Source organism: Actinomycetospora lemnae, from assembly GCF_028737315.1.
Taxonomy (GTDB): domain Bacteria; phylum Actinomycetota; class Actinomycetes; order Mycobacteriales; family Pseudonocardiaceae; genus Actinomycetospora; species Actinomycetospora lemnae.
Genome location: NZ_JAQZAO010000009.1, coordinates 168,041 through 267,062 on the forward strand (window position 1 = coordinate 168,041; position 99,022 = coordinate 267,062).

General features: G+C 73.7%; 91 protein-coding genes (1 of these 91 only partly in view). 53 read left to right on the forward strand and 38 right to left on the reverse strand.

The genetic code is table 11. The features are described 5' to 3' along the window. From ssb to PGB27_RS20870, 3 genes are all read right to left on the reverse strand, one after another. A protein-coding gene (ssb, locus tag PGB27_RS20860) for a single-stranded DNA-binding protein (RefSeq protein ID WP_274202319.1) crosses the window boundary here: on the reverse strand, positions 1-219 show its 5' portion. 204 nt of this gene lie to the left of the window's left edge; 219 of the gene's 423 nt are visible here — the first part of the coding sequence; the start codon lies at positions 217-219; its stop codon lies beyond the left edge, outside the window. Between the two features lie 324 nt (positions 220-543). Next, a complete protein-coding gene (locus PGB27_RS20865) occupies positions 544-774 on the reverse strand; it encodes a hypothetical protein (RefSeq protein WP_274202420.1) in 231 nt (76 codons plus the stop codon). Then, positions 774-1,022, reverse strand: coding sequence for a helix-turn-helix domain-containing protein (locus tag PGB27_RS20870; protein ID WP_274202320.1), 249 nt, complete (start codon positions 1,020-1,022; stop codon positions 774-776). The genes PGB27_RS20865 and PGB27_RS20870 overlap by 1 nt, the downstream gene beginning before the upstream one ends. A 171-nt stretch (positions 1,023-1,193) precedes the next feature. On the opposite strand from PGB27_RS20870, the gene PGB27_RS20875 reads away from it, so the two are divergent. The 6 genes from PGB27_RS20875 to PGB27_RS20900 all read left to right on the forward strand — a co-directional run bounded on the left by PGB27_RS20875 (position 1,194) and on the right by PGB27_RS20900 (position 12,345). Further along, complete coding sequence (locus PGB27_RS20875; protein ID WP_274202321.1) at positions 1,194-2,501, forward strand: helix-turn-helix domain-containing protein; 1,308 nt, start codon at positions 1,194-1,196, stop codon at positions 2,499-2,501. Next, complete coding sequence (locus PGB27_RS20880; RefSeq protein WP_274202322.1) at positions 2,498-3,070, forward strand: GNAT family N-acetyltransferase; 573 nt, start codon at positions 2,498-2,500, stop codon at positions 3,068-3,070. Before PGB27_RS20875 ends, PGB27_RS20880 begins: the two co-directional genes overlap by 4 nt. Before the next feature lie 131 nt (positions 3,071-3,201). Then, positions 3,202-8,148, forward strand: coding sequence for a DEAD/DEAH box helicase (locus PGB27_RS20885; RefSeq protein ID WP_274202323.1), 4,947 nt, complete (start codon positions 3,202-3,204; stop codon positions 8,146-8,148). Next, on the forward strand, positions 8,145-8,501 hold the full coding sequence (locus PGB27_RS20890; RefSeq protein WP_274202324.1) for a hypothetical protein: 357 nt from the start codon (positions 8,145-8,147) through the stop codon (positions 8,499-8,501). The genes PGB27_RS20885 and PGB27_RS20890 overlap by 4 nt, the downstream gene beginning before the upstream one ends. 53 nt (positions 8,502-8,554) lie before the next feature. After that, on the forward strand, positions 8,555-9,307 hold the full coding sequence (locus PGB27_RS20895) for a hypothetical protein (protein ID WP_274202325.1): 753 nt from the start codon (positions 8,555-8,557) through the stop codon (positions 9,305-9,307). A gap of 2,108 nt (positions 9,308-11,415) precedes the next feature. After that, positions 11,416-12,345: a hypothetical protein gene (locus PGB27_RS20900; RefSeq protein ID WP_274202326.1), complete on the forward strand. Its 930-nt coding sequence runs from the start codon at positions 11,416-11,418 to the stop codon at positions 12,343-12,345. Between the two features lie 230 nt (positions 12,346-12,575). On the opposite strand, the gene PGB27_RS20905 is transcribed toward PGB27_RS20900, so the two are convergent. Together PGB27_RS20905 and PGB27_RS20910 are read right to left on the reverse strand one after the other, a co-directional pair. Next, positions 12,576-13,577, reverse strand: a complete 1,002-nt coding sequence (locus tag PGB27_RS20905; RefSeq protein WP_274202327.1) for a DUF2188 domain-containing protein — start codon at positions 13,575-13,577, stop codon at positions 12,576-12,578. A 1,157-nt stretch (positions 13,578-14,734) separates the two neighbouring features. Continuing rightward, positions 14,735-17,977: an AAA family ATPase gene (locus tag PGB27_RS20910; protein WP_274202328.1), complete on the reverse strand. Its 3,243-nt coding sequence runs from the start codon at positions 17,975-17,977 to the stop codon at positions 14,735-14,737. A gap of 126 nt (positions 17,978-18,103) precedes the next feature. Between PGB27_RS20910 and PGB27_RS20915 the strand changes: the two genes are divergently transcribed. Together PGB27_RS20915 and PGB27_RS20920 are read left to right on the forward strand one after the other, a co-directional pair. Then, on the forward strand, positions 18,104-18,961 hold the full coding sequence (locus PGB27_RS20915) for a class I SAM-dependent methyltransferase (RefSeq protein WP_274202329.1): 858 nt from the start codon (positions 18,104-18,106) through the stop codon (positions 18,959-18,961). Beyond that, positions 18,958-19,905, forward strand: coding sequence for a carbon-nitrogen hydrolase family protein (locus tag PGB27_RS20920; protein WP_274202330.1), 948 nt, complete (start codon positions 18,958-18,960; stop codon positions 19,903-19,905). Before PGB27_RS20915 ends, PGB27_RS20920 begins: the two co-directional genes overlap by 4 nt. Before the next feature lie 594 nt (positions 19,906-20,499). On the opposite strand, the gene PGB27_RS20930 is transcribed toward PGB27_RS20920, so the two are convergent. Continuing rightward, complete coding sequence (locus tag PGB27_RS20930; protein ID WP_456298480.1) at positions 20,500-21,273, reverse strand: methyltransferase domain-containing protein; 774 nt, start codon at positions 21,271-21,273, stop codon at positions 20,500-20,502. A gap of 129 nt (positions 21,274-21,402) precedes the next feature. Then, positions 21,403-22,083 carry an ArsR family transcriptional regulator gene (locus PGB27_RS20935; RefSeq protein WP_274202333.1) on the reverse strand — a complete coding sequence of 227 codons (681 nt, stop codon included), beginning with the start codon at positions 22,081-22,083 and terminating at the stop codon, positions 21,403-21,405. A 53-nt stretch (positions 22,084-22,136) separates the two neighbouring features. Here PGB27_RS20935 and PGB27_RS20940 point away from each other — a divergent pair, with 53 nt between their 5' ends. From PGB27_RS20940 to PGB27_RS20950, 3 genes are all read left to right on the forward strand, one after another. Then, a complete protein-coding gene (locus PGB27_RS20940) occupies positions 22,137-23,507 on the forward strand; it encodes an MBL fold metallo-hydrolase (RefSeq protein WP_274202334.1) in 1,371 nt (456 codons plus the stop codon). Next, positions 23,504-24,880: an MFS transporter gene (locus tag PGB27_RS20945; RefSeq protein ID WP_274202335.1), complete on the forward strand. Its 1,377-nt coding sequence runs from the start codon at positions 23,504-23,506 to the stop codon at positions 24,878-24,880. The genes PGB27_RS20940 and PGB27_RS20945 overlap by 4 nt, the downstream gene beginning before the upstream one ends. 149 nt (positions 24,881-25,029) lie before the next feature. Further along, positions 25,030-26,322: an MFS transporter gene (locus PGB27_RS20950; RefSeq protein WP_332843849.1), complete on the forward strand. Its 1,293-nt coding sequence runs from the start codon at positions 25,030-25,032 to the stop codon at positions 26,320-26,322. A gap of 203 nt (positions 26,323-26,525) precedes the next feature. Here the strand turns inward: PGB27_RS20950 and PGB27_RS20955 are convergent, their stop codons facing one another. The 5 genes from PGB27_RS20955 to PGB27_RS20975 form a co-directional block, all read right to left on the reverse strand. Further along, a complete protein-coding gene (locus tag PGB27_RS20955; protein ID WP_274202337.1) occupies positions 26,526-27,125 on the reverse strand; it encodes a GNAT family N-acetyltransferase in 600 nt (199 codons plus the stop codon). A gap of 92 nt (positions 27,126-27,217) precedes the next feature. Beyond that, positions 27,218-28,627, reverse strand: a complete 1,410-nt coding sequence (locus PGB27_RS20960; RefSeq protein WP_274202338.1) for an NAD(P)-binding protein — start codon at positions 28,625-28,627, stop codon at positions 27,218-27,220. A 307-nt stretch (positions 28,628-28,934) separates the two neighbouring features. Beyond that, positions 28,935-29,582, reverse strand: coding sequence for an RNA polymerase sigma factor (locus PGB27_RS20965; protein ID WP_274202339.1), 648 nt, complete (start codon positions 29,580-29,582; stop codon positions 28,935-28,937). A gap of 386 nt (positions 29,583-29,968) precedes the next feature. Then, positions 29,969-32,224 (reverse strand): helix-turn-helix transcriptional regulator, encoded by a 2,256-nt coding sequence (locus PGB27_RS20970; protein ID WP_274202340.1) that lies wholly within the window; start codon positions 32,222-32,224, stop codon positions 29,969-29,971. Positions 32,225-32,314: 90 nt separating this feature from the next. After that, positions 32,315-34,174, reverse strand: a complete 1,860-nt coding sequence (locus PGB27_RS20975; protein WP_274202341.1) for a glycoside hydrolase family 15 protein — start codon at positions 34,172-34,174, stop codon at positions 32,315-32,317. A gap of 143 nt (positions 34,175-34,317) precedes the next feature. Here PGB27_RS20975 and PGB27_RS20980 point away from each other — a divergent pair, with 143 nt between their 5' ends. Continuing rightward, positions 34,318-35,796, forward strand: coding sequence for an APC family permease (locus tag PGB27_RS20980; protein WP_274202342.1), 1,479 nt, complete (start codon positions 34,318-34,320; stop codon positions 35,794-35,796). 27 nt (positions 35,797-35,823) lie between these two features. On the opposite strand, the gene PGB27_RS20985 is transcribed toward PGB27_RS20980, so the two are convergent. After that, positions 35,824-36,024, reverse strand: a complete 201-nt coding sequence (locus PGB27_RS20985) for a hypothetical protein (RefSeq protein ID WP_274202343.1) — start codon at positions 36,022-36,024, stop codon at positions 35,824-35,826. 80 nt (positions 36,025-36,104) lie between these two features. Between PGB27_RS20985 and PGB27_RS20990 the strand changes: the two genes are divergently transcribed. The 12 genes from PGB27_RS20990 to PGB27_RS21040 all read left to right on the forward strand — a co-directional run bounded on the left by PGB27_RS20990 (position 36,105) and on the right by PGB27_RS21040 (position 46,950). After that, entirely contained in the window at positions 36,105-37,484 is a 1,380-nt protein-coding gene (locus PGB27_RS20990) for a dihydrolipoyl dehydrogenase family protein (RefSeq protein WP_274202344.1), read from the forward strand. A gap of 5 nt (positions 37,485-37,489) precedes the next feature. After that, a complete protein-coding gene (locus tag PGB27_RS20995) occupies positions 37,490-38,767 on the forward strand; it encodes a cation:proton antiporter (protein ID WP_274202345.1) in 1,278 nt (425 codons plus the stop codon). Between the two features lie 69 nt (positions 38,768-38,836). Further along, the gene (locus PGB27_RS21000) at positions 38,837-39,502 is read left to right on the forward strand and encodes a hypothetical protein (RefSeq protein WP_274202346.1); all 666 of its coding nucleotides are present in this window, start codon (positions 38,837-38,839) and stop codon (positions 39,500-39,502) included. Beyond that, complete coding sequence (locus PGB27_RS21005; protein ID WP_274202347.1) at positions 39,499-40,320, forward strand: glucose 1-dehydrogenase; 822 nt, start codon at positions 39,499-39,501, stop codon at positions 40,318-40,320. Before PGB27_RS21000 ends, PGB27_RS21005 begins: the two co-directional genes overlap by 4 nt. After that, a complete protein-coding gene (locus PGB27_RS21010; RefSeq protein WP_274202348.1) occupies positions 40,317-41,231 on the forward strand; it encodes a cyclase family protein in 915 nt (304 codons plus the stop codon). The genes PGB27_RS21005 and PGB27_RS21010 overlap by 4 nt, the downstream gene beginning before the upstream one ends. Before the next feature lie 14 nt (positions 41,232-41,245). Further along, positions 41,246-42,823 (forward strand): GMC oxidoreductase, encoded by a 1,578-nt coding sequence (locus PGB27_RS21015; protein WP_274202349.1) that lies wholly within the window; start codon positions 41,246-41,248, stop codon positions 42,821-42,823. Positions 42,824-42,836: 13 nt separating this feature from the next. Next, positions 42,837-43,544, forward strand: coding sequence for an SDR family NAD(P)-dependent oxidoreductase (locus PGB27_RS21020; RefSeq protein ID WP_274202350.1), 708 nt, complete (start codon positions 42,837-42,839; stop codon positions 43,542-43,544). A 74-nt stretch (positions 43,545-43,618) separates the two neighbouring features. Continuing rightward, positions 43,619-44,332, forward strand: coding sequence for a dihydrofolate reductase family protein (locus PGB27_RS21025; RefSeq protein WP_274202351.1), 714 nt, complete (start codon positions 43,619-43,621; stop codon positions 44,330-44,332). A gap of 75 nt (positions 44,333-44,407) precedes the next feature. Continuing rightward, complete coding sequence (locus PGB27_RS21030) at positions 44,408-44,629, forward strand: hypothetical protein (RefSeq protein WP_274202352.1); 222 nt, start codon at positions 44,408-44,410, stop codon at positions 44,627-44,629. A gap of 171 nt (positions 44,630-44,800) precedes the next feature. Beyond that, positions 44,801-45,265, forward strand: a complete 465-nt coding sequence (locus PGB27_RS21035; protein WP_274202353.1) for a DUF5994 family protein — start codon at positions 44,801-44,803, stop codon at positions 45,263-45,265. A 67-nt stretch (positions 45,266-45,332) separates the two neighbouring features. Then, complete coding sequence (locus tag PGB27_RS29470) at positions 45,333-45,509, forward strand: RGCVC family protein (RefSeq protein WP_408630104.1); 177 nt, start codon at positions 45,333-45,335, stop codon at positions 45,507-45,509. 94 nt (positions 45,510-45,603) lie between these two features. Continuing rightward, positions 45,604-46,950 (forward strand): PP2C family protein-serine/threonine phosphatase, encoded by a 1,347-nt coding sequence (locus PGB27_RS21040; protein ID WP_274202354.1) that lies wholly within the window; start codon positions 45,604-45,606, stop codon positions 46,948-46,950. A 98-nt stretch (positions 46,951-47,048) separates the two neighbouring features. On the opposite strand, the gene PGB27_RS21045 is transcribed toward PGB27_RS21040, so the two are convergent. The 4 genes from PGB27_RS21045 to PGB27_RS21060 all read right to left on the reverse strand — a co-directional run bounded on the left by PGB27_RS21045 (position 47,049) and on the right by PGB27_RS21060 (position 51,526). After that, positions 47,049-48,278, reverse strand: coding sequence for a DUF2188 domain-containing protein (locus PGB27_RS21045; protein WP_274202355.1), 1,230 nt, complete (start codon positions 48,276-48,278; stop codon positions 47,049-47,051). 330 nt (positions 48,279-48,608) lie between these two features. Next, positions 48,609-49,262 (reverse strand): OmpA family protein, encoded by a 654-nt coding sequence (locus PGB27_RS21050; RefSeq protein WP_274202356.1) that lies wholly within the window; start codon positions 49,260-49,262, stop codon positions 48,609-48,611. 341 nt (positions 49,263-49,603) lie between these two features. Continuing rightward, entirely contained in the window at positions 49,604-50,482 is an 879-nt protein-coding gene (locus tag PGB27_RS21055) for a mechanosensitive ion channel family protein (RefSeq protein WP_274202357.1), read from the reverse strand. 147 nt (positions 50,483-50,629) lie between these two features. Then, on the reverse strand, positions 50,630-51,526 hold the full coding sequence (locus PGB27_RS21060; RefSeq protein WP_274202358.1) for a PRC and DUF2382 domain-containing protein: 897 nt from the start codon (positions 51,524-51,526) through the stop codon (positions 50,630-50,632). A gap of 439 nt (positions 51,527-51,965) precedes the next feature. Between PGB27_RS21060 and PGB27_RS21065 the strand changes: the two genes are divergently transcribed. Then, positions 51,966-52,985 carry a beta-ketoacyl-ACP synthase III gene (locus tag PGB27_RS21065; protein WP_274202359.1) on the forward strand — a complete coding sequence of 340 codons (1,020 nt, stop codon included), beginning with the start codon at positions 51,966-51,968 and terminating at the stop codon, positions 52,983-52,985. Positions 52,986-52,995: 10 nt separating this feature from the next. On the opposite strand, the gene PGB27_RS21070 is transcribed toward PGB27_RS21065, so the two are convergent. Further along, positions 52,996-53,589 (reverse strand): TMEM165/GDT1 family protein, encoded by a 594-nt coding sequence (locus PGB27_RS21070; protein WP_274202360.1) that lies wholly within the window; start codon positions 53,587-53,589, stop codon positions 52,996-52,998. Between the two features lie 290 nt (positions 53,590-53,879). After that, positions 53,880-54,713 carry an SDR family oxidoreductase gene (locus PGB27_RS21075; protein ID WP_274202361.1) on the reverse strand — a complete coding sequence of 278 codons (834 nt, stop codon included), beginning with the start codon at positions 54,711-54,713 and terminating at the stop codon, positions 53,880-53,882. Positions 54,714-54,769: 56 nt separating this feature from the next. Here PGB27_RS21075 and PGB27_RS21080 point away from each other — a divergent pair, with 56 nt between their 5' ends. The 5 genes from PGB27_RS21080 to PGB27_RS21100 all read left to right on the forward strand — a co-directional run bounded on the left by PGB27_RS21080 (position 54,770) and on the right by PGB27_RS21100 (position 59,188). After that, entirely contained in the window at positions 54,770-55,201 is a 432-nt protein-coding gene (locus tag PGB27_RS21080; RefSeq protein ID WP_274202362.1) for a MerR family transcriptional regulator, read from the forward strand. A 78-nt stretch (positions 55,202-55,279) separates the two neighbouring features. After that, a complete protein-coding gene (locus tag PGB27_RS21085) occupies positions 55,280-55,603 on the forward strand; it encodes a putative quinol monooxygenase (protein ID WP_274202363.1) in 324 nt (107 codons plus the stop codon). A gap of 73 nt (positions 55,604-55,676) precedes the next feature. Next, a complete protein-coding gene (locus PGB27_RS21090; RefSeq protein ID WP_274202364.1) occupies positions 55,677-57,857 on the forward strand; it encodes an ATP-binding protein in 2,181 nt (726 codons plus the stop codon). Positions 57,858-57,904: 47 nt separating this feature from the next. Further along, positions 57,905-58,309, forward strand: coding sequence for a nuclear transport factor 2 family protein (locus PGB27_RS21095; protein WP_274202365.1), 405 nt, complete (start codon positions 57,905-57,907; stop codon positions 58,307-58,309). 279 nt (positions 58,310-58,588) lie between these two features. Next, on the forward strand, positions 58,589-59,188 hold the full coding sequence (locus tag PGB27_RS21100; RefSeq protein WP_274202366.1) for a 2OG-Fe(II) oxygenase: 600 nt from the start codon (positions 58,589-58,591) through the stop codon (positions 59,186-59,188). Between the two features lie 74 nt (positions 59,189-59,262). On the opposite strand, the gene PGB27_RS21105 is transcribed toward PGB27_RS21100, so the two are convergent. Further along, positions 59,263-60,186: a LysR family transcriptional regulator gene (locus PGB27_RS21105; protein ID WP_274202367.1), complete on the reverse strand. Its 924-nt coding sequence runs from the start codon at positions 60,184-60,186 to the stop codon at positions 59,263-59,265. A gap of 162 nt (positions 60,187-60,348) precedes the next feature. Here PGB27_RS21105 and solA point away from each other — a divergent pair, with 162 nt between their 5' ends. From solA to PGB27_RS21125, 4 genes are all read left to right on the forward strand, one after another. Continuing rightward, a complete protein-coding gene (gene solA / locus PGB27_RS21110; protein WP_274202368.1) occupies positions 60,349-61,542 on the forward strand; it encodes an N-methyl-L-tryptophan oxidase in 1,194 nt (397 codons plus the stop codon). Next, positions 61,535-62,845: an aromatic ring-hydroxylating oxygenase subunit alpha gene (locus PGB27_RS21115; RefSeq protein ID WP_274202369.1), complete on the forward strand. Its 1,311-nt coding sequence runs from the start codon at positions 61,535-61,537 to the stop codon at positions 62,843-62,845. Before solA ends, PGB27_RS21115 begins: the two co-directional genes overlap by 8 nt. Positions 62,846-62,956: 111 nt before the next feature. After that, entirely contained in the window at positions 62,957-63,895 is a 939-nt protein-coding gene (locus tag PGB27_RS21120; protein WP_274202370.1) for a PDR/VanB family oxidoreductase, read from the forward strand. Next, positions 63,892-65,061, forward strand: a complete 1,170-nt coding sequence (locus PGB27_RS21125) for a M24 family metallopeptidase (protein WP_274202371.1) — start codon at positions 63,892-63,894, stop codon at positions 65,059-65,061. The genes PGB27_RS21120 and PGB27_RS21125 overlap by 4 nt, the downstream gene beginning before the upstream one ends. Before the next feature lies 1 nt (position 65,062). Here PGB27_RS21125 and PGB27_RS21130 read toward each other — a convergent pair whose 3' ends face one another. Continuing rightward, entirely contained in the window at positions 65,063-66,205 is a 1,143-nt protein-coding gene (locus tag PGB27_RS21130; protein WP_274202372.1) for an alkaline phosphatase family protein, read from the reverse strand. A gap of 160 nt (positions 66,206-66,365) precedes the next feature. On the opposite strand from PGB27_RS21130, the gene PGB27_RS21135 reads away from it, so the two are divergent. Next, the gene (locus PGB27_RS21135; RefSeq protein ID WP_274202373.1) at positions 66,366-66,539 is read left to right on the forward strand and encodes a hypothetical protein; all 174 of its coding nucleotides are present in this window, start codon (positions 66,366-66,368) and stop codon (positions 66,537-66,539) included. A 4-nt stretch (positions 66,540-66,543) separates the two neighbouring features. Here the strand turns inward: PGB27_RS21135 and PGB27_RS21140 are convergent, their stop codons facing one another. Further along, positions 66,544-67,371 (reverse strand): hypothetical protein, encoded by an 828-nt coding sequence (locus tag PGB27_RS21140; protein ID WP_274202374.1) that lies wholly within the window; start codon positions 67,369-67,371, stop codon positions 66,544-66,546. Positions 67,372-67,378: 7 nt separating this feature from the next. Beyond that, on the reverse strand, positions 67,379-67,927 hold the full coding sequence (locus tag PGB27_RS21145; protein WP_274202375.1) for an HdeD family acid-resistance protein: 549 nt from the start codon (positions 67,925-67,927) through the stop codon (positions 67,379-67,381). A 103-nt stretch (positions 67,928-68,030) separates the two neighbouring features. Here PGB27_RS21145 and PGB27_RS21150 point away from each other — a divergent pair, with 103 nt between their 5' ends. Genes PGB27_RS21150 through PGB27_RS21165 form a run of 4 tightly spaced genes read left to right on the forward strand, consistent with a single transcriptional unit; the run spans position 68,031 to position 71,580 of the window. Beyond that, entirely contained in the window at positions 68,031-68,501 is a 471-nt protein-coding gene (locus tag PGB27_RS21150; protein ID WP_274202376.1) for a pyridoxamine 5'-phosphate oxidase family protein, read from the forward strand. After that, on the forward strand, positions 68,498-69,400 hold the full coding sequence (gene bla / locus PGB27_RS21155) for a class A beta-lactamase (RefSeq protein ID WP_274202377.1): 903 nt from the start codon (positions 68,498-68,500) through the stop codon (positions 69,398-69,400). Before PGB27_RS21150 ends, bla begins: the two co-directional genes overlap by 4 nt. Before the next feature lie 28 nt (positions 69,401-69,428). Then, positions 69,429-71,090 (forward strand): metallophosphoesterase family protein, encoded by a 1,662-nt coding sequence (locus PGB27_RS21160; RefSeq protein ID WP_274202378.1) that lies wholly within the window; start codon positions 69,429-69,431, stop codon positions 71,088-71,090. A 58-nt stretch (positions 71,091-71,148) separates the two neighbouring features. Continuing rightward, positions 71,149-71,580, forward strand: a complete 432-nt coding sequence (locus PGB27_RS21165; RefSeq protein ID WP_274202379.1) for an SRPBCC family protein — start codon at positions 71,149-71,151, stop codon at positions 71,578-71,580. Between the two features lie 39 nt (positions 71,581-71,619). On the opposite strand, the gene PGB27_RS21170 is transcribed toward PGB27_RS21165, so the two are convergent. The 3 genes from PGB27_RS21170 to PGB27_RS21180 form a co-directional block, all read right to left on the reverse strand. Then, positions 71,620-72,381: an SGNH/GDSL hydrolase family protein gene (locus tag PGB27_RS21170; protein WP_274202380.1), complete on the reverse strand. Its 762-nt coding sequence runs from the start codon at positions 72,379-72,381 to the stop codon at positions 71,620-71,622. 143 nt (positions 72,382-72,524) lie between these two features. Further along, positions 72,525-73,265, reverse strand: coding sequence for an SDR family oxidoreductase (locus PGB27_RS21175; RefSeq protein ID WP_274202381.1), 741 nt, complete (start codon positions 73,263-73,265; stop codon positions 72,525-72,527). Positions 73,266-73,293: 28 nt separating this feature from the next. Continuing rightward, positions 73,294-73,971 carry an RraA family protein gene (locus tag PGB27_RS21180; protein WP_274202382.1) on the reverse strand — a complete coding sequence of 226 codons (678 nt, stop codon included), beginning with the start codon at positions 73,969-73,971 and terminating at the stop codon, positions 73,294-73,296. A gap of 50 nt (positions 73,972-74,021) precedes the next feature. Between PGB27_RS21180 and PGB27_RS21185 the strand changes: the two genes are divergently transcribed. Together PGB27_RS21185 and PGB27_RS21190 are read left to right on the forward strand one after the other, a co-directional pair. Beyond that, positions 74,022-74,894 carry a BKACE family enzyme gene (locus tag PGB27_RS21185; protein WP_274202383.1) on the forward strand — a complete coding sequence of 291 codons (873 nt, stop codon included), beginning with the start codon at positions 74,022-74,024 and terminating at the stop codon, positions 74,892-74,894. Beyond that, complete coding sequence (locus PGB27_RS21190; protein ID WP_274202384.1) at positions 74,891-75,634, forward strand: putative protein N(5)-glutamine methyltransferase; 744 nt, start codon at positions 74,891-74,893, stop codon at positions 75,632-75,634. Before PGB27_RS21185 ends, PGB27_RS21190 begins: the two co-directional genes overlap by 4 nt. A 48-nt stretch (positions 75,635-75,682) precedes the next feature. Here PGB27_RS21190 and ligD read toward each other — a convergent pair whose 3' ends face one another. After that, positions 75,683-76,672 (reverse strand): non-homologous end-joining DNA ligase, encoded by a 990-nt coding sequence (gene ligD / locus PGB27_RS21195; RefSeq protein ID WP_274202385.1) that lies wholly within the window; start codon positions 76,670-76,672, stop codon positions 75,683-75,685. 213 nt (positions 76,673-76,885) lie between these two features. Here ligD and PGB27_RS21200 point away from each other — a divergent pair, with 213 nt between their 5' ends. Further along, positions 76,886-77,404 (forward strand): L,D-transpeptidase, encoded by a 519-nt coding sequence (locus tag PGB27_RS21200; RefSeq protein ID WP_274202386.1) that lies wholly within the window; start codon positions 76,886-76,888, stop codon positions 77,402-77,404. A gap of 42 nt (positions 77,405-77,446) precedes the next feature. Here PGB27_RS21200 and PGB27_RS21205 read toward each other — a convergent pair whose 3' ends face one another. Next, positions 77,447-79,099, reverse strand: a complete 1,653-nt coding sequence (locus tag PGB27_RS21205) for an ABC-ATPase domain-containing protein (protein ID WP_274202387.1) — start codon at positions 79,097-79,099, stop codon at positions 77,447-77,449. 269 nt (positions 79,100-79,368) lie between these two features. On the opposite strand from PGB27_RS21205, the gene PGB27_RS21210 reads away from it, so the two are divergent. Genes PGB27_RS21210 through PGB27_RS21235 form a run of 6 tightly spaced genes read left to right on the forward strand, consistent with a single transcriptional unit; the run spans position 79,369 to position 84,142 of the window. Further along, the gene (locus PGB27_RS21210) at positions 79,369-80,478 is read left to right on the forward strand and encodes a GNAT family N-acetyltransferase (protein WP_274202388.1); all 1,110 of its coding nucleotides are present in this window, start codon (positions 79,369-79,371) and stop codon (positions 80,476-80,478) included. Further along, positions 80,475-81,491 carry an LLM class flavin-dependent oxidoreductase gene (locus PGB27_RS21215; protein ID WP_274202389.1) on the forward strand — a complete coding sequence of 339 codons (1,017 nt, stop codon included), beginning with the start codon at positions 80,475-80,477 and terminating at the stop codon, positions 81,489-81,491. Before PGB27_RS21210 ends, PGB27_RS21215 begins: the two co-directional genes overlap by 4 nt. Beyond that, positions 81,488-83,092 carry an amino acid adenylation domain-containing protein gene (locus PGB27_RS21220; protein WP_274202390.1) on the forward strand — a complete coding sequence of 535 codons (1,605 nt, stop codon included), beginning with the start codon at positions 81,488-81,490 and terminating at the stop codon, positions 83,090-83,092. The genes PGB27_RS21215 and PGB27_RS21220 overlap by 4 nt, the downstream gene beginning before the upstream one ends. After that, positions 83,089-83,355 carry an acyl carrier protein gene (locus PGB27_RS21225; protein ID WP_274202391.1) on the forward strand — a complete coding sequence of 89 codons (267 nt, stop codon included), beginning with the start codon at positions 83,089-83,091 and terminating at the stop codon, positions 83,353-83,355. The genes PGB27_RS21220 and PGB27_RS21225 overlap by 4 nt, the downstream gene beginning before the upstream one ends. 36 nt (positions 83,356-83,391) lie before the next feature. Then, complete coding sequence (locus PGB27_RS21230) at positions 83,392-83,763, forward strand: hypothetical protein (protein ID WP_274202392.1); 372 nt, start codon at positions 83,392-83,394, stop codon at positions 83,761-83,763. Further along, positions 83,756-84,142, forward strand: a complete 387-nt coding sequence (locus PGB27_RS21235) for a hypothetical protein (protein WP_274202393.1) — start codon at positions 83,756-83,758, stop codon at positions 84,140-84,142. Before PGB27_RS21230 ends, PGB27_RS21235 begins: the two co-directional genes overlap by 8 nt. On the opposite strand, the gene PGB27_RS21240 is transcribed toward PGB27_RS21235, so the two are convergent. Then, complete coding sequence (locus PGB27_RS21240; protein WP_274202394.1) at positions 84,073-84,906, reverse strand: alpha/beta fold hydrolase; 834 nt, start codon at positions 84,904-84,906, stop codon at positions 84,073-84,075. The genes PGB27_RS21235 and PGB27_RS21240 overlap by 70 nt on opposite strands. Before the next feature lie 46 nt (positions 84,907-84,952). Here PGB27_RS21240 and PGB27_RS21245 point away from each other — a divergent pair, with 46 nt between their 5' ends. Further along, a complete protein-coding gene (locus PGB27_RS21245) occupies positions 84,953-85,402 on the forward strand; it encodes a MarR family winged helix-turn-helix transcriptional regulator (protein WP_274202395.1) in 450 nt (149 codons plus the stop codon). A gap of 45 nt (positions 85,403-85,447) precedes the next feature. On the opposite strand, the gene PGB27_RS21250 is transcribed toward PGB27_RS21245, so the two are convergent. Beyond that, the gene (locus PGB27_RS21250; protein WP_274202396.1) at positions 85,448-86,248 is read right to left on the reverse strand and encodes a siderophore-interacting protein; all 801 of its coding nucleotides are present in this window, start codon (positions 86,246-86,248) and stop codon (positions 85,448-85,450) included. A gap of 87 nt (positions 86,249-86,335) precedes the next feature. Between PGB27_RS21250 and PGB27_RS21255 the strand changes: the two genes are divergently transcribed. Next, on the forward strand, positions 86,336-88,234 hold the full coding sequence (locus PGB27_RS21255) for a glycoside hydrolase family 15 protein (RefSeq protein ID WP_274202397.1): 1,899 nt from the start codon (positions 86,336-86,338) through the stop codon (positions 88,232-88,234). On the opposite strand, the gene PGB27_RS21260 is transcribed toward PGB27_RS21255, so the two are convergent. Further along, entirely contained in the window at positions 88,235-88,795 is a 561-nt protein-coding gene (locus PGB27_RS21260) for a dihydrofolate reductase family protein (RefSeq protein WP_274202398.1), read from the reverse strand. Positions 88,796-88,865: 70 nt separating this feature from the next. Between PGB27_RS21260 and PGB27_RS21265 the strand changes: the two genes are divergently transcribed. The 3 genes from PGB27_RS21265 to PGB27_RS21275 are packed head-to-tail and all read left to right on the forward strand — an operon-like array spanning position 88,866 to position 92,986. Continuing rightward, the gene (locus PGB27_RS21265) at positions 88,866-90,227 is read left to right on the forward strand and encodes an FAD-binding oxidoreductase (RefSeq protein ID WP_274202399.1); all 1,362 of its coding nucleotides are present in this window, start codon (positions 88,866-88,868) and stop codon (positions 90,225-90,227) included. A 24-nt stretch (positions 90,228-90,251) separates the two neighbouring features. Continuing rightward, complete coding sequence (locus PGB27_RS21270) at positions 90,252-91,235, forward strand: ERCC4 domain-containing protein (RefSeq protein WP_274202400.1); 984 nt, start codon at positions 90,252-90,254, stop codon at positions 91,233-91,235. A 50-nt stretch (positions 91,236-91,285) separates the two neighbouring features. Next, positions 91,286-92,986, forward strand: coding sequence for a flavin-containing monooxygenase (locus PGB27_RS21275; protein WP_274202401.1), 1,701 nt, complete (start codon positions 91,286-91,288; stop codon positions 92,984-92,986). Here PGB27_RS21275 and PGB27_RS21280 read toward each other — a convergent pair. From PGB27_RS21280 to PGB27_RS21310, 7 genes are all read right to left on the reverse strand, one after another. Continuing rightward, complete coding sequence (locus PGB27_RS21280) at positions 92,899-93,522, reverse strand: nucleoside/nucleotide kinase family protein (protein WP_274202402.1); 624 nt, start codon at positions 93,520-93,522, stop codon at positions 92,899-92,901. The genes PGB27_RS21275 and PGB27_RS21280 overlap by 88 nt on opposite strands. Before the next feature lie 21 nt (positions 93,523-93,543). Beyond that, positions 93,544-94,884, reverse strand: a complete 1,341-nt coding sequence (locus PGB27_RS21285) for an MFS transporter (protein WP_274202403.1) — start codon at positions 94,882-94,884, stop codon at positions 93,544-93,546. A gap of 68 nt (positions 94,885-94,952) precedes the next feature. Continuing rightward, positions 94,953-95,492, reverse strand: coding sequence for a hypothetical protein (locus PGB27_RS21290; RefSeq protein ID WP_274202404.1), 540 nt, complete (start codon positions 95,490-95,492; stop codon positions 94,953-94,955). Between the two features lie 26 nt (positions 95,493-95,518). Further along, entirely contained in the window at positions 95,519-96,070 is a 552-nt protein-coding gene (locus PGB27_RS21295; protein ID WP_274202405.1) for a hypothetical protein, read from the reverse strand. 195 nt (positions 96,071-96,265) lie between these two features. Further along, complete coding sequence (locus tag PGB27_RS21300) at positions 96,266-97,918, reverse strand: acyl--CoA ligase family protein (RefSeq protein WP_274202406.1); 1,653 nt, start codon at positions 97,916-97,918, stop codon at positions 96,266-96,268. Positions 97,919-97,925: 7 nt separating this feature from the next. Continuing rightward, complete coding sequence (locus PGB27_RS21305; protein WP_332843851.1) at positions 97,926-98,399, reverse strand: rhodanese-like domain-containing protein; 474 nt, start codon at positions 98,397-98,399, stop codon at positions 97,926-97,928. Continuing rightward, on the reverse strand, positions 98,396-99,022 hold a 627-nt coding region (locus tag PGB27_RS21310), incomplete at its 5' end, for a cysteine dioxygenase (RefSeq protein ID WP_274202407.1). The genes PGB27_RS21310 and PGB27_RS21305, both read right to left, overlap by 4 nt.

Here is a 99,022-nt window from a genome sequence, read left to right on the forward strand (position 1 = left end):
GCCCTTGCCGAGCGACTCCGCGGCGTTCTCCGCGAGCGGGCCCCACGCGACGCATCGCAGGAACAGCGCGTCCCCGTCGACCCACGAACCGGATTGGCGGTCGAAGCGCCGCGGCGTCGAGGCGACCGTGAAGCCTGCTCGTGCCGCCCCGCTCGGCAGGTACCGCAGCTCCGGCGCCTCGGTCAGGTTCCCGATGATCGTCAGCGTCGTCTCGTTCATCTTTCGTGCTCCTCAATAGGTGATCAGCTGCGTCCGCTGCACAGCTGGTGATGGGGGCCCGCCGGTCGGCGGGTGCGGGCGCTCCCTCCTGCCTGCACCCCGCTTCGGGGCGCCGCGGGCCGTCGAGGTCTCTCGGGTCAAGGGACGGACGCAGTCCGGCCGCGCAGCGGCGCCGTCGGCGCCCTTGAGGCGGGAGGAACGGCCCGCTCACGCTCGGCGGGCTCATCCCGGGCGCCGCCGGACGGCGGCTCGACGTCGCTCCTCGGCCCCGCGGCCTTGAGCGAAGAGAGATCCGTCGGAAGCCGAAGCCGTGCGCCCGGGCCGTTAACCGTCAGTCGGTGCGCCTGCCTCGCCCGACAACGCCGGCGTCGTCGCCTGATCCACCGCCGACATGAAGCCGCCGATGGCTCCCGGCAGGCCCTGGCCCACTGGAGTGCCGATGAACAGCACCAAGGCGATCAGCGAGAACACGACAGCGCCGGCAGCCGACCTGGTCTTGGCGCAGATGAAGGCGCCGAGGACGGCTCCCAGGATCAACAGCCCGACGCTGCCCATCACCGACCAGCTCCCCGCGTCGCGGACGTCCACTCGGCCGCGTCCACCAGCGATCCATTGGTGATCGTCGTCGCCGTCATCGCCTCGAGGGCCTTGGCGGGAACGATGAGGCGCCCACGGATGCGGACCGCCGGGAATTCGCCGGCACGAATTGCTCGGTAGAGCGTCACCGGCGCAGCGCCAAGGATTCGCGCGGCCTCGGCCACGCTGTAGAACCGCGGGGTTGAGTTCTCATCCGTTGTCGTCATGCTTGATCCCTCCTCGTCCCGCGCGGTCGTCCTTGCGGGAGGTCGTGGGACCAAGTAGAGCTAGGGAGCCGATCTCAGAGATGGGTCCTATGCAGTCCTGAATAGCGACACCCGAGCCTGCATAGGCGCGGTACTCTCACGACGGCTCGCGCGAGACCACGAGGGGGCGCCGTGGGAGACGAGAAGGTCGTTGTTGCGCAAGCGTTACTTGATCAGACCAATCGTGCGGCGACTGCAGCAGGCAACGTCGGCGCGATCATTCGGGCGGCGCGCCTCGCCCTGGGCCTGAGCCAAGCCGGCCTGGCCGCTCGTGTCGGGTACGTCTCGCAGGCCACTGTCTCCCGCATCGAGCGGGCGTCGACGCGGGCTGCGAAGGACGCTGCCGTCCTGGCCGACTTGGCCCGCGTCCTCCACGTTCCGCCAGGAACCCTGGGTATCGCGCCACCGCGATCATCGACTGTGAGCAGTACGCTCGACGATGTGAGGCGGCGGGACTTCCTCGGTGGAGCGGCGGCCCTCACGGCAGCGGCGCTCCTCCCGGGAAGCATCGCGTCTCCGTCCGCCGTCGGTCAGCCGGATGTCGACCAGGCGTGGCGCGCGCTCGAGCGCCTCTTCGAGCTGGACGATCTCCAGGGTGGGGTCCAGCTGTACGAGGTGGCCGACGCCATGGCCCGCCGGCTGGGCGATGCTCTGCGTGCCGGTCGGTACAGCGAGGACGTCGGCGTCGCCCTCCGCGCCGTCACCGCGACCACCATGGAGCACGCGGGCTGGCTCGCGTTCGACGCGGGCCAGGGCGCGGTCGCGCGCTCCTGGTGGCTCGAGACGATCCACCTTGCGCGCGACGTCGGAAGCGTCCCGACCGCCCACGTCGCAGCGCTGGCGTCGATGTCCCTGCACGCGAGCGGCAGTCCCGGCCACGTCCGCGAAGCGGCACCGCTCGCGGAGGCGGCCCGGCGCGCCGCGCGCGAGAGCGCATCCAGCCCCACGTTGCAGTCCGTGCTGGCCGCCCGGGAGGCGGTCGGACACGCTCAGACCGGAGACCGAACGGCAGCGCGCACCGCTCTGATCGAATCCCGCAAACAGCTCGAACTCGGACCGCGTGAGGACGATCCGCTCTGGCTCCAGTTCTGGAGCCCGGCCGACTTCGCGTGTCACGAGACCCGCGTCGCCCTCGCGTTCGGCGACGGGAAGTTGGCGGAGCGATCCGCGCGGGTCGCACTGGCGTCCGCGGATGAGGTTCGATTCCCTCGAAATCACGCGATCTACTCAGCTCGGCTCGGCGCAGTCCTGACCCGCACGCGGCAACTCGACGAGGCAATCTCCGTGACCAGCGGGGCGGTGAAGCGCATTAACGATCTCAGCGGGTCCAAGCGGATACTCGTCGATCTTGCCACAACCGTGGACCAGCTCGCAGCGCAGTCCTATCCGCCAGCTCGGCAATTCGCGAGTGCGGCTCAACGATTGATCTCGGCAGCATGACGGCGTCCACCGAGGCCGTCATCACGACGTACGGCGCGAACGAGAGCGAGCAGGCCTTCGACGTTGTCCGGGCCATCTACAGCGAGGTCTACGCGGAGCCGCCCTACCTCGAAGGTCCCGCCGACTTCGATGACTTCGGGCAGTCGCTACCTCGCCGTGCCGCTGCACCTGGCTTCCGCCTCGTCGTTGCTCGGGTGGGGACCGAGGCGGTGGGCTTCGCGCTCGGCCACGAGCTCGGGGCGCGGACGAGGTGGTGGGACGGCGCGCTGGCCCGGCTGCCGGAGGACGTGACGAGCGAGTGGCCAGGCCGGACCTTCGCCGTCATCGAGCTCGCGGTGCGGAAGCCTTGGCGTCGGCGGGGCTACGCCACCCAGCTGCACGCTCATCTCGTCGCAGGGCTGGGCGTCGTGCGTCTGACCCTTCTCGTGCGCCCCGACGCGGAGCCGGCTCACCGCGCCTACGAGGCCTGGGGATACGAACGCGTCGGTCAGGTGCAGCCGTTCGACGACGGCCCGATCTATGACGCGATGCTGCGACCGCTGGTACCGAGGCGCTCCGGCGTTCCGTGAGAGGCCGAGCCCGAACCTCGCTCCGCCCACCGGCCGGTCCGGGTGCGGTCGGGACCGCGGCGATCGCGACGTAGGCTCCGCGGCTAGATCCGTCCGGCTGGGTACGGATCAGAAGGGGGCAACCAGCGGCCATGGGTTCGATCCACGAGGTCATCGACGCGCTGCGTCAGGAGCCGTCCAACTCCGAGCGCGGGACCAAGTTCGAGCAGCTCATGGTGCGCTACTTCCAGCTTGACCCGATGCTCTCGCAGCAGTACGACCAGGTGTGTCGATGGATTGACTGGCCGGGTCGTGACGGTAAGGCCGACACGGGGATCGACCTCGTCGCCCGTGAGCGCGGCTCCGGCGAGTACACCGCGATCCAGTGCAAGTTCTACGAGCCGACCACGACGCTGGCGAAGGAGCACATCGACTCGTTCTTCACCGCATCGGGCAAGAAGCCGTTCACCAACCGCGTCATCGTCTCGACTACCGACAGGTGGGGGAAGAATGCTGAGGAGGCCCTCGAGGACCAGACCGTTCCTGTCCAGCGAATCGGGCTGGCCGAGATTGCTGACTCCCCGATCGACTGGGACATCGCCTGGCCCGCCGAGGGCCTGACGATCGAGCTCAGCGAGGCGACGCGCCACGAGCCGCGCAAGCACCAGGCCGAGGCAATCGACGCGGTGTTCTCGGGGTTCGCCCTCGGCCACGACCGCGGCAAGCTGATCATGGCGTGTGGTACAGGCAAGACGTTCACCGCACTCAAGATCGCCGAGCGGTTCGCGGCCGAGCACGGCGGATCGGCGCGGGTGCTGTTCGCAGTTCCCTCAATCTCGCTTCTATCGCAGACGCTGCGAGAGTGGTCGGCGCAAACGCAACTTGACCTGCGGGCGTTCGCGGTCTGCTCCGACACCAAGGTCTCACGGGCCGCCGAGGACATCGGTGTCCATGACGTGGCAATCCCAGTGACGACGTCGGCGGAGAAGCTCGCCGACGAGATGAGCCACCGCAAGCGTGCCAAGGGCCTGACCGTCGTATTTACGACCTACCAATCCATGCCGCAGGTCGCCGCGGCTCAGAGTATCGGGGTCGACCCTTTCGATCTCGTCATCTGCGACGAAGCGCACCGCACCACCGGCGTCACCGTCGCCGGCGCCGACGAGTCGCACTTTGTTCGCGTCCACGACGCCAAGTTCCTCCGTGCCGCGCGGCGGCTCTATATGACTGCGACGCCGCGCATCTACGCCGAGACGGTGAAGGCCAAGGCTGAGGAGGTCTCGGCGGAGCTGACCTCAATGGACGACGAGAACGTCTATGGCCCTGAGCTCCATCGACTGTCGTTCGGCGACGCCGTTGAACGCGGTCTGCTGACCGACTACAAGGTCCTCGTCCTCACGGTCGACGAGGAGCTCGTGGCCGCGCCGCTGCAGAAGCAGTTCGCCGGGCGAGAGGGCGAGCTGCGCCTGGACGACGCCACGAAGATCGTCGGCTGCTGGAACGGGCTGGCCAAGCGCGCCGGCAACGCCCCCGACGGCAGCGGATTTGCCCCTGGTGAGGCCCCGATGCGCCGCGCAGTCGCCTTCGCGGAGAACATCGCCGCATCCAAGCAGGTCGCCGGGCTGTTCCCCGAGGTCGTCGACGCCTACCGCGACCTGCTGACCGCGTCGGAGAACGACGGGGCCGAGATCAGTCCGACCAACCTCGACCTCGGCTGCTCTGTGCGCCACGTCGACGGCACGTTCAACGCCCTGCAGCGCAACCGAGAGTTGCAGTGGCTCAAGGCGCCCGTGCCCGAGGGCGAGTGCCGCATCCTGTCCAACGCGCGTTGCCTCTCCGAGGGCGTCGACGTGCCAGCGCTCGACGCGGTGCTCTTCCTGCACCCGCGCAACAGCGTCGTCGACGTCGTTCAATCGGTCGGGCGGGTTATGCGCAAGGCCGAGGGTAAGGACTACGGCTACATCGTCCTGCCGGTCGCCGTCCCGGCTGGGGTCTCACCGTCCCAGGCCCTGTCCGACAACCGCCGTTTCAAGGTCGTCTGGCAAGTGCTCAACGCCCTGCGCGCCCACGACGACCGCTTCAACGCGATGGTCAACTCTATCGCGCTCAACGCCACGGAGCCCGGCGCCGAGAAGGGCCAGGGCTCCGACAAACTCCTCGGCGGACACATCGGCGCCACGAGCGGCAGCGACACCGAGACTCTGAGTGGGAAGGAGCCCGGTGGGGCGGCGTCGCCTGCAGATACTGAGACGACCACGGCGGTCGGCAGCGGGCTGCCGGCGCAGATGGCGCTGTTCTCGCTGTCGCAGTGGCAGGAGGCAATCTTCGCGCGGATCGTCGATAAGGTCGGCACCCGCACCTACTGGGAAGACTGGGCCCGCGACGTCGCCGACATCGCCTCGACGCTCGTCACCCGCATCGCCGCACTGCTCGATGCCGCCGATGCTGACGTGGCCGATGCGTTCGACCAGTTCCTCCAGGGGCTGCGCGACAACCTCAACGAAACTATCACCCCAGCAGACGCAATCAGCATGCTCGCTCAGCATCTGATAACGCGGCCGGTCTTCGACGCGTTGTTTGCCGGCCACGGCTTCGCTGAGAGCAACCCGGTCTCGCAGGTCATGGAGGCGATGCTCGCCGACCTCGGCGACGTCGGGCTCGGCGCCGAAACTGCCCACCTCGAAACCTTCTACGCGTCGGTTCGTGTCCGAGCCTCGGAGGTGACCACCGCCGAGGGCAAGCAGAAGGTCATCGCCGAACTCTACGAGCGCTTCTTCAAGATCGGTTTCGCTAAGCAAGCAGATCAGCTCGGCATCGTCTACACGCCAGTGGAAGTTGTCGACTTTATCCTGCGCGCCGCCGACCAGGCTTCTCGCGACACGTTCGGGCGCGGGTTGACCGACGAAGGCGTCCACGTCCTCGACCCCTTCACCGGCACCGGCACCTTCATCACCCGCTTGCTGCAGTCGGGTTTGGTACGCCCTGAAGACCTCTCGCGCAAGTACGCCGGCGAACTCTTCGCCAACGACATCATGCTGCTTGCCTACTATGTGGCCGCGGTGAACATCGAGACGACCTACTATGCCCTCAAACCGGACGAGTCCTACTCGCCGTTCGAAGGCATCGTGCTCGCCGACACCTTCCAGATCACCGAGGCCGACGACAGCTTCGACGCCCTGGTGTTCCCCCAGAACAACGAACGCATCAACCGCGAGCTCGCCACCCCGATCCACGTCATCGTCGGCAACCCTCCCTACTCCGTCGGCCAGACCTCGGCCAACGACCTCAACGCGAACGTTTCGTACACCACCCTCGACGGCCGGATCGCCGATACTTACGCCAAGCGGTCCACTGGCACGAGGAAGTCGCAGCTGTACGACTCCTACATCCGAGCCTTCCGGTGGGCGACCGACCGCGTCGGCGACGACGGCATCGTCGCGTTCGTCTCCAACGGCGGCTGGATCGATGGCAACACTGCCGATGGTATTCGACTCTCTCTTGCCGACGAGTACAGCCGCATCTACGTCTACAACCTGCGCGGCAATCAGCGAGCCGCGGGCGAGCTATCACGAAAGGAAGGCGGCAAGGTCTTCGGCTCGGGCAGTCGCAACACCGTCGCCGTGTTCATTGGCGTCAAAGACTCGGCCGCCGTCGGCTCGTGTGAGATCGCGTATCGCGACATTGGCGACTATCTCGACCGAGAGGAGAAGCTCCGAACAATCGGTACCGCAGACCTCACGTCCGTCGAGTGGCGAAGGCTGGAACCGAACGCTCACGGCGACTGGACAGCATCGAGGAGCGCGGACTTCTCCGAGTGGCCATCCATGGGAGGCAGGAATGCAGCCCTGACAGTCTTCGCCGAGTACACGCTGGGACTCTCGACAAACCGCGATCCTTGGGTTTACAATTTCTCCTCGGCTCGCCTTCGGGCGAACGTTGAGAGACTTGTCGCGAACTACAATTCAGAGCTCGCTCCCTTCCGTCGCTCGAAAGCCTTCCGTGACTATCCAGTTCGCAACGAGAAGACCGTTTCGCTGTACCTCGAGGGCAAGCCCGAGTCGGCGAGGGAGGATTTTGTCAAGTGGTCTCGAGGTCTGCGCGCCGACCTCGCCCGCGGGGTGACGCTGGAACGACGAGAAGACGCGGTCCGCGCCGGTAGTTATCGTCCGTTCGCGCCCCAGCATGTCTACTTCGACGATCACCTCAACGAGGTGACCAGCAAGCTTGGGTCCGTCTTCCCGACAACGACACACCACAACCTCGGCATAGTCGTGACCGGACCAGCGTCGCACTTTGAGTTCACGCCCTTCATGACTGACCTCCTGCCGAATCTCCATGTGCTCGACTCGGCCCAGTTCTTCTCTCGCTGGACCTACGAGAGGGCCGGATTACCTGACGCCAGTCTTAATCTCGATATGGACGCTGGCGAAGTCGACGAACACGGATACCGGCGGATTGACAACATCACCGATGCCATCGCGGAGCACTACGAGACGGCGCTGGGCGCGCCGGTAGGCAAGGATGACATCTTCTTTTCAATCTACGGGCAACTTCACGACCCGTGGTACCGCGAGACGTACGCCGTCGACTTGCGGAAGATGCTCCCGCATATCCCGACACCGTCAACACGCGAGCGCTTCGACCAACTCGCGGAGGCGGGCCGCGCTCTCGCCGACTTGCACGTGAACTATGAGTCGGTCGAGCCCTATCCCCTCGACGTGAGACTTAAGCCCGGCGCCGACCCGGCCGACCGCGAGACTTGGCGGGTCACCAAGATGAAGTGGAAGACCAGGGGCGATCACACAACGATCGTCTACAACCCGAGGGTCACGATCACGGGCATCCCGGAGGCAGCCGAGCGCTACCAGCTCGGCTCGCGCAGCGCGGTGGGCTGGATAATCGATCGCTGGCAGCGCAAGGTTGACAAGGCCTCCGGCATTGTCAACGACCCCAACGATTGGTGCGACGAGCACAACGACCCGCAGTACATTGTCAAGCTCATCGGACGGGTCACCACTGTTGCCCTCGAGACCATGGCGATCGTCGATCGCCTCCAAGCCGTCAGAACTACGAGCGACACCGAGGTGAGGGACCCGTGACGAACAACTTCGGCGACGTCAACGTCACCACCGGCGCTGGCAGCAACGTCGGTATGGGCTCGCACATCAGCCAGTCCGTGACCGTCAACGACCCCGACGCCCTCCACCGCTTGGGCGTCGCTGCGCAGGAGCTGGCCGACCTGCTCAACGGCGGGGCCGATGTCGAGGAGCTACGGGCGGCTGGCCAAGAAGTAGAGCGCACGGCGAAAGACCCCACGAAGTCGACCGAGGCGGTCGCAGCAGGGCAGCGGGTCGTTAGTGCGCTTGGTGCCCTCAACCTGCTCGTCGCCGGATCGTCCGCCCTGAACATCATCAACATCCTCACGGACTTCGCGAACGCGGCGCTCGGCTGATGAGTGTTTCGAGCTCGCGATGTGCGAGCGTCCTGCGCGCTGGCTTGACCTACATGATCAGCAGGGAGCCCGAACTAAGTGCCGGGCAGCCCCTCGCCTTGCTGCCGCCGGACCCGTGGCACGTTGACGGCGATCTTGTCACGGTCGAGGAGAAGCGGGCGGCCATGAACCTCGCGGACCGCGAGTCACTCCTCCAGATCAATCGAACGCTCGGCTTCCCCACGCCGGTCGACTGGTTACCCGACGGGCGCGAATGCGCGGAGGTCTTCGACGGCGACGTGGAGCGGTTTTTAGAGGAGCGCAAGCCGCGTGGCACTTCCGCGCGCGAGACACGCGAGCGGCACACGGCAGACGTCTCACCGCTCGAGACACCATCTGCACAGTCCGTCAGCCGTGATGTGGGGCGGTTCCTCGAGCAGGCCTGGACGCGCGCCGCTTCCATCACGATCAACATCGACGGCGACCACGCAAACGTCGCACTCGGCGCGTACATCACCCAGAACCAGGCAGCGTCCGAACCAGTTCGGTCTCCGTCGTGGACACTCGAACGTCCCAACCCACGCAAGGACACCGTCGTCCTCACCAACTGTGGTGCGGGCTCAGCTTACGACGTGGATATTGAGCGCCCCCCGACGCCGATGTTCCGCGGCGACACACACTACGACCGAGTTGACCCCGGCCAGAAGATCATTTTGGCATTGAGGTTCACCGGCCAGACCAGGCTCGCCGATCGCACACTATGTCTCACTTACGGGCCCCACCCTGGCGGTGAGAAGAAGACATGGAAGAGCAGCGTTCCGTCATAGGGAACGCGGATCGACCGCAAGAATCTCCTGTCAACGCGTTGGACATCTCGTTCCAAGCAGACGCGGCGATGCTCCCGGCGCCGAAGCGGACCCGGGGGAAGGAAACAGTCACGGCCCGCTTGTGGCGTCCTTCTTTGACCCGCGCTGCCGTTGGATGATCCGCGCCGCAAGGTCGACACCACACAGCCTCCACTGCGGCCGGTGCGCTTCACAATGACCTGATCAAGCTCCACCCGCGGTGACCTGCCGACTCCCTGTCGAGAAGCTTGGAACTCACGTTGTGGCGAGACGATGGGCCTCTTTGACCAGCCTCTCTTACCGAACAACGTCAACGTGGTGGGCGTGGCGGACGTCCTGCGCGTGCACCTTCGAGGTCCTGGCGCGAAAACACCCAACCAGAGGGCCAAGCTCCGCGCACCAAGTCCTTGAGGCCAGTGGGTACCGTGTGACCTGTCGAGCCTCTGCCCGCTCCGGGCGAGTTGATGTCCTCAAGGAGGGCGTTCATCATCCACGCAAGATGCATGGCGCCGGTACCACCGTAATTCCAGCCGTATCCACCGGGAGGCCGCTGAGGAGCCGGATAGAGGACTTGATCAGCTGTGCGGACCCAGATGTCGCGCTCAGCCCCGAGAACCACTTCTGCAAGAGGTGCCATCGCGGGAAGCCTTTGCGGAATCGCAGCGAGCAGCCGCCCGTCGACCGTTCGACCAACGGGTGCATCCGTTGCGGGGTCGATTAGCGCTCCTTGGACCTCGTAGCCGGTGCGAGCGTTGATAACCTCGAAACCCGCCGTTCGACGGATCGGACGCAATCGACTTGCCCACTCTTGGACTACGGCCGACGACTCATCGATCTCCTCGCACACGCTGTAGGGGAATCGTTCTCCGCCATGCCAGGTCAGGACTTCTCGCACACATTCGGCGGCGAGCTTATCGGTCCGCCCCAAGAGCTCGAGCCAACCTGCCCGTTCTTCCGACTCCTGATTTTCCTCCACCTCCGCGACCGGCAGCGGGGTGGCCGCGACTGCAGCACGATTCTGAGGCGCGGAGCTGGGCTCCTCTGCCTTATACCCCCTCTGTAGGGTCTCATCGAGAGTCTGAAGATCGAGTTGGGCGCTCGCTGCAGCACGAGACACTGATGTGTCGCATGACTGGGTGGATACGCCATAGCGGCCGTTCGGAGCGGCTGCACCTCAAGGTCTCCGCCAGCCATCCACTCGATCGTTCGGCCTCCCGGCTGCCACACCGTTATCAACTCTGGGAGCCAAAGCGGGCGGGGCCAATAGGGGGCTGGTTGTCCGATCAGTCGAACCAAGTCTCCCCACCGGACGTCGTAGGGCTCGCGATCAGCGCTTTTCGGGTTCACCGCAACAATGTTCGGGCCGTCCACGCCGAAGTCGGAGTCAACCTTGATTAAGGCTGCGACGCCCTCGACTTGATCCTCGACACCCAAGGCCCGAAACATGATCGGGTCGTCGACCCGCCAGAGGACCGCAAGCGTTCCACAGCGAGTACGCCACCGCTGAACGACGATGCGTGAGATTGCGTCCGCGATCGTCGTAGCACCTACGTAAGCTGCTGGGAGTTCCGAATCTGGCCAATCGGTGATCCGCACTCGGGGGTGCGACAGCGGCTGGATCGTAGTTGATGCCCCAGCGAACGACGTCCACGCGCGACCAATATGGCCTGCCGTCCGCGACGCCAGCTGGATCGACAAATTCTCCTCGTCGGTGCGCCCTACTCAGAAGACGACGACGAAGCCCCAAGAGAGACGCTGCATCGTCGAGGTTGACGTACGGTCCATCGATAATGATGCCCCCAGCGAGAAAGAACAGTACTGCAGCGACCAGCGAAGAGTACCGCAGGAAGGACGCGTACCCTCGGTCGCAGGGTCAGCGCGCGAGCCAATCGTGCGCCGACGCGACGACGCCCTCCTACCGCCGTCAAGTCTTTGAGTGTAGAGGCCCGGACGTCGACAGTCCCTGCTTTCTCGAGTGATGCTTACCATTCACAGGAGGTGACCTTTTGGAAGAAGGGATACGTTGGCTACCTGAGGGCGTGGAGCCGGTAGCGATGCGCCTTGCACGGGCAGATAAGGCCGCATCACAGATGGGCGAACTCGCGCTGGCATGGTCGCGAGACGCGTTGAAGATAGTTGAACGCCCAGCAGCGGATGGAGAAGTAGAGCTTGTTGTTCTAGGGATACGCCAGATACCGCCCCTTGTCCCCCTCCTCTTTAGCGAAGCAATTCACCACTTGCGCTCGTCTATAGAGAACGCGTTGTTCTTTGCCGTCGAGCGAAGTCGGGGTGGCGCCCTGCCCGAGGAGCAAGCAAGACGTGTGAGTTTCCCAATAGCAGACGACGCGAAGAGCTTTCGCAGATGGCAGACTGAGAACGGTCGCAAGGGCATACCCGAGCTAGGTCTGGGATCGGTACTGGCAGCACGAATTGAAGGGTTGCAGCCGTACCAGGACTCAGCGCGCATAGGATCCATCTCGCGACGGTTTGCAGTTCTGACTGGACTGGAGCCAGACAACGCTGCGCCCATGACCCTACTCCAGCATTACTCCAATACCGACAAGCATCGCACAGTACTCACAGCCGCTGCTCGAACTTCGATACAGCGGAGCGATCTAGCTTTCTCGACTAGCGAGAAGGGGATGAAGCCAATCGAGCGCGGTCAAGTTCTGGTCAAGATTTCCCAGCAGGAACGACTGATCGTCGACACAGTTACGGCGGCGATGGTCGCTCGCCCACAAGGGACGTGGGTCGCACCGGTAAGAGAATTAGACCTCCTACGTCGGCACGTCGCCGACATCGTGATACCCACACTTCTCCTCGGCGTCCCCCTTGCAAAAGGACTGCCGCCCGATATCGACCTCACCGATACCGGCCAGGCAGACCGAGAGCGAATCGAGGCTGGCGGGTGGACCTCCGCGGCGGAACGTGCGGTGGAGGCGGGGCTTCCGGCCTTCCTTGATGCCATCAGCAGCGACCCAACAAGTGCGCCGACGCAGGACGACGAGGTGGCCGACTAACGCCACCCCATGGAGGACAACCTGGGACCGCTCGCCAAGGAGCTCGCCCGAGCGCGGTCACGACACTGGCCAAGCGAAGGCCGGGCGCACCAGTACGCAGGACAAAGGTGTTGCGGTCGCCGAACGCGTACTAAGGTCGGTGAGGCGAGCTCGGCTCTGCGACCGGGCCGCCGACGAAGAGTTCCGGCCACCGTGAACCGCCCATCCGAGTGGAACCGCAGGTGCGGCCGTCATTCGGTCGACGGGGTAGTGGTGGAGCGCTCGGATACCGTGCGGCGTTCCCGCACCTTGCCGTCGGTGCCGTGAACGACGACCGTCCCGCCGCCGTCCTGAGCCAGGATCTCGGTAGCCCGCTCGATTGCCTCGGCTTGGGTCCGCGCCTTCGCACCTCGCCTTGCGCCCCTGCGTCGAGTGACCATCCAGCCGGTGTCGCTCGGCGGGACAACGTGGTGGTCGGCGTCCCGCGCCTCGGCTTGCTCCGAAGGCTTTGTTCGCTTCTCCTCCATGACGGCCGACAGCGCGTCCCACACCAGCATCGTGGCGCGGGCTTCGGCATCGGTGGGATCGGTGATCTGCTGTAGCTCTGCGAGCGCCTCGGCCAGCGGCTGCGACGCCCGGAACCCGAGGCGTCGGCCGTGCGCGTTGCGCTGCCTGTCTCTCGGCGCGCCCCCCTGCGTCTGAGGCGCACGCCCCTGGGGCAGCACGACCGGCGTCTTGGACTCAGCTAGCGGATGGTGCCCACCGTCGGCGACAGCGGAACCGTGCGAGCTGGCACCGTCACCACTTTCGTCGTCAATCTCATCGCGGGCCGTCTCGACGTGCTCCAGCGCACGGCGGGCGCGCTCAGCGTCGGACGGGGATACGAAGGTGATCGTGTCGCCGAGGGCCACCGAGCAACCGAACTCCGTCGCGAGGGCCTCTGCCACGTCATCGTCCTTGACGTCTACTGAAGACAGGACATATGCCACCTGGCGCAGCTCGACCGCGTGCTCTGCGGTGACCTCTCCTCGCAGGAGCCTGGTCGAGGTCCCGTGGTCCCAAAACAAAGCGTTGTCGACGCGGGCGAGGGTCGCCTCGGTGAGGTTCTTCGCCTCGCCGGCCTCAATCATCCGCAGCGTGCGGCCGGAGGGTCCGCCGCGCTCCTCGATCTGACGCTGCGTCAGCCCGACCCGCTCTCGGCGCGCACGAACGGCACGTCCGAGGACCGCGAGGCCGTTCATGTCAGAACTCATGTTGCCACATGTTGCCAGTCGTTGCCGTTTGTTGCCACTTCGACTTGCCAAGCTCGTAGGGCCACCCGCCGATCGAGGAGCCGGGCAACCAGCTCCAGCAGGCCTCGACGCAGAGACGTGGGCAAGCTCGGTGTCGCAAGCAGTCTCACGCCTTGGCGCCCAGCAGGCCAGTGCCGCCTGTTGCCGCTTAGGTCACCAAGTGGTTACGATGCCGCTCAATGCCGCCCGGTCCGGGTGGACTACAGACAGGAAGCCACGTGACCGCGATGCCCGCTCCCACCGTGCTGAGACCCCGGATCGTCTCCTCGTGCGCGACGAAGATTCGCCTGCCGGGGGTCTCGTGGGGGCCGTGATCGCGATCGCTGCCGTCGTCGGTCTCCTGGTCATTGGCGTGCTTTTCGTCTGGCTGTATGACCGTCGGGACCATAGGCGGTTCCTTACCGCCCAGTCCGCCCTAGGGGGCCCGGAGGCGACCCGGGCTGCAGGTGACGCTTGGCGAACAGTCGGCACTCCCCCGGGCCTGGCGATTCGCGCTCCCGGCGCCCGGCTGGAGCTGAACCAGGACGCCGAGGACGACGAGTGAACCGCCCGGAGCCTGGACTTGGCGGCGCCCCTCAGACCTTCGCGACGGTCGGCGCGCTCAGCTGTTGGACCCTCGTACGTCGCGCCGAGCAGACCGAGTCGAGCGAGCGGGATCTCCTGGACTGCGTATCGTGCTTCCCAAGACCAGCGGGTGGCTGCCCGATGCGGCGGGCCACAGGCCGACGCCAGGCCACGCGGCTGTCGTCGTACACCAATGTCACCGCCGCCTGGGGTCTGGCTCCAGGGCTGGCTGGCCACGCCCAACGTGAAGGCCTTCGACGACCTCCGCGAGTGCGGGACTAGCACCTGATTACTCCGGCGTGGGCGCGGCCTCGTGCGGGCGCTGGCGTGGGATGGGTCGTGGGACGAACGATGGGTTGTCAGAGGCCACCAGAGGTCACGGGTGCGATCTGTCGGCACCTCGAGGACCAGGCAGAACGCCTGCGACCGCCCGGTTGCCCGGCCTCCGGAGGCGGGAGCGCAGGTTCGAATCCTGCCGGGGGCACCACGTTCGACCTGCAAGGACGCTCCGTTCCTCGTGACGGGCGACCTGCGCCGCAGCTCGGTCGGTCCGACTATTCGACGTCCGCGGTCCGCTTGCGACCGGCAGGCCGTGGCGCCGGGTGCAACGTCCAGGTCATGCGCTCGCGCGGGTCGTAGCGGCAGTGCGTGCCGGTCTGGACGGATCGGTCGAGGTGCGCGCCGAGCTCGGGGAGGACGGTCCCGACGCGCTGGATCGCTTCCCGCAGCCGGCCGCTGACGGCCTTCCGTGCCCGTTCGGTCGTCCCGGCGCCGAGCGGTCGGTCACGGCCGGCCAGCCCGGCCGCCTCCCGGAGCTGGTCGAGCAGCGCCGTGCGCTCGGCGTCGGCGCGCTCCCTCCGTCCCTCGTCGTGGTCGCGGCGGGCCGACGCGAGGTCGTCGTCGAGCTCGGCCAGGCGGCGGCGGTAGGCCTCGCGGGCGGTGGCGTCGAGCAGCGGACCGCCCACCCGGTCGTGCTCCACCGTCCCGGTCAGATCCAGGACGTGGACGTCCCGGCCGGGGCACGCGAGCAGCGCGGCGAGATCGGCCAGCCCCTTCAGGTCGGGCAGGTGCACGGTCGTGGCGCCGTGGCGGACGCGCCACAGCTCGCCGTCGCGGCGCAGCTCGGCGTCGGCCGGCGGGTCGCCGGGACCGTCCCGCACGCCGGACGCCGCCGTGCCGCCCAGCCGCGCGGTCACGGCGTGCAGGCCCAGCTCCGCGGCCGTCCGCGCGGCCCGCTCGCGATGGCCGTCCCCGGCCCCGAGCGTCGCCAGCTCCGCACCCGTCTCGGCCTCCCACGCGCGGGCCCCGAGCCGCCGGTGCACGTCCAGCGCCCGGCACAGCCATCGCTCGGCGTCGGCCCGGTGGCCCAGCGCGGCCGCCAGCAGGCCGGCCCAGTGGGCGTTGCTGCCCATGAAGCAGACCAGGGCCCCGTTCACCCCGCACGCGTCGGCGACCGGTTCGAGCTCGGCCAGGAGCTGGGCGCACACCGCGCGGTCGTCGAGTCGCACCGCGGCCGTCGTCATGCCGCCGACGAACACCGGCCACAGGTAGGAGCGGTCGTCGCGCCACGTGTCCAGCGCCAGCACGATGTCGAGGTGACGGCGCGCGGCGTCGAGGTCGTCCGGATCCCCGCTCAGCGCCGAGAACCCGGCGGCCACCGCGTGCGCGTGCGAGGGGACGCCGACCCACCACCGGACGGCCTCCGCCGCGGTGGCCCGCAGCAGGTCGGGGTCGCCGCGCGCGCGGACCAGCCCCAGCAGCTGGGACATCCGCACGTTGCCGGTGTCCGGCTCGCCGATCCGCTCGCCGAGCGCGCTCGCCTCGTCGATCAGCCGCTCCCCGTCGTCCAGCCGTCCGTCGACGACGGCCAGCGCGGCGTGGCGGGTCAGCGCCAGGTAGTCGTGGCGGGGCTGGCGGAACCGCTCGGCGGCGTGCAGGTAGTCGCCGAGCACGGCGCGGAACGCCGGCGACCCCAGCTCGAGGAGTGCGTTCGCGGTCAGCAGGAGACCCTCGGCGTGCCGCTCGGCGTCACCGGTGCGCTCGGCCAGCGCCGTGATCTCCCGGGCGAGCTCCCGGCGTTCCCCGGCCCGACCGGGCGTCCACAGCACGTCGTGCCGGGCGAGCAGGCAGGCGGCCAGCGTCGCCGGATCGTCCAGCGTGCGGGCCACGTCCAGCGCCCGCTCGGACAGCGGCGCCGCCCGCGCCCGGTGGGCGGGCACCGAATGGTGCAGCTCGCGGGCGAGGCCGGCGGTGAGCTCGGCCTCCAGCGCGGTGCCGGCACCGCGCACCCCGGCCAGCGCCGTCTCGAGCTCCTCCACGATCGCGTCGCGGGCCATCGCGAAGCGAGCGCCCAGGCGCTGGACGCCGAGGGCGACCCGGCCGAGGCGATCGGCGTCGCCGAGCGCGCCGGCGCGGCGGCGGGCGTCGTCGAGCAGGACCCGGGCCGCGGACGCGTCGCCGGAGCGGGCCCGCGCGTCGGCCTCGTCGACGAGCAGGTCCACCAGCTGCGGCCCGGCGTCCGGTCCCCCCGCGTCCTCGACGGCCCGGCGGGCCCGGGCGAGGTGGCTGGCGGCCTCGGCGAACGCGAGCCGGGACCGTTCGGCGGCGGCCGCCGCGCGCGCCCAGTGCACGGCCGGCGCGCCGCCCCGCAGGGGGACGGCCGCGGCGGCGTGCCGGGCCACGTCCGCCGCCTCGACCGGCAGCCCGCGGGCGTGCCGGCGTTCGAGCGTCTCGACGAGCTGCTGGTGCAGCTCCAGCCGCCGCGCGACCGGGAGCTCCGCCGTGACGGTCTCCCGGACCAGATCGTGGGCCAGCCGCGTCCGCGCCCCGGCCGCGCCGGGGACGAGCACCCCCGCGCGCACGCCGTCGGCCACCCGCTCGGCCAGCTCGGTGGCGCCGACGCCGCAGACCTCGCCGAGGACGTCGGGCAGCAGCTCCGTGCCGGCCACCGCGGCGGCCTCGACGAGCCGGCGGCCGCCCTCGCCGAGCCGGTCCACCCGGCGCAACACGAGGTCGCGCGCGGCGCTGGGCACCGCGTCCGCGGACTGCGCCGGGTCGGCGAGCACCTCCGCGAGCTGCTGCACCAGGAACGGGTGACCGTCCGTGCGCCGGTGCACCTCGGCCGCCCACCGCTCGGCGGTGGCGGCACCGGCCACGGCGCCGACCAGCTCGTGCACCTCGCCGCCTGAGAGGCCGCGCAGTAGCAGCGACTCCCCCCGCGCGGCCAGCTCGGCGACCGTCGCGGCCCGGCCGGCGTCGAGCTCGTCGTGCCGGTACGCCGCGACGATCACCAGCGGCACCGGCCGGTACGGCCGCGTGACGAAGTCCAGCAGCGCCAGCGTGGACTCGTCGGCCCACTGCAGGTCGTCCAGCACGACGAACGCCGGTGCGCGCCGGGCCCGCCGCTCCAGGGACCGGGCGACGGCGTCGAACAGGCGCAGCCGGGCCGCGTCCGGGTCGGCCGGCGGCTCGGCGGCCGGGGCGCCCGGCTCGGCCAGCTCCGGGAGGAGCCGGGCCAGCTCGGCGACGTCGGCGGCCGGTGGCGCGTCGACCGGACCGGTCGCGCGCAGGCCGCGCAGCGCCGTCGTCCACGGCCAGAACGCGGGTGCCCGGTCCGCGTCCGCGCAGGTCCCCCAGCCGACCGACCACTCGCTGCGGGCAGCCGACTCGCCGACGAGCGTCGTCTTGCCGATGCCGGCCTCGCCGCCGACCAGCACGAGCCGGGCCCGCCCGCCGGCCGCCTCCTCGACGGCGTCGAGGAGGCGGGACAACGCACGGGCGCGGCCCACGAACGCCATGCGCCGGGATTATGCCGCGGCGCCCGATCCGGCCGCGCGGGTCGCGTGCCGGGTCCTGGCGGGTGCCAGCCGGTTCCTGGCGCCGAGGGGGTGGGACCAGCCCGCACCGACCGTCGAGGAGCCCCGATGACCGTCACGTTCGATCCCGCCCGCTACAAGGAGACGACCCGGGCCCAGTGGCAGGACGCGGCCCCGGCCTGGCACGCCTGGGGACCCACGCTGGAGACCTGGCTCGGCGACGCCACCACGCTGATGCTGGACGCCGCCGGCGTCACCGCGGGCACCCGCGTGCTCGACGTCGCGGCCGGCGCCGGTGGCCAGACGCTCGCCGCAGCACGGCGGGTCGCGCCCTCCGGGCACGTCCTGGCCACCGACATCAGCCCGGCGATCCTGGAGCGCGCGGCCGCGGACGCCGCCGCCGAGGGCCTGGCCGAGGTCGTCCAGGTCCGGGAGCTGGACGGCGAGCGGCTCGACGTCGAGGCCGGCACGTTCGACGCCGTCGTCTCCCGGCTCGGCCTGATCTACTTCCCGGACCGGGCCGCCGCGCTGGCCGGCCAGTACCGGGCGCTGCGAGCGGGCGGGCGGGTGGCCGCGGTCGTCTACTCGACGGCCGAGCGCAACGCGTTCTTCTCCGTCCCGGTGTCGATCATCCGGCGGCGTGCGCAGCTGCCCGCCCCGGCGCCCGGCCAGCCGGGGCCGTTCAGCCTCGGCGGGCCCGGCGTGCTGGAGGACGCGCTGCGCCGGGCCGGCTTCCGCGACGTCGGGGCGCGGACCGTGCCGGCCCCACTGCGCCTGCCGTCGTCGGCCGAGTGCGTGCGCTTCGAACGGGAGTCGTTCGGCGCGGTGCACCAGATGCTGGCCGGGCTGTCGCCCGAGGAGCGCGACGCGGCGTGGCAGGAGATCACCGAGGAGCTGGCCGCCCATGAGACCGGCGACGGCTTCGAGGGCCCCTGCGAGCTCGTCGTCGCGTGGGGCGTGAAGTGAGGCCCGTCGTCGCGGCCGCGGTGCAGGCCACCCCGGTGTTCCTGGACCGTGACGCGACCGTCGAGAAGGTCGCCGACCTCACGGCGAAGGCCGCGGCCGAGGACGCCGGCCTGATCGTGTTCCCCGAGGCGTTCGTCCCGACCTACCCGGACTGGGTGTGGCGGATCCCGGCCTGGCGCGACGCCGGCTACTACCGCGAGTTCGCCGACCAGGCGGTCGAGGTCCCCTCGGCCGCGACCCGCCGGATGGGCGACGCCGCGCGGTCGGCCGGGGCCTGGCTGGCCGTCGGCGTGAACGAGCGGGACCCGTCGGGCGGGACGCTCTACAACACGCTGCTGTACTTCGCTCCCGACGGGTCGCTCGCCGGACGGCACCGCAAGCTCATGCCGACCGGGGGCGAACGCACGGTGTGGGGCCAGGGCGACGGCTCGTCGCTGACCGTGCTGGACACCCCGTTCGGCCGGCTCGGCGGGCTGATCTGCTGGGAGAACTACATGCCGCTGGCCCGGGCGGCGCTCTACGCCCGCGGGATGGACGTCCACCTGGCGCCGACGTGGGACACCAGCGACTGCTGGCTCTCCACGCTCCGGCACGTCGCCCGGGAGGGGCGGACGTTCGTCGTCGGCACGAACTCCTACCTGCGGGGTTGCGACGTGCCGTCCTCCCTGCCCGACCGGGACGCGCTCTACGGCGGTGAGGAGGACACCATGTCGCACGGCGGGGCGGCGATCGTCGGGCCGGACGGGACGGTCCTGGCCGGCCCGCTGCTCCACGCGGAGGGCATCCTGTACGCCGAGATCGACGTGGCCACCGCGCGGCTGGCCCGCCGGGAGTTCGACCCGGCCGGCCACTACGCCCGGCCGGACGTGTTCGCGCTCACCGTCGACACGACGGCGCGCACGTCCGCCCGGTTCGTCGCGCAACGCTCGGGAGCCGGCTCGTGACTGCGAGGTTCCCGGTGACCGACCGGTGCCGATCCCGTGGCACGACCCGTGCCATGAACCGGAGCGCATGAGGGTCTCCCAGAGGCACACCCGGTGGACCTCAGCACTTGACGGCCCAGGTGAGGCACCCGAGGGCACCCGGTCGCCCGGCCTCCGGAGGCGGGAGCGCAGGTTCGAATCCTGCTGGGGGCACCTTGGGGTGTCTCGGGACATCCGCATGGCCCCGAACCCTCACGGGTTCGGGGTTTCTTGCGTGGTGGGGCGGGTCGGCCGGTCGTCGCGGGTGGGATGTGGTTCGCCCCGGGATCGGCGGAGTTGGGCGGCTGGGATTCTGGTCGCGTGACCCTCGAGGAGGGTGCGTGGGCAGGCGAGACCGCCGTCCTTGTGCCGTGAGGTGCTGGGAGACCGCCGGCCCCCTGATCGGGAGCTGCTCGGCGAGCTCCCCGACCGAGCTGGACCGGGGCGCCGGCGTCGCGAAGACCGCGCAGTACACGGGGTCGCCCAGCCCGGCGTATCGGTAAGCCTGGCAAGAACGGTAGGCCTCGAGCGCCGAGCAGTGTCCGCGGTAGCTTCGGGATCAGCGCACGGGAGGCGTCAGCCGGGCAGCCGCGCGACGAACGCGTAGCCGCGGACGTCGAACGCGCGGGCGTTGGCCTCCCCCTCCGCCCCGCCGAAGGTGTCCCACTCCGGTCCGATCTCGACGTCGACGAAGCCGGTCTGCTCGAGCATGTCCTGCCAGCCCTCACGGGGCAGCCCGCCCGCGATTCAACCGGTCCACAGGTCGATGTCGCGCCTCGCCTCCTCGGGTACCGGCCGTCCGTTGGCGATGTCGGCGAACTGCAGGCGTCCGCCGGGCCGCAGGACGCGGCGGATCTCCTGGAGCACGGCCGCCTTGTCGGCGCACAGGTTGATGACGCCGTTGGAGATCACCACGTCGGCCCAGTCGTCGGGCACGGGCAGGTCCTCGGCGAGGCCCGCGCGGAACTCGACGTGCCCGAGCCCCAGCGACGCGACGGTCGCGCGCGCCCGGTCGAGCATCTCCTCGGTCATGTCCACGCCCACCACGTGGCCCTCGGGACCGACCTGATTCGCAGCGACGACACTGTCGAAGCCGCCGCCGCTGCCGACGTCCACAACGGCCTCGCCGCGACCGAGGGGGCCGGGCGCGAAGGGATTGCCGACCCCGGCGAACGACTCCACCACGGCCTCGGGCAGCGGGTCGACGGTCGAGGAGGGGTAGCCGAGCCGCTCGGCGAGCGGCCGCCCGGTGTGGAAGTGGAAGGCCCCGTGGGGCTGGGTCGCCACCTCCCGGTACTTGGCGCGGACCTCGTCCCGCAGAACGCCGGGATCCACCAAGAGGTCACCCATGGCCGTCCCTCGCTGTCCCTCGTCGGCGAGCGGTGGAGCGGCGCCGGGCGTGGACGCCGCCCGATCCGGACAATTCCGACGGTCCCGCGGGCCGCTCCGCGGTGTCAAGGGCGTGGTCGCCGCGGCGGTTCATGCGGCCGCCGTCTCGACGGGGAGCCCGGCGAGGGCCCAGTCGGCCCAGCCGCCGGGCAGCAGACGTGCGTCGCGGCCCGCCGCGCGCAGCAGCCGGGCGGCCTCGGGCGCGTAGACGCAGTAGGGCCCGCGGCAGTAGGCCACGATCTGCGCGTCGGCGGGCAGGTCGTCGACGCGGGCGGCGAGCTCGTCGAGCGGCATCGAGCGCGCCCGGGGGATGTGGCCGGCGTCGTACTCGGCTCGGGGGCGCACGTCGAGGACCACGGTGGCGCCGTCGCGCAGGCGGGCGGCGAGCTCGTCGCGATCGATCGCCTCCAGCCCGGCAGTGTCGCCGAGGTAGGCACGGACGGCGCGTTCGGCGCCGGCCGCGCGGGTGTCCGCGACCCTGGTGAGCGTGGCCAGCAGGTCGAGCACGTCAGGGCCCACGAGCCGGTAGTACACGCGGTTGCCCTCACGGCGCGTCACGACGAGCCCGGCCTCGCGCAGGGCGCGCAACTGCGCCGAGGTGTTGCCGACCGTGGCCGCGGCGACCGTCGCGAGGTCCTCGACACTGCGCTCGGCCTGGGCGAGCAGGTCGAGCAGCTGCAGCCGCAGTGGGTTGCCCAGTACCTGCCCGACGCGGGCGAACTCGGCGTACATCGCGAGCTTGTCGGCGGTGCCGCCGCCTGCCGCATCCATGGCGCTACCGTACAACTCTATAAATCTTTTGAACAGTGTGTCAGAGTGGCGAGGTGGAACCGATCGCGGTGGTCGACGAGGGCCTGGGCAACAGCAGTTACCTCCTGGATCTCGGCGACGGTCGGGCAGCCGTCCTCGACCCCGCGCGGGACCCACGCCCGTACACCGGCCGCGCGGGCCGGCGCGGGCTGACCGTGGCCTTCGCGGTGGAGACCCACGTGCACGCCGACTTCGTGACCGGCACCCGTGAGCTCGCCGCCGACGGCGCGCAGATCGTGGCCGCGGCGGGCGCCGAGCTCGCCTACCCCCACCGCGGCGTGCACGACGGCGACCGGGTCGATCTCGGCGGACTGGTGCTCGAGGCCATCGCCACCCCCGGGCACACCCCGGCGCACGTGGCGTGGCTGCTGCGCGACGGCGAGACCCCGCTGGGGGTGTTCACCGGCGGCGCGCTGGTGGTCGGCGGGATGGCCCGCACCGACCTCGCCGGGCGCGAGCGCACCGGGGAGCTCGCTCGCGCGGCCTACCGGTCGATCCGCGACCGGCTGCTGGCCCTGCCCGACGAGCTGCCGGTGTGGCCGACCCACGGACCCGGCTCGTTCTGCTCGACCGACGCCACCGGGGAGCGCACCAGCACCATCGGCCTGGAGAAGGCCGGCAACCCGCTGCTGGTCGGCGACCCCGACGAGGACACCTTCGTCGCCCGGCTGACCGCCGGGTTCGGGTCCTACCCCGCCTACTTCGACCGCCTCCCGACCGAGAACCAGGCCGGCCCGCGCGTCTTCGGCAGGCCCTGGCCGGCGCTGTCCCTGCCCGACCTCGACGTCGACGCCGTGCAGGGCCTGCTGGCCCGCGGGGCGCAGGTCGTCGACGCTCGCCCGATCGACCGCTTCGCCCGTGGACACCTGCCCGGGTCGATCTCCGACGAGCTGCGCGGGCAGTTCGGGACCTGGCTGGGCTGGGTCGCCGACCCGAGCCGCCCCGTCGTGCTCGTCGTCGACGACGACCAGGACGTCGACGAGCTGCTCCGCCAGGCCCTCACCGTCGGCGTCGAGGACATCGCCGGACGACTCGGCGGGGGCATCGAGGCCTGGCGCGCCGCCGGGTACGAGGTGCACACCCTGCCGCTGATCGACGTCGACGCCGTCGACCGCCAGGACGTCCTCGACATCCGGCAGGACACCGAGTGGCAGGCCGGGCACCTCCCCCACGCCGCACACGTCGAGCTCGGCGCGCTCGCCGGCGGCGCCGACGTCCCGGTCTCGGGATCAACGGCGGTGATGTGCGCCCACGGGCAGCGTTCGATGACCGCGGCGAGCCTCATCGCCCGCGGCCGCGGGGACAGCCGCGGGCTCGAGGTGGTCGCCGGCTCGGCCGAGGACTGGGCGCAGGCCACCGGCCGTGACCTGGAGGACGGCGCGTGAGCACCCCGTCGGGCCCCGCACCGACGGGCCAGGAGCTCGTCGGGGGCGTCGGTGGGCGGCCCGTCCGGCTGGGCCTGCGCAACAACACCGGCCAGTTCGCCCTGCTCGCCCTGGTGAACCTGTTCGTCGGCGGCATGGTCGGCCTCGAACGCACCGTCACCCCGCTCGTGGGCACCGAGCAGTTCGGTCTCACCGAGGTGACCGTGTCGATGTTCGTCGTGGCCTTCGGCGTCACCAAGGCGCTGACCAACCTCTACGGCGGGCTGATCATCAACCGGTTCACCCGCAAGACCGTGCTCACCGCCGGGTGGGTCATCGGGCTGCCGGTACCGCTGATGCTGGCCTACGGCACCAACTGGTGGTGGGTGATCGCCGCCAACGTGCTGCTCGGGGTCAACCAGGGCCTGACCTGGTCCATGACGGTCAACATGAAGATCGACCTCGTCGGGCCCCGCAACCGCGGGCTCGCCCTGGGGATCAACGAGACCGCCGGCTACCTCGGTGTCGCCGTCACCACCCTGCTCACCGGCGCGCTGGCCACCAGCTACGGGCTGCGCCCGGTGCCCGAACTGCTCGGCGTGGCCTACGCCGTGGCCGGGCTGCTGCTCACCGTGCTCGTGGTGCGGGACACCGGCGCCCACGCCGAGCTCGAGCGCCGGAACCACCCCAGCCCCGACCCCGGCACCTCGCCCGCGCTGCGCGAGATCGTCGCCGAGACCTCCTGGCGCAACCGCACCGCCGCCGGCGCCAGCCAGGCCGGCCTGGTCAACAACCTCAACGACGGCCTGACCTGGGTCATCCTGCCGCTGCTGCTGGTCGCCCACGCCGTCTCGGTCGACGGCGTCGGACTGATCAAAGCGCTCTACCCGTTCCTCTGGGCGGTCGGCATGCTCGGCACCGGCTGGCTGGCCGACCGCATCGGGCGCAAGCTGCCCTCGGTCGTCGGCATGTGGGTGCAGGCGACCGGGCTGGTCGTGATCGTCGCCGGACTGGCGCACCCGCTGGCGGCGGGCATGGCCGGATCGCTGCTCCTGGGTATCGGGACCGCCCTGGTCTACCCCGCGCTGCTCGCGGTGGTCTCCGACGCGATCCACCCCTCCCACCGCTCCGCAGCCCTCGGGGTCTACCGGTTCTGGCGAGACGCCGGCTACGCCATCGGCGCTCTCGTCGGCGGACTCGTGGCGGCGTTCGCCTCCCTGGAAGCCGCCATCCTCACCGCCGCCGCCCTCACCGCCGCCTCGGCGATCGCGGCGCAGCTGCTCATGGCCGAGACCAACCCCACCACCGACGCCTCGCACGCGACCGGCGGCTCATCCACGAACCACCAGCAGGGAACGGTCGCCGCCGACCCCTCCGACGAGACTCGACGATGACCACCTCCCCTCCCCCCGACCGCTCCCCCACCGACGGGCCCGCTGCCAGGGACGAGCCGCACGGGTCCACCACGGCGGCGCTGGGTGCGTCACCCCCGGGGAGGGACCCCGGCAGGCCACGAGAGCAGCGCCGCATCCTCACGGTGCTGGTGACGGCGCAGATCCTCAGCGGCGCCGGGCTGGCCGCGGGCATCACCGTCGGCGCGCTGCTCGCCGAACGGATGCTCGGTTCGACCAGCCTGGCCGGGCTGCCCGCCGCGCTGTTCACCCTGGGCTCCGCGCTGGCCGCGCTCGTCGTCGGCCGGATCAGCCAGGCTCGGGGACGACGTCCCGGCCTGAGCCTCGGCTACGGCGCCGGCGCCCTCGGCGCGCTCGGCGTCGTCGTCGCGGCCGCCCTCGACAGTCCGGTGCTGCTGTTCGTGACGCTGTTCGTCTACGGCGCCGGCACCGCGACCAACCTGCAGGCCCGCTACGCCGGCGCCGACCTCGCCCACCCCGACCGCCGCGGCCGCGCGATCAGCATCGTGCTCCTGGCCACCACCGCCGGGGGTGTGGCCGGGCCCAACCTCGCCACCGCCACCGACGCGGTCGCGACCGGCGTCGGTCTGCCCTCGCTGACCGGGCCGTTCGTGCTCGCCGCGCTCGCCTACGGCGCCGCTGCCGTCGTCCTCGCGGCGCTGCTGCGCCCGGACCCGCTGCTCACCGCCCGCGCCCGCCCCACCGCCCCGACCCCACCGGGCCCTGCCGGGGGTGATGCCACGGAAGCCGCGCGGACCGGCGAGACCTCGCCAGGCGGGCCGGGGCCGACCACCGGGCGCTCGAGGTCGAGTGTCTGGTCCCCGCCCGTGCTCGCCGGGGCGACCACGATGATCGTGACCCAGCTGGTCATGGTCGCGATCATGACCATGACCCCGGTGCACATCATCAGCCACGGCCACGGGGTCGCGGCCGCGGGGTTGGTGATCGGCGTGCACGTCGCCGCCATGTACCTGCTCTCCCCGCTCAGCGGCTGGATCGTCGACCGGTGGGGCTCACCCGCGGCCGCCGTGCTCGCCGGGATCGTCCTGCTCGCCTCCGGGCTGCTCGCCGCCCTCGCGCCCACCGACTCCCTGGTCGCCCTGACCGTCGCGCTGGCCCTGCTCGGCCTCGGGTGGAGCCTCGGGCTGCTCAGCGGGACCACCGCCCTCGCCCGTGCTCTCGACCCCGACACCCGCGCGCGTACCCAGGGCAACGTCGACGTCGCGGTCGCCTTCGCCGGCGCCGGCGGCGGACTCGGCTCCGGACTCATGGTCGCGTCCGCGGGCTACCCGACCCTCGCCCTCACCGGTGGGCTGCTGGCCGTGATCACCCTGCTCACCGCTGCGGCCACCAGCCGGCCCCGCTCCCGACCCGCGACGTCGCCGCTCCAGCCACCGGGCCGGGTCGGAGGACCAGGAGAGTGACCATGGACGACGAACGCCGGTCCAGCACTGCTGTGCGGGAGTTCTTCGACTCGCACGCCGGCGCCGGCGCCGGGGACGAGATGCACGGGAGCTTCGACGACGAGAAGGTCGTCGACGCCCTCGCCACACGCTGCGAGCTCGGTCCGGACGCGCACGTCCTGGACGTCGGCACCGGCTTCGTCGGTACAACGCCTGAAACCGGCTCACCGCTCGATGTCGGGGTTCGAGGGCAGCCGCAACGTGGCAGTCGTCGTGGTCCCGGAGACCTCGGTGTGCACGGACCCGAAGTGGCGCAGGAGTCTGAGCAGAGCGGAGTTCTCGGTGAGGACTTCGGCGCTGATCGTGGTGACGTCCTCCTGGCGGGCCCGGGTCAGGAGGAGGCGCAGGAGCTGGAACCCGACGCCGCGCCGCTGCCAGTCGTCGGCGACGGCGATGGCGAGCTCGGCGCTTGCCGGGTCGGTGTCGCTGCGGATGAAGCGGGCGATGCCCACACCCTGCCCCGTCTCGGGAGCGACGGCCCCCAGCGCCTCGTGGTCACGGTGGTCGACCTGGGTGAAGAAGCGCAGCTGCTGGGGCGAGAGCTGCGGCAGGACGGTGAAGAACCTCTGGTAGGCGCTGGACTCGCTCAGTGACTGATAACCGGCCGCGAGCTCTTCGGCGTCACCGGGCTCGACGCTGCGCACCAGCACGCTGGTCCCGTCGGAGAGCGCCACGTTCTCCCACACCGACGGGGTCGAGCGGTCACCGTCACCTGCCTCGGCGACGTCGCCACCGTCGGTCGCCGATCGGTCGCGGGCGGGCACCCGCCCATCGTGGTGGTTACCGGCACGGATCGGCACCCCCCGAGAGAACTCCTCGATCCTGTGGGGTGTGCGGTCCGGCGCCGGACGGGCGGTCAGCTCGCCGCATCGAGCTCCTCCGGGGGGAGCACGAAGGGCTCGATCTCGCCGGTCTCGCCGACGAGGTACATGGTCCCCTGGTGGGGAAACGCTTCGCGCACGTCGTAGCCCACGACGTCGGCCGCGAGTGCGCTGCCCGCGATGCGGTACACGTCGCGGACCACTCCGATGTGGAACAACGACTGGACCTCGCTGGTAGCGTCGCCGTCGCCGGCGCGCAGCGCGATGTGCAGGCTGCCGTGCAGTCGGCGGGCCGCCACCGCCACCGCGATGTTCTCCACGTCGTCCGAGGTCACGGCGGCGAGGGCGCGCGCCGTGCGGATCGACAGTCGCCGCAGCGTCCGGTGGTCGGACCCGTCCCCGATCACCACGGGCAGGCGCCGGTCCTTCGCCCGCGCGATGTTCTTGGCGTCCGGGTCCCGCTCGACGGCGACGACCGGCACGCCCAGGTCGCGCAGCAGCTCGCACAACCGCTGGCCGACCTGGCCGAGGCCGACCACGACGACGTGATCGCGCCGAGGGACCGCTGAGCGCCCGAAGGCCCCGGTCAGACGTGGATCGAGCAGGCGGTTCACGAGGCCGGCGGTGAGCACCGCGGTGAAGCCCAGGGCGAGCAGCATCGCCGCCGTCGAGAACAGCTTGAATCCGGCTCCGCTGCCGTCGGCGAATGGGCTGGGCCCCACTGTCACGGTCACCTTGGCCGCCACGTAGAGGGCATCGACCAGGGACACGCCCTTGGCGACGACGGTCACGACCGTCTCGAGCGCGAGGACCGCGAGGAACCCGACGAGGCCGTACACGAGGATGCGGGCACTGGCGTCGAACGGACGCAGCAGGGCCTCGAGGTTCGCCGCCACCTTCTGCGCCGGCCCGGGCGTGCTCCACGTCCGCGAGACCCGGTGTGGCCCCCGCTCGCTGGTGCCGACACCGACCCCGTAGGCGTCGGCGGCCGCGTCCGCGCTGGACGGGCCGCGGATCAACGACAACAGCCCGGGGTCCAGGCACGGTCCGGCCAGGGCCGGCGCGACGATCTGGGCCATCGAGAGGACCCGCACATTGGCCATGGTGTCCTGCAGCTCCGCCGCGACGTGCCGGTCGAAGATCGTCACCAGGGTCGCCAGCCCCGGCCGGACGTGTGCGACGACGAGGGCGCGGCGCAGCGCCACGTGGTCGAGACGCGAGATCACCACCACGCGGTCGACCCGGTCATCGAGCGCGTCGCGGATCTCGCGGTCGGTCGGCTCCTCCGACCGACTCACGACCGCCCCGGCGGACGACAGCGCCCGCGCGGTGGCGTCCGCCAGGTGCCCGGCGCCGATCAGCAGGACGCGGGGCGTCCCGGAGCCGGACTTGGTCTGCCCCGCCGCGGCCGGACCGGCGGGGACGGCCTCGTGCCCGCCGCTCACGGGGCGTCGGTGACGAGCAGGACGAACCCCACGGACCCCGGCGACTGGATCTGTTCGGGCGGCTCCAGGGCGTCCGGCGGCAAGGAGGTCCCGCCCCGGCCGGCCAGGTCATCCCGTTCCTGCTCCTCGCCACGCATGGTCCAGGGTTGCCGGTCGCACCCCCACGCCAACCGCCCGGGCGCCACGTGCTCGCGCGGTGCCCCTGCGACGACCCACCGGGCCACCGCCCTCTGTCGTCGTGCGCCGGCCCGGGCCCTCGTGGGACGAGTACGGGACGAAGGCGTGGCGGCCGGCCGGTGCCGCGCGGTCATCCGGCTCCGCCGGAGGCGAGGGCGGGCCGTGTCGCGCGGCCGGCCCAGGTCGCGGCGGGCAGCGCCGCACGCAGGTGGGCCCGGGCGCGGTGGAGGAGGACCCGCTGGTTGCCCGACGTGATGCCGAGGCGGGCGCAGACCTCGGACGCCGTGCATCCATCGAGGTCGCGCAGGACGAAGACGGCGCGCTGTCGTGTCGGGAGGAGATCGAGCGCGTCCCCGACCGCGGCGAACGTCTCCGCCGCGACCACCGACGTCTCCGGGGTGACCGCCACGGGCTCGAGGAGCGGCTCCCAGGCGACCGCCTCGCCGGGGACGCAGCTGAGAGCGAGGGTGCGGTGCTCACGCTGAGCCCGAGTGCGGGCGGTGTTGAGCAGGATGCGCAGGAGCCAGGTCTTGAACGACGACCGGCCCTCGAAGGCGTCGATGCCCGTGAGCACCGAGCACCAGGTGTCCTGGACGACCTCCTCGGTCACCGCCTGGTTGGGCAGGTGGGGCCGCGCCAGGCGGAGCATCAACGGGGTGTAGCGACGGACGAGAGCGACGTAGGCGGCCTCCTGCCGGGCCCGCAACGACTCGAGGAGCTCGGCATCCGCGTCGGGCGCGCGCTCGGTCGGTGCGACGCAGGTCGTGGCGGCGGGCATCCGGACCTCCGGGGCGGGACGGTGTTGCGCAGGCCACGCTCCCGCCGACGCACGAGGCCGGTCAGCACCCGGCGACCCGTTCACCCGGGTGAAACCGGGCAGGGTGAGCGTCGATCCGTCACCCCCCGAGCACACTGAGTTCGTCGGAGAGCTCGACCGCGGGGAGGCATGGTGACGACCGTCGTCAGGTTCCGTGTCCGCGAGCGCTTGAGCGCTCGCTTCGCCTCCGCCATCGACGGGGTCTGCCTCGCCCCGGGCAGCGGCGGGCGTGAGCTGGTCGGGGAGCTACCGGACGCGTCCGCCGTGTACGGAGTGATCGACAGGCTCCGGGACCTGGGGCTCGAGTTGACCGGGGTCGAGGTCGAGCCGTCCGCGACGCCCCGGTCTCAGAGCAGCCCGAGCTGACGTGCACGGCGGACCGCGTCGTCGCGGGACGTGACCTCGAGCTTGCGGTAGAGCAGGCGGCTGTGCGTCTTGACCGTGTTCACCGAGACGTGCAGGACGGCGCCGATCTCGCGGAGGGAGAGCGTTCCGGCGAGCAACGGGAGCAGCGCCGCCTCGCGCTCGCTCAACGCCGAGGCGCCGTCACCCGTCCCCGTCCCCGGCCGCGGGGCCGCGGCGCGCAGCGACCGCCGGAGGCCCGCGAGACGCTCGGGGAGCCAGCCGGGGTCCGGGCACTCCCGCACGACCCGGCGCGCGTCGTCGAGGGCCGCGGTGCCGTCCTGTCCGAGGCCGATCCGGATCTGGGCCAGGTGGGCCAGGGCCAGGCCGATCTCGAGACGGCCGGCGCCGCGACGCGCGAGGTCGACCGCGCGGGCCGCGGCCGGTTCCGCCCGGTCGAGCTGCCCGCTCGCCGAGAGGAGGGCGGCGTGCGCCGTGTGCGGCAGGGCCGCGACGAAGTGCTCGGCGACCGCGGGCTCGACGACCTTCTCCATGGCGAGGTCGGCGGCGCGTCGGCCCTCGGCGAGATCGCCGTCGTGCAGGTGCGCGGCGGCGAGGTAGCCCAGGGCGTACATCTCGGCGAGCTGGTTGTCGGCGCCGCGGGCCGACCGCACCGCCTCGGTGAGTGCCCTGACCGCCGCCGCGGCGTCGCCCCGCCAGAACAGGCTGACGCCGAGGATGCAACGCGCCACGGTGTCGCCGAACCCGGCTCCGGCGCCGAGCTCGAGCACCCGGCGGGCGGCGGCGTGGCACGCGCCGACGTCACCGATCTTGAAGCGGTGCACGGCACGCGACAGCGCGGCGTCGCGGGCGGTGTCGGCACCGGTGGCGGCCTGCTCGGCCCGCGTGACCCAGGTGCTCGCGACGTCGAGACGACCCTGGTCGAGCAGCACCCAGGTCCTGGCCAGGCACAAGCCGGGGTCCCGTTCCACCCGCTCGGACGGCAGCATCTCGAGCCAGCGCTCGACGGTCCGCAGATGCCCCGCGTTGAAGTACGGCGTCCAGTGCGCGAGCACGAGCTCCGCCGCGGTGTCACCGTCGCCGCCGGCGAGGAAGTGCGCGATGGCCTCCGGCACGTCCCCCGACTCCCGCAACCAGCGGGCGGCCCGCCGGTGGAGCTCCGGGATGCGCTCGGGGTCGGAGAGGCCCAGCTCGTGGCGCAGCAGGTCGCCGAAGAGCCGGTGGTAGCGGAACCACTCCTGCCGGTCGTCGAGCGCCACCAGGAAGCCGTTGGTCCGCTCGAGGTGCGTGAGCACGGCGGCGCTGTCCGCGCGGCCCGTCACCGCGGCGCACAGGTCCGGCGTCATCCGGGTGAGGATCGAGGTCTGGGTCAGGAAGCGCCGCAGGTCGTCGGGCTGGCCGGCGAGGAGCTCGGAGCCGAGGTAGTCCAGCACGTAACGGTCGGTCCCGGCGAAGGCGGCGACCGAGGCGGCGCGGTCGTCCCGACCCTGCAGGGACAGGCCGGCGAGGTACAGCCCGGCCGCCCACCCCTCGGTGCGCCGGCCCAGGCGTGCCACGTCCTCCTCGCCGAGGTCGAGCGCCAGCTCGCCGTTGAGGAGCTCGCCGGCCTCGGCCCCGGTGAACGCCAGCTCCGCAGCGCGGATCTCCGCGAGTTCGCCCGCGGCGCGGAGCCGACCGATGGGCAGGGGTGGGTCGCTGCGCGTGGCGACGACCAGCCGCAGGCCTGCCCCCACCCGGCGCAGGAGGTAACCCAGGGTGCGGTGGACCTCCGGGTCGGACACCACGTGGTAGTCGTCGAGGACCAGTGCCACCGGCTCGTCGAGGCCGACCAGCTCGTTGATCAACGACGGCAGCACGGCCTCGGTGAGTGACGGGCTGCGCGTCGCCAGCGCCTGCAGCGCCTGCTCGCCGAGCCCGGGCACGACCGCGCGCAGCGCGGCCACGACGTAGCGCCAGAAGCGGTTCGGGTCGCCCTCCTCGCGGTCGAGGGACAACCAGGCGACGGCTCGGCTGCCCGCGTGGTACCAGTCGCTGAGCAGGACGGTCTTGCCCCAGCCGGGTGGGGCGACGACGAGCGTCAGCGGGTGGTCCGCGACCCCGTCGAGCAGGTGCACGAGACGGGGGCGGTGGACCAGCGAGCGGCGCCTCGGGGCGCGCAGCTTCGTCGCGAGCAGCCAGGTGTCACCGAGCGCCTCGGCCTGGCCCGGCGCCGTCACCTCCGGTGCCTGGTCGTCCCGCACGCCCTCAGGGTGCACCGGGGGTGGTATGCCCGGAAGGAACGATGGGCCCGGGCCCTCGTACCCGGACGACCGTGGTCTCCGGGGCGGCGATCACCTCGGCGCGCCGGACGCGACCCGCTTCTCCGCTTCCGAGATCGCCCAGGCGGCGTTGACGAGCCCGATGTGGCTGAAGGCCTGCGGGAAGTTCCCGAGCAGCTCGCCGGTGGACTCGTCGACCTCCTCGGCGAGCAGGCCGACGTCGTTGACGTAGGTGGCCGCGCGGTCGAACACCGCGCGGGCCCGGTCGAGCTGGTCGGCCTCGGCCAGCGCCCGGGCGAGCCAGAAGGTGCACAGCAGGAACGTGCCCTCCTCACCGGCGAGCCCGTCGACGCCGCCCTCGGTGCGGTAGCGGAAGACGAGCCCCCGCTCGTCGGTGAGCCGGTCGGCGACGGCGTCGATGGTGGCCAGCATCCGCGGGTCGTCGGCGGGCAGGAACCCGACGATGGGCATCATCAGGTTGCTCGCGTCCAGGTCGAGCGAGCCGAACGACTGGGTGAACGACTTCGCCGTGTCGCTCCAGCCCTGCGTCAGGATCGCCTCGCGGATCTCGCCGGCGGCGGCGCGCCAGCCCTCGACCTTCCCGGCCGCGTGCAACGGCTCGGCCAGGGCGATGGCCCGGTCCAGCGCGACCCAGCACATGAGCTTGGAGTACAGGAAGTGCCGGGGTTCGCCCCGGACCTCCCAGATGCCCTGGTCGGTCTCGTGCCAGCGCTGCGCCGCGGTGTCCGCGCAGGCCACGAGGAACTCCCTCCAGGCTCCCGCTCCCGGATGATCCGGGTTGAGCTGGTCGAAGAGCCGGTGTGCCGACCCGAGCAGCTCGCCGTAGACGTCGATCTGCCGCTGGTTCCAGGCCCCGTTGCCCACCCGGACCGGTCGCGAGTCCCGCCAGCCGGCGAGGTGGTCGAGGGTCCGCTCGGTCAGGTCGTGCTCACCGCCGATGCCGAACATGATCTGCAGGTCGGCGTCGCGCCCGCGCACCGACGCCGCCGCGCTCACCGCGAGGTAGTCGAAGAACTGGTGCGCCTCGTCGGGGCAGGCCGCCACCCACAGCGCTTCGAGGGTGAAGCACGCATCGCGGACCCAGGTGTAGCGGTAGTCCCAGTTGCGCTCGCCGCCGACACCCTCGGGCAACGAGGTCGTCGCGGCCGCCACCACCGCGCCCGTGGGCTGGTAGGTCAGCCCCTGCAGCACACGTCCGCTGTGGTGGACCAGCTCACTCCACGGTCCCTGGTAGCTCTGGTGGGCCCGGGACCAGGTGCGCCAGGCCTCGACGGTGTCGCTCAGGGCGGTGTCGAGCTCGGCGGCTCCCCAGGGCGCGGGGAAGGCCTCCGAGGTGCTGCGGTGCGCCAGGCCCAGGAGCACGCGCTCCCCGGCGTGCAGGCGCAGCACGCCGGTCGCGCGGCCGTCGGCCACCGTCAGCGGGACCGGGCAGGAGAGCACCAGCACGTCGCCGCCGCCGCGGGCCACGACGCCGCCGGGCACGACCTCGAGCAGCGGCTCGATCAACCCGTACTCGGGCCGGGGCACGTACTCGATCCCGACCTCCACGTCGCCCGCCGTGCACTCGGCGGCCCGGACCAGCAGTCGCGGCGCGGCGCTGCCCAGGGCGTGCGGGTCCGTGCTGGGGCCGGTGGCGAGCGCGTCGGTGACCACGAGCGTTCCGTCCGGTGTCGCCCACGTCGTCTCGAGCACCAGGGTCTCGTCCACGTACCGCCGGCTCGTCGTGGCGGCGTCGGCGACGGTCGGCGCGACCTCGAGGTGACCGGCTGCGTCATCGAGCAGGCGGCCGAACACCGACGGGCTGTCGAAGCGCGGGAAGCACAACCAGTCCACGGACCCGGCCCGGCTCACGAGCGCGGCGCTGTGGCGGTCGGAAAGCAACGCGTGGTCGGCGATGGCCGTGGTGCTCATGGCGTCTCCCGGGGTCGAGGGCGGTGTGCCGCAGACCCGTGGACCCGTCCGGGCGTTACACCTCCGGCGCCGCGGGGTGCCGCGCCGCTCGTTCACCCGACCGGAGGTACAGCGCGTCAGGGTTCCCCCAGAACCATGACGCCATGACGAAGACGCCCGTCGTCATGGAGCCCGATGAGACGCCTGGTGCCCCGAACGGCCCACGACAGGGACTGCGGCGCGTGCTCGGGTTCTGGGGTCCGGCCGCCCTCTCGGTGGGCGTCATGGCCCCCACCCTCGCCATGTCGATCACGGGACCGGGTGCGGCCGAGCTGGTCGGGGCGGCGGCGCCCGTGGCGTTCGTCCTCGCGGCCGTGCTCGTGCTGCTGGTGAGCTCCGGTTTCGTGGCGCTGTCCGGGCAGTTCAGCCACGCCGGCTCGGTCTACGGCTTCGTCGGCGGGGCGGTGGGCCCCCGGACCGGCTTCCTGGCCGGCTGGGCGATGCTCGGGACCTACCTCGTCTTCCCCGCGGTGTCGCTGTCCGGGATCGCGGTGTTCGCCCAGGCGGCGCTGCGGACCACCGGCCTCGCCCCGGGCACGGACTGGTTCGTCCTCGCGCTCGCGGGCTGGGCGGTGGTCGGGCTGCTGGCCATCGGCGGGATCCGGCCCACGACCTGGTCCCTCGCGGTCGTCGAGGTCGTGGCCGTGCTGTTGATCCTGGCGCTGATGGCGGTCGTCTTCTGGCGCCTCGGTGCCGGGACCGCGCCCGGCGGACCGCGGGCTGCCGAGGCCGTCCTGCGGCTCCCCGAGGGCACCACCGCGATCACCGCCGCAGCCGCGGTGACCGGGGGCTTCCTCGCGTTCGCGGGCTTCGAGTCCGCCGGGTCGCTCGGGGAGGAAGCCCGCTCCCCCCGTCGCACGGTCCCGCGCGCCATGCTCGTCGCGATCGGGCTCGGAGCGGTCTTCTACGCCGCGTGCATGGTCGCCCAGAGCCTCGGGTTCGGCACGGACAGCGCCGGCGTCGCGGCGTTCGCCGGGTCGCCCGCGCCGCTCGACGAGCTCGCGGGCCGCTACGTCGGGGCCCCGATGGCCGTCGTCCTGGATCTCGTGGCGGTGATCAGCGCCGTGGGCGCCGGGCTCGGGTGCGTCGTGGTGGGTACGCGGCTGCTTTTCGCGCTGGCCCGCGACCGCGTCCTGCCCGGCCGCCTCGCCTCGGTCGCCGCCTCCGGCACTCCCCTCGCCCCCGTGGCCGTCGAGCTGGCGATGTCGCTGGCGCTGCTCGTCGGCTTCCGCCTGGCCGGCGCCTCGCCGTCGCGGACGTTCTTCACCCTGGCCACCCTCGGGGTGCTGAGCCTGCTGGTGATGTACGTCGTGACCGACCTGGCGGCGGCCCGGCTGCGGTGGCGGGCCGGGCGCCGTGCGTCGGTCGCGTGGCCCGTGCTCGGGGCGCTGGCCGCCGGCACCGTGCTCGGGCTGCAGGTCGCCTCGGTCGCCTCGTCGGGCGACGCGGGTCCTCTCGTCGTCGTGGGGTGGCTCGTCGTGGGCGTGCTCGTGCTGTTGCTGCCCGGGCAGGTCGACCGGATCGCCCGAGGGCTCGCCCGGAGCCGCGACGCGTCGGGTGGACCGCCCGCCGCGCCGGCGTAGGTGACCACGCCGCCGATCGACCTCCGGTCAGGACGCGCCGCCCCGCCAGCTGCGGAAGAGCTCGAGCAGCCGCCGCTCCAGGCCCGCGTCGAGCGGCCGCGCGTCCTCGCCGGCCCGCTCGGCGCAGGACGGGCAGGCCGAGAGGTGATCGGCGACCAGGTCGAGCTCGTCGGGGGCCCACCCGTGCTCGAGACCGGCGAGCACGCGAGGGCAGCTGAGGCCGTCCATGGACCCCAGTCTCCGACCCGACCCCGATCGTTGCGCCGACGGACCCGTAACGCCCGGGGCGGTCCGCGGTCTGCACGACCGTGACGCAGCACGAGACACAGCACACCGACGTCGTGGTGATCGGTCTGGGGCCGGGCGGGGAGACCGCGGCGGGCCGGCTGCTCGAGGCCGGGCTGGACGTGGTCGGGATCGAACGGGAGCTCGTCGGCGGTGAGTGCCCGTACTGGGGCTGCGTCCCCAGCAAGATGATCGTCCGGGCTGCGGGCACGGTGTCCGAGGCCCACCGGGTCGACCAGCTCGCCGGCACCGCCACCGTCCGGCCCGACGTCGCCCCGGTCGCGCGCCGGATCCGGGCCGAGGCCACCGACGGCTGGGACGACACGGTCGCGGTCGAGCGGTTCGAGAAGCTCGGTGGGCGGTTCGTCCGCGGATCGGCCCGCATCGAGGGGCCGGGACGGGTCCGCGTGGGCGACCAGGTGTTCACCGCCGGGCGCGGGGTGGTCCTCGCGACCGGCTCCCGACCGGTCACGCCCCCGATCCCGGGCCTGGACACGGTCGCGTCCTGGACCAACCGGGAGGCCGTCGCCGCCGAGGTGGTCCCGCCCTCCCTGGTCGTCCTCGGCGGCGGTGCCATCGGCCTCGAGCTCGCCCAGGCGTTCGCCCGGTTCGGCTCCTCGGTCACCGTGATCGAGGCCGCCGAGCACGTCCTGCCCGCGGAGGAGCCGGAGGTGGGCGATCTCCTGGCGGAGGTGCTGCGCGCGGAGGGCGTGGACCTCCGGCTCGGGCGCCGGGCGGTCTGGGTCAGCGACGGCGCCGACGGCCCCGTGGTGGACCTCGACGACGGCACACGGGCCGAGGGGACGCGCCTGCTGGTGGCGGTCGGGCGGCGGCCCGCCCTCGACGGCCTCGGTCTGGAGCACTACGACATCGACCCCCCGGGACGCGGCGTGCCCGTCGACGAGCAGCTCCGAGCGGCGGACGGACTGTGGGCGATCGGCGACGTCACCGGCGTCGGCGCCTTCACCCACCTCGCGGTCTACCAGGCCGAGGTCGCCGCCGCGGACATCCTCGGTCACCAGGGCACCGGCGCCGACTACGCCGCCCTGGCCCGGGTGACGTTCACCGACCCCGAGGTCGGCTCGGTGGGCCTGTCGGAAGAGGCCGCCCGCGCCCGCGGACTGGACGTGGCCACCGGCGTCGCACCGGTCGCGGCGTCCTCCCGGGGGTTCATCCACGGTCCGGGCAACGCGGGTCTGGTCAAGCTGGTGGCCGACCGCGCGACCGGGGCGCTCGTCGGCGCCACCGCCGCGGGCCCCGTCGGCGGGGAGGTGCTCTCGATGCTCACCCTCGCGGTGCACGCCGGCATCCCGGTCGATGACCTGCGACGGATGCACTACGCCTACCCCACGTTCCATCGTGGCGTGCTCGACGCCCTCGCCGGACTGCCCGCGGGGCGATGACGACGATGGCGTTCACCAACCTGTTGGTCGTCGTCGCGGTGGCGTTCCTGGCGCCGCTCGCCGTGCGGCTCGCCCCGGCGCTGCGGGTGCCCTCGCCGGTGCTGGAGATCGTCGCGGGCATCGTGCTCGGACCCTCGGTCCTGGGCTGGGTGGACACCGACGTGCCGGTGCAGGTCCTGGCGCTGATCGGGCTGGCGTTCCTGCTGTTCCTCGCGGGGCTGGAGATCGATGTCCATCGGCTGCGTGGCCGGCCGCTGCGCCTGGCCCTGACGGGCTTCGTCCTGTCCTTCGCGGTGGCGGTCGGCGCCGGCGCGGCGCTCGGGGCGGGTGGCCTCACCACGGCGCCGTTGCTGGTGGCGATCGTCCTGTGCGCCACCTCGCTCGGGCTCGTGGTCCCGGTCCTCAAGGACGCCGGCGAGATCTCGGGTGGCACCGGACAGTTGATCGTGGCGGCCGCGTCGATCGCCGACTTCGGCGCGGTCATCCTGCTGTCGCTGTTCTTCTCCGAGGAGTCGAGCGGGCTCGGGGCCAAGCTGCTGCTGCTCGTCGGTCTGGTCGTGGTCGCCGCGCTCGCGGTCCTGGCGCTGATGCGGGCCGAGCGCAACGCGCGGGCGATGCGGGTGCTCAGCATGCTGGCGGACACGACGGCACAGATCCGTGTGCGGTTCTCGGTCGTGCTCCTCGTGGCGTTCGTCGCGCTGGCCCAGGGTCTGGGGTTCGAGGCGATCCTGGGGGCCTTCCTGGCCGGCGCGGCGCTGCGCCTGATCGACCCGGGTGCCGCCGTCACCCACCCGCAGACCGAGGTGAAGCTGAACGCCATCGGCTACGGCTTCGTCATCCCCGTGTTCTTCGTGGCCAGCGGGATCGCCTTCGACGCCCGGGCGCTCTTCGCGTCGACCGCCGGGCTGGTCCAGGTCCCCGTGTTCCTGGCGGCGCTGTTCGTGGTGCGGGCGCTGCCGGCGGTGGTCTACCGGCGGGCCCTCGGGACCCGCCGCACGGTCGCCGCGGGCTTCCTGCAGGCGACCTCGCTGCCCTTCATCGTCGCCGCGACCATGATCGGCGAACGTCTCGGGGCCCTCTCCCCCGCCTCCGGGGCCGCGCTGATCGCGGCCGGGCTGATCTCGGTCCTGGTGTTCCCGGCGGTCGCCCTGGCCGTGCTGCGCGGCGGTGCGGGCGGCACCGGGCCGGTGCCGGAGCCGCGCGCTGCCGCGGACGCGGCGTCCGGACCCGGAGTCACGCCGACCCAGGGGTCGGGAGCCTCCGGACGGCGACCATCGCCATGACCATCGCCATGACCGAGGCCGTCGTCGCGCGGACCGTAACGCCTGGCCTGTTCGCCGGTCGGATCCACCATGAGCGCAGCGATGACGAGCGACGTCCTCGTCGCCACCCGGGAGGCCTGGCACCGACTCGCCGAGCACGTGCTGGCCCCGGCCCGGTACGCGGTGGACGGGCACATCAGCCTGCAGGTCGCGCCCGGTGGGTTCGGGACGCCCGAGGTCGGGACCCCGGCGATGCGGGTCGCGGTGGACGGCGAGCAGCTGGTGGTGGTCCGCGACGGCCGTGAGGTCCGCAGTGCCCCCCGCACGCTGCGCGAGGCCGCCGACCTCGTCGGCATCGAGCCCGGCGCCCCGGACGGCGTCTACCCGCCCGCCACGCCCTGCCACCCCGACGAGCCCCTCGCCATCGACCCGGCGGCGGCCCGCGAGCTCGCCGACTGGTACCGGCTCGGGGCCGAGGCCCTGGCCGACCTCGCCCCGGACGAGCCGGCGCGGCTCTGGCCCGAGCACTTCGACCTCGGCATCAGCGTCGACCGGGTCAACTACGGCATCTCGCCGGGCGACGCCGTGATCGGTGAGCCCTATGCCTACGCCGGGCCGTGGGACGCGCTCGACGACCCCGACGGCTTCTTCGACCGGTCGTTCGGGGCCGCCCGCACCCGACGCGAGGTGCGCTCCGTCGCCGACCTCGCCGCCTTCTTCCGCACCGCTCGTGACCACTCCAGGAGGACACCGTGAAGGGACTGCAGGGCAAGACCGCGATCGTGACCGGCGGCAGCTCCGGCATCGGCCAGACCATCGCCGTGCGGCTCGGCGAGGAGGGCGTCGACGTCGCCATCAACTACGTCGGCCGCCCGGAGGGGGCCGAGGAGACCCGCGACCAGATCGAGCACGGCGTGGACATCTGCATGAAGCAGATGGCCGAGTCCGGCACGCGGCCCGTGCTGGTCGAGGCCGACGTGTCCGACGAGTCGCAGGTCGCCCGCATGTTCGAGGAGGTCGTGTCCGCCTACGGCCGGGTCGACTTCCTCATCAACAACGCCGGCATCCAGGTCGCCGAGGACACCGAGAAGCTCCCCGTCGCCGACTTCGACCGCGTCCTCGCGGTCAACCTGCGCGGCGCGTTCCTGTGTGCCCAGCAGGCCCTCCGCCGCTTCCTGGACGCCGACCGCCCCGGCGCGATCGTCAACGTGTCCAGCGTCCACCAGCTGATCCCCAAGCCGCGCTTCGCCGGCTACTCGGTGTCCAAGGGCGGGATGCAGAACCTGACCCGCACGCTCGCGCTCGAGTACGCCGGTCGTGGCATCCGCGTCAACGGCATCGGGCCCGGCGCCACCGTCACCCCGATCAACCGCAGCTGGATCGACGACCCGGTCAAGCGGGCCGCCGTCGAGTCGCACATCCCCATGCGGCGGGCCGGCGGCGCGGAGGAGATGGCGGCCGCCACCGCGTTCCTGCTCTCGGACGAGGCCGCCTACATCACCGGTCAGACGTTGTTCGTCGACGGCGGGCTGACGCTGTTCCCCAGCTTCGAGACCACCTGGTCCTCCGAATGAGCACCGCGGCCCCCGAGGCCTGGTGGCCGTCGCGATACGGAGCCGACGACGAGGCCGGCGCCCTCAACGAGATCACGGCCGACGGGGTGGTCGCGGCCGCCGGGCTCGTGCGGCGGGGCCGGGTCTACGACCTCGCGCACGTGCTGGACGAGCACGTGCCGGCCTTCCCGGGGCGCAGCTTCCGCCAGTACCTGACCACCAACTACCACCACATCAACCGCCGCGGCGCGAACGCGGGCCCGGCCGGACTGGGCGCCAACAACGCGAACTGGATCGTCGAGCAGGTGACGGCCACCCAGCAGATGGGCACGCACCTCGACGGGCTCAACCACCTGCAGGACGGCGACCGCACCTACAACGGGCACCGCCTGGCCGAGATCGTCGAGGACCACGGCACCAGCCGCCTCGGCATCGACACGCTGCCGCAGGTCGTGACGCGGGGCCTGTGCCTGGACATCGCCGCCGTGCGCGGGGTGGAGCGGCTCGACGGCGGCGACGTCGTCACCCCCGACGACGTCCGAGCCGCCCTGGACCGGGCCGGTCTCGCCGTCCGTCCCGGCGACGCGGTGCTGTTCCACACCGGGTGGGGCGGGCTGTGGGGGGTCGACAACGCGACCTACGCCCACGCCGAGCCCGGACCCGGCGTCGAGGTCGGCGACTGGCTCGCCGACTCCTGCGTCGCCCTGACCGGCGCCGACACCTGGAGCTTCGGGGCCTACCCGCCCGAGGACAAGGACCGGCCCTTCGTCGTCCCGCAGACCCTCAACACCCGGCACGGGGTGCTCGTCGCGGAGAACCTCCGCCTCGGCGAGCTCGCCCGCGACCGCGTCGCCGAGTTCCTGCTCGTCGTCTCCCACGCCAAGTTGCGCGGCGCCACCGGGGCCTGGGTCGCCCCGCTGGCCGTCATCTGAAAGGCAGAGCCCTCATGTCCGACCACTACGACGTCATCGTCATCGGCTCCGGCGCCGGCGGTGGCACCCTCGTCCACGCCCTGGCGCCCACCGGCAAGCGCATCCTGCTGCTCGAGCGCGGTGAGCGGCTCCCTCGGGAGATCGAGAACTGGGACCCGGCCTCGGTGTGGCTCGACGGGCGCTACAGCAACTCCGGCACGTGGACCGACGCCACGACCGGCAAGCGGTTCACCCCCAAGCAGCACTACTACGTCGGCGGGAACACGAAGGTCTACGGAGCGATCCTCTTCCGGATGCGCGAACGCGACTTCGGGGTCGTGGCCCACGTCGACGGCGTCTCCCCCGCCTGGCCGCTGTCGTACACCGATTTCGAGCCCTACTACACGAGGGCGGAGCAGCTCTACCAGGTCCACGGCCGCCGGGGCGTGGACCCGACCGACCCGCCCTCGGCGAGCCCCTATCCCTACCCCCCGATCAGCCACGAACCCCGCATCGCGCAGCTCGAGGACGACCTGACACGGATCGGTCTGCACCCGTTCCCGCTGCCCAACGGCATCCTCATGGACGAGGCGGCCATGCAGACCTCGCCCTGCGTGCGCTGCGCGACCTGCGACGGCTACCCCTGCATCACCAACGGCAAGGCCGACGCCCAGACGATCTGCGTGGAGCCGGCGCTGCGGCACCCGAACGTCACGCTGCTCACCGGGGCCCGGGTCACGCGCCTGGAGACCGACCCGTCGGGGCGCACGGTCGACCGTGTCGTGGTGGAGCGCGACGGCGCCCGCGAGGAGTACTCGGCGGACATCGTCGCCGTCGCCGGCGGGGCGATCAACTCGGCGGCGCTGCTGCTGCGCAGCGCCAGCGACACCCACCCCGCCGGGCTCGGCAACGGCAGCGGCGTCGTCGGACGGCACCTGATGATGCACAACAACTCCTCGCTGATCGCCTTCTCCACCGTCCCCAACCCGACGAAGTTCCAGAAGACGCTCGGCATCAACGACTACTACTTCGACGACGGTGACGGCGGCCCGCCGCTGGGTGCCATGCAGATGCTGGGCAAGTCCGACGCCACGCTGATCGGGTTCGACGCGCCCGAGGCCGAGGACCCGGCCGACCTCGCGCGGCACGCGATGGACTTCTGGCTGACCACCGAGGACCTGCCGCTGCCCGGCAACCAGGTCGTCGTCGACGGCGACGGGGACATCTCGCTGCGCTACACCCCGACCAACCTCGACGCCCACCGTCGGCTGCGGGAGAAGTTCACCGGCCTGCTCTCGAGCATCCGGTGCCGCGAGGAGGTCCTCGAGGGCTACGGCTACCGCGGGGGCCGGCTGGGGATCTCCGGGGTCGCGCACCAGAACGGGACGGTGCGCTTCGGCGCCGACCCCGCCGGCTCGGCACTGGACCGGGACTGCCGGATGCACGAGCTGGACAACCTCTACGTGGTCGACTCCAGCTTCTTCGTCTCCTCGTCGGCGGTGAACCCGACGCTGACCATCATCGCGAACGCGCTGCGGGTGGCCGACCACCTCGTCGACCGTCTCGACGCGCACGTGCCGGCACAGCGCGGCGTGCCCGTGGGCGTGTCCTGAGTAGGGTCGCCCCATGGAGGGGTCGGCGGTGCTGGTCACCGGCGCCGCCTCGGGTATCGGGCGCGCCAGCGCCTTGGCGTTCCTCGGGGCCGGGGCGCGCGTCGCGGCCCTCGACGTGGACGCGGCGCGGTTGGCCGAGCTGCCCGACGAGATGGTGCACCTCCACGCGGACGTCCGACGCCCCGACGAGGTCGAGCGGGCGATCGCGACCGCCGTCGCCACGTTCGGCCGGCTCGACGTCGCCCACAACAACGCCGGGGTCCCCGGTCCCTACCAGCCGCTGTGGGAGTACTCCGAGGAGGACTTCGGGCGGGTCCTGGAGGTCGACCTGGTGGGGGTGTGGCGGTGCCTCAAGCACGAAGCCCGGCAGATGATCGCGCAGGGTGCCGGGTGCATCGTCAACACCTCGTCGATGCTGGCCGAGACGGGCATGGCGCAGAACGGCGCCTACACCGCGGCGAAGCACGGCGTCGAGGGCCTGACCCGCAGTGCGGCGCTGGAGCTGGCGCCGCACGGAGTGCGCGTGAACGCGGTGGCACCGGGGGTCACCCGGACCGGCATGACCTCGGCGGTCAGCGGGGAGCTCCTCGCGCAGGTGCCCCTGGGCCGCATCGCCGACCCGGGGGAGATCGCCGCCGCCGTGGTGTGGATGGCCTCGGGAGCGGCGTCCTACGTGACCGGGTCCACCCTGGTCGTCGACGGCGGCTACCTGGCGCGGTAGCCGGCACGTAACGGTCCGACCGGGCTGCTGGACGACACAGGATGCGCCAGCTCCTCCCGTGTCCCCTCGACCCGGTGGACCCGCACGAGGTCTACGCCGACCTGCCGACCGCCGACGGCCGGCCCGCCCTCCGACTGAACATGATCGCCAGTGTGGACGGGGCGATCACCCTCGGCGGGGTCTCCGGGCCCCTCGGCGGCGCCGGTGACCACCGGGTGTTCACCGCGCTGCGCTCGTTCGCCGACGCGATCCTGGTGGCCGCCGGCACGGTCCGTGCCGAGGGCTACGGGCCGGCGTCGGTGCCGCTGGTCGTCGTCACCCGCTCCTGCCGGCTCGACCTCGACGCCCCGTTGTTCACCGCGGCACCCGTGCGGCCCGTCGTCGTCACCGTCGCCGCCGCACCCCGGGAGCGGCGAGAACGCGCCGCCGAGGTGGCCGACGTCCTCGTGGCCGGTGGAGAGGACGTCGACCTGCCCGTCGCGCTGTGCGAACTGGGGCGCCGCGGTCACGCGTCGGTGCTCGCCGAGGGCGGCCCCACGCTGAACGCGCAGCTGGCGCGGGCGGACCTGATCGACGAGCTGTGCCTGACCGTGTCCCCGGTGATGGCCGGCGGCGACGCCGGGCGCATCCTCTCCGGCCCGCCGTTGCCGCGCGCCCCCCGCCTCGCCCCGGTGTCGGTGTGCGAGGAGGACGGTTTCCTGTTCCTCCGCCTGCGCCCCGTGTCACGTCGCGCGACCCCTCCGGCGCCGTCCCGGCCGGCGAGCCCCGCCTCCGTCGGGCCCCGCTGACGGGTCGGCGCTGACATCGCGGCCCGTTCGTGCGACGGTGGCGGCGACGAGAGGTACGCGGTGATGAGCAGGCGGATGACGGTTCTCCTGCGGGGCGGGCACGAGATCGTCCTGCAGGGTGTCGACGACGCGGACGCGGAGCGGCTCCTCCAGCACTTCGCCGAGGTCTTCGAGCAGAGCGATCCGACGGGGTCCACGACGGCACCCGACGGCACCTTGATCCGGCACTCGGAGGTCGTCGGCGTGCGCGACTCCAGCGAGCAGGCGCTGAGCAACCGCTCGGGTCGCCGCACCTGAGGACCCGGCGCCGGCGGGCGCCCGGTGGTCGTCCGCTGACGGACCGTGCTGCCGCCGCGGGACCGAGTACGGTGGAGGTCACCGCGGTTCCCCGCACGTCGGCGCTCGAGCCGTCGTCGTCGTCGGCGTAGTTCTGGCCCGGTCCACGGACCGGAGACGGGAGTGCCGGCCATGAGCCCGGCCCCGAGTACACCGACCCCCACGGTCGCCGGCCCGGCCGACGACGTGACCCCCTCCGGACGCCTGCGGCTGAAGCCCGTGGCTCCCGTGTCGGGCCACGTCGACGGTGGGTGGTGGCCGCACTCACGCGACCTGCCGGCCGAGCTGCCGACGATGTTGACCGAGCTGGGACTGCGCGTCGGGCCGGTCGCCCGTGTCAGCTACCACCTCGGTGGTTGGGACCGCGCACCACGTCGCCTGCCGTCCAGCCGGGTGCGGCTCGAGGGATTCCGGACGACCGACCCGCACACGCTGACCGTCGTCGGGGCCACCGGCGCCCGGATCGTCCTGCTCGTCGTGCCGCCCGAGACGTCCGGACCCGCCGCCGAGGCGGCGCTCGACGCGGCGTCGGAGGCGGGCGACCGGCACGCCACCGCCGAGCTGCTGGCGGCCGGGCCCGGGACGGCATCGTCCTGATCCCCCGGGCCGTCCGTCCTCGGACGGGCCCAGCACATCGCTCCCGACAGCACGACCAAGGACCCCAGTGAGCGCGATCAGCGACCCCGCAGCACGAGCCGACGAGGACCAGCGCACCGACGACGTGACGTGCTCGGTGTGCCCGCACCCGTGGTCGGACCACGACGCTCTCGGGCGCCGGTTCTGCACCGCGACGCGCGTCTCCGCGTGGTCGCGCGGGTGCATCTGCTCTCCTCCCAGCTGACTCCCCACCCGCGGACCGTGACCACCCGGCGCACCCTGCGGCTCGTGCCCCACGCAGGAGACGGGTCGGCGACGGCTCACCGTAGGGTCCGGGGGTGCGGACGGACAGGCAGGACTGGGGCGACGTCCTCACCGCGTTGACGGACCGCTCCCACCTGGTCGTCGGCGAGGACCTGTCGACGATGGTCGACGAGATCGTCGCGCCCCGGGGCCTGCGTGCCGAGGTGCTGCTCGTGGACCTGGGCCAGGAGGTGCTGACCTCGGTGCGGGCCGACCCGCCGCCGCCCGTCCCGGTGGAGGGGACGCTCGCCGGCCGGGCGTTCCAGCACGGCGAGTTCGTCGCGGGCTTCAGCGACGAGGGACGTCGGGTGCTGTGGGTGCCGATGCTGGACGGCACCGAGCGGGCCGGTGTGGTGCGTCTCGACCTCGACCCGGACGTGGTCGACGACCTGGAGCTGCGCCGCCGCTGCTGGACACTGTCCGGGGTGATGGGGCACATCGCGATCGGCAAGCTGCCCTACAGCGACCGCATCCGCCGCATCCGGGCGCCACGGCCGCTGTCCGTCGCCGCCGAGCTGCTCTGGCAGCTGGTGCCCCCGCGCACCTTCGCCACCGGCAACGTCGTCGTGACCGCGCTGCTCGAGCCCTACGACCAGGTGGCCGGCGACGCCTACGACTACGTGGTCGACGCCCAGACGGCCTACGTCGCGGTGTTCGACGGCGTCGGTCACGATCTCGCCGCCGGGAGCGCCACCGCCCTGGCCGTCAGCGCCATCCGCAACGCCCGGCGGCGCGGGGTGGCGGACCTCGCCGCGCTCGCCGCCGAGGCGGACGTCCAGATGCAGGCCGCCGGGACCCCGCCGCGCTTCGTGACCGCCGTACTGGCCCGGTTGGACCTCGGCACCGGCGAGCTGCGCTACCTCGTCGCCGGTCACCCGCCCCCGCTCCTGCTGCGCCAGGGGCACCTGGTCGAGGCGTTCGGTGCCTCGCCGCGGTTCCCGCTCGGGGTCGTCCCCGGCGGGCGCCCGGCCTCCGCCGAGGTGGCGGTGGAGTGGCTCGAGCCCGACGACCGGGTGGTGTTCTACTCCGACGGGATCACCGAGGCGCGCGACACGGCGGGGCGGTTCTTCGGCGACCGTCGCCTCGCTGACCTCAGCGAGCGGGCCGAGCTCGACGAGGTCTCCGCGCCGGAGACCCTCCGTCGCCTGGCGGCCGCCGTCCTCGAGCACCAGGGCGGCGTGCTCCAGGACGACGCCACCCTGCTCATGCTCGACTGGTCGAGCACCGGCCACGAGCGGCTGCTCCCCTCGGTCGCGCGCCACCGCGACGCGCGCCCGCCCACGCGGCTCCCGGAGCAGGTGCGGGGAGCGGCCGCGGAGGGCTTCCGGTCGCCGTCGCCCCCGGGGGCCCGCGCTCGGCGGCGCGACGTCGATCCCGGGTGAGGGCCGTCGACCAGCACCTCAGCGCCGGGGCCGTCTGAGCCCCTCCACGGAGACGCACGACCGGCCCGTCCCGCGGTGGGACGGGCCGGTCGGCGACATCAGCGGCCGGTCACCTGGTGGGCGCCCTGCTGGGCGGCGGCCGTGCCACGGCTCGCACCCGCACCCACGAGGTGCAGCCCGCCCGTCACCAGGACGTCGACGACGCGGCCGGTCAGACGGACGGGGTTGAGGGCGTGGGCGAGCTGGTCCAGGGGGACCGCGACGGCCTCGGTGACGGCGACGATCTGCCGGTGGACGCGGTCGGCGGTGTCGTCGGCCTGCTCGGCGGCCTCCGCCCCGAGGCGGGCGGCGCGATCGGCACCGGCCACCAGGTCCTCGCTCGCCTCACGCGCGGTGGCGTCGACGCGGGCGGCGGCACGGCGACCCGCGGCGCGGGTCTCCCCGGCCACCTCGCGCGCGGTGCCCTCGGCCTGGTCGGCGACCTGGCCGGCGGTGGTCTGCGCGATGGACGCGGTGTCCTTCGCGGCGGCCTCCAGGCTCTTGTCGCCCTCCGCGACGGCTTCCGCCTCGTCGCCGATGCCCGACGCGGCGGCGCCGGCGGTGGCGCCCGCGTGGCGGGCCGCGGTGCTGGTGTGGCCCGCGACCCGGGTGGCGGCGGTCGACGCCTCGGCGGCGACGTCCTCGGTCGCGTCGACCGTCTCCGCGGCGAGGTTCCGTGCCTCCTCGCCCGCGTCCTGCGCCGCCTCGCGGGCCTCGTCGGCGAGGTCCCGGTCGCTGTCCGACTCGCTGTCCGACTCGCTGTCCGCGTCGCCGGCGTCGTCCTGGTCGACGCCGCCCACCGCGTGCACGGCCTCGGGGGTGTGCCCCGTCAGGACGGCGGCGTCGGCCGGGTCCGCGGTGATGCCGGCCGTGGAGTCGGTCGCGATACCGGTCGTGGGCTCGGTCGCGATGCCGGTGGTGGCGTCGGTCGTGGGGGCGGCGGTGGTGTCGGTCGTGGCGCCCACGGCGGCGTCCCCACCCCCGTCGCCGTCGCTGTGCTCGCCGCGGGCCCTCTCGACGGCCTCGATCGCGCCCTCGACCCCGGTGTTCTCGGCGATCTCCGCGGCGGTGCGGCTGACGTCCTCGGTGTCGGCGTCGACGTGGCGGGTGTCGAGCACCTCGCCGCCCTCGCCGTGCACGACGACCTGGCCGCCACCGTGCTCGGCGACGATGGTGACGGCGCGCTCGACGGCCTCCACCTCGGTGGCGGTCCGGGCGGTGACCTGGTCGTCCCCCGGGACCGTGACGGTCCATTCGCCGTCGGAGGGTTGCACGTGGCGGTCGGGCATGTCTGGCTCCTCGTCCCCGTTGGTGAGTGGGGAAGGACTGCCCAGCCGGGCCGTCCGGTCCACGTCCACCGACGGCGGATCCCGGTGACGAAGGCCTCGGCGGCGGGCTGACTGGTCCGGCCACCGGATCGGGGCGCGCATCCGGCCCCACCGCCTGCATCCGTGGCGCAGACGGCCTGCCACCGCGCGCGGTCCTCGGAGGACATCTCGGTCACGCGGCCTCGTCGACGCCGTGTCGACGCCGTGTCGACGCCGTGACGACGCCGTGACGACGACGGCACCGGGCCCCACGCCGCGAGGCGGGAGGCCCGGTGCCGTCGGGGTGCGGACTCAGGACACGGTGATCTCGACGCGCCGGCTCTCCGCCACGTCCGGACGCGGGTTGCTGTCGGCGGCGCCGCGGGCCTCGATCCGGCCCGGGTCGACGCCCTCGCGGCCCAGGCGCTCGGCCACGGCCTGCGCACGCTGGTCGGACAGCGGCTGCGCCGCCGGCCCGATGCCGCGGCTGACCGGCGCGGTGTAGCCGGTGACGGTCACCCGCGCGTTCGGGGCGCCCGCCAGCTCCTCGGCGACCTGGTCCACCGTGCGCGCCCCGGCGGCGGTGAGCTCGGGGCTGTCGGGCCGGAAGGTCACCGGCGAGGCGGCGAGGATCTCCTGGACGCGCGCGGACACGGCCGCGGGGTCTCCCCCGCCGTTGCCCGGCGCACCGGCACCGCCCGGGGTCCCCGAGCCCTCGGGAACACCCGCAGCACCCGGAGCACCGGCAGCCGGAGCACCGGCACCACCCGGAGCAGCCGCACCCGGCGCCGGCCCGGCCGGGGGCGCCTGCCCGGGCACGCCGGCGCCCGGAGCACCCGGGGCGGCCTGCCCGCTCGCCCCGGGTGCCCCGGCCTGGCCCGGCGGCGGTCCGGAACCCTCCGGCCCGCACCGGGAGGTGAGCAGCAGGATCAGCCCGATGACGACCAGGGCCAGGAGGGCCAGCAACAGCCACGCCCACCACGGGCGCCGGCCTCGGGGGCCTCCAGCACCGGCACCACCGGCACCGGCCCCCCGGGCCCCGCCGGCACCGGCCGCTCCGGCCGCTCCGGCCGCTCCGGAACCGGCACCGGCGGCACCGGCCACTCCGCCACCGGCACGGGCGGCGCCGGCCCGGTTCCCGCCACCCGCGGCGTCTCCTGCGGATCCGCCGGCGGCGACGGCTCCGCGCCGCCGGTCGTCGGGTTCGCTCATCGTCGTTCTCCTCTGCTCGTCACGACGACGCCCCGGCACCCGCGCCGGGTGCCGGGGCGTCATCGCGGGCTCCCCGCGCGCGCGGGGTCGGATGGTCAGGGCCGGCCGTTGGCCCGCGTCGGCTCGGAGTCGGCGTCACCCGGGCGGGTGACCCACTCCGTGGGCTCGTCGGCACCCGCCGCGCGGGCGCCACCACCGGCCGGGGCGTACTGCTGCGTGTACTGCTGCGCCTCGGCGCGGGCACGCTCCTGCCCGGCCTGCACGTCGCGTCGGACCTGGTCGGACTGCTGCTGGGCGTTGCGGTAGCCCGAGTCGATGAGGTCCTTGGCGGCGTCGCGGCCCCCGAGGCCGAAGGCCAGCGCCGAACCCAGGGCGACCGCGCCGATCAGCGCGATGTAGGTGGCGGTGACGATGGTCTCCGCGATGCCGAGCTGGGTCAGGATCATGAAGACGGCGATCACCATGACCAGCGTCGGCGCCGCGGAACGGGCGACGCGACCGGTCGGGGTGTCGCCCATGGTGCGGTGCACCAGCCCGCCGACGGCGGCGGCGATCGCGGCGGCGACCAGGAAGATCAGGAGCGCCGCGAGCACGTTCGGCAGGTACGAGAGCACCAGGTCCACGAACCCGGTGACCGCGGGGATGTTCAGCGTGCCGACCGCGGAGACGACGACGAACACCATGAGCACGTACTGCACGACGAGCCCGACCAGCTGCGAGGGCTTGCCCTGCGGGCTGAACCGCGCGACGTACTCACCGCCCCGGCCGTGGGTCAGCTTCTCGTCGAGTCGCACACGCCGCAGCAAGCGGCTGATGCCGGCACGGAGCAGCCGAGCGATGACGTAACCGATGACCAGCACCAGCAGGGCGCCGATCACGTTGGGCACGTAGTCCAACAATGTCGTGAACGCATTCTGCAGGCTCTGCACGATGTCGAACCCTCCTCCACCGGAGGGTGCGGCTGCGGTCAGCATGGGATTTCTCCTCGGTCGGTTCCCGGCCGGGCCCGCGTTGCCCGATCGGGCTGCGGCACGAAACCGTCGAGAACTGTCGGATCGGTGGGGAGTCCTCGGGCCCACGCCACCCGCGGCGCGGGTGGCGTGGGTCCCGGGGACCCGGGGTCAGCGACGGGGCCCGGTCTCCGTGGCACCGCGCTCGGCGCCGCGGCTCGTGTCACCGGTGCTGTCGTCGGTCTCGACCTGCTCCTTGCGGACCTGGTCGGAGACCTGCTCCTGCTCGCGCTCGACGTCCTTGCTCACGCGCACGCGTTCCTTGGGCACGGTCTCCTTGCCCACCACGGGCCGTTCCTCGTGGAGGACGACCTCGTGCTCCTCCTCGGAGATCGCGGGGCCGTCGGTGGCGGCGTCCCGGTTGGCCTCCGTGATCGGCTCGCGCTCGACCCGCACCTCCTCGCGCGAGACCGGCACGGTGTGGGTCTCGGTCTCGGTGACCACGTACTTGCGCAGTCGCGCCCGGCCGCGCTCGCGGGTCTCGGTACCGACCCGCAGCTCCTCCTCCGAGCGCGTCATCGCCTCGTCGGTGTTCGGCCCGGACACGTCGTGGCCCTCGCCCCGACCCGCGGCGCGCTCCTCGCCCTGTGCCCGGCCCTGCTCGGGCTGCCGGCCGGTCCACGACGACTCGCCCCCGGTCGCGCCCGTGCCGGAGTCTGCGCCGCCGCGGGCGGTCGTGGAGCCCTCGTCGGTGTAGGGGATCTCGTAGTGCTGGAAGAGTCGCTGCTCGTCGCCCTCGGAGAGCTCCGAGTCGGCGTCGATGTGGGGCGCCTCCTGCGCCTGCTCCTTGCGCACCTGGGCGCGCAGGTCGTCGCCCTCGGCCTGTGCCCCGCGCAGCGGCACGAACGTCTGCTTCGTCCCGAGCAGACCGGTGTGCACGAGCGCCCACTCGGCCTGCCCGCCCTCCTGGTCGAGATAGATCTCGACGATCCGGCCGATCTTGCTGCCGTGCGCGTCGTAGAGCGTCCGCCCCCGGTACTCCACCCAGCCTGGTCGTGTCTGCGTCATCGTCGACGTTCCTCGTCTCACGTGGATGTCGGGCCCTCGGCCCCGGGGATTCGCCGACTCCGCGACACGCGGGCTACGGCCTCCGCCGGGGCGGGGTCGCCCCGCGATCGCAGGACTCGTCCGGCGGCGCCGCGGACTCGACGCGGCCGGGTGCCGCGGGATGAGCGCGACCGATCTCGACGAAACGGGCACGGGTGAAGAGCGTGCGGACGGCGGACAGCGTGGGCGCGGTCGGCGCAGGACGCTGTGGCCGGCAGCGCACCCCAGGTTGATGAATCGACGCCAGGCTCGCGATCGGGCGCTCCCCGGACCCGGCGCCCGCGTCGCTGTGATCCACGACATCCGCGTACCGGATAGTAGGACTTCCGAGTAACCGACGACGCCCCTCACCGTGGGATGTGGGCCGTCACCGGCCCACGCCGATCACCGGGAGCCGTCCGTGCACCGCACTCCGATCCAGGTCCGATGCCCCGAGGGCGGCGACGCCCGCCTGCTGGGCCTCGGCGCGTTCCGGCCCCGCCGGTACGCGACCAACGAGGAGGTGTGCGCGCGCATCGACGTCGACCCCGAGTGGGTCGTCGCGCGCTCCGGCATCCGCACCCGCGGGGTCGCCGCGGACGACGAGACCGTCGTCGACATGGGTGCCGCGGCCGCCCGCGACGCCCTCGAGGTCGCCGCCGTCTCCCCCGCCGAGATCGACGTCGTCGTGGTGGCGACCATGTCGCCGGACACCGCCTGCCCGCAGGTCTCGACCCGGCTCGCCGACCGTCTCGGCGTCACCGGCGCGGCCGTCGACCTCGGCGCCGCGTGCTCGGGCTTCTCCTACGGCCTCGAGATGGCCCGCGCCATGATCCGGGCCGGGACGGCGCGCCACGTCCTGCTCGTCGGCGTCGAGCGCATGACCGACCTGCTCGACCTCACCGACCGCTCGACGGCTTTCCTCTTCGGCGACGGCGCGGGCGCGGTGGTCGTCGGGCCGAGCGACGAGCCCGGCGTCGGTCCCGCTGTCTGGGGCGCCGACGGCAGCCAGGCCGACCTCATCGCACACCGCCCCAGCTGGCGCGACGGCCTCGCGGACCCGGAGGGACCGGTGCCGGGCCTGCGCATGCAGGGGCCCACGGTGTTCCGCTGGGCGAGCACGCAGATCGCGCCGGTCGCCGAGAAGGCGCTCGCCGCCGCCGGCGTGACCGTCGACGACCTCGACGCCTTCGTGCCCCACCAGGCCAACAACCGGATCACCGACGCCCTCGTGCGCGCCCTCGCGCTGCCCGACCGCGTCGTCGTCGCCCGCGACGTCGTCCGCGCCGGCAACACCTCGGCGGCCTCGGTGCCGCTGGCGATGCACGCCCTGCTCCGGGACGGCGACGCCGAGCCCGGGCAGGTCGCCCTGCTCGCGGGGTTCGGCGCCGGCCTGACCTACGGCTCGCAGGTGGTCGCCCTGCCGCCGGTCACCGCCTGACCGGTGGGGGTCAGCCCGCGAAGGCCTCGACGGCGAGCCAGATCCCGAAGACGAAGAAGAGGACCGCGGCGCCGATCCGGATGACCTTGTCGGGCAGCTTCCGCCCGAGCACCCGGCCCAGCACGATCGCGAGCGCGTCGGCGGCGACCATCCCGATCGTCGAGCCGAGCCACACCCCGGAGACGCCGGCGGCACCGGGGTACTGGGTCGCGAGCGTGATCGTCGCGAGCATCGTCTTGTCGCCGAGCTCGGCGAGGAAGAACGCGACGCCGACGGTGAAGAACGCCGAGCGGGTGGTGGCGCTGCTCTTGTTCTTCTCCTCCTCGGTCAGCGCGTCGCCCCGCAGCGTCCACAGGCCGAACGCGATGAACGCGACGGCGGCGACCAGCGAGATCCAGAACGTGGGGATCGCGGCGCCGAGCAGGTAGCCCACCCCGACCGAGACGGCGTGCGTCAGCGCCGTCGCCGCGCCGATCCCCAGCAGCACCGGCAGGGCCCGGAAGCGGGTCGCGAACGTCATCGCCATGAGCTGGGACTTGTCACCCAGCTCGGCGACGAAGATGACGGCGAAGCTCAGGGCGGTCGCGGCGAGGAAGCCGGTCACGACGGGCGCGCTCCTCTCGGTCGGGACGGACCGAGGCGCACGCTCCGGCCCGACCCGTGGACAACGGGTCGACGCCGAAGGTCTCGCCCGCCGCCGGTGTCCGACGGCCCCCGCGGCCGGACGCCGGAGCATCAGTGTGTCGACCGCGGTGTTGGGAGCTACTCCCCTTCGCTGACGCCGACAATAGCAGCCGAAAAGGCTCCACCCCATTCACCCGTGAGCGCACTCACGATTCGGGGAAATGGCCGCCCCACATCCTCGATTTCGGCACGCCGAAATCGGGGATGTGGTCAGGCGTCTTCCCGCACGACCGAGTACGCGACCTCGCGCTGGGCGTCGTGCTCGGCTAGCCGGGCGACCAGCGAGGCGCGCACGTCGTCGTAGGTGTCCGACCCGAGCGGCAGGCGCAGCGGGGTGGCCCCGCTGTCGATGAGGTCGACCACGGCGTCGGCGATCTTGTCGGCGTCGTTGGGCAGCGTGAAGCCACCGCCGTTCAGGGCGCGGCGCACCTCCCCCGCCGGTGTGTCCTCGTACTCCGGCATGACCGGCGCCGTGACCAGCGCCCCGCCGAACCCGGTCGGCGTCGCCCCGGGCTCGACGATGGTCATCGCGATGCCGAACGGCGCGATCTCGCGGGCGACGGTCTCGGCGAAGCCCTCGATGCCCCACTTCGAGGCGTGGTAGTAGGCGAAGTTCGGGTAGGTCGTCTGCCCGCCGGCGGTCGAGACCTGCAGGATGCGTCCGTGCCCCTGCGCGCGCAGGTGCGGCAGCGCGGCGCGGACGACGTGGATCGAGCCGAGCAGGTTGGTGTCGATGACCTGCCGGATCTGCTCGTCGCCCGCCTCCTCGACCGACGCGAACACGCCGTAGCCCGCGTTGTTGACGACGACGTCGACGGTGCCCAGCGCCGCGAAGGCCTCGTCGACGACGCGGCGGACGGCCTCGGTGTCGGTGACGTCGAGCTGCCCGACCCAGAGCCGGTCGCCGTGCTCGGCGCGCAGGTCGTCCATCGTCCCGGGGCGGCGCACGGTGGCGGCGACGCGGTCGCCGCGGGCCAGGAGGCGCTCGGTCAGCAGGCGTCCGAAGCCCGACGAGGTGCCGGTGATGAACCAGGTGGTAGCCATGGCGGCGACGCTAGGAGTTCAAGTCGACTCGAAGTCAACGTCGTAGGCTGGGCACTGTGACCACCGAGACAGAGGCGCTCCTGAGCATCGGTGAGGTCAGCGAGCGCACCGGGCTGCCCACCCACACGCTGCGCTTCTACGAGCAGGAGGGCCTGTTCGCCGGGCCGATCCGGCGCAACGCGGCGGGCCGGCGGCTCTACACCGAGGAGCAGGCGCACTGGGCCCGGGTCTGCACGAAGCTGCGCTCGTCGGGGATGCCGCTGCCGGAGATCCACCGCTACGTGGACCTGGTGCGGCAGGGTCCCGGCAACGAGGAGGAGCGGTTCGCGATCCTCCGCGAGCACGAGCAGAAGGTGGCCCGGCAGGTCGCGGACCTGCAGGAGGCACTCGCGGTGATCCACACCAAGGTGGAGATCTACGAGGAGGCCCTCGCCGCCGGCACGGCCGACGAGCTCTGGCGCGACGGCCCGACCTGCGGCCGATCCTGACCGACGACGGCGGATCTTGACCGCCCGACGGCGCCCTCACGACGATGACCGACGTCGTCGCCGCGAAGGAGCACCCGGATGATCCTCATCAACATCGTCATGCCGATCCGGCCCGAGAAGACCGACGAGTGGCTGGCCCTCGCCGACTCCTACGCGAAGGACGTCAACTCCGAGGAGGGGTGCCTGTTCTTCAAGTTCTCGCGCAGCCTCACCGACGAGAACGAGTACGTCTGCATCGAGGGCTTCCGGGACGCCGAGGCGGGCGCGGCGCACGTGGCGCAGCCGTACGTCAAGCAGTTCTTCGACGCGGCGCCCGACCTCGTGTCGGCGCAGCCGCAGATCATCTACATCGACACCCCGCACGACGGCTTCGGTCCGATGGGTGAGATCCAGCCGCGCTGACCGGTCCGCCGCCGGTGGCGGGTCCTCCTGTCGGCGCCTGCCTCGGCGGTCGCGGCCTCGCTACGGTGCGGCGATGGAGGCGGGCGCGGTGCCGGTGCCGCTGACCCCGCTCGTCGGCCGCGAGCGGGAGGTCGCGAAGGCGCGGGCGCTGGTGGGCACCCAACGCCTGCTCACGGTGGTCGGCACCGGCGGGTGCGGGAAGACGCGGCTCGCGATCGAGGTCGCCGCGGGCGTCCCCGGTGCGGTGTTCGTCGACCTCGCCCCGCTCACCGACCCCGCGCTCGTGCTGCCGACGGTCGCGCGCGCGCTCGGCCTCGGGGAGGCGGGCGCGCAGCCGCTCGTCACGACGCTGCACCGGCACCTCGCCGACCGGGACGTCTTCCTGCTGCTCGACAACCTCGAGCACCTCCTCGACGCCGTCGAGGGGATCGCCGATCTGCTCGGCCGGTGTCCCCGGCTGCGGGTGCTCGCGACGAGCCGTTGCCCGTTGCGCATCCCCGGTGAGCACCTGCTCCCCCTGCACCCGCTGCCGGTCCCCGACGCGGAGCCCGACCCCCGCGCGTGCGCCGAGCTCCCGAGCGTCGCGCTGTTCCTCGACCGGGTGCGCGCCGCCCAGCCCGACCGCGACCTCACCGACGAGGACCTCCGCGAAGCCGCCCGCATCTGCCGCGCGCTCGACGGGCTCCCGCTGGCCCTCGAGCTCGCGGCCGCGCGGGTGCGCACGGTCGGGCTGGCGGGCGTCCTCGCCGACGACGGGGTCCGCGTCGCCGACTCGCCGCGACGGGCCGTCCCGGAGCGCCATCGCAGCCTCGACGGCGCGGTCGCGTGGAGCGTCGCCCTGCTCGACGACGCGGCGGCCACCGTCTTCCGCCGCCTGTCGGTGTTCGCGGGGAGCTGGACGGCGCCGGTGGCGCAGCAGGTCTGCGGGGGCCCGGGACTCGACGTCGCCGGCGCCCTCGGCCGGCTCGTCGAGCACTCGCTGGTCGAGGTCGTCGCCACCGGCACCGGGGTGCGGTACCGGATGCTGGAGACGTTGCGCCGGTACGCCGAGGGCCTCGCGCGTGAGGCCGGCGACGAGGCCCCCGTGGAGCGGCACGCGAGGTGGTGCGCGACGCTCGCGACCGCGGTCCTGACCTGCCCCGGCCCGCAGGAGGCCGTGCAGATCGACGCCGCGCAGACCGAGATCGCGGAGCTGCGGGCCGCGCTCGAGCGCTGCCCGCCGTCGGCGACCGCCACGGGCCTGCAGACCGCCGCCGACCTCTACTTCTTCTGGGACATGCGGGGCTACCTCGGCGAGGGTCGCGCCCACCTCGAACGCCTGCTCGCCCGCCCCGAGGCCGCCGACGACGCGGTGCGCCAGGGCGCGCTGCAGTCCCTGGGCCTGTTGCGACTCTGGCAGGACGACCTCGCCGGCGCCTACGCCGCCCTGGAGGAGGCCGCGGACCTGGCCGAGCACCGCGGCGACGCCGGCGGCTGGGCCTGGTGCGCGGGCAGCCTCGGGATCGCGCACTTCGCCGGCGGTGAGGTCGACACGGTCGCCGCACGCGTCGAGCGCGGGCTGGCCGTCGCGCGGGAGGCCGGCGCGTGGATGCCGTTGCTGCGGACGACGTGCGGGCTCGGCCTCGTGCGCTGGCTCCAGGGCCGGCCCGGCGAGGCGCGCGCCCTGCTCGAAGAGAACGCGGAGCTCGCGGCGCCGACGCCGTGGGGGCTCGCGAAGGCCGGGTGGTTCCTCGGCTGGTTCGACTTCCTCGACGGCGACCTCGACGCGGCCGACCGGCGGTTCCGGGACGGCATGGCGGCCTTCACCCGCATCGGCGACCGCCGCTCGCTGCCCGACTGCCACGACGGCGCCGCGTGCGTCGCCGCCGCGCGGGGCGCTGCCACGGAGGCGCTGGAGCACCTCGCGACGGCCGACGACCTGCGGGCGCGCGCCGGGTCCCGTCGCAACGCCTACCTGCGCCTGCGGTGCGACGACGCCCGCACGGCCGCGCTCGCGGCCCCGCCGCGCCGCGTGACGGCCCGGGAGCTCGAGGTCGCGCGGCTGGTGGCCGCCGGGCTGACCAACCGCCAGATCGGCCGGCGCCTCGGCATCAGCGAGCGCACCGCCGAGCGGCACACCGAGAACCTGCGCGCGAAGCTCGGGGTGGGCACGCGGGCGCAGATCGCGGCGTGGGTGGGGGCGGTACCCACGCCGCGGCGGGCGGACGTGGCGGCCGTCCCGGATACCGGGGAGCCCCGGACCCCGCTGAGGTGAGGGCAGCGGCGCGCACCGGCGCCCGCCCGAACCGCCCGGAGGTCCCGATGACCACACCGCTGCAGAGCTCCGACGTCGCCGTCCTCGAGGAGGGCTACCGCGCCTTCGGCCGGGGCGACGTCGCCGCCGTCGTCGCCCTGCTCGATCCGCAGGTGGCCTGGACCGAAGCCGCGGGCAGCCCCTACGCCGGCACCCACGTCGGGCCGCAGGCCGTCGTGGCAGGGGTGTTCGCGCGGCTCGGGCAGGACTGGGAGAGCTTCGTGCCCGTGCCGTCCGAGTTCCTCGCCGCGGGCTCGGCCGTCGTCGTGCTGGGGTCGTTCGAGGGGGTGCACCGCGCGACCGGTCGCTCGATGACGTCGCGCTTCGCCCACGTGTACCGCCTGGCCGACGGGCGGGTCACGGCGTTCGAGTCGATCAACGACACCCACGCGGTGCGCCGGGCGATGGCGTGACGGGTGCGCGGGATCGCACCGTCGGGGCCGGCGCCGCCGTCATCGCGCACGGCCCCGTCGTGACCCGCCCTGCGTCCACCTCGAGGCCCGACCGCACCGGCCGGGGAGACGGTCACGGCCGGTCCGCCACGCGGGCGGGGCGGGCGGTGTTCCTCCGGGCATGGCGCCCACGACGACCGACCTCCCCGCCCTGCCCGCGCACTTCGACGCGACCACGATCGGCGAGGCCCTCGACCGCGACGGGATCGCGATGCCCGGGCGACTGCTCGACGCGGAGCAGTGCGCCGGAGTGATCGACCTGTTCGACCGGGACGAGGTGTTCCGGTCGACCGTCGACATGGCCCGGCTGTCGTTCGGCGCGGGCCGCTACCGCTACTTCGCCGACCCGTTGCCGCCGCTGGCCGGGAGCTGCGGGCCCGCCTCTACCCGCCGCTCGCGGCCGTCACGAACCGCTGGGCCGAGGCGCTCGGCGAGGACGGGTTCCCGACCGACCACGACGAGCTGCTCGCCCGCTGCGCCGCGGTCGGGCAGCACAAGCCCACGCCGCTGGTGCTGCGCTACGGGCCCGGCGACCACAACCGCCTGCACCAGGACGTCTACGGCGACCTGACGTTCCCGCTGCAGGTGCTGATCATGCTGAGCACGCCCGACGTCGACTTCACCGGCGGCGAGAGCGTGTTCGTCGAGCAGCGGCCCCGCCAGCAGTCGCGGCCGGTGGTCGCCCGGCCGGGGCTCGGTGAGGCGGTCGTCTTCCCGGTGCGGTACCGCCCGCACCGTGGCGCCCGCGGGGTCCACCGCGTGCAGATGCGCCACGGCGTCTCGGCGGTGCACACCGGCCGCCGTCACGTCCTCGGGATCATCTTCCACGACGCGCGCTAGACGGATCGTGGACGGCTGGTGGGCGTGAGGACACGCTGTTCGGCGCGCCGGCGCCGGTGTGGGGCGACTGAGCCCTACCGCCCCAGCGCGGGCAGCCCCGTCTCGATCACGTGCTGCAGCGCGTCGAGGCCCGCGGCGACGGTGGGCTGCTGCCGGCTCCCGGCCCGCACCGCCGCGACGACGCGGCGGGTCGGCACCGGGTCGGTCGTGATCGGGATGCGGCGCGTGTCGTGGTGCGCGGGCAGGTCGGCGAGGCGCGGCACGAGCGCGACGCCGAACCCGCGGGCCACGAGGGCCGCGCCGGTGTCCCACTCGTCGGCGAAGTGCGCGATGTCGGGCGCGAAACCTGCCGCCGTGCACGCGAGCGTGACGAGCTGGTGGTAGGCGCGCCCGACGTTGCCGCAGATCCACGCGTCGCCGGCGAGGTCGCGCAGCGCGACACGGCGGCGCCCGACCAGCGGGTGCTCCGGGCCGACGAGGACGTCGAGGGGCTCGTCGTAGAGGGCGTGCTGGTCGAAGGCGGTGTCGGACGCCGGCGGGATGCTCGGGGTCGCGACGACCACGGCGAGGTCAGCCTCGTCGGCGGCGAGCAGGTCGAACGAGCGGGCGGGCTCGCTCTCGCGCAGGTGCACGCGCAGTTGCGGGTGCTCGTCGCGCAGGTGCTCGAGGGCCCGCGGCACCACCACCGCGGCGGCCGACGAGAACGCCGCGAACCGCAACGTCCCGCCGACGGCGCCGGCGCGGTGGGCGGCGAGGTCGGCCCGGGCCTGCTCCCACTGCGCGGTGAGCGTGTCGCCGTGCTCGAGCAGTGTGCGGGCCGCCGGCGTCAGGCGCACCCCGCGCCCGACCGGCTCGAGCAGCGCCACGTCGAGCTCGCGCGCGAGTGCCTGCATCTGGTGCGAGACCGCCGACGGCGTCAGCCGGCAGACCTCCGCGGCGGCGGTGACGGTGCCGTGCCGGGCGATGGCCGCGAGCACCCGCAACCGCCGGTCAATCATGTACACAACGTACAAGATCAGAGGTTCAACGTTGCGATGGACGCGGACGGAATCGGGCGCTGACACTGCTCTCACGCACCACACGGCGCCGGCGCCGACGCGGGTGCCACCCACCCCCCACCACGAGCCGAGGCGATCCCTCGGCACGAGCAGGAGTCAGTGATGGCGGCCCATCGCGCGATCGTCGTCGGCCTCGGCGGGCTCGGCTCCGCGGCCCTCCACCGGCTCGCCGCGGAGATCGGTCCCGGCGACGGCACCGTCCTCGGGATCGAGCAGTTCGAGCTCGGACACCACCGCGGCGCCTCCCAGGACCACTCCCGGATCATCCGTCTCGCCCAGCACCAGGAGGAGTACGCCGCGCTGGCGGCCCCGGCCTACAAGGCCTGGTACGAGGTCGAGGCGGAGGCGTGCCAGCAGATCGTCACCCCCACCGGCGGCCTGGTCATCGAGGACCGGACCGCCCGGCAGGGCACCGCCACCGGCACCCGCAACATCGAGGGCTACACCGCGATGTTCGACCGCCACGGCGTCGCCTACGAACGCCTCGACGCCGGCGAGCTGGTCGCCCGCTGGCCCCAGTTCCGCGCCCACGACGGCATCGCGGCCCTGTACCAGCCCGACTCGGGCATCGTCGACGCCGCGCGGGCCAACGCGGTGCACATCGCCCTCGCCCGGGCCCGCGGCGCCGAGGTCCGCACGAGCACCCCGGTCCGCGCCGTCGTCCCCGACGGCGAGGGCGTCGCCGTCGTCACCGACACCGAGACCTTCCGGGCCGACCGGGTGGTGGTCGCCAGCGACGCCTGGACCAACCAGGTGCTCGCCGAGACGGGGACGACGCTGCCACTGACCGTGCTGCGCGAGCAGGTCACCTACTACGCCACGCCGCACCTCGCGGAGTTCGCGCCGTCGCGCTTCCCGGTGTTCATGTGGCACGGGCGGCACAACTTCTACGGCTTCCCGGTCTACGGCGAGGTCGCCACGAAGCTCGGCCAGCACATGGGCGGCGACGAGACCACCGCCGACACCCGCACCTTCGAGCCCGACCCCGTCCGGCGTGCGCGCTACGCCGACTTCGTCGACCGCCACCTCCCACGCTTCGGCGGGCCCGAGCTCTACTCGAAGACCTGCCTCTACACGGTGCCGCCGGACCAGCACTTCATCCTCGACACGCTGCCCGAGCACCCGCAGATCGTGGTCGCCAACGGCGCCGGCCACGCGTTCAAGTTCGCCGCGCTCATCGGGCGCCTGCTCGCGGACCTCGCGCTGGGCCACGAGCCCTCGCACCCGATCGACGCCTTCTCGATCACCCGCCCGGCCCTGACCGACCCGAGCTTCCCGCGGAGCTTCCATGTCTGAGACGCGTACCGACCCGTACGCCGCCCTCCCGGCGCGGCCGGTCGACCCGGCCCTGTTCACCGTCGAGAGCACCTACGCGCCGACGCGGCTGCCCGTCGAGCTCGCCTCGACGCTGCTGCCCGACGCCTACACCTCGGCGGAGTTCTTCGCCCTCGAGCAGCAGCGCCTGTTCACGACGTCCTGGGTGGCCGTGGGCATCACCAGCGACGTCGCGAAGCCCGGCGCGTGCATCGTCGTCGAGGTCGCCGGGCGGTCGATCTTCATCACCCGCAACCGGCACGGCGAGCTGCGCGCCTTCCACAACCTCTGCCGCCACCGCGCGACGAAGCTGCTCGACGGTGACGCCCGCGAGGTCGGCAAGCGCGGGCGCATCCGCTGCCCGTACCACAACTGGACCTACGACACCGACGGCACGTGCCTCGGGACGCCGCTGTTCGAGGACTCCGACGTCCCGGCCGGCCAGGAGCCGATCTTCGACACGTCGGTGGCCACGGGCTTCGACCGCGCCGACTACGGCCTGCTCGAGGTCGCGGTCGACAGCTGGGGACTGTTCCTGTTCGTCAACCTGTCGCCGGACCCGCAGCCGTTGACGACCCAGCTCGGGGACCTGCCGGAGCGCTTCGCCGACTACCGGCTCGACGAGTGGGTGACGCAGCGGACGCTAACCTACGACGTCGCCGCGAACCACAAGCTCATCGGCGAGAACTTCATGGAGTACTACCACCTGCCCTGGGTCCACCCGGAGCTCAACCAGGTCTCCAAGTTCTCCGACCACTACCGCTGGCAGGGCCCCGGCATGTACACGGGCATGTGCACGACGCCGGTGTCGCGCAACACCGACGCCGGCGGCTGGGACGGCCTCGCGCCGCTGTCGTCGCTGGGCCCGCAGGACGCCGACAGCGGGCGCTTCGTCTGGCTGTTCCCGGGCACCGCGCTGGTCGTCCTGCCCAACCACGCGTTCGTGCTGTTCAACCGGCCCGTCGCGCCGAACCGGACGGTCGAGACCGCGGTCCTGCTGGCCCACCCCGAGTCGCTCGCGTCGCCGGACGCGGCCGAGGGGGTGGAGCAGCTGGCGAAGTTCTGGGACCTGGTCAACCGCCAGGACCTCGAGATCGTCGAGCGCGTGCAGGAGGGGCTGGAGAACCCGGCCTACCGCGGCGGGCGGATGTGCTTCCGCTTCGAGGAGCCGCTGCACCGCTACCAGAACATGGTCATCGACCGGATGGTCGGGATCGACCGTGTGCCCGCGGGTGACTCGCTGGACCCCGGCGACACCATGACGCGGATGTTCCCGGACCCGTGACGGCCACGCTGATCGGTGGCGAGACCCTCGCCGTCGAGGACCCGTCCACCGCTCTGCTCACCAGACCTCATCCCTACGTCGCCGCCCGCCGGATGCGCTGAGGAGGTCGTCATGCAGATGATCGTGCACGAGCGCCGCGACGAGGCCGAGGGCGTCGTCTCCCTGCACCTGGGCCGGGCCGACGGCGGGGAGCTGCCGGCGTGGGCGCCCGGCGCGCACGTCGACGTCACCCTCGCCAACGGGCTGGTCCGCCAGTACTCGCTGTGCTCCGACCCCGGCGACCGCGCGCGGTGGCGCCTGGGCGTGCTGCGCGAGCCGGTGAGCCGCGGCGGCTCGGAGTACGTCGTGGACAAGATCCACGGCGGCGACATCGTCGAGATCGGCGAGCCGCGCAACAACTTCGCCCTCGACCCGTCCCCGCGCTACGTCTTCGTGGCCGGTGGCATCGGGATCACGCCGATCCTGCCGATGATCGCCGCGGCGGAGGCGGCCGGCGCGGAGTGGACGCTGCTCTACGGCGGGCGCGCCCGGACCTCGATGGCCTTCCGCGGCGAGCTCGTGCGCCACGGCGAGAAGGTCACGGTCGTCCCGCAGGACCAGGCGGGCCTGCTCGACCTCGCCGGCCTGCTCGGGACGCCGCGCCCGGACACGCTGGTCTACGCGTGCGGGCCCGAGCCGATGCTCGACGCCGTCGCGGACGCGATGCCCGCCTGGCCTGTGGGCAGCCTGCGCGTGGAGCGGTTCACCCCGAAGACCGTCGAGACCGACGGGCCCGACACGTCGTTCGAGGTCGAGTGCGCGGCCAGCGGGGTCACCCTCGAGGTCCCGCCCGACCGCAGCATCCTCGCGGTGGCGCGGGACGCCGACGTCCGCGTCGACTTCTCCTGCGAGGAGGGCACCTGCGGCACCTGCGAGACGCCCCTGCTCGCCGGGCGCGCCGAGCACCGCGACACCCTGCTCACCGAGGAGGAGCGCGAGGCCCAGGACACGGTGTTCATCTGCGTCTCGCGGGCTGCGCGGGGCTGCCCGCGCCTGACGCTGGACCTGTGAGCGTGGACGTGGACCTGCGCGAGCTCGGCGCGGAGCGGCTCGCGCGGGCGCAGGCGTCGCTGCGCGCCCACGACCTCCCGGCCGCGCTCCTCTTCGACCCGGGCAACGTCCGGTACGTGACCTCCGACGGGTCCTACCTCGTCGCGAACCTCCACGTCTCGTACCGCTGGGCGCTGGCGTTCGCCGAGCACGCGCCGATCCTGTGGGAGCCGGCCGAGTCGATCCCGCTCGCGCGATCGCGCTTCGACGGCGAGGTGCGCCCGACGACGTCGTTCACCTTCTTCGGCTCGGGCGACCGCAGCGGCGAGCACGCCCGCACGGCGATGACCGAGGTCCGCGACGAGCTGCGGGCCCGCGGGCTCGCCGATGCGCCGCTGGGCATCGACCGGGCGGAGTCGGTGGTGTTCCTCGCGCTCGCCGACCTCGGGGTGCGGGTGGTCGACGCGGTGGGGGCGCTCGAGGTGGCCCGGGCGGTGAAGACCGACCCCGAGCTCGCGATCCACCGGGAGAACGCGCGGCTGACCGACGAGGCCGTCGGCCGGTTCCTCGAGCACCTGGAACCGGGCCGCACCGAGCGGGAGCTGTGGGCGCGGCTGATGTACGAGTGCTTCACCACCGGCGGGATGCACTCCGAGAGCCGGCTGCTGTGCTCCGGGCCGCGCACCAACCCGTGGATGCAGGAGGCGACCGGGCGGGTCGTGCGGGGCGGGGAGGCGGTCGCGTTCGACACCGACCTCGTCGGCCCGCACGGCTACCTCACCGACATCTCCCGCACCTACGTCTGCGGCGACGCGGCGCCGTCCACGGAGCTGCGCGACGTCTACCAGGCCGCGTACGGGTTCGTGCACGCGGCGATCCCGGAGTTCCGCTCCGGGCGCTCGTTCGCCGAGCTCGGCGAGCTGCTCGGCCCGCGCCTGCCCGCGGAGTACCGGGCCCAGCGCTACCCGTTCCTCGCCCACGGCTGCGGCGCGGCCGACGAGTACCCGGCGATCGTCGTCGACGGCCACCACGGCGGCGTCCTCGAGCCCGGCATGGTGATCAGCGTCGAGGGCTACATGGGCCGCGTCGGCGGCGCGGCGGGCGCGAAGTACGAGGAGCAGATCGTCATCACCGACGGCGCGCCGGAGCTGATCTCCTCCGCGCCGGCGGAGCCACGGCTGCTGTGAGTCAGGTCCGCGCGAGCGCGAGCAGCGGGACCACGAGCTCGTCGGCGGACAGCGAGCCGTGCTGGCCGGGCAGGCGCGAGAGCAGGGGCTCGGCGGTCGGGCAGACCACGGCGGCGGTGCCGCGCAGCGCGGCGACGACGTCGGGGACGCGGTCGCGCACGGCGTCGTCGACCGGGCCGAACCAGCCGCGCGCGATCGCCTCGTCGCCGTCGACCACCCACGCGTCGTCGCCGAGCACCCCGCGCCAGGAGGCCAGCACGTCCGCGGCCGCGCCGGGCCGCGCGTAGACGAGACGCGCGCGCGGGTCGCCGCCGACGAGCGCGACGCCGGCGACGAGGTCGGGGTCGTTCTCCGCGTCGTGGCGGCGGTCGATCGTCACCATCCCGTGGTCGCCGGTGATCGCGAGCAGGGTGTCGGCGGGGAGCTCCTCGACGAGCTGGGCGACGAGCCGGTCGATCTGGCGCAGCTGCCAGCGCCAGGCCGTCGAGCCGGGTCCGCGCAGGTGGCCGAGCTGGTCGAGGTCGGCGTGGTAGGCGTAGACGAGCTGTGGCCCGGGACGCCCGAGGGCGTCGAGGAGCTCGGCGGCGAGGTCGCCGAACGCGCCGACCCCGCGGTACTGCGCGCCGCGCAGCGCCGAGCGGGTCAGCCCGGACTCGCGGAAGGCGCGGTCGGAGACCACGGTCGCCCCGACGTCGCGCGCGAGGGCCTGCTCGAAGACGGTCGGGCGCGGCTGCACGGTCTCGGGGACGAGCAGCTCGCGGGCGTCGCGGCCGTCGCCGGTCCAGGTCAGGGTGTCGAGGAGGGTGCCGCCGTCACCTCCGACGCGCACCCGGATGCCGAGCGTCCCGTGGGTGCCCGGCGGTAGCCCGGTGCCGAGCGAGGTGACGCTGATCGAGGTGCTGCTCGGGAACCCGACGGTCAGCGGCCCGTGATCGGCCATCGCGGCGAGGAACGGCGCGTCGGCGGCGTGCTCGTGCAGCAGCCGGTGACCCAGCCCGTCGACGAGCAGCAGCGCGGCCGCCCGCACCGGGGGCAGGCCGAGCGCCGGTGTCCCACCCGGGGTCACCGCCTCCAGCAGGGCCGGCACGACGTCGTGCAGGCCGGGACGGTCGGGATCGGGCAGGACGAGCTCGGCGGCCTCCACGCGCGCATTCTCGCCGAGGTGCGCGGGGAGCGGTACGCCGACGACGCGTGAGCAGGCGAGCACCCAGCAGTGAATAGGTGCGGCCGTTCGAGTGTACTCACTGGCCAGTTCCAGCACCCACTGTCACTGTCGACACCCCGGGTGACGAGAGGGGACCGCCATGACCGTCGACATCCTGACCCGCCCGTTGATCGCCGTGCAGCCGGCGGGGCCGGAGCACGTCCACGACCGCACCTGCTGGTGGGACGTCCTGGAGTGCCGCTGGGCCGGGCCCGCCCACCCGGCGCCCCCGACCCCGCGGATCCCCGCGCCCCGGCGGTCGCCGGAGGAGTGAGCCCTCAGCGCCCCGCCGAGAGCAGGCCCCCGGACCCCGAGGACGGGAACAGGTGGCGCTCGGCGACGAGGGCGAGGAAACGGCGCGCGTGGTGGGGTGACTCGGCGACGCCCGGCGGCACCGCGGCGCCCACGCGCGCATAGGCCCGACCGGCGAGCTGCTCGAGCAGCTCGGTCACCGGGCCCTCGCCCGGGGCGCCGAGGCGCGACAGGCGCACGAGGCCCGTGCCGCCGAAGGTCCGCTCGGCGTACTCGGGGAAGACGCCGGCGAGGAACAGGGCGCCGTCGCCGATGCGCCGCCACACGCCCGGTTGCTGGTCGGCCGGCACGGACTCGAGCAGCAGGGCCAGGGCGGGCAGGTCCAGCTCGTCCCACCGCCGGGCGTGCCGTCCCCGCTCGTCGCGCCGCCACACGACGCCGGAGGTCAGCCGCGCGTAGGAGGCGAGCAGCTCCGCGAGGTGGAGGCGGTGCGCGGGATCGGTCGCGAAGGCCGCCAGCTGCGGCCCGTCGAAGATCGGCACCCGGGTGCGCGGGGCCGTCCGGTCCGGGGCGTGCAGGCGCCCGACCAGCGCGCGGGACGTCCGGTGCACCGCCGCGGCGAACACGAGGAACGGTGAGACGTGGCGGAAGCGCCCGTCCTCGTCGCGGCGGGCGGCGAGCACGGCGTCGGCGACGTCGGGACGGTCGAGCAGCTCGAGCACGAGCTCGGGACGCCGCCGCAGGGGCCCGACCCGGTCCGGCTCCCCGCCGGCGAGGGCGAGGAGGTCGCGGTCGGTCAGGTGCTCGCCGTAGCGGCGTCCGACGGCCTTCGCAGCGTCCCGACCGGCGTCCATGTCTCCACTATGCGGAGCGACGCATGCTCAGGGCCAGGCCGATGTCCATGGCGCCGCGGAAGAGGAAGCCCAGCGCGACCATGATCGCGATGAGGCCGACCGCGGTGCCCGGCGAGACCAGCAGGATGAACGCGACGACGAGGCTGAGGACGCCGAGGGCCAGGTTCCACACGCGGTGGTCGCGCTGGGAGAAGCCCACGAGCAGGTCGTGCACGCCGGCGATGACGAACCAGAGGATGAGACCCCAGACCAGCACGAGGATGCCGCCCCCGGGCTGGAAGAGCACGAGGATGCCCGCGACGAGGGCGAGCACGCCGAACGCGGCGAGCCAGCCGCGTCCCGTCGAGCCCGTCTCGGCCCGCCAGGCCACCCCGATCTCGAGCGCGCCCTGGATCACGAGACCGATCCCGAGGGCGAACGCCGCCCCGAGGATCGCCAGCCCCGGGAAGAAGAGCGCGATGATCCCGACGAAGATCCCCAGGATCCCGGAGGCCAGGATCCAGCCCCACCCGCTCGAGGCGCGGCGCACGCCGGGCCCACTCGTCGCGCTGGTCATCGCACGTCCCCTCCCGACACACCGGTGATCAGGAACACATCGAATCGCCGGGCGCTGCTCCTGTCGAGAGGGCGCGCTTGACCCGTCTGGTGCGCTGTCCGGTGTGAGCACCCGTCTGCTCGACCCCGCCGTGCCCGTGGAGGCCCACGCGGGCGAGCGGCTGGCGGGCGCGCCCGTGATCTGGCTCGGCACCGTCGCACCGGACGGGCGCCCGCACACGGTGCCGGTGTGGTTCACCTGGGACGACCCGAAGGTCACGATCTTCAGTCGCCCGGACACCGCGAAGGTGGGCCACCTGCGCGCGCACGCCGCGGTGAGCGTCGCCCTGGACACCGCGGAGGAGGGCACGGACGTCGTCACCGGCTCCGGGAAGGCCGTCCTCACCGAGCTCGCCCGGGTGGAGCGCGCCCTCGACGCGTTCGGGCGCAAGTACGCCCCGGTGCTCGGCGAGCAGCCACTCGACGCGTGGCTGATGACCTTCTCGTTGCCGATCGTCGTCACGCTCGACCGGCTCGTGGCGTGGCGCAGCACCTCCGCCGGCCTCGAGTACCGGTCGCTACCCTCCGCCGGGTGATCATCCGCGTCTCGCGTCGGACGGTGCTGGTCGGCGGTCTCGCGGCGGCGCTCGCCGGGTGTGCGGGCCGCGCGGCCGCTCCGCCCGCCGCCCCTCCCCCGGGTCCCGTGACCGCGGATCCCACGGCGGCCCTCGTCGAGTTGGAACGCCGCTCCGGGCGCCGGATCACGCTCGTCGCCCGCGACACCGGCACCGGCCGCGAGGTCCGCCACCGCGCCGACGAGCGGGCGCTCATGGCCTCGACGGTCAAGGTCCTCATCGTCGCCGCGGTCCTGCGCCGCCGTCTCGCGGAGCCCGGCCTGCTCGAGCGCACGATCCGCTACACCCGCGCCGACCTGCTGGAGTACGCGCCGACCACCTCGCGGAACGTCGACACGGGGATGACCGTGGCGGCCCTGTGCGAGGCCGCGATCGTCGTCAGCGACAACACCGCCGCGAACCTGCTCACCGCCCTCGTCGGCGGCCCCGCGGCGACGACCGCGTTCGTGCGCACGCTCGGCGACCCCGTCACGCGCGCCGACCGCCCCGAGCCCGGGCTCAACGAGACCGCCCCCGGCGACGAGCGCGACACGACCACCGCCGCCGCGATGGCCGGCGACCTGCAGGCGCTGGTCCTCGGCGAGGCGCTGGACCCCGCCGGGCGCGACCTGCTGGCCGGCTGGATGGTCGGCGCCGTCACCGGCACCGAGCAGATCCGCGCGGGGCTGCCCCGCGACTGGCGCGTGGGGGACAAGACCGGCTCCGGCGCGCAGGGCGAGAACAACGACGTCGCCGTCGTGTGGCCGCCCGGCCGCGCGCCATGGGTGATCACCGTCTACACGAGCCCGGCGGAGCCGGCGAGCACGAACGGCCGCCCGACCGTCGCCGAGGCCACGCGGATCGCCGCCGCGGGCCTGTGACGCCCGGCGCGGCACTACGGTGCCGACCATGGGGGGTCGGACGGACGAGCCGGTGCGCCACGCCGCGGTGCGCTGGCTCTCGCCCACCGAGCTGGTGCGCACGGGCCTGACCGTCGCGCTCGGCAGCGTCGCCGCCGCCTACGCCGACAAGCGCGACGTCATGGCCGGGACGACGTTCGCCCAGGACGTGGTCCGCTACGAGGTGCCCGCGGGCGAGCCGTTCTGGGTCGACTACCTCTCCGACACCGGCGACGGGTTCCCCGCCATGGCCACGATCGCGACCCTGCTCGGCGACACGGGCGTGGCCGTCGACGGGGAGCGGCTCCCGCGCGGGCACGTCCTGCTGCTGGGCGGCGACGAGGTCTACCCCGTGGCCGGCACCCGGGCCTACGAGGAGCGCCTCGAGGCCCCGCTGGACGCGCAGTTCGTCGTCGATCCCGAGCGAGACCGGCCGACCGTCCACGCCATCCCCGGCAACCACGACTGGTACGACGGCCTCACCGCGTTCCTGCGGGTGTTCGCCCAGGGCCGCGACCTCGCCGGGTGGCACACCGCCCAGCGCCGCTCCTACTTCGCGCTGGCGCTGCCGCACGACTGGTGGGTCCTGGCGATGGACATCCAGCTCGACACCTACATCGACGCCACCCAGCTCGAGTGGTTCCGCGGCGTCGTCGCGCGGATCCCCTCCGGCGCCCGGATCGTCCTGCTCACCGCGACACCGGCCTGGTACGGCGCGGTGGACGGCGACGACGAGGCCATGGACCGCCTCGCCTTCTTCCTGCGCGACGTCCTCGGCGAGCGACGGGACCTGCGGGTGCGCCTCGTGCTCACCGGCGACACCCACCACTACGCCCGCTACACCCTCGCGCGCCCCGAGGGGTCCGTCGGTCCGGACCAGGTCCTGGTCACCGCCGGTCACGGCGGCGCCTACACCTCGCCCACCCACTTCCTGCCCGACGCGCTGCACGTCACCACCGACCTCGCCGACCCCGGCCCGGAGCGGTCGGACCGCGAGCACACCTACGTCCGCGCCGACGCGACCTTCCCGACGGCCCGGACCTCGCGGGCCGAGGCCGCGCGGGTGCTGTGGCGGCTACCGGCGCGCAACGGGTCGCTGTTCGCCGTCCTGGGGGCGCTGCAGTCGCTGGTCGTCGTGCCGGCGGTGCTCGGGCTGTGGGTGCTGGCGGTGCTCGGCGCGATCGTCGTGGGCGCGGTCTCGGCGGCGTTCGTGGCGCCGAACCGGAAGCGGTGGTGGGGCGCGGTCCCGCTGCGGCTGTCGCTCGCCGTCGCCCAGGTGGGGCTCGCCGGGGGCGTCGCGGCGCTCGGGACGTGGGCGCACGAGGTGCTGGCCCCGTGGCGTGCCGGCCTGTGGTCGGTGATCGTCGGCGGGCTCGAGATCCTGGCCCTCGTCGGCGTCGCCGGGCTCGCGGCGAGCCTCGTCCTGGCGCTGTTCCTGCTGGTCGTCGGCCGGTGGGCCAACCGCAACGAGCTCTTCGCCGCGCAGAGCATCGAGGACCACAAGGGCTTCCTGCGGATGCGGATCGCGCCCGACGGCACCCTGACGATCTTCGTCCTCGGGGTGGACCGAGTCCCGCGCGACTGGACCTGGTCGCCCGGCCACGCGCCACGGTGGACGCCGACCCCGGCGGTCTCGCCGCACCTCGTCGAGGTGGTCGAGCTGCGGCCCTGACGTCGGCCGTGCGCGAACACCACTCCCGCCGTCGGCGCCCGCGCGGTAGGACGTCGCCGTGGAGTACACGGTCGCGCGTGAGGTCGACGCCGGGGCGGACACGGTCTGGGCGGTGATGGCCGACGTCGAGCGGATGCCGACGTGGACCTCGACGATGCGGCGGGTCCGCGTCGTCGACGGGGACACGCTGCGGGTGGGGACGCGGGTGCGGGTCGAGCAACCGCGGCTGCCGCCGGCGACGTGGGAGGTCACCGAGCTCGAGCCGGGCCGGTCGTTCACGTGGGCCGCACCCGCCCCCGGACTGCACAGCGTCGCGTGGCACGCCGTGGAGCCGTGGGGTCCGGGACGCAGCCGCATCACCCTCGGCATCCGCCAGACCGGCGCGCTGGGCGTCGTCGCCTCGATGCTCGGCCCGATGACCCGCCGCTACGTCGACACCGAGATCGCCGGGCTCGCGGCCGAGTCGGAGCGGCGGTCGGCGGCGCGCTGATCCCCGTCCCCAGGTCGTTGACGACGATGCTGATGCCGCTCACGGGCCGGCGACGGGGGCGAGGTCCGGGCGCTTCGCGCGGCGCTCGTCGCCGGTGCTGCGGCCCTGCGCGCGGCGCTGCACCCACGGCCAGAGGTGGTCGCGCGCCCAGCGGGCGTCCTCGGCGCGGCGCCGGCCCCAGGTGCTGGGCGCGGCGTGCGGCCAGGGCGCGTGCCAGTCGACGTCGGCGGGCAGGCCGAGGACCTCGCAGGCCCGCGCGGCGACCCGGGCGTGGCCGGCGGGGTTGAGGTGCAGGCGGTCGTCGGTGCGGGCGCGCGGGTCGGCCAGCGGCGGCATCACCCACAGGTCGACGAGGTGCGCGCCCTGCCGGTGGGCGATCTCGCGGATGTGGTCGTTCATCGCCGCGAGCCGCCGGCCGATGAGGTTGAGCAGCGGGCTCTCGCGGGTGTCGAAGCCGGTGAACACGAGCACGTCGGCACCGGTGGCCCGCAGCGTCGACACCGCGCCCTCGAAGCGCTCGGCCAGCGCGGCCGGGTCGGCGCCGGGGCGCAGGAGGTCATTGCCCGCGGCGCAGAGACTCACGAGGTCCGGGGCCATCCGGACGGCCGCGGGGACCTGGCTGGCGACGATCGTGTCGAGCAGCAGGCCGCGGACCGCGAGGTTGGCGTAGCGGACCTCGGGATCCGCGCGGGCCAGGGCGTCGGCGAGCCGGTCGGCCCAGCCGCGTTCCCGGCCGGTGGTCGGGTCGGGGTCGCCGACCCCCTCGGTGAAGCTGTCGCCCAGGCGACGAAGCGTCGCCACGACCTGCCCCCGCCCTGCTGGCCCACCGCGTCGAGCGCGGCACCCCGCGTCCCCTCCACGTCCCCGGATTGTGCTCCCCGCGGCCGCCGCCACGATCGAGGGCCCTGCCCGGTGGTCGTGCCGGCGGTCGTGGTCGGTCGGGGTCAGCGGCCGCCCGTGACGTCGAGCACGCTCCCCGTGCAGTACGAGGCCTCGTCGGAGAGCAGCCACGCGACCGCGGCGGCCACCTCGTCGGCCGTGCCCGCGCGGCCGATCGGCACCGTCGGACCGATGCGCGCCACGCGGTCCGGCTGCCCGCCCGACGCGTGGATCTCCGTGTCGACGATGCCGGGCCGCACGACGTTGACGCGCACGCCCTCGTCGGCGACCTCCTTCGACAGCCCGAGGCCGAGCGTGTCGACGGCGGCCTTCGACGCCGCGTAGTCGACGTACTCCCCCGGCGAGCCCAGCCGCGACGCCACCGACCCCACCAGCACGATCGAGCCGCCCGGCCCGCCGTGCGCGGTCGACAGGCGGCGCACCGCCTCGCGGCACGTGACGACGGCGCCGACGACGTTGACCGCGAGCATGTCCGCGACGCGCGCGGCCGACACGGCGTCGACCCGCGACTTCGGCGCCACGACCCCGGCGTTGACGACGACCCCGCCGAGCGGGCCCATCGCGTCCGCCGCCGCGAAGGCCGCCTCGACGTCGGCCTCCACCGCCACGTCCGCGCGGACCGCGCGCGCCTCGACACCCTGCTCGCGCGCCGCGGCGGCCACCCGGTGCGCCGCGTCCTCGTCGCTGCGGTAGGTCAGGCAGACGTCCCAGCCGGCGGCCGCGCCCCGGGCGACGACGGCGGCGCCGATGCCGCGGCTGCCGCCGGTGACGAGCAGGACGGCCATCAGAGCGCACCCTTCGGCACAGCACCCATCAGACGAGGAACCGCAACGACGAGTCCTGCCCGGCCGCGCGGGCGGCGCGGTGCTCGGCGAGGTTCGTGTGGTCGGCGAGGCTCCGACCGTCCCGCCCCTCCCCCATCCCCGCGAGCACGGCGGCCTCGGCGCGCTCGACCTCCTCGGCCCCCGCCAGGGCCGCGCGCAGCTGGTCGGGGGTCGCGACGGCGAGGCCGTCGTCGTCGCCCAGCACCAGGTCGCCGGGCCGCACGGGCACCCCGCCCAGCGCGACCGGTCCCTCGTCGAGGCCCCGCGGGTCGCGCGCGCTGCCCGACGCCGGGGTCGTGCCGCGGGCGAACACCGGCAGGCCGATGCGGCGCAGGGCCGCGACGTCCCGGCAGTACCCGTCGATGACCATGCCGGCCAGGCCGCGGCGGCGCGCCTCGGACGCGACCAGCTCGCCCGCCACCGCGCGCGCCCCCCGCGGGTTGACCACCACCAGCACCGAGCCGGCCGGGGCCTCGCCCGCCGCGGCCAGCACCGGGAGGTGGTCGTCGGGCGCGACGACGGTGACCGCCGGACCGGCCATGCGCGCGTGGGACACCATCGCCCGGATCGCGGGGTCGGGCAGCGCGAGCGTCTTGTCCGCGTCGCACAGCGACGACGTCGCGAGCGCGCGCACCCGGCCGAGCTCGTCGGGGGTCAGGGGATCCACGGTCGGCATCATGCTCGACGCGGCCCGGTCCGGGCGACGATCCTCTCCGGGTGACCGCCCCCGTGATCCTCGAGGTCGCCGTCAACGGCGCGACACCGCGCTCGGTGAACCCGCACGTGCCGCTGACCCCCGCCGAGGTCGCCGACGAGATGCTCGCCTGCGTGGCCCGGGGGGCGAGCATCGCGCACGACCACCACGAGGCCATGTTCGTGCCCGACGGCGTGCACCCCGTCGAGCCCTACCTCGAGGCGTGGACGCCGGTGCTCGCGCAGCACCCGGACCTGCTGCTCTACGCCACGATGGCCGCGGGCGCCCGCGGCATCCCGATCGAGACGCGCTGGGCGCACCACGAGGAGCTCGCCCGCCGCGGGCTCGGCGGGCTCTCGCTGGTCGACCCGGGGTCGGTGAACCTGGGCCTGACCAGCGACGGCGCGACCGCCGAGGCCGCCGCGCCGGGCCCGTACCAGAACAGCCTCGCCGACACCGAGCACATGTTCGCCCGCTGCGCCGCGCACGGCACCGGCCCGTCGATCTCGATCTTCGATCCCAGCTTCCTGCGGGTGACGCTGACCCTGCACCGCCACGGCCGGGTGCCGCCGGGCGCGATCGTCAAGCTGTACTTCGGCGGCGAGCTGGAGTTCGGGCTGCCGCCGACGACGACGGCGCTGGAGGCCTACCTCGAGATGCTCGAGCCCAGCGGGCTGCCGTGGTCGGTGGCGGTGCTCGGTGGCGACGTCGTCGGGTGCGGGCTCGCCGAGGCGGCGGTGCGGCGCGGCGGGCACGTGCGGGTCGGGCTCGAGGACCACGCCGGGACGTCGACGCCGACGAACACCGAGCTCGTCGACGAGGTCGTGGCCCTGCTGCGCGACCTCGGGCACCGCCCGGCGACGATCGCGGAGACGCGGGGGATCCTGGGGCTGTGAGCCTCGTGGACCGTCTGCGCGCGGCGGGCTGCGTGTTCGCCGAGGAGGAGGCGGCGCTGCTGGCCGGCGCGCCGGAGGACCTCGTCGCGCGGCGGGTGGCCGGCGAGCCGCTGGAGCAGGTGCTGGGCTGGGCGGAGTTCGCGGGGCAGCGGGTCGCGGTGGCGCCCGGGGTGTTCGTGCCGCGGCACCGCAGCGAGTTCCTCGTCGAGCGGGCACTGGCGGTGACCGGGCCGGGCGCGGCCGTCGTCGACGTCTGCTGCGGCACCGGTGCCATCGGGGCCGCGCTGCTCGCCGCGCGCCCGGACCTCGCGCTGCACGCGGCCGACGTCGACCCGGCGGCCGTGGCCTGCGCGCGGACGAACCTCCCCGGCGCCGCGGGGGTGCACACCGGCGACCTGCTCACGGCCCTGCCGCCGGCGCTCGCCGCGTCCGTCGACGTCGTCGTCGCGAGCACCCCCTACGTGCCGAGCGACGCGGTCGCCGCCATGCCCCCCGAGGCGCGCGAGCACGAGCCGCGGGTGGCCCTCGACGGCGGCGGCGACGGGATCGACGTCGTGCGCCGGCTCGCGGGGCAGGCTCCGGCGTGGCTGCGCACGGGCGGGCGCCTGCTCGTCGAGTGCGCGGAGCACCAGGGCGACGTGGCCCGGGCGGCCCTGGCCGGGGTGGGGTTCGTCGGCGTCGACGTGGCGCGCGACGAGGAGCGCGACGCGACCGTCGTCGTCGGCGCCTGGCCCGGGTGATCGAAGTACCGATACGGACACTGAACGTCTGTGACGGCACTTCGCTGACTAATCGGTCTCCTTCTCGGCCTTCTCCGCCGCGCGCTTGCGGCGCTTGCCCTCGTGCATGGCCTGGACCCGGGCGACGGGGATGGTGCGGCCCTCGGCGACGAGGTCCTCGGGCAGCTGCTGCGGCGCCGGGCGGGCGGCGGGGTCGGCCCAGGGGTCGGGGCGGTCGGGCGCGGTGCGCACCGTGATCTCGGACGGGACCACGGTGTCGAGCTCGTCCCACGACACCGGGAACGACACGGGCAGCCCGGGCCGCACCCGCGGGCTGTAGACCGCGGCGATGGTGGAGCCGCCCGCGCGCGTGGGGTCGACGAACACCTTGCCGCCGCGGTCGGCGCGGATGAACGCCGTGGTGGCGACGGCGGGGTCGAGGCGCTCGGTGCGGGCGGCGAGCGCGCGGGTGGCGCCGGCGACGTCCTCGTGGGTCGGTCCGGGCGCGAGCGGGACGAGGACGTGCACGCCCTTCGCGCCCGTGGTCTTCACGACGCCCGCGAGGCCCGCGTCGTCGAGCGCGCGACGCACGAGGTGCGCGGCGGCCACGACGGCGGCGAAGCCCGCGTCCTCGGGCGGGTCGAGGTCGAGCACGAGGTGCTCGGGCGTGGCCATGGACTCGGCACGGACGAGGGTGGGGTGGTACTCGATCGCGCGCTGGTTGGCGAACCACAGCAGGGTGCGCCGGTCGTCGCAGAGCGCGTAGGCGACCTCCCGGTGCGACGACTCCGCCCAGAACGACACCGTCCGCACCCACGCCGGCGCGTACTTCGGGACGTTCTTCTGCATGAACGGCTTCTGCCCGCGCAGTGCCCGCACCACCGAGAGCGGGCGCCCGGCGAGCGCCGGCAGCAGCCGCGGCGCGACGGCGTCGAGGTAGTCGACGAGCTCGCGCTTGGTCACCCCGGCCCCGGCGAAGAGCTCCTGGTCGAGGTTCGTCAGCGCGACGCCGTCGCGTTCCTCACCCTCGTCCCGCCCGCCGGATCCGGTTCGCGCCACCGCGTCACCTTCCTGCCCACGGACGGCCCCGGCAAGCCACCCCGGGGTCGGGCCGCGGTGATCGACGGATGAGAGAGTCCCCGCCCGGCACGCCACGAGGGGCCACGCAGAGCAGCGGGACACCACCCGGACAGACCACTCGTCCGTGGCACCCGGCGTGCCGTTGAGAGGGAGGCACCGCGGGCAGCGGCGCAGACCGTCGGGAGGAGCACGGTGGGTCGGCACACCTGGATGGACGGGGCGCGTGACGGCGCCCGGCGCGCGCGGCGTCGGGTCGGTCACCGGGCCGCCGCGATCGGCCTCGGGCTGGTCGCGATCGCGGGCCTGGGAGGTGTCGGCGCGGTGGCGATGGCGGCTCCCGCGACGCCCGCGGCGGCCTCGCCCTGCGAGGCGGCGGTGAAGGCCTGCGCCCGCCTGTCGACCAACGAGGCGTGGCTCACCGACGGCGCAGGCACCGTCGTGCGCGGCCCGGTGCGGATGAACCACGGGGCGCCGGGCAAGGAGACCCCGACCGGCATGTTCGCCGTGCAGCGCAAGGAGGAGGTCCACCTCTCCAAGGAGTACGACGGCGCGCGCATGCCCTGGGCGGTGTTCTTCGACGACAACGGCCGCGCCTTCCACGGCGGCGACCCGTCGCGCCAGTCGGCGGGCTGCGTCCGCATGGCCGATCCCGACGCCCAGGCCTTCTTCAACGGCCTCGAGGTCTACGACAAGGTCCAGATCCTCCCGTAGCCCCTCGTGAGCAGTTGCCACGCCCATGGCCGTGGCAACTGCTCACGTGCGCTTCAGCCGCAGCGAGCGCAGGCGGTTGAGGGCCGCGGCGACCTCGTGACGGCGGGGGCGGGCGATGTCCTCGGACCGCCCGTCGAGCAGGGCGTCCAGGCCCCGCCGGTCGAGCTCGGCGTCGAGCAGGTCGAGCCCCTCGGCCAGGGTGATCGTGCCGTCGAGCACCCCGTCCCCGAGCAGCGCGAGCGCCCGCCCGATGCCCGCGACCTGCGAACGGTCGGTGATCTGCTCGACGGCGGTGAGGTCGATGTCGTCCTCGCCGAAGGTCAGCCGGTCGCGGCCCCGCGCGCTGATCTTGCGCTTGCCGCGCGCGGTCGGGTCGAGCGAGGCGGGGTCGACGACGCGCGGGCTCACCGCCGGGAAGCCGGTGTGCTCCACGGCGCGCGACGTGCCCGAGGCGGCGATCTCGTGGGCGCGCGCGGTGACGTCCGAGGCGCGGTAGGCGTCCATCATGATCACGGTGTCGGCGACGCCGAGGTAGTCGCCCGACCCGCCCATGACCAGCACCGTCGACACCCCGTGCTCGGCGTGCAGCGGCCGGACGCGCTCCACGAACGGCACGAGCGGCTCGGTCGCGATCAGCTGCTGCATCCGGGCGTCGCGGATCATCATGTTCGTCGCCGACGTGTCCTCGTCGATGAGCAGCACGTCCGCGCCCGCCTCCACCGCCTCGACCGTCGATGCGGCCTGGCTGGTGGAGCCCGAGGCGTTGGTCGTCGAGAAGTCGTCGGTCGGCTCGCCGGAGGGCAGGTGGGCGACGAACGCGGACACGTCGTCGTGGACCACCGCGCGCCCGTCCTCGGCGCGCAGCTTCACCGCGTCGGGCCGCGTGACCACCTGCTCGCGCCCGTCGCCGGGCTCGTGGTCGTAGACGCCCGCCTCGATCGCGCGCAGCAGCGTCGACTTGCCGTGGTAGCCGCCGCCGACGATCAGCGTGACGCCCTCCGGCACCCCCAGACCGCTCACCTCGCCGGCGTTCGGCGCCGTCAGCGTCACCCGCAGCGCGTCCGGCCCGGCGAACGGCGTCGCGTCCTCCATCGGCCGGTCGTCGACGCCGCTGCGCCGTGGCAGCACCGCGCCGTCGGCGACGAAGGCCACCAGCCCGCGCTCGGCCAGCGCCCCGCGGAGGGCGACGGCGTCCTCGACGGTCTCGACGAACCGCCGCGCCGCCGCGTGGTCGGCGCCGTGCACGGCGTCGCGCACCGCGGCCGGGAGCGTCTCGCCGAGCAGCGTCGCGGCCTCGCGCCCGAGGATCCGCCGCTTCGGGCCCGGGAACGGCACGCCGACCTCGAGCACCACGACACCGTCGTCGCGGACCGTGCCGGCGCTGCGGTCGAGCACCTCGGGCCCGCCGGCGTCGACGTGCACCGGCGTGCCCCGCAGCGCCCGGCGCAGCCCGCGCAGCAGGAAGGCCGCCAGGGCCCGCCGGCGGTCGGGGGTGGCGTCGAGGTCGGCGGGCAGCCCGGCGTCGGAGACGGTGACGCGGACGCGGCTCGGCGGCGCGAACGGGTCGGCCTGGACGCGGAGCACCTCGAGCTCGACGCCCGCGACCCGCCACGCCCCGCTCAGCGACCTGTAGCGCCCGTAGCTCGCGCCGTCGAGGGAGCGCAGGGACGCGGCCAGGTCGTCGCGGGGAGCCATGGTCGGCATGGTGCCCACGCGCCGGGCACCTCACGCGCGTCCCCCGACAGGGCGGTGTCGACGACGACCTCGGGCCGGTCGCGGAACCACTTCACTGTCCGATTCGTTCTCGGTAAGGAGAACGGATGATGACTGTCCGGAGACACCCGCATGCGGGGAGTGCCCCGCACCACGGGAGAATCCGGGCGGACGCATCGCCCACGGAGCCGTGGCGGTGCGGGACGGGGGGCCAGCGTGATCGTCGAGAGCACCAGGGGGACCGGCGGCGCATGACCACGATCCGGCCGATGCGTCGCGACGACGTCCCCGCGGCGGCCGCCCTGTTCGAAGCCCGGTCCCGCTCCGGATCCACCGAGGCACCCGCACCGCTCGTGGCGTTCCTGGAGCGCCAGTCCTTCGACGCCCCGTGGCTCGACGACGACCTCCCGTCCCTCGTCGCCGAGGACCGCGACGGACGCCTCATCGGCTTCCAGGCGGTGAATCCGCGCCGGCTGCGCGTCGACTCCCGACCGGTCCGCCTCGCGTGCGGCGGGCCGATGGTGATCGACCCCGAGCACCCCGGCACCGGCATGCTCCTCACGCGCGCCTTCCTCGCCGGGCCGCAGGACGTGACCCTCACCGACGGGGGCTCGGACTCGATGCACCACCTCTGGACGACCCTGCGCGGTCGGGTGCGGGCGACGGCGTCGTTCCAGTGGCAGCGGTTCCTGCGTCCCGGCGGCGCCGTGACGGCCCTGCTCCGCGAGCGGGGACGCGCGCTGCCGCACCCCGTGGCCCGCGCCGTCGCCGCCGGTGACGGGCCGCTGCGCCGGCTGCCCCGCGTCGGGAACCGGTTGCGCGCCTCCACACCCGAGGACCTGACCGCCGAGCCCCTCACGGTCGAGGCGCTGCTCGAGCAGATGAGCGCGGCCCCGCGGCGCTGGCGGCTGTTCCCCGACTACGACGAGTGCTACCTGCGGTGGCTGTTCGACGAGCTGGAGACCGTCACCCCCGCCCGCGGCCGCCTCGTCGCGCAGCTGGTGCGCACCGGCGCCGGCCGGGTCGCGGGCTGGTACGTGTACTTCCTGCCGGTGGGCGGTACCGCCCAGGTCCAGCAGATCGCGTCGACCGGGCCCGACCCGGGACCCGTGCTCGACCACCTCCTGGCCCACGCCGACGCGCACGGCGCCGCGGCGGTCGCGGGCCGGCTCGAGCCGTCGCTGGTGGCCGCCGTCCGGCGGCGCCGCTGCCTGATCCGTCCGGCGACGTGGTCGCTGGTCCACGCCGACGACGACGGGCTCCTGGGGCTCCTCGAGTCGTCCGACGCACTGCTCACCCGCCTCGACGGGGAGTGGTGGATGGCCCCGCACCTGCTCTGGCGAGGAGGGAACTCCGCATGAGCCTGACCGTCTACTCGACGTGCCCACAGTCCAAGGACGTGCCGGCACCCGACTACCTCGACGCGGTCGCCGCGACCGCGCGGTGGAGCGAGGAGGCGGGCTGCGCCGGCATGCTCGTCTACACCGACAACGGGATCGCCGACCCGTGGCTGGTGGCCCAGACGGCCATCACCGCGACCGAGCGCCTCGCCCCGCTCGTCGCCGTGCAGCCGGTGTACATGCACCCGTACACGGCGGCGTCGATGGTCTCCTCGCTCGCGTACCTGCACGGCCGGGCGGTGCACCTGAACATGCTGGCCGGGGGGTTCAGGAACGACCTGCTCGCGCTGGGCGACACCACCGAGCACGACGACCGCTACGCCCGCACGGTCGAGTACACGCAGATCCTCACCGCCCTGCTGCGCGGCGAGACCGTGACCCGCGAGGGTCGGTGGCACACGGTGGAGAACCTCAAGCTCGCCCCGGCGCTGCCGCCCGAGCTCATGCCCGAGGTGCTGATCTCGGGCTCCTCGCCCGCCGGGCGCGCCGCGGCGGCGGAGATCGGCGCGACGCCCATCCGCTACCCCGAGCCGCTCGGCACGGCGCCCGACGGTGACACCCCCACCGGCGGCGGCGTCCGCATGGGCATCATCGCCCGCGACGACGCCGACGAGGCGTGGCGCGTCGCGCACGAGCGCTTCCCCGCCGACCGCACGGGCCAGGTCGCACACGCGATGGCCATGCGCGTGTCGGACTCGCACTGGCACCACCAGCTCACGGCCGCCGCGAAGACACCGCCGGCCGCGCCGGCGGACCTCGACGCCGAGCCCGAGCCCTACTGGCTAGGCCCGTTCGAGAACTACCAGTCGTTCTGCCCCTACCTCGTCGGCTCGCACGACCGGGTCGCCGCCGAGGTCGCCCGCTACGTCGAGCGCGGCACGGAGGTGTTCGTGCTGGACATCCCACCCGCACCCGAGGACCTCGGGCACGCCGGCGAGGTGTTCGCCCGGGCCGGGGCGGCGGTGCGCGCATGAGCCGCCCCGCCGGCCACCTGCAGGACCTCCTCGCCGACAGCGCCCAGCGGCACGCCGACCGGCCCGCGCTGGTCGGCACCGACGAGACGATGACCTACGCCGAGCTCGACGGGGCGGTGAACCGGGTCGCGCACGTGCTGCTCGGCCACGGCCTGACGCCCGGCGCGCGGGTGGCGGTGCTCGCGGAGAAGGCGCCGTGGACCATCGCCGCGCTGATCGGGACGCTGCGCGCGGGCGGGGCCTACGTGCCCGTCGACCCGGCGGGGCCGGCGTCGCGGGTGGCGCGGATCGTCGGGGCGGCCGAGCCCGAGATCGTGCTCGTGGACGCGGCGTCGCGGCCGCTGCTCGACGAGGTGCTCGCCGAGCTGCCGACCGCGCTGCTGGGTCGTCCACCGCTGGTCGGGGCCCTCGACACGCAGGACGGGGTCGCGTTCGGCCGGGAGGACCTGGTCCTGGCGCCGACCGCGGGCCCGGGCGTCGCGCCGACCGACCTCGCGCACCTGCTCTTCACGTCGGGCTCGACCGGCGTGCCCAAGGGCGTGATGATCACCCACGACACCGTCCTCGCCTTCGTCGACTGGGCGCTGCGGCACTTCGGCACCCGCCCCGGCGACCGCGTCTCCGGGCACCCGCCGCTGCACTTCGACCTGTCGACGTTCGACATCTACGCGACGCTCGCCGCCGGTGCCGAGCTGCACCTCGTCCCGGCCTCGCTCGGCATCGACCCGCGCGGCACCGCGGCCTTCATCCGCGACCGCGCGCTGACCCAGTGGTTCTCGGTGCCCAGCGTGCTGACCTACCTCGCGCGCTTCGACGCCGTCGCCCAGGACGACTTCCCGGCGCTCGAGCGGCTGCTGTGGTGCGGGGAGGTGCTGCCGACGCCGGTGCTCGCGCACTGGATGCGGCGGCTGCCGCACGTCCGGTTCACCAACCTCTACGGCCCGACCGAGGCGACCATCGCGTCGTCGTACTTCGACGTGCCCGAGGTCCCGCCGGACGAGACCGTGCCGGTGCCGATCGGGCGCGCCTGCGACGGCGAGGAGCTGCGCGTCCTCGACGAGGACATGGCCCCGATGCCCGTCGGCGAGGTGGGCGAGCTGTGGATCGGCGGGGCCGGGCTCTCGCCGGGCTACTGGCGCGACCCGGAGAAGACCGTGGCCGCGTTCGTCCCCCACGCCGACGGCGAGCGGCTCTACCGGACCGGCGACCTCGCGCGGGTCGACGACACCGGCGTCGTGCACTTCCTCGGACGCGTGGACTCGCAGGTCAAGAGCCGCGGCTACCGGATCGAGCTCGGCGAGATCGAGGCCGCGCTCGCCACCGTGCCGGGCATCCGCGAGTGCGCGGTGGTCGGCATCGACACCGGGGGCTTCGAGGGCACGACGATCTGCGGCGCCTACTCGGTGGCCGAGGGCCACGTGCTGCCCGCGACCGACGTGCGGCGCCGGCTCACCGAGCTGCTGCCGAAGTACATGGTGCCCGCGCGGTGGGCCGAGCTGGAGGACCTGCCGCACAACGTCAACGGCAAGATCGACCGGCCCGCGCTGCGGGAGCGCTTCGCGCCCGCTCCCGCGACCACGGCCGCGACAGGAGGACGATGAGCATGACCGAGGAGGCCACCGCCGGGGCCCTCACCGCGCGCCTGACCGACCTGGTCCGCGACCAGCTCGGCGTCGAGGTGCCCTCGCCGGCGACCGACCTGGTGGCCGAGGGTCTGCTCGACTCGCTGGCGCTGGTGACGCTCATCGTGGGGATGGAGGACGCGTTCGGCACCCGGCTGCCGCTCGACGACTTCGACATCGACCGCTTCCGCAGCGTCGACGCGATGGCCGACTACCTCACCGAGGTGGGGGTGACGGGGTGACGGGCGCGGTGCGCCGCTGCTCGTAGGCTGCCGCCCGTGATCGTCGGCCTGACCCTCGCGGTCCTCGCGCTCGCGCTGGCGTGGGCGCTGTGGTGCGGGGTGTCCGCGGCGATCGGGCAGGCGCCGACGCGCAACCACCGCCTCGGGCTGGTGGTGCTCGAGGCCGTCGCGCTGGTGCAGGCGCTGATCATGGTCGTCGCGCTCGTCGTCCAGGGTGGGCGGACCACCGGCGCGGTGGTCGAGATCGTCGGCTACCTCGTCGCGTCGCTGGTCGTGCTGCCGATCGGGGCGGCGCTCGCGCAGTCCGAACGGACCCGCTACGGCTCGGTGGTGCTCGCGGTCGCGGGCGTCACGCTCGCCGTGCTGTCGCTGCGCACCGGGCAGGTGTGGACGGTGACGGGTGGCTGAGCGGCGGCTCGCGGCGGGCCCCGGGCGGGTGCTGCTGGTCGTGTACGTGGTGTTCGCGATCTCGGCGGGCGCGCGGGCGCTCTACCAGATCGCGGTCCAGTTCGAGCGCGCGCCGGAGGCCTACGTGCTCTCGGCGTTCGCGGCGGCCGTCTACCTCGTCGCGGCGGTGGCGCTGGGCCGGGGCGCGCGGCGGGTGGCGCTGGTGGCGGTGGTCGTCGAGCTCGTCGGCGTGCTCGGGATCGGGACGCTGTCGCTGCTGCGGCCCGAGGACTTCCCCGACCCGACGGTCTGGTCGGACTTCGGCATCGGTTACGGCTTCGTCCCCGTCGTCCTGCCGATCCTGGGCCTGCTCTGGATCCGCCGCGCGTCCCGTCCCTGAGCACCCAGGAAGGCCTGCAGGGCGCCGGTGACCAGCTCGGGGTGCTCGAGGTTCGGGTAGTGCCCGGCGCCCGGGACCTCGACGACGCGTCCGCCGGCGGCCCGGGCGACCTCGCGAGCCATGCGCTGGTGGTCGGGGCTGTCGAGCAGCCCGACGACCGCGAGCACGGGCAGGCGCAGCGTCGACAACCGTGCCGCGACGTCGGGCACCGGCGTCGGCAGCACCGGCGCGCCGTCGGGGACGTGGTGGTCGAGGGTGTCGTCGGTCATCCGCCGGACGTGGGCGAGCACGTCCGGCGCGACGCCGGCCAGCGGGCGCCCGACCCCGAAGCCCAGCTCGAGGAAGATCGCGGTCCAGAGGGCGCGGTCGCCGGCCTGCTCGGCGGCGGCCCAGCGGGCGAGCAGGTCGAGGGTCGCCGGGTCGCGGAACTCCGCGCCGCTCGCTCCCGCCCCGCTGACCACCAGCTCCGTCACCAGCTCCGGCGCCTCGAGGGCGAGGTCGACCGCGACGCTCGCGCCGAGCGAGACGCCGGCGACGGCCGCGGGCCCGACGTCGAGGTGGCGCAGGAGCGCAGCGAGGTCGTCGACGTGGCGGAACGGCGCGGTCGGGGTCGGCGAGGCGCCGTGGCCGCGCAGGTCGGGGGCGATGACGCGGTGGGTGCGGGCGAGCGCGGCGATCTGGGGCTCCCAGAGACGGTGGTCCAGCGCGCCGCCGTGCAGGAGGACGACGGGCGGGCCGGCGCCCTGGTCGAGGTGGCTCAACATGACACCCAAGGTGTCACATTGCGGTCGATATGACAACATGGGTGTCATGACTGCACCCGAGGAGCCCGGTGCCCGCCTGGCCGCGGTGTTCGACGTCCTCGGGCCGCTCTACCGCCGCGGCGTCCGGGCGGTCGAGCAGGAGGGCGGGATGCCGGTCGGCGTGCGCGCGGTCCTCGACGCCCTCGCGGGCTGCGGGCCGACGACGGTGCCGGCGCTGGGGCGGACGCTGGCGCTGTCCCGGCAGTTCGTGCAGCGCTCGGTCGACGACGCCGCCGCGCGCGGGTGGGTCCGCACGCGCGAGAACCCGGCGCACCGGCGGTCGGTGCTCGTGGAGCTCACGGCCACCGGGGAGCAGGTGCTGGCCGATGTCCGCGACACCGAGCGCCGGGAGCTGGGGGCCCTGGAGACCGACCTCGACCTCGACCCGGGCGACCTCGACGCCTGCCTGCGGGTCCTGCGGGCCCTGAGCACGCGCCTGCTCGACCACCCCTCGTGAGCACTTTCCACGGCTATAGCCGTGGAAAGTGCTCACATGGGCCGGTCAGCCCAGCCCCGTCCCCGCCACGCCGCGGCGCCAGTAGCCGTCGAGGTCCACGGCGGCGGTGGGGAGCAGCGCGCGCAGGCGCCGGCGCACCGGGCGCAGCGCACCCGCCTCGGCGCCCATCCACGCGAACCCCTCCCCCGCCGGCGGGGTGAACGCCGCGACGGCGTCGTCGAGCAGGGTCGTCGTGCCCGGCGCGGCGCCGTCGCGGTGGCGCCGGTCGACCGTCACGTGGGCGGGCAGCTCCCCGAGGTAGGCCTCCTCGGCCGCGTCGGCGACCTCCACCACCACGTGCACCGGCACCGCGGGCAGCTGCGCGACCCAGCGCGCCAGCGCCGGCAGCGCGGTCTCGTCGCCGCCGAGCAGGTACCAGTCGCGGGCCTCCACCGACGCGCTCGACCGTGGCCCGTGCAGCCACAGCGCCCCGCGCGGGTCCTCGATCCACGCCCCGGCGAGCCCGCCGCCGTGGCGCACGACGTCGATCTCGACGACCCCGGCGTCCGGGTCGTGGGCACGCAGCGTGTACTCGCGGTACGGCCGTGGCACGCCGGCCGGCGGGACGACGAGCCCCCGCGCGTTCAGCGTCGGGGCGGGCGGCTCCTCCCCCGGCGCGGCCGGGAAGAAGACCTTGGCGTGGTCGGTCGGGCCGGTGACGGGCAGGTCGTGCAGGTCGCCGGCCAGGCGCACGCGGCGCATCCGCGGGGTCAGGTCGACGACGTCGACGACCTCGACCCGCCGCGGGCGCACGAGGGCGGCCGGGTGCTCGACGTGCGAGACGATCGGGGCGTCGCGGACCACCATGGGCGTCCACGCTAACGGGCGGGCCCGTCACGCTGGTGGGCGCCGCCAGCAGCGGGATCATCGCTCGGTCCGTCACACTCCCGTGGTGTGAGCGCGCACCCCGTGACGCCCCCGCACCCGCTCGACCTGGGGCGCAGCCCGTTCCCGCCCATCGCCGACTACGGGTTCCTCTCCGACTGCGAGACGACCGCGCTCGTCGCGCCGGGCGGCGCGGTGGAGTGGCTGTGCCTGCCCCGGATGGACTCGCCGAGCGTCTTCGGCGCCGTCCTCGACCGCGACGCCGGCACCTTCCGCCTCGCGCCCGACGGGGTCGAGGTGCCCGCCGCCCGGCGCTACGTGCCCGGGACGATGGTGCTGGAGACGACCTGGTGCACCCGCACCGGCTGGCTGCAGGTGCTCGACGTCCTGCTCATCGGGCCCTGGCACCACGAGACCGAGCGCTCGCACAGCCACCGCCGCGCCCCCACCGACTACGACGCCGACCACGTCCTACTGCGCCTGGCGCGCTGCGTGTCCGGGCAGGTCCAGCTGCGCATGGACTGCGCGCCGGTGTTCGACTACGGCCGCGCCGCCGCGACCTGGACCTATCCCGGCGACGACTACCGGTCGGCGCGCACCACGGGCCCCGACGGCACCACGCTGACCCTGACCACCGACACCAACGTCGGCTTCGAGGCCGGCTCCGCGGTGTCGCGCACGCTGGTCAAGGAGGGCGAGTGGCGGTTCGCCGCCCTCTCGTGGAGCGAGCACGCGCCGCCCGCGACCGTCGACGACGCCCTGGAGCGCCTGACCTGGACCGAGCACCACTGGCGTCACTGGCTCGACCGCGGCGACTTCCCCGACCACCGCTGGCTGTCCTACGTGCAGCGCAGCGCGCTCACCCTCAAGGGCCTGACGTTCGCCCCGACCGGCGCGATCGCCGCGGCCGCGACGACCTCGCTGCCCGAGACGCCCGGCGGCGAGCGGAACTGGGACTACCGCTACTCCTGGATCCGCGACTCGGCGCTCGCGCTCTGGGCGCTCTACGCGCTGGGCTTCGACTGGGAGGCCAACGACTTCTTCGCGTTCGTCGCCGAGGCCGCGGAGTCCGCCGGCGGGCACCTGCAGATCATGTACGGCGTCGACGGCCGCGCGCGGCTCGACGAGGAGGTGCTCGGGCACCTCGACGGCTACGAGGGCGCGCGTCCCGTCCGGATCGGCAACGGCGCCTACCACCAGGCCCAGCACGACGTCTGGGGTGCGGCGGTCGGCGCGATCTACCAGTACGTCCGCAGCCGCGACCGTCTCGACGACCGGCTCTGGGGCATCGTCGTCACCCAGGTCGAGGCCGCGCTGGAGCACTGGCGCGACCCCGACCGCGGGCCGTGGGAGGTCCGCGGCGAGCCGCAGCACTTCACGACGTCGAAGGTGACGTGCTGGCTCGCGGCCGACCGCGGCGCCCGGCTGGCCGCGCTGCGCGGGGACGACAAGCGCCGCGACCGCTGGATCGGGGCGGCCGAGGAGATCCGCGAGGACGTGCTGGCGCGCGCCGTCGACGGGCGCGGCGTGCTCTGCCAGCACTACGGCACCGACGCCCTCGACGCGTCGCTGCTGCTCGTGCCGATCGTCGGCTTCCTCGCTCCTGACGACCCCCGCTGCCGCGCGACCGTGCTCGCCATCGCCGACGAGCTCTCCAGCGACGACCTCGTCCTGCGCTACCGCGTCGAGGCCACCGACGACGGCCTGCAGGGCGAGGAGGGCACGTTCACGATCTGCTCGTTCGCGCTGGTCTCGGCGCTGGCGACGATCGGCGAGCTCGACCGGGCGCGCTCGCTGTGCGAGAAGCTGCTCTCCTACGCCTCGTCGCTGCAGCTCTACGCCGAGGAGATCGACCCGCACACCGGGCGGCACCTGGGCAACTTCCCGCAGGCGTTCACCCACCTCGGGCTGATCCAGGCCGTCATGCGGATCGTGCGCGCGGAGGAGAAGGCGGCGCGCTGGCGGTAGTCAGGCCTGCACGCGGTAGCGCAGGTGCACGGCGCCCTTCGCGAACCGCCGCTCGTCGGCCAGCTCGAGGAGCAGGCGCAGGCCCGGGGGCAGGAACGGCTTGCCCCCGCCGACGACGACCGGCAGGACGATCGGACCGACCTCGTCGACCAGCCCCGCCCGCAGGGCCGCGGCGGCGAGCTCCGGGCCGTCGACGGTGAGGTCGCCGTCGTGCCCCTTGAGCTCCCGCACGGCGGCGGGGTCGAACTCGCGCACGAGACGGGTGCGCTCGCTGGACACGGTCTCGAGCGTGCGCGAGTAGACGATCTTGTCGGCCGCCTGCCATGTCTTCGCGAACTCGACGACGAACGGCGGCGCGTCCGGGAGGTCGTGCGCGGTCTCCCAGAACACCATCGTCTCGTACATGCGCCGCCCGTAGAGGTACGTCCGCACGGACCGGGTGATCTCCTCGGCGTAGCGGTGCAGCTCCTCGTCCTCGGGCACGCCCCACCCGAAGTCGCCCTGCTCGTCCTCGACGTAGCCGTCGAGCGTGGTCATCATCGAATAGATCAGCCGCCCCACCGCCGCACCTCCACACTGATTGCATTCCACAACTGGTCCGTGAGCGTAGCGGGCGTGCTAGGACTCGGGAATGGTCGAAGAGCTCGTCGCGGCCGTCGGTGCCGCGCACGTCGTGGCGGGCGACGACCCGTCGGTCGCGGACCTCTGCGCCGACGAGGCGCTGGGCGTGCCCGCGGGCAAGCCGGCGTGGGTGGTGTGGCCCGCCGACCGGGACGAGGTGGCGGCCGTCGTGCGCGCCGCGCGGGCCGCGGGGATGTCGGTGACGGCGCGCGGGGCGGGCACCGGGCTCTCGGGCGCGGCCACGCCCGACGACGGCGCCGTGCTCGTGTCGTTCGCGCGGATGGACCGGGTCCTCGAGGTCGACCCGGTCGAGGCCGTCGCCGTCGTCCAGCCCGGCGTCCCCCTCACCGTCCTCGACGCCGCCGCGCGCGAGCACGGCCTGACCTACCCCGTGCACCCGGGTGAGCAGTCGGCGTCGCTGGGCGGCACGGTCGCCACCAACGCCGGCGGCATGCGCGCCGTGCGCTACGGCGTGACGCGGTCGCACGTGCTCGGGCTGGAGGCGGTGCTCGCCGACGGGTCGGTCGTGCGCACCGGCGGGCGGCTCGCGAAGATCTCCTCGGGCTACGACCTCACCCAGCTGCTCGTCGGCTCGGAAGGCACGCTCGCGCTGGTCACCGAGGTGATCGTCCGCCTGCACCCCCACCTGCCGGCGCGGCGCACGGTGCTCGCGCCGTTCCCGTCCGCCGACGCCGTGACCGCCGCCGTCGGGCGCGTCCTCGCCGCCGGCCTCGCGCCGACGATCTGCGAGTACCTCGACGGCCCGACGATGCGCGCGGTCTGCGCCGCCGCCGACCTCTCCCTCGGCCTGCCCGAGGACCTCGTCGACGCCGACCACCTGCTCGTCGAGCTGGCCGGACGGCGCCAGGAACGGGTGGACGAGGACGCCGAGGAGCTCGCCGACGTCCTGGGCACGCTCGGCGCCGCGGACGTGTTCGACCTGCCCGCGGGCTCGGCGCGCCGGCTCGTCGAGGCGCGGGAGGGCGCGTTCTGGGCGGTGAAGGCCGCGGGCGCCGACGAGATCGTCGACCTCGTCGTGCCCCGCTCGGCCATGGCCGCGTTCCTCGCGCGGGCCCGGGCGGCCGGCGACGCGCACGGCGCGCGGGTGCTGGGCTGCGGGCACGCCGGCGACGGCAACGTGCACCTCGCGGTGTTCCAGCCCGACCCGGAGCGGCTCGGGGCGACGCTGCACGACGTCTTCGCCGCCGGCATCGCGCTGGGCGGCGCGGTGTCGGGCGAGCACGGCGTCGGGCGGGCGAAGGCCCACGCGCTCGAGACCTTCGGCGACCCCGCCGCGCTCGAGGCCGTCCGTCGGATCCGGGCGGCGCTCGACCCCGAGGGTGTGCTCAACCCGGGCTGCGCGGTGCGGTGACCCGACGGCGCTAGGGTCCGGGACGTGGCGGAGCTCGTCATCGCCCGCAACCCCGACCCGGACTCGTCGCTGCGCTACCTGCTGTGGCTCCCGGTCGGCGAGGGCCTGCTGTTCCGCACCTCGGACACGTGGCCGCGCACCAAGGCCCTGTACTGCCACCCGGCCGACCTCGGCGAGTGGCCGGCCGGGGACGACCTCGACGTCGTGGAGCGCGTCGCGCTCCGGTCATGCGCACGTCGCGGCGCCGCCATCGACGTGGTGGTCGACCGGGGCCGCGAGAACCGCTCGCAGATCGTCTACACCCGGGGACGCGGGCGGGACATGGTGTTCTGGCAGTCGCCGCGGACGCGCAAGCAGGCGCGGCCGCAGGTCCGGACGCCGACGGCGCGGGCACCCGGCGTCGACGAGCTCGAGATCGTCGTCGACGCCCACGAGCGCTACCCCTACCGCTTCGCGTCCCAGCAGACCCGGACGGCGCGGCGCGCCCTGCCCGCCGGGGACTACGGCGTCCTCCTCGACGACACGCTGGTCGCCTCGGTGGAGCGCAAGTCGCTGCCCGACCTCGTCTCGAGCATCGCGAACGGCCGGTTGCGGTTCGCGCTCGGGGAGCTCGCGGCGCTCCCCCGCGCGGCGGTGGTCGTGGAGGACCGCTGGTCGCAGGTCTTCGCGCAGCGCCACGTCCGGCCGGCCCGGGTGGCCGACTCGCTGGCCGAGCTGCAGGTGCGGTGGCCCGGCGTGCCCATCGTCTTCGCCGAGACCCGCCCGCTCGCCGAGGAGTGGACCTACCGCTTCCTCGCAGCGGCGCTGGCCTGGGCGCACGACGAGCAGGCCATCGGGCTCCGGATGGCGGGCGCGGCGTCCGAGCTCGCGGCCGGCGACGCGCCGCAGCCCTCGACCGCGCAGGTGCGGGCCTGGGCCCGCTCGGCCGGGATCGACGTGCCGGACCGCGGACGGCTCCGCCCGGACGTCTGGGCACGCTTTCGGGAGGCCCACGCGAGCACGGAGTGACGCGCTCCGTGCGGTTGTACCGCGGACGGTGACCGCCGACACTCGTGAGCGTGGCCGACGATCCCGTCCTCCGCGATCACGAGGTCCTCGTCGTCGGGGCCGGCTTCGCCGGCCTCTACGCGATCCACCGCCTGCGCGAGCGGGGCTTCGCCGTGCGCGGACTCGAGGCCGCCGACGGTGTGGGCGGCACCTGGTACTGGAACCGGTACCCGGGCGCGCGGTGCGACTCCGAGAGCTACTACTACTGCTACTCGTTCTCCCGCGAGCTCGAGCAGGAGTGGGACTGGACCGAGCGCTACCCCGGCCAGGCCGAGATCCTCTCCTACCTCGAGCACGTGGCCGACCGCTTCGACCTGCGCCGCGACATCTCCTTCTCGACGCGCGTCGTCGGCGCCCACCGCGACGAGGCCGCCGACCGCTGGGTCGTCGAGACCGACCGCGGCACCTGGACCTGCCGGTGGCTCGTCACCGCCGTCGGCTGCCTGTCGTCGGCGAACGTCCCCGACATCCCAGGGCTGGAGTCCTTCGCCGGCGAGTGGCACCACACCGGACAGTGGCCGCACGAGGGCGTCGACGTCGCCGCCCGGCGGGTCGGGGTCGTCGGCACCGGGTCCACCGGGATCCAGGCCATCCCGGTGCTCGCCGCGGCGGCCGGGCACCTGACGGTGTTCCAGCGCACGGCGAACTACAGCATCCCGGCCCGCAACGCCCCGCTCTCGGCGGCCGAGGCGGCGGGCTACAAGGACGACTACGCCGCGATCCGCGAGCTCCAGCAGGCCTCCACCAACGGCCACCCGTTCGTCGTGAGCGACGTCGACGTCCTCGCCCTGCCCGAGCGCGAGCGCCGCGCCCTGTTCGAGCGGGCGTGGGAGCGCGGCGGGCTGCGGTTCCGCGCGGCGGTGCGCGACGTGCTCACCGACCCGGCGGTCAACGAGACGGCGTCGGAGTTCATCCGCTCGAAGATCCGCGAGACGGTCGACGACGCGGCCACCGCCGAGGCCCTCAGCCCGCGCGACCACCCGTTCGCCACCAAGCGCCCGCCGATCGACACCGACTACTTCGCGACCTACAACCGGGAGGACGTGTCGCTGGTCGACGTGCGCGCCGACCCGATCGCGGCGATCACGCCGGACGGGGTGCGCCTGGCCTCGGGCGCGGAGCACCCGCTCGACGTGCTGGTGTTCGCCACCGGGTTCGACGCCCTGTCCGGCCCGCTGCTGCGCCTCGGCCTGCGGGGCACCGGCGGCGTGGCGCTCACCGACGCCTGGGCCGAGGGCGCGGCGACCTACCTGGGGCTGGGCGTCGCGGGCTTCCCGAACCTGTTCACGATCACCGGGCCCGGCAGCCCGTCGGTGCTGACGAACATGCCGACCTCCATCGAGCAGCACGTCGACTGGATCGCCGACCTCCTCGGGCACCTGCGCGCCCACGACCTCGACGCCGAGCCGACCCCCGAGGCGCAGGCGCGCTGGGCCGAGCACGTCCGCGAGGCCGCCGACGCGACGCTGCTGCCGCAGGCCGCGAGCTCCTGGTACCTCGGCGCGAACGTGCCGGGCAAGCCGCGCGTGTTCCTGCCCTACGCCGGCGGGTTCGCCCGCTACCGCGCGATGTGCGACGCCGAGGCGCAGGCCGGCTACCCGGGCTTCGCGCTGCGGGCGCAGGATCAGGCGGTCTGGAGGGCCGGGCGGTCGGGGTGGTCGGCGCGGACGACGAGGTCGGCGACGGCGACCGGGTCGACCTCGTCGTCGTAGCGCGCGTAGGCGGGCAGGGTCCAGGCCTCGTCGGCGGGGGTGCGGCGCTGCAGCACCGTCGCCGACAGGGCCAGGTGCACGCTGAGCTCGGCGGGCAGGCCCCGGCCGAGCAGCAGCGGCCCGTCGACCACCACCACGCCCGCCGGGGGCAGCGCCACCCGCGACGCGCGCGCGGCCCGGTCGACGGCGACGTCCCACAGCCGCGGCAGGACCTCGCCGCGCCCGCCGGGCCCGAGGGGCGCGAGCACCTCGCGGATCAGGGCGCCCTCGTCGAGCCAGTCGTCGTAGAACGCGTCCGGGTCGGTGCGCCCGCGCTCGAGACGCACCGACGCCGGGCGCAGGAAGTCCCACGCCGACACCCGCACCACCGGCCGCGAGCGCACCCGCAACGGGTCGACCAGCGCGTCGGCCAGCACCTCCGGGCGCGCCGGCGGGGCACCGTCGACGAGCACCCGGACGTGCCCCGGCCCGGCGCGCTCGATCGCGGCGACGAGCTCGTCGGCGAGGGCGGCGGGGGTCAGCGGGCGGATGGGCATCGCCCTCCAGGATGCCGCGCGCTACGCCCGCGCGGCTCCCCGGGCCGCGCCCTGGCCGGCGTCGTCCTCCGACGCGTCGTCCGCCTCGTCGAGCGCCGGATCGCGCGGGTGCATCGTCAGCAACGCCGCCAGCGACACCACGGCACAGATGATGATGTAGATCGAGATCCAGGTGCTCGACCCCGTCCCCGCCAGGATCGCCGTGGCGATCAGCGGCGCCGGCCCACCCGCGGTGATGGAGGCCAGCTGGTAGCCCAGCCCGGCACCGGTGTAGCGGATGCCGGTGCCGAAGCTCTCGGAGATCAACGCCGCCTGCGGCCCGTACATCATGTCGTGGAACACCAGGCCGAGGATCATCCCGAGCAGCACCAGCCCACCGACACGCGTGTCCAGCAGCCAGAAGTACGGGAACGCGTAGAGCCCGGTCAGCACCACGCCCGCGCCGTAGACCAGCCGCCGGCCGACCCGGTCGGAGAGCCAACCGAAGAACGGCACGCTGACGATGCCGATGCACGCGGCGACGATGAGGTAGAGCAGCAGGTCGCCGCGCGCGAGCTCGAGCTGCTGGGTGCCGTACACCAGCACGAACGAGGTGAACAGGTAGAACGGTGCCTGCTCGGCGGTCCGGACGAGCAGGGCCTTGAGCACGTCGCGCCACTGGGTGCGCAGCGTCTCGGCCAGCGGCAGCTTCGTGACCTTCCCCGACGACTTGACCTGCGCGAACGCGGGGGACTCGAGGACGGTGAGCCGGATCCACAGCCCGACGCCGATGAGGACGATGCTGGCGATGAACGGCACCCGCCAGCCCCACTCGAGGAACTCCGGGCCGGAGAAGAAGTAGACGACGGCCGTGCCGCTCGCCAGCCCGATCGGCACCCCCGCCTGCGGCCACGCGGCCATGAGGCCGCGCTGGCGGCGGTGGCCCCACTCCATGGCCATGAGCACCGCGCCGCCCCACTCGCCGCCGACACCGATGCCCTGCAGGACCCGCAGCAGCGTCAGGAGGATCGGTGCGGCCAGCCCGATGGTCTCGTAGGTGGGCAGACACCCGATGAGCACCGTCGCGCCACCCATGATCAGCAACGTCGCCACCAGGCTCTGCTTGCGCCCGATGCGGTCGCCGTAGTGCCCGAAGATCGCCGCGCCGATCGGCCGCGCCGCGAACCCCACGAACTGGGTCGAGAACGCCAGCAGGACGCCACCGACCTCGTCGTTGGCGAAGAACAGCGGCCCGAACACCAGCGCGGCCGCGGTGTTGTAGAGGAAGAAGTCGTACCACTCGATGGTGGTGCCGACCGTGCTCGCGACCACCGCCTTGCGTTTGAGCGTCCTGCGGTCCACTCCGGCGGGAAGGGTGCTCATGGCCGCCTATGGTCGCGATCACACCCACATGAGGCAATACCTCACGTGCACCACACCTGCTGGCCCGTTCAGATCACGGAGAAGCGATCGGTCAGCTGCTCTCCGTCATCCCGCGAGACGAGGCAGCTGACCTGGCGCCCGCCCGACACCGGCCCCGTGGACTGCGGGTCGGCGAACGCCGCGCGGCTCGGCACGACGGCCGTCATGCGCAGGTCGTCGCGGTCGACGCCGCCGGCGCTGGGCACCAGGAGGTCCGAGTCGACGTAGAGCGCGCAGTACGCGCGCCCGAACGCCGCGAGCTCGGCCTCGCCGGGGTAGGACACCGGGCGGCCCTCGCCGATCGGCGCGACCGTCGCGACCACCTCGACGTCGTGCGGGTTGCCGCACTGCTCGTCGGCGGCCGGGCCGAACCCGTCGCCGGAGGCGACCTGCCCGCGCGCGCACTGCCCCTCGAACAGCGTGAACGCCCGGAGGTCGCCGTCCGGCCCGAACGTCAGGACGTCCGGCTCGGCGGTGAAGGGGCGCCAGCCGGCCATCAGGGCCCCGGCCAGCAGCACCACGAGGACGGCCGCCACGGCCCCGGCGGCCACCACCACGCGGCGCGGCACGGCCGGGCGCGCCGTCCCCCCGGCGCTCAGTGCTCCTGCTCCACGCGCAGCGCCTGCTCCTCCACGGTGCCCGGCTCGTTGTCGATGGCCGCGACCTCACCGATCGCGTCGTCGCTCGGCAGGCCCGTCGGCTCCACGCCGTCGACGGCGGACGAGACGCCGAGCTCGACCTCGTGCCGCTCGTCGGCGAGCACCTCGCCGGCGGTGGCCCCGTCGGCCCCGTCGGCGTCGAGCACGACACCGCCCCCGACGCCGTCGACCGCGTTCGCCGGGTCGTCGACGGACTCGTCGAGCTCGTCGATCGGCGTGGCCGCGAGCGGACGGTCCGGCGGCTGCTCGACCGTCGGCTCGGGCTCCTCCTGCGGCAGGCGGTAGTCGATGCTCGGTGAGGTCTCCTCCCACTCCTGGGTGCCGCCCAGGCGCACGTCACGGCTGTACCCCTCGGGCGCGTCCATGCCGTCCTCGAGCGGGTCCGCGCCCATGCGGTCCTCGTCCATGACCACGGCCGGCTCGGTGTCCAGCGCCGTCATGTCGTTGTCCAGGACGGCCTCGCCCCGTTCGACCGACTCCTCGCTCACGCGTCCTCGCTCCTCGGGTGTGAAGACCGGCGGACATCCTCCGCCGTGCCGGTGCCCTTCCCGTCACCGGCCCCCGCCATGCCCGGAGCGCGCTGGGTGACGCCGGGTCCGCGGCGAACGGCGGTGGCCGACGTACCGGTGATCGAAGTACCGATACGGACACTGGGTGTCAGCGACGGCACTTCGCTGACACGCTCAGCCGCGGATGCGCGTCTCGCTGTCGCCCCACTCCTTGGCGCGGAGCTCGAACTTCTGGATCTTCCCGGTCGAGGTCTTGGGCAGCTCGGCGACGAGCTCGACGTCCCGCGGCGCCTTGTACCGGGCGATGACGCCCTTGACGTGCTCGACGATGTCGTCGGGCTCCGCGGACTCGCCCTGGCGCAGGACGACGAACGCCTTGGGGCGCTCGCCGAAGCGGTCGTCGGGCACGCCGACCACGGCGGCCTCGAGCACCGCCGGGTGCGAGAGCACGGCCTGCTCGACCTCGACGGTGGAGATGTTCTCGCCGCCGGAGATGACGACGTCCTTGGCCCGGTCGCGCAGCTCGACGTAGCCGTCGGGGTGCATGACGCCGAGGTCGCCGGAGTGGTACCAGCCGCCGGCGAACGCCTTCGCGGTCGCGTCGGGGTCCCGGTAGTAGCCCGACATGACGTTGTTGCCGCGCATGACGATCTCGCCCATGGTCGTCGCGTCGGCGGGGACGTCGACGAGCTCGACCGACGCCCAGTCGGTGACGTCGTCGGGGAGGACCTCGACCACCCGCAGCGGCTCGGTCTGCAGCATCCCGACGCCCTGGCGCGCCTGCAGCTTCGCCCGCGCGTGCTCCTCGAGCCCGCGCCACTCCTCCTGCCACTGGCACACCGAGTAGGGCCCGTAGGTCTCGGTGAGCCCGTAGACGTGGACGATCCGGAAGCCCATCTCCTCCATCTCGAGAATGGTGGTCGGGCTCGGCGGCGCGCCGGCGGTGGTGACCACCAGCGCGTAGTCCAGCGTCCGCGCCTCGGCCGCGTTCATGATCGTCGTGACGACGGTCGGGGCGCCGTTGAGGTGGGTGACGCGGTGCTCGCCGATGAGGCGCCAGATCGCGTCGCCGCGGACCTCGCGCAGGCAGACGTGGGTGCCGCCGATCGCCGTGATCGCCCACGGCGTGCACCAGCCGTTGCAGTGGAACATCGGCAGCGTCCAGAGGTAGACGCTCGACGGGTCGTGGTAGCTGTGCACGATCTCGCCGAACGAGTTCAGGTACGCGCCGCGGTGGTGGTACTGCACGCCCTTGGGGCGCCCGGTGGTGCCGCTGGTGTAGTTGATGCTGATCGTGGAGCGCTCGTCGTCGACCTCCCAGGGCAGGTCGTCGCCTCCCTCCCCGCGGGCGAGCAGGTCGTCCCAGGTCGGGCCCTCGACCGACGTGCCCGCGTCCGGGCCCTGCGGGTCGACGAGCGTGACGACCTCGCGCACCGTCTCCAGCGAGTCCGCGATCGGCTCGACGGTGCGGCGCAGGGCCGAGTCGACCACCAGCACGGTCGACCCGGAGTGGTCGAGGATGTAGCGCACCTCCTCGCTCGACAGGCGCGTGTTGACGGCGACGAGCACCGCACCCGCGAGCGGCACCCCGAAGTGGGCGACGAGCATCGCCGGCACGTTGGGCAGCAGGCACGCCACGCGGTCGCCGGGCCCGACGCCGCTCGCGCGCAGCCCGCGGGCGAGGCGCTGGGCCTGCGCGGCGAACTGCGCGTACGTCGTGCGCTCGGTGCCGTGGACGATGGCGACCTTGTCCGGGTAGACGTCGGCGGAGCGGCGCAGGAACGCCAGCGGCGTGAGCGGGGTGATCCAGGTCTCGGGCGCGGTCACGCCCGGATCATCGCCCCTCACCGTGTGACGGGCCAGAGCGACGTGCGTAGTCGGGACGTTCGTCCGATCCCGGTGCGGTGGGGAGCCCCGCCGCGGACCAGGCGCGGAAGCCGCCGGCGACGTCGGTGGCGCGGTGCAGCCCGAGGTCCTGGAGGGCCGCCGCGGCGAGCGACGACGTGTAGCCCTCGGAGCACAGCACGATCCACTGCTGGTCGTGGTCGGTGACCTCGGCGATCCGCGCCTCCGAGGTCGGGTCGAGGCGCCACTCCAGGTGGTTGCGCTCGATGACGAGCGCGCCGGGCACCGTGCCCTCGTCGAGGCGCTGCCAGCCGGGCCGGATGTCGACCAGCCGTGCGCCGTCCGCCACCGCAGCCGCGGCCTCGTCCGGCGCGAGGCGGTGCAGGCGGGCCCGGGCGGCGGCGAGGAGGTCGTCGACACCGGACGCGGAGCGCAGCGGAGCCGGACCGTCGGTCCCGCTCACTCCGGCCACTCTCCCGGGGCGACCAGCTCCGAGCGCGTGCGGCGCAGGACGCCGCCCTCGACCGCGTAGTACGACATCGCCGACAGCGGCGGCGAGTACGCGTGGACGCTGACGGCGGTCTCCAGGGCACGGTTGCTGACGTCGTGCACGTGGCCGAGGCCGAACGCGACGCTGCGGCCCGGGTCGACGACGCGGCGGCGCAGCCCGGGCCCGCGGGCGGCGATCTCCTCGGCCGCGCAGGTGCCGTCGTCCTCGCTGCCGGGCGTCCAGCGCCACTCGGTCAGGGCGCCGCGCACGACGGTCAGCGCGCCGAGCGAGCCGCCGTGGTCGTGCAGCTCGGCGGCCTGTTCGGTGGCCCAGGAGATCAGCCAGACGTCGAGGTGCTCGTCGGCGTGCAGGCGCCGCGACCAGCGGCGGACGGGATCGACGGCGACGTCGTGGCGGCCGGCGTCGACCTCGTCGGCGACCTCCCGGGTGAGCGCGAGGAGGTCGGCGAGGCTCGCCGGGGTGGGGCCGTCCTGCCAGCGGCGGCGGTCGGGGCGCCGCGAGCGGGGGCGGGTGAAGGGGCCGGTGTCGGGACCGGCCGCGGCGGTGGCGGTCGCCGTGGCGGGCGTGGGGGCGGG

Excerpts from the sequence above, each read along its gene's own strand:
- PGB27_RS20865 (WP_274202420.1), bottom strand. The coding sequence starts at position 774 with ATGGGCAGCGTCGGGCTGTTGATCCTGGGAGCCGTCCTCGGCGCCTTC.
- PGB27_RS20870 (WP_274202320.1), bottom strand. The coding sequence starts at position 1,022 with ATGACGACAACGGATGAGAACTCAACCCCGCGGTTCTACAGCGTGGCC.
- PGB27_RS20880 (WP_274202322.1), top strand. The coding sequence starts at position 2,498 with ATGACGGCGTCCACCGAGGCCGTCATCACGACGTACGGCGCGAACGAG.
- PGB27_RS20885 (WP_274202323.1), top strand. The coding sequence starts at position 3,202 with ATGGGTTCGATCCACGAGGTCATCGACGCGCTGCGTCAGGAGCCGTCC.
- PGB27_RS20895 (WP_274202325.1), top strand. The coding sequence starts at position 8,555 with ATGATCAGCAGGGAGCCCGAACTAAGTGCCGGGCAGCCCCTCGCCTTG.
- PGB27_RS20900 (WP_274202326.1), top strand. The coding sequence starts at position 11,416 with ATGGGCGAACTCGCGCTGGCATGGTCGCGAGACGCGTTGAAGATAGTT.
- PGB27_RS20905 (WP_274202327.1), bottom strand. The coding sequence starts at position 13,577 with ATGAGTTCTGACATGAACGGCCTCGCGGTCCTCGGACGTGCCGTTCGT.
- PGB27_RS20910 (WP_274202328.1), bottom strand. The coding sequence starts at position 17,977 with ATGGCGTTCGTGGGCCGCGCCCGTGCGTTGTCCCGCCTCCTCGACGCC.
- PGB27_RS20915 (WP_274202329.1), top strand. The coding sequence starts at position 18,104 with ATGACCGTCACGTTCGATCCCGCCCGCTACAAGGAGACGACCCGGGCC.
- PGB27_RS20935 (WP_274202333.1), bottom strand. The coding sequence starts at position 22,083 with ATGGATGCGGCAGGCGGCGGCACCGCCGACAAGCTCGCGATGTACGCC.
- PGB27_RS20965 (WP_274202339.1), bottom strand. The coding sequence starts at position 29,582 with ATGCCCGCCGCCACGACCTGCGTCGCACCGACCGAGCGCGCGCCCGAC.
- PGB27_RS20975 (WP_274202341.1), bottom strand. The coding sequence starts at position 34,174 with ATGAGCACCACGGCCATCGCCGACCACGCGTTGCTTTCCGACCGCCAC.
- PGB27_RS20980 (WP_274202342.1), top strand. The coding sequence starts at position 34,318 with ATGACGAAGACGCCCGTCGTCATGGAGCCCGATGAGACGCCTGGTGCC.
- PGB27_RS20985 (WP_274202343.1), bottom strand. The coding sequence starts at position 36,024 with ATGGACGGCCTCAGCTGCCCTCGCGTGCTCGCCGGTCTCGAGCACGGG.
- PGB27_RS20995 (WP_274202345.1), top strand. The coding sequence starts at position 37,490 with ATGGCGTTCACCAACCTGTTGGTCGTCGTCGCGGTGGCGTTCCTGGCG.
- PGB27_RS21000 (WP_274202346.1), top strand. The coding sequence starts at position 38,837 with ATGAGCGCAGCGATGACGAGCGACGTCCTCGTCGCCACCCGGGAGGCC.
- PGB27_RS21010 (WP_274202348.1), top strand. The coding sequence starts at position 40,317 with ATGAGCACCGCGGCCCCCGAGGCCTGGTGGCCGTCGCGATACGGAGCC.
- PGB27_RS21015 (WP_274202349.1), top strand. The coding sequence starts at position 41,246 with ATGTCCGACCACTACGACGTCATCGTCATCGGCTCCGGCGCCGGCGGT.
- PGB27_RS21020 (WP_274202350.1), top strand. The coding sequence starts at position 42,837 with ATGGAGGGGTCGGCGGTGCTGGTCACCGGCGCCGCCTCGGGTATCGGG.
- PGB27_RS21030 (WP_274202352.1), top strand. The coding sequence starts at position 44,408 with ATGACGGTTCTCCTGCGGGGCGGGCACGAGATCGTCCTGCAGGGTGTC.
- PGB27_RS21035 (WP_274202353.1), top strand. The coding sequence starts at position 44,801 with ATGAGCCCGGCCCCGAGTACACCGACCCCCACGGTCGCCGGCCCGGCC.
- PGB27_RS21045 (WP_274202355.1), bottom strand. The coding sequence starts at position 48,278 with ATGCCCGACCGCCACGTGCAACCCTCCGACGGCGAATGGACCGTCACG.
- PGB27_RS21055 (WP_274202357.1), bottom strand. The coding sequence starts at position 50,482 with ATGCTGACCGCAGCCGCACCCTCCGGTGGAGGAGGGTTCGACATCGTG.
- PGB27_RS21060 (WP_274202358.1), bottom strand. The coding sequence starts at position 51,526 with ATGACGCAGACACGACCAGGCTGGGTGGAGTACCGGGGGCGGACGCTC.
- PGB27_RS21075 (WP_274202361.1), bottom strand. The coding sequence starts at position 54,713 with ATGGCTACCACCTGGTTCATCACCGGCACCTCGTCGGGCTTCGGACGC.
- PGB27_RS21085 (WP_274202363.1), top strand. The coding sequence starts at position 55,280 with ATGATCCTCATCAACATCGTCATGCCGATCCGGCCCGAGAAGACCGAC.
- PGB27_RS21090 (WP_274202364.1), top strand. The coding sequence starts at position 55,677 with ATGGAGGCGGGCGCGGTGCCGGTGCCGCTGACCCCGCTCGTCGGCCGC.
- PGB27_RS21095 (WP_274202365.1), top strand. The coding sequence starts at position 57,905 with ATGACCACACCGCTGCAGAGCTCCGACGTCGCCGTCCTCGAGGAGGGC.
- PGB27_RS21105 (WP_274202367.1), bottom strand. The coding sequence starts at position 60,186 with ATGATTGACCGGCGGTTGCGGGTGCTCGCGGCCATCGCCCGGCACGGC.
- solA (WP_274202368.1), top strand. The coding sequence starts at position 60,349 with ATGGCGGCCCATCGCGCGATCGTCGTCGGCCTCGGCGGGCTCGGCTCC.
- PGB27_RS21115 (WP_274202369.1), top strand. The coding sequence starts at position 61,535 with ATGTCTGAGACGCGTACCGACCCGTACGCCGCCCTCCCGGCGCGGCCG.
- PGB27_RS21120 (WP_274202370.1), top strand. The coding sequence starts at position 62,957 with ATGCAGATGATCGTGCACGAGCGCCGCGACGAGGCCGAGGGCGTCGTC.
- PGB27_RS21135 (WP_274202373.1), top strand. The coding sequence starts at position 66,366 with ATGACCGTCGACATCCTGACCCGCCCGTTGATCGCCGTGCAGCCGGCG.
- PGB27_RS21140 (WP_274202374.1), bottom strand. The coding sequence starts at position 67,371 with ATGGACGCCGGTCGGGACGCTGCGAAGGCCGTCGGACGCCGCTACGGC.
- PGB27_RS21145 (WP_274202375.1), bottom strand. The coding sequence starts at position 67,927 with ATGACCAGCGCGACGAGTGGGCCCGGCGTGCGCCGCGCCTCGAGCGGG.
- PGB27_RS21160 (WP_274202378.1), top strand. The coding sequence starts at position 69,429 with ATGGGGGGTCGGACGGACGAGCCGGTGCGCCACGCCGCGGTGCGCTGG.
- PGB27_RS21175 (WP_274202381.1), bottom strand. The coding sequence starts at position 73,265 with ATGGCCGTCCTGCTCGTCACCGGCGGCAGCCGCGGCATCGGCGCCGCC.
- PGB27_RS21205 (WP_274202387.1), bottom strand. The coding sequence starts at position 79,099 with ATGGCTCCCCGCGACGACCTGGCCGCGTCCCTGCGCTCCCTCGACGGC.
- PGB27_RS21210 (WP_274202388.1), top strand. The coding sequence starts at position 79,369 with ATGACCACGATCCGGCCGATGCGTCGCGACGACGTCCCCGCGGCGGCC.
- PGB27_RS21215 (WP_274202389.1), top strand. The coding sequence starts at position 80,475 with ATGAGCCTGACCGTCTACTCGACGTGCCCACAGTCCAAGGACGTGCCG.
- PGB27_RS21220 (WP_274202390.1), top strand. The coding sequence starts at position 81,488 with ATGAGCCGCCCCGCCGGCCACCTGCAGGACCTCCTCGCCGACAGCGCC.
- PGB27_RS21225 (WP_274202391.1), top strand. The coding sequence starts at position 83,089 with ATGAGCATGACCGAGGAGGCCACCGCCGGGGCCCTCACCGCGCGCCTG.
- PGB27_RS21240 (WP_274202394.1), bottom strand. The coding sequence starts at position 84,906 with ATGTTGAGCCACCTCGACCAGGGCGCCGGCCCGCCCGTCGTCCTCCTG.
- PGB27_RS21245 (WP_274202395.1), top strand. The coding sequence starts at position 84,953 with ATGACTGCACCCGAGGAGCCCGGTGCCCGCCTGGCCGCGGTGTTCGAC.
- PGB27_RS21250 (WP_274202396.1), bottom strand. The coding sequence starts at position 86,248 with ATGGTGGTCCGCGACGCCCCGATCGTCTCGCACGTCGAGCACCCGGCC.
- PGB27_RS21265 (WP_274202399.1), top strand. The coding sequence starts at position 88,866 with ATGGTCGAAGAGCTCGTCGCGGCCGTCGGTGCCGCGCACGTCGTGGCG.
- PGB27_RS21280 (WP_274202402.1), bottom strand. The coding sequence starts at position 93,522 with ATGCCCATCCGCCCGCTGACCCCCGCCGCCCTCGCCGACGAGCTCGTC.
- PGB27_RS21285 (WP_274202403.1), bottom strand. The coding sequence starts at position 94,884 with ATGAGCACCCTTCCCGCCGGAGTGGACCGCAGGACGCTCAAACGCAAG.